103 protein-coding genes and 2 tRNA genes (1 of these 105 running past the window's edge) are annotated in these 113,159 nt (G+C 74.1%); 48 read left to right on the top strand and 57 right to left on the bottom strand.

The genetic code is table 11. From position 1 onward, the window contains the following. Window positions 1–881: the 5' portion of an MFS transporter gene (locus ABZ234_RS15030; RefSeq protein ID WP_355012404.1), read on the bottom strand. The gene continues 295 nt to the left of window position 1, outside the view; 881 of the gene's 1,176 nt are visible here — the first part of the coding sequence; it begins with the start codon at window positions 879–881; its stop codon lies off the left edge, out of view. A 362-nt stretch (window positions 882–1,243) separates the two neighbouring features. Between ABZ234_RS15030 and ABZ234_RS15025 the strand changes: the two genes are divergently transcribed. Next, window positions 1,244–2,077 carry an NAD(P)H-binding protein gene (locus ABZ234_RS15025; protein WP_355012403.1) on the top strand — a complete coding sequence of 278 codons (834 nt, stop codon included), beginning with the start codon at window positions 1,244–1,246 and terminating at the stop codon, window positions 2,075–2,077. 27 nt (window positions 2,078–2,104) lie between these two features. Here the strand turns inward: ABZ234_RS15025 and ABZ234_RS15020 are convergent, their stop codons facing one another. Further along, window positions 2,105–3,124 (bottom strand): LacI family DNA-binding transcriptional regulator, encoded by a 1,020-nt coding sequence (locus tag ABZ234_RS15020; protein WP_355012402.1) that lies wholly within the window; start codon window positions 3,122–3,124, stop codon window positions 2,105–2,107. A gap of 114 nt (window positions 3,125–3,238) precedes the next feature. Here ABZ234_RS15020 and ABZ234_RS15015 point away from each other — a divergent pair, with 114 nt between their 5' ends. The 6 genes from ABZ234_RS15015 (at window position 3,239) to ABZ234_RS14990 (ending at window position 13,789) form a co-directional block, all read left to right on the top strand. Further along, a complete protein-coding gene (locus tag ABZ234_RS15015; protein ID WP_267945631.1) occupies window positions 3,239–4,354 on the top strand; it encodes a Gfo/Idh/MocA family oxidoreductase in 1,116 nt (371 codons plus the stop codon). A gap of 16 nt (window positions 4,355–4,370) precedes the next feature. Beyond that, window positions 4,371–5,276, top strand: coding sequence for a PmoA family protein (locus ABZ234_RS15010; RefSeq protein WP_355012401.1), 906 nt, complete (start codon window positions 4,371–4,373; stop codon window positions 5,274–5,276). Beyond that, the gene (locus ABZ234_RS15005) at window positions 5,273–6,025 is read left to right on the top strand and encodes a cupin domain-containing protein (protein WP_355012400.1); all 753 of its coding nucleotides are present in this window, start codon (window positions 5,273–5,275) and stop codon (window positions 6,023–6,025) included. Before ABZ234_RS15010 ends, ABZ234_RS15005 begins: the two co-directional genes overlap by 4 nt. A 179-nt stretch (window positions 6,026–6,204) precedes the next feature. Further along, complete coding sequence (locus ABZ234_RS15000; protein ID WP_355012399.1) at window positions 6,205–8,454, top strand: heavy metal translocating P-type ATPase; 2,250 nt, start codon at window positions 6,205–6,207, stop codon at window positions 8,452–8,454. 385 nt (window positions 8,455–8,839) lie between these two features. Beyond that, window positions 8,840–9,826, top strand: coding sequence for a sporulation protein (locus ABZ234_RS14995; RefSeq protein WP_355012398.1), 987 nt, complete (start codon window positions 8,840–8,842; stop codon window positions 9,824–9,826). A 255-nt stretch (window positions 9,827–10,081) separates the two neighbouring features. After that, window positions 10,082–13,789 (top strand): AAA family ATPase, encoded by a 3,708-nt coding sequence (locus tag ABZ234_RS14990; protein ID WP_355012397.1) that lies wholly within the window; start codon window positions 10,082–10,084, stop codon window positions 13,787–13,789. A 211-nt stretch (window positions 13,790–14,000) separates the two neighbouring features. Here the strand turns inward: ABZ234_RS14990 and ABZ234_RS14985 are convergent, their stop codons facing one another. From ABZ234_RS14985 to ABZ234_RS14935, 11 genes are all read right to left on the bottom strand, one after another. After that, window positions 14,001–14,876, bottom strand: coding sequence for a F510_1955 family glycosylhydrolase (locus ABZ234_RS14985; protein WP_355012396.1), 876 nt, complete (start codon window positions 14,874–14,876; stop codon window positions 14,001–14,003). Between the two features lie 69 nt (window positions 14,877–14,945). Beyond that, a complete protein-coding gene (locus ABZ234_RS14980) occupies window positions 14,946–15,566 on the bottom strand; it encodes a DUF305 domain-containing protein (protein ID WP_355012395.1) in 621 nt (206 codons plus the stop codon). Window positions 15,567–15,690: 124 nt separating this feature from the next. Beyond that, window positions 15,691–16,185 carry a DUF6153 family protein gene (locus ABZ234_RS14975; RefSeq protein ID WP_355012394.1) on the bottom strand — a complete coding sequence of 165 codons (495 nt, stop codon included), beginning with the start codon at window positions 16,183–16,185 and terminating at the stop codon, window positions 15,691–15,693. A 324-nt stretch (window positions 16,186–16,509) separates the two neighbouring features. After that, complete coding sequence (locus tag ABZ234_RS14970; protein ID WP_355012393.1) at window positions 16,510–16,926, bottom strand: hypothetical protein; 417 nt, start codon at window positions 16,924–16,926, stop codon at window positions 16,510–16,512. A 98-nt stretch (window positions 16,927–17,024) separates the two neighbouring features. Next, on the bottom strand, window positions 17,025–18,518 hold the full coding sequence (locus ABZ234_RS14965; protein WP_355012392.1) for a SulP family inorganic anion transporter: 1,494 nt from the start codon (window positions 18,516–18,518) through the stop codon (window positions 17,025–17,027). A gap of 518 nt (window positions 18,519–19,036) precedes the next feature. Continuing rightward, window positions 19,037–19,441: a MerR family transcriptional regulator gene (locus ABZ234_RS14960; RefSeq protein WP_352985917.1), complete on the bottom strand. Its 405-nt coding sequence runs from the start codon at window positions 19,439–19,441 to the stop codon at window positions 19,037–19,039. A 237-nt stretch (window positions 19,442–19,678) separates the two neighbouring features. Beyond that, window positions 19,679–21,067 carry a tripartite tricarboxylate transporter permease gene (locus tag ABZ234_RS14955; protein WP_344178708.1) on the bottom strand — a complete coding sequence of 463 codons (1,389 nt, stop codon included), beginning with the start codon at window positions 21,065–21,067 and terminating at the stop codon, window positions 19,679–19,681. Further along, a complete protein-coding gene (locus tag ABZ234_RS14950; protein ID WP_344178710.1) occupies window positions 21,064–21,480 on the bottom strand; it encodes a hypothetical protein in 417 nt (138 codons plus the stop codon). The genes ABZ234_RS14955 and ABZ234_RS14950 overlap by 4 nt, the downstream gene beginning before the upstream one ends. Before the next feature lie 119 nt (window positions 21,481–21,599). Continuing rightward, window positions 21,600–22,868, bottom strand: a complete 1,269-nt coding sequence (locus ABZ234_RS14945) for a hydroxymethylglutaryl-CoA reductase, degradative (protein ID WP_267945647.1) — start codon at window positions 22,866–22,868, stop codon at window positions 21,600–21,602. A gap of 96 nt (window positions 22,869–22,964) precedes the next feature. Next, entirely contained in the window at window positions 22,965–24,899 is a 1,935-nt protein-coding gene (locus ABZ234_RS14940) for a GAF domain-containing protein (RefSeq protein ID WP_355012391.1), read from the bottom strand. 171 nt (window positions 24,900–25,070) lie between these two features. Continuing rightward, window positions 25,071–26,552, bottom strand: a complete 1,482-nt coding sequence (locus ABZ234_RS14935; RefSeq protein ID WP_355012390.1) for an MDR family MFS transporter — start codon at window positions 26,550–26,552, stop codon at window positions 25,071–25,073. Window positions 26,553–26,671: 119 nt separating this feature from the next. Between ABZ234_RS14935 and ABZ234_RS14930 the strand changes: the two genes are divergently transcribed. Further along, window positions 26,672–27,277 (top strand): helix-turn-helix domain-containing protein, encoded by a 606-nt coding sequence (locus ABZ234_RS14930; RefSeq protein WP_355012389.1) that lies wholly within the window; start codon window positions 26,672–26,674, stop codon window positions 27,275–27,277. A 63-nt stretch (window positions 27,278–27,340) separates the two neighbouring features. On the opposite strand, the gene ABZ234_RS14925 is transcribed toward ABZ234_RS14930, so the two are convergent. Together ABZ234_RS14925 and ABZ234_RS14920 are read right to left on the bottom strand one after the other, a co-directional pair. Beyond that, complete coding sequence (locus tag ABZ234_RS14925; protein ID WP_267945649.1) at window positions 27,341–27,523, bottom strand: DUF397 domain-containing protein; 183 nt, start codon at window positions 27,521–27,523, stop codon at window positions 27,341–27,343. After that, window positions 27,520–28,299 (bottom strand): helix-turn-helix transcriptional regulator, encoded by a 780-nt coding sequence (locus ABZ234_RS14920; protein ID WP_344178718.1) that lies wholly within the window; start codon window positions 28,297–28,299, stop codon window positions 27,520–27,522. The genes ABZ234_RS14925 and ABZ234_RS14920 overlap by 4 nt, the downstream gene beginning before the upstream one ends. A gap of 98 nt (window positions 28,300–28,397) precedes the next feature. On the opposite strand from ABZ234_RS14920, the gene ABZ234_RS14915 reads away from it, so the two are divergent. After that, entirely contained in the window at window positions 28,398–28,739 is a 342-nt protein-coding gene (locus ABZ234_RS14915; RefSeq protein WP_355012388.1) for a hypothetical protein, read from the top strand. A 251-nt stretch (window positions 28,740–28,990) separates the two neighbouring features. Then, complete coding sequence (locus tag ABZ234_RS14910; protein ID WP_355012387.1) at window positions 28,991–29,308, top strand: twin-arginine translocase TatA/TatE family subunit; 318 nt, start codon at window positions 28,991–28,993, stop codon at window positions 29,306–29,308. 167 nt (window positions 29,309–29,475) lie between these two features. Here ABZ234_RS14910 and ABZ234_RS14905 read toward each other — a convergent pair whose 3' ends face one another. The 8 genes from ABZ234_RS14905 to ABZ234_RS14870 all read right to left on the bottom strand — a co-directional run bounded on the left by ABZ234_RS14905 (window position 29,476) and on the right by ABZ234_RS14870 (window position 37,209). Next, complete coding sequence (locus tag ABZ234_RS14905; protein WP_355012386.1) at window positions 29,476–30,789, bottom strand: NtaA/DmoA family FMN-dependent monooxygenase; 1,314 nt, start codon at window positions 30,787–30,789, stop codon at window positions 29,476–29,478. A 237-nt stretch (window positions 30,790–31,026) separates the two neighbouring features. After that, window positions 31,027–32,052, bottom strand: coding sequence for an LLM class flavin-dependent oxidoreductase (locus tag ABZ234_RS14900; RefSeq protein WP_355012385.1), 1,026 nt, complete (start codon window positions 32,050–32,052; stop codon window positions 31,027–31,029). Between the two features lie 3 nt (window positions 32,053–32,055). Then, window positions 32,056–33,039, bottom strand: a complete 984-nt coding sequence (locus ABZ234_RS14895; protein WP_355012384.1) for an ABC transporter substrate-binding protein — start codon at window positions 33,037–33,039, stop codon at window positions 32,056–32,058. Between the two features lie 106 nt (window positions 33,040–33,145). Beyond that, window positions 33,146–33,898 carry an amino acid ABC transporter ATP-binding protein gene (locus tag ABZ234_RS14890; RefSeq protein WP_355012413.1) on the bottom strand — a complete coding sequence of 251 codons (753 nt, stop codon included), beginning with the start codon at window positions 33,896–33,898 and terminating at the stop codon, window positions 33,146–33,148. A gap of 8 nt (window positions 33,899–33,906) precedes the next feature. After that, a complete protein-coding gene (locus tag ABZ234_RS14885) occupies window positions 33,907–34,896 on the bottom strand; it encodes an amino acid ABC transporter permease (protein WP_355012383.1) in 990 nt (329 codons plus the stop codon). Beyond that, a complete protein-coding gene (locus tag ABZ234_RS14880) occupies window positions 34,893–35,591 on the bottom strand; it encodes a GNAT family N-acetyltransferase (RefSeq protein ID WP_355012382.1) in 699 nt (232 codons plus the stop codon). The genes ABZ234_RS14885 and ABZ234_RS14880 overlap by 4 nt, the downstream gene beginning before the upstream one ends. A gap of 153 nt (window positions 35,592–35,744) precedes the next feature. Next, the gene (locus tag ABZ234_RS14875; RefSeq protein WP_267945657.1) at window positions 35,745–36,383 is read right to left on the bottom strand and encodes an HD domain-containing protein; all 639 of its coding nucleotides are present in this window, start codon (window positions 36,381–36,383) and stop codon (window positions 35,745–35,747) included. Between the two features lie 121 nt (window positions 36,384–36,504). Next, the gene (locus ABZ234_RS14870; RefSeq protein ID WP_355012381.1) at window positions 36,505–37,209 is read right to left on the bottom strand and encodes a TetR/AcrR family transcriptional regulator; all 705 of its coding nucleotides are present in this window, start codon (window positions 37,207–37,209) and stop codon (window positions 36,505–36,507) included. Between the two features lie 139 nt (window positions 37,210–37,348). On the opposite strand from ABZ234_RS14870, the gene ABZ234_RS14865 reads away from it, so the two are divergent. From ABZ234_RS14865 to ABZ234_RS14855, 3 genes are all read left to right on the top strand, one after another. Beyond that, the gene (locus ABZ234_RS14865; RefSeq protein ID WP_355012380.1) at window positions 37,349–38,089 is read left to right on the top strand and encodes an SDR family oxidoreductase; all 741 of its coding nucleotides are present in this window, start codon (window positions 37,349–37,351) and stop codon (window positions 38,087–38,089) included. Between the two features lie 389 nt (window positions 38,090–38,478). Then, window positions 38,479–39,093, top strand: coding sequence for a hypothetical protein (locus ABZ234_RS14860; protein WP_355012379.1), 615 nt, complete (start codon window positions 38,479–38,481; stop codon window positions 39,091–39,093). Next, on the top strand, window positions 39,090–40,256 hold the full coding sequence (locus tag ABZ234_RS14855; protein ID WP_355012378.1) for a PrsW family intramembrane metalloprotease: 1,167 nt from the start codon (window positions 39,090–39,092) through the stop codon (window positions 40,254–40,256). Before ABZ234_RS14860 ends, ABZ234_RS14855 begins: the two co-directional genes overlap by 4 nt. A gap of 47 nt (window positions 40,257–40,303) precedes the next feature. Here ABZ234_RS14855 and ABZ234_RS14850 read toward each other — a convergent pair whose 3' ends face one another. From ABZ234_RS14850 to ABZ234_RS14815, 8 genes are all read right to left on the bottom strand, one after another. Further along, complete coding sequence (locus ABZ234_RS14850; protein ID WP_355012377.1) at window positions 40,304–41,356, bottom strand: hypothetical protein; 1,053 nt, start codon at window positions 41,354–41,356, stop codon at window positions 40,304–40,306. Window positions 41,357–41,616: 260 nt separating this feature from the next. Then, entirely contained in the window at window positions 41,617–42,408 is a 792-nt protein-coding gene (locus ABZ234_RS14845; RefSeq protein WP_355012376.1) for a pyrimidine reductase family protein, read from the bottom strand. Between the two features lie 82 nt (window positions 42,409–42,490). Further along, a complete protein-coding gene (locus ABZ234_RS14840) occupies window positions 42,491–43,186 on the bottom strand; it encodes a hypothetical protein (protein ID WP_355012375.1) in 696 nt (231 codons plus the stop codon). Between the two features lie 10 nt (window positions 43,187–43,196). Continuing rightward, entirely contained in the window at window positions 43,197–44,057 is an 861-nt protein-coding gene (gene folP / locus ABZ234_RS14835; protein ID WP_267945665.1) for a dihydropteroate synthase, read from the bottom strand. After that, window positions 44,051–45,073 (bottom strand): glucosyl-3-phosphoglycerate synthase, encoded by a 1,023-nt coding sequence (locus ABZ234_RS14830; RefSeq protein WP_344178743.1) that lies wholly within the window; start codon window positions 45,071–45,073, stop codon window positions 44,051–44,053. The genes folP and ABZ234_RS14830 overlap by 7 nt, the downstream gene beginning before the upstream one ends. Before the next feature lie 234 nt (window positions 45,074–45,307). Beyond that, window positions 45,308–46,234 carry a carbohydrate kinase family protein gene (locus ABZ234_RS14825; protein ID WP_355012374.1) on the bottom strand — a complete coding sequence of 309 codons (927 nt, stop codon included), beginning with the start codon at window positions 46,232–46,234 and terminating at the stop codon, window positions 45,308–45,310. A 103-nt stretch (window positions 46,235–46,337) separates the two neighbouring features. After that, on the bottom strand, window positions 46,338–48,101 hold the full coding sequence (locus ABZ234_RS14820; protein ID WP_355012373.1) for a hypothetical protein: 1,764 nt from the start codon (window positions 48,099–48,101) through the stop codon (window positions 46,338–46,340). A 319-nt stretch (window positions 48,102–48,420) separates the two neighbouring features. Further along, window positions 48,421–48,987, bottom strand: a complete 567-nt coding sequence (locus ABZ234_RS14815) for a helix-turn-helix domain-containing protein (RefSeq protein WP_344178749.1) — start codon at window positions 48,985–48,987, stop codon at window positions 48,421–48,423. Between the two features lie 122 nt (window positions 48,988–49,109). Between ABZ234_RS14815 and ABZ234_RS14810 the strand changes: the two genes are divergently transcribed. After that, window positions 49,110–50,351: an FAD-dependent monooxygenase gene (locus tag ABZ234_RS14810; RefSeq protein WP_355012372.1), complete on the top strand. Its 1,242-nt coding sequence runs from the start codon at window positions 49,110–49,112 to the stop codon at window positions 50,349–50,351. Between the two features lie 154 nt (window positions 50,352–50,505). Here ABZ234_RS14810 and ABZ234_RS14805 read toward each other — a convergent pair whose 3' ends face one another. Beyond that, window positions 50,506–52,035: an AMP-binding protein gene (locus ABZ234_RS14805; protein ID WP_355012371.1), complete on the bottom strand. Its 1,530-nt coding sequence runs from the start codon at window positions 52,033–52,035 to the stop codon at window positions 50,506–50,508. 39 nt (window positions 52,036–52,074) lie between these two features. Next, window positions 52,075–53,394 carry an AMP-binding protein gene (locus tag ABZ234_RS14800; protein ID WP_355012412.1) on the bottom strand — a complete coding sequence of 440 codons (1,320 nt, stop codon included), beginning with the start codon at window positions 53,392–53,394 and terminating at the stop codon, window positions 52,075–52,077. A 365-nt stretch (window positions 53,395–53,759) separates the two neighbouring features. On the opposite strand from ABZ234_RS14800, the gene ABZ234_RS14795 reads away from it, so the two are divergent. From ABZ234_RS14795 to ABZ234_RS14770, 6 genes are all read left to right on the top strand, one after another. Further along, window positions 53,760–55,046, top strand: a complete 1,287-nt coding sequence (locus ABZ234_RS14795; RefSeq protein ID WP_355012370.1) for a pyridoxal-phosphate dependent enzyme — start codon at window positions 53,760–53,762, stop codon at window positions 55,044–55,046. Continuing rightward, window positions 55,034–56,176: an FAD-dependent oxidoreductase gene (locus ABZ234_RS14790; RefSeq protein ID WP_355012369.1), complete on the top strand. Its 1,143-nt coding sequence runs from the start codon at window positions 55,034–55,036 to the stop codon at window positions 56,174–56,176. The genes ABZ234_RS14795 and ABZ234_RS14790 overlap by 13 nt, the downstream gene beginning before the upstream one ends. 11 nt (window positions 56,177–56,187) lie before the next feature. Then, the gene (locus tag ABZ234_RS14785; RefSeq protein WP_355012368.1) at window positions 56,188–57,486 is read left to right on the top strand and encodes an aspartate aminotransferase family protein; all 1,299 of its coding nucleotides are present in this window, start codon (window positions 56,188–56,190) and stop codon (window positions 57,484–57,486) included. Next, window positions 57,483–58,307 (top strand): methyltransferase domain-containing protein, encoded by an 825-nt coding sequence (locus ABZ234_RS14780; RefSeq protein WP_355012367.1) that lies wholly within the window; start codon window positions 57,483–57,485, stop codon window positions 58,305–58,307. The genes ABZ234_RS14785 and ABZ234_RS14780 overlap by 4 nt, the downstream gene beginning before the upstream one ends. A gap of 119 nt (window positions 58,308–58,426) precedes the next feature. After that, complete coding sequence (locus ABZ234_RS14775) at window positions 58,427–59,248, top strand: TetR family transcriptional regulator (protein WP_344178764.1); 822 nt, start codon at window positions 58,427–58,429, stop codon at window positions 59,246–59,248. Window positions 59,249–59,383: 135 nt separating this feature from the next. Beyond that, a complete protein-coding gene (locus ABZ234_RS14770; RefSeq protein WP_355012366.1) occupies window positions 59,384–60,676 on the top strand; it encodes an FAD-dependent oxidoreductase in 1,293 nt (430 codons plus the stop codon). Here the strand turns inward: ABZ234_RS14770 and ABZ234_RS14765 are convergent. Then, window positions 60,673–61,638 (bottom strand): EamA family transporter, encoded by a 966-nt coding sequence (locus tag ABZ234_RS14765; protein ID WP_355012365.1) that lies wholly within the window; start codon window positions 61,636–61,638, stop codon window positions 60,673–60,675. The genes ABZ234_RS14770 and ABZ234_RS14765 overlap by 4 nt on opposite strands. A gap of 110 nt (window positions 61,639–61,748) precedes the next feature. Here ABZ234_RS14765 and ABZ234_RS14760 point away from each other — a divergent pair, with 110 nt between their 5' ends. Next, the gene (locus ABZ234_RS14760; RefSeq protein ID WP_267945676.1) at window positions 61,749–62,648 is read left to right on the top strand and encodes a LysR family transcriptional regulator; all 900 of its coding nucleotides are present in this window, start codon (window positions 61,749–61,751) and stop codon (window positions 62,646–62,648) included. 132 nt (window positions 62,649–62,780) lie between these two features. On the opposite strand, the gene ABZ234_RS14755 is transcribed toward ABZ234_RS14760, so the two are convergent. Both ABZ234_RS14755 and ABZ234_RS14750 read right to left on the bottom strand, forming a co-directional pair. Then, window positions 62,781–63,998, bottom strand: coding sequence for a saccharopine dehydrogenase NADP-binding domain-containing protein (locus ABZ234_RS14755; protein ID WP_355012364.1), 1,218 nt, complete (start codon window positions 63,996–63,998; stop codon window positions 62,781–62,783). Further along, complete coding sequence (locus ABZ234_RS14750; RefSeq protein WP_355012363.1) at window positions 63,995–65,002, bottom strand: glutathione S-transferase C-terminal domain-containing protein; 1,008 nt, start codon at window positions 65,000–65,002, stop codon at window positions 63,995–63,997. Before ABZ234_RS14750 ends, ABZ234_RS14755 begins: the two co-directional genes overlap by 4 nt. Window positions 65,003–65,264: 262 nt before the next feature. On the opposite strand from ABZ234_RS14750, the gene ABZ234_RS14745 reads away from it, so the two are divergent. Both ABZ234_RS14745 and ABZ234_RS14740 read left to right on the top strand, forming a co-directional pair. Next, complete coding sequence (locus ABZ234_RS14745) at window positions 65,265–65,594, top strand: metalloregulator ArsR/SmtB family transcription factor (protein WP_355012362.1); 330 nt, start codon at window positions 65,265–65,267, stop codon at window positions 65,592–65,594. Then, complete coding sequence (locus tag ABZ234_RS14740; RefSeq protein WP_355012361.1) at window positions 65,591–66,070, top strand: SRPBCC family protein; 480 nt, start codon at window positions 65,591–65,593, stop codon at window positions 66,068–66,070. Before ABZ234_RS14745 ends, ABZ234_RS14740 begins: the two co-directional genes overlap by 4 nt. Before the next feature lie 51 nt (window positions 66,071–66,121). On the opposite strand, the gene ABZ234_RS14735 is transcribed toward ABZ234_RS14740, so the two are convergent. Then, a complete protein-coding gene (locus ABZ234_RS14735) occupies window positions 66,122–67,048 on the bottom strand; it encodes a zinc-binding dehydrogenase (protein ID WP_355012360.1) in 927 nt (308 codons plus the stop codon). A 111-nt stretch (window positions 67,049–67,159) separates the two neighbouring features. Here ABZ234_RS14735 and ABZ234_RS14730 point away from each other — a divergent pair, with 111 nt between their 5' ends. Further along, window positions 67,160–67,831, top strand: coding sequence for a TetR family transcriptional regulator (locus ABZ234_RS14730; RefSeq protein WP_355012359.1), 672 nt, complete (start codon window positions 67,160–67,162; stop codon window positions 67,829–67,831). A 16-nt stretch (window positions 67,832–67,847) separates the two neighbouring features. Here the strand turns inward: ABZ234_RS14730 and ABZ234_RS14725 are convergent, their stop codons facing one another. Then, window positions 67,848–68,216 (bottom strand): VOC family protein, encoded by a 369-nt coding sequence (locus tag ABZ234_RS14725; RefSeq protein ID WP_355012358.1) that lies wholly within the window; start codon window positions 68,214–68,216, stop codon window positions 67,848–67,850. 185 nt (window positions 68,217–68,401) lie between these two features. Between ABZ234_RS14725 and ABZ234_RS14720 the strand changes: the two genes are divergently transcribed. The 6 genes from ABZ234_RS14720 (at window position 68,402) to ABZ234_RS14695 (ending at window position 75,438) form a co-directional block, all read left to right on the top strand. Beyond that, the gene (locus ABZ234_RS14720; RefSeq protein ID WP_267945684.1) at window positions 68,402–68,833 is read left to right on the top strand and encodes a PPOX class F420-dependent oxidoreductase; all 432 of its coding nucleotides are present in this window, start codon (window positions 68,402–68,404) and stop codon (window positions 68,831–68,833) included. A 423-nt stretch (window positions 68,834–69,256) separates the two neighbouring features. Beyond that, entirely contained in the window at window positions 69,257–70,513 is a 1,257-nt protein-coding gene (locus ABZ234_RS14715) for a sugar ABC transporter substrate-binding protein (protein ID WP_352985966.1), read from the top strand. Continuing rightward, a complete protein-coding gene (locus tag ABZ234_RS14710) occupies window positions 70,510–71,412 on the top strand; it encodes a sugar ABC transporter permease (protein WP_267945686.1) in 903 nt (300 codons plus the stop codon). Before ABZ234_RS14715 ends, ABZ234_RS14710 begins: the two co-directional genes overlap by 4 nt. Further along, window positions 71,409–72,326 (top strand): carbohydrate ABC transporter permease, encoded by a 918-nt coding sequence (locus ABZ234_RS14705; RefSeq protein ID WP_344178777.1) that lies wholly within the window; start codon window positions 71,409–71,411, stop codon window positions 72,324–72,326. Before ABZ234_RS14710 ends, ABZ234_RS14705 begins: the two co-directional genes overlap by 4 nt. A gap of 55 nt (window positions 72,327–72,381) precedes the next feature. After that, complete coding sequence (gene yicI, locus ABZ234_RS14700) at window positions 72,382–74,712, top strand: alpha-xylosidase (RefSeq protein WP_355012357.1); 2,331 nt, start codon at window positions 72,382–72,384, stop codon at window positions 74,710–74,712. Between the two features lie 171 nt (window positions 74,713–74,883). Beyond that, window positions 74,884–75,438 carry a TetR family transcriptional regulator gene (locus ABZ234_RS14695; protein WP_355012356.1) on the top strand — a complete coding sequence of 185 codons (555 nt, stop codon included), beginning with the start codon at window positions 74,884–74,886 and terminating at the stop codon, window positions 75,436–75,438. A gap of 52 nt (window positions 75,439–75,490) precedes the next feature. On the opposite strand, the gene ABZ234_RS14690 is transcribed toward ABZ234_RS14695, so the two are convergent. Together ABZ234_RS14690 and ABZ234_RS14685 are read right to left on the bottom strand one after the other, a co-directional pair. Next, window positions 75,491–76,498 carry an SDR family NAD(P)-dependent oxidoreductase gene (locus tag ABZ234_RS14690; RefSeq protein WP_355012355.1) on the bottom strand — a complete coding sequence of 336 codons (1,008 nt, stop codon included), beginning with the start codon at window positions 76,496–76,498 and terminating at the stop codon, window positions 75,491–75,493. A gap of 338 nt (window positions 76,499–76,836) precedes the next feature. Further along, window positions 76,837–78,330 (bottom strand): MFS transporter, encoded by a 1,494-nt coding sequence (locus ABZ234_RS14685; protein WP_355012354.1) that lies wholly within the window; start codon window positions 78,328–78,330, stop codon window positions 76,837–76,839. Window positions 78,331–78,634: 304 nt separating this feature from the next. Between ABZ234_RS14685 and ABZ234_RS14680 the strand changes: the two genes are divergently transcribed. Then, entirely contained in the window at window positions 78,635–79,324 is a 690-nt protein-coding gene (locus ABZ234_RS14680) for a TetR family transcriptional regulator (protein WP_355012353.1), read from the top strand. A gap of 39 nt (window positions 79,325–79,363) precedes the next feature. Here the strand turns inward: ABZ234_RS14680 and ABZ234_RS14675 are convergent, their stop codons facing one another. Both ABZ234_RS14675 and ABZ234_RS14670 read right to left on the bottom strand, forming a co-directional pair. Continuing rightward, complete coding sequence (locus ABZ234_RS14675; protein WP_355012352.1) at window positions 79,364–79,510, bottom strand: hypothetical protein; 147 nt, start codon at window positions 79,508–79,510, stop codon at window positions 79,364–79,366. A 195-nt stretch (window positions 79,511–79,705) separates the two neighbouring features. Continuing rightward, window positions 79,706–79,779, bottom strand: a tRNA-Pro gene (locus ABZ234_RS14670). Window positions 79,780–80,137: 358 nt separating this feature from the next. Here ABZ234_RS14670 and ABZ234_RS14665 point away from each other — a divergent pair. Continuing rightward, window positions 80,138–80,605: a hemerythrin domain-containing protein gene (locus ABZ234_RS14665; RefSeq protein ID WP_355012351.1), complete on the top strand. Its 468-nt coding sequence runs from the start codon at window positions 80,138–80,140 to the stop codon at window positions 80,603–80,605. Between the two features lie 45 nt (window positions 80,606–80,650). On the opposite strand, the gene ABZ234_RS14660 is transcribed toward ABZ234_RS14665, so the two are convergent. From ABZ234_RS14660 to ABZ234_RS14650, 3 genes are all read right to left on the bottom strand, one after another. Beyond that, window positions 80,651–81,637 (bottom strand): aldo/keto reductase, encoded by a 987-nt coding sequence (locus ABZ234_RS14660; RefSeq protein WP_355012350.1) that lies wholly within the window; start codon window positions 81,635–81,637, stop codon window positions 80,651–80,653. A gap of 98 nt (window positions 81,638–81,735) precedes the next feature. Continuing rightward, window positions 81,736–82,902, bottom strand: a complete 1,167-nt coding sequence (locus ABZ234_RS14655; RefSeq protein WP_355012349.1) for an NAD(P)-binding domain-containing protein — start codon at window positions 82,900–82,902, stop codon at window positions 81,736–81,738. A gap of 190 nt (window positions 82,903–83,092) precedes the next feature. Then, a complete protein-coding gene (locus tag ABZ234_RS14650; protein ID WP_352985989.1) occupies window positions 83,093–83,446 on the bottom strand; it encodes a cupin domain-containing protein in 354 nt (117 codons plus the stop codon). Window positions 83,447–83,614: 168 nt separating this feature from the next. Here ABZ234_RS14650 and ABZ234_RS14645 point away from each other — a divergent pair, with 168 nt between their 5' ends. After that, window positions 83,615–84,604 carry a DUF5937 family protein gene (locus tag ABZ234_RS14645; protein WP_355012348.1) on the top strand — a complete coding sequence of 330 codons (990 nt, stop codon included), beginning with the start codon at window positions 83,615–83,617 and terminating at the stop codon, window positions 84,602–84,604. Window positions 84,605–84,738: 134 nt separating this feature from the next. Further along, complete coding sequence (locus ABZ234_RS14640) at window positions 84,739–85,230, top strand: very short patch repair endonuclease (protein ID WP_355012347.1); 492 nt, start codon at window positions 84,739–84,741, stop codon at window positions 85,228–85,230. Here the strand turns inward: ABZ234_RS14640 and dcm are convergent. Beyond that, window positions 85,186–86,310 (bottom strand): DNA (cytosine-5-)-methyltransferase, encoded by a 1,125-nt coding sequence (dcm, locus tag ABZ234_RS14635; RefSeq protein ID WP_355012346.1) that lies wholly within the window; start codon window positions 86,308–86,310, stop codon window positions 85,186–85,188. The genes ABZ234_RS14640 and dcm overlap by 45 nt on opposite strands. A 1,045-nt stretch (window positions 86,311–87,355) precedes the next feature. Between dcm and ABZ234_RS14630 the strand changes: the two genes are divergently transcribed. From ABZ234_RS14630 to rox, 5 genes are all read left to right on the top strand, one after another. Then, on the top strand, window positions 87,356–88,240 hold the full coding sequence (locus ABZ234_RS14630) for a hypothetical protein (RefSeq protein WP_355012345.1): 885 nt from the start codon (window positions 87,356–87,358) through the stop codon (window positions 88,238–88,240). A gap of 36 nt (window positions 88,241–88,276) precedes the next feature. Beyond that, window positions 88,277–88,969: a hypothetical protein gene (locus ABZ234_RS14625; RefSeq protein ID WP_355012344.1), complete on the top strand. Its 693-nt coding sequence runs from the start codon at window positions 88,277–88,279 to the stop codon at window positions 88,967–88,969. 82 nt (window positions 88,970–89,051) lie between these two features. Next, window positions 89,052–90,488: a hypothetical protein gene (locus ABZ234_RS14620; RefSeq protein ID WP_355012343.1), complete on the top strand. Its 1,437-nt coding sequence runs from the start codon at window positions 89,052–89,054 to the stop codon at window positions 90,486–90,488. A gap of 14 nt (window positions 90,489–90,502) precedes the next feature. After that, entirely contained in the window at window positions 90,503–92,329 is a 1,827-nt protein-coding gene (locus ABZ234_RS14615) for a DEAD/DEAH box helicase (protein WP_355012342.1), read from the top strand. A 638-nt stretch (window positions 92,330–92,967) separates the two neighbouring features. Further along, window positions 92,968–94,407, top strand: coding sequence for a rifampin monooxygenase (rox, locus tag ABZ234_RS14610; RefSeq protein ID WP_355012341.1), 1,440 nt, complete (start codon window positions 92,968–92,970; stop codon window positions 94,405–94,407). Between the two features lie 129 nt (window positions 94,408–94,536). Here the strand turns inward: rox and ABZ234_RS14605 are convergent, their stop codons facing one another. From ABZ234_RS14605 to ABZ234_RS14595, 3 genes are all read right to left on the bottom strand, one after another. Beyond that, on the bottom strand, window positions 94,537–94,776 hold the full coding sequence (locus ABZ234_RS14605) for a (4Fe-4S)-binding protein (protein WP_267945712.1): 240 nt from the start codon (window positions 94,774–94,776) through the stop codon (window positions 94,537–94,539). Between the two features lie 22 nt (window positions 94,777–94,798). Continuing rightward, entirely contained in the window at window positions 94,799–95,107 is a 309-nt protein-coding gene (locus ABZ234_RS14600) for a GNAT family N-acetyltransferase (protein WP_344178813.1), read from the bottom strand. Window positions 95,108–95,286: 179 nt separating this feature from the next. Continuing rightward, window positions 95,287–95,943: a hydrolase gene (locus tag ABZ234_RS14595; protein ID WP_355012340.1), complete on the bottom strand. Its 657-nt coding sequence runs from the start codon at window positions 95,941–95,943 to the stop codon at window positions 95,287–95,289. A 554-nt stretch (window positions 95,944–96,497) separates the two neighbouring features. On the opposite strand from ABZ234_RS14595, the gene ABZ234_RS14590 reads away from it, so the two are divergent. The 5 genes from ABZ234_RS14590 to ABZ234_RS14570 all read left to right on the top strand — a co-directional run bounded on the left by ABZ234_RS14590 (window position 96,498) and on the right by ABZ234_RS14570 (window position 100,718). Further along, on the top strand, window positions 96,498–97,445 hold the full coding sequence (locus tag ABZ234_RS14590) for a DUF5996 family protein (protein ID WP_355012339.1): 948 nt from the start codon (window positions 96,498–96,500) through the stop codon (window positions 97,443–97,445). A 331-nt stretch (window positions 97,446–97,776) separates the two neighbouring features. Further along, complete coding sequence (locus tag ABZ234_RS14585; RefSeq protein WP_355012338.1) at window positions 97,777–98,244, top strand: MarR family winged helix-turn-helix transcriptional regulator; 468 nt, start codon at window positions 97,777–97,779, stop codon at window positions 98,242–98,244. Between the two features lie 344 nt (window positions 98,245–98,588). Continuing rightward, complete coding sequence (locus ABZ234_RS14580; protein ID WP_355012411.1) at window positions 98,589–99,692, top strand: LLM class flavin-dependent oxidoreductase; 1,104 nt, start codon at window positions 98,589–98,591, stop codon at window positions 99,690–99,692. 172 nt (window positions 99,693–99,864) lie between these two features. Further along, window positions 99,865–100,263: an N-acetyltransferase gene (locus tag ABZ234_RS14575; RefSeq protein WP_355012337.1), complete on the top strand. Its 399-nt coding sequence runs from the start codon at window positions 99,865–99,867 to the stop codon at window positions 100,261–100,263. Then, window positions 100,260–100,718: a carboxymuconolactone decarboxylase family protein gene (locus ABZ234_RS14570; protein ID WP_355012336.1), complete on the top strand. Its 459-nt coding sequence runs from the start codon at window positions 100,260–100,262 to the stop codon at window positions 100,716–100,718. Before ABZ234_RS14575 ends, ABZ234_RS14570 begins: the two co-directional genes overlap by 4 nt. A 237-nt stretch (window positions 100,719–100,955) precedes the next feature. Here the strand turns inward: ABZ234_RS14570 and ABZ234_RS14565 are convergent. Then, window positions 100,956–101,029 (bottom strand) — tRNA-Pro (locus ABZ234_RS14565). A 167-nt stretch (window positions 101,030–101,196) separates the two neighbouring features. Between ABZ234_RS14565 and ABZ234_RS14560 the strand changes: the two genes are divergently transcribed. Together ABZ234_RS14560 and ABZ234_RS14555 are read left to right on the top strand one after the other, a co-directional pair. After that, window positions 101,197–102,120: a helix-turn-helix domain-containing protein gene (locus ABZ234_RS14560; protein WP_355012335.1), complete on the top strand. Its 924-nt coding sequence runs from the start codon at window positions 101,197–101,199 to the stop codon at window positions 102,118–102,120. Window positions 102,121–102,209: 89 nt separating this feature from the next. Next, complete coding sequence (locus ABZ234_RS14555) at window positions 102,210–102,749, top strand: dihydrofolate reductase family protein (RefSeq protein WP_355012334.1); 540 nt, start codon at window positions 102,210–102,212, stop codon at window positions 102,747–102,749. A 91-nt stretch (window positions 102,750–102,840) separates the two neighbouring features. On the opposite strand, the gene ABZ234_RS14550 is transcribed toward ABZ234_RS14555, so the two are convergent. Next, a complete protein-coding gene (locus ABZ234_RS14550) occupies window positions 102,841–103,380 on the bottom strand; it encodes a helix-turn-helix transcriptional regulator (protein ID WP_355012333.1) in 540 nt (179 codons plus the stop codon). A gap of 122 nt (window positions 103,381–103,502) precedes the next feature. On the opposite strand from ABZ234_RS14550, the gene ABZ234_RS14545 reads away from it, so the two are divergent. After that, window positions 103,503–104,639 carry a serine hydrolase domain-containing protein gene (locus tag ABZ234_RS14545; RefSeq protein ID WP_355012332.1) on the top strand — a complete coding sequence of 379 codons (1,137 nt, stop codon included), beginning with the start codon at window positions 103,503–103,505 and terminating at the stop codon, window positions 104,637–104,639. Window positions 104,640–104,764: 125 nt separating this feature from the next. Here the strand turns inward: ABZ234_RS14545 and ABZ234_RS14540 are convergent, their stop codons facing one another. After that, window positions 104,765–105,262, bottom strand: coding sequence for a DUF523 domain-containing protein (locus ABZ234_RS14540; RefSeq protein WP_355012331.1), 498 nt, complete (start codon window positions 105,260–105,262; stop codon window positions 104,765–104,767). A 137-nt stretch (window positions 105,263–105,399) separates the two neighbouring features. Between ABZ234_RS14540 and ABZ234_RS14535 the strand changes: the two genes are divergently transcribed. Then, window positions 105,400–106,854, top strand: a complete 1,455-nt coding sequence (locus tag ABZ234_RS14535) for an MFS transporter (RefSeq protein WP_355012330.1) — start codon at window positions 105,400–105,402, stop codon at window positions 106,852–106,854. A gap of 134 nt (window positions 106,855–106,988) precedes the next feature. On the opposite strand, the gene der is transcribed toward ABZ234_RS14535, so the two are convergent. The 5 genes from der to ABZ234_RS14510 all read right to left on the bottom strand — a co-directional run. Next, window positions 106,989–108,425, bottom strand: coding sequence for a ribosome biogenesis GTPase Der (der, locus tag ABZ234_RS14530; RefSeq protein WP_267945725.1), 1,437 nt, complete (start codon window positions 108,423–108,425; stop codon window positions 106,989–106,991). 240 nt (window positions 108,426–108,665) lie between these two features. Next, the gene (gene cmk, locus ABZ234_RS14525) at window positions 108,666–109,361 is read right to left on the bottom strand and encodes a (d)CMP kinase (RefSeq protein WP_344180170.1); all 696 of its coding nucleotides are present in this window, start codon (window positions 109,359–109,361) and stop codon (window positions 108,666–108,668) included. A gap of 208 nt (window positions 109,362–109,569) precedes the next feature. After that, window positions 109,570–110,790, bottom strand: coding sequence for a prephenate dehydrogenase (locus ABZ234_RS14520; protein WP_355012329.1), 1,221 nt, complete (start codon window positions 110,788–110,790; stop codon window positions 109,570–109,572). 68 nt (window positions 110,791–110,858) lie between these two features. Further along, entirely contained in the window at window positions 110,859–111,221 is a 363-nt protein-coding gene (aroH, locus tag ABZ234_RS14515) for a chorismate mutase (RefSeq protein WP_267950445.1), read from the bottom strand. A gap of 120 nt (window positions 111,222–111,341) precedes the next feature. After that, window positions 111,342–113,159 (bottom strand): pseudouridine synthase (locus ABZ234_RS14510; protein WP_355012328.1); only part of this gene is annotated, 1,818 nt, incomplete at its 5' end.

The following is a 113,159-nucleotide window of genomic DNA, read 5'->3' as shown; positions in this document are numbered from 1 at the left end:
GCGGCCACGGCGGTGCTGGCCACGATCAGCTGCTTGCGCGACCAGCGCGCGAGCAGGCGGGAGAGCATCAGCCGCGAGAGCAGGGAGCTCCCCGCCCTCAGGCTCAGCAGGACCCCCACGAGCACGGGCGGGATGCCCCGGCTCTCGGCGATCAGCGGGAGGTACGCGGTGAGGATGTCCACCGCCGAGAGCAGGGCCAGGCTGGCCAGGAGCGCGGACGGCATACCGGGCCTGCGCAGGAGGGACAGGGTCGGGACGGGCCCGGGGGCGACGCCCCCGGAGGGGGCCGGGGAGCGCAGGCGCAGCAGGAAGAGGATCGGCAGGAAGCCCAGGACGGCGGTGGCGCAGGCGATCACGAGCGCCGTCGACGTGGCGGAGAGCAGGGCCGGACCGGAGGCGTCGGCGAGGACCGCGCCGGAGATCAGCGGGCCGACGAGCTGGCCCAGCGACGCGGCGGCCGTGAACCAGCCGAAGTCGCGGTCCAGGTTCTCCGGCGGGGAGAACCGCGCGATGAGCCCCTGGCCCGCGACCATGCACAGCAGGTGGCCCACGCCGACCACCGTGCTGGCGACCGCGAGGGAGACCAGACCCGTCGTGACCGCCAGGAACACGCAGCCGACGGCCAGGATGAGCGCCCCCAGCCCGACGATCCAGGCGGTGCGCCGGGAGCGGTCCGTCGCCCGGCCCAGGGGGACCGCGATGAGCAGGGGGAGCAGGGCGTACGCGGCCGTGACCAGGCCGACCGCCACCGCGTCCCCGCCGATGGCGATGGTCCGGTAGGAGATGAGCGGCCGGGCGAGGTTGAGGGCGGTGTGGGTCAGCACCACGCTTGCCAGGAGCGGCCACAGCCATGCCTGTCCCGGTGACCGCCCGACCCCCATGAAGCCCCCCTCAGACAACCGCTTTCATTCCATGCACACCAAGAGTCCCAATAATCCCAAGAGACACAGAAATCCCAGGTGCGAGCGGATCATCCCATGACACCCCTCGCGTACCGGCGGGCGGCCCCGGGCCCGGGCCGCTCCACCCGCGCCCGCGGGGCTCCGGCGGGCTCTGGCGGGCTCCGGCGGGCTCTGGCGGGCTCCGGCGGGCTCTGGCGGGCTCCGGCGGGCTCCGGCGGGCTCCGGCGGGCTCCGGCGGGCTCCGGCGGGCTCCGGCGGGCTCCGGCGGCACCCTTGACCTCAACTAAAGTCGAGGTTCTAGCATCTCCCGGGACACCCCGGCGGAAGAGAAGAGCGCACACATGATCCTCGTGACCGGAGCCACCGGGAACATCGGACGGGTCCTCCTGAGGGAGCTGGCCGAACGCGGCGCGGGCCGGCTGCGCGGCCTCACACGTGACGCCGCGAACGCGGGCCTCCCCGGGGACGTGGAGGCGGTCGAGGGGGACCTCGCCGACGCGGACTTCCTCGGGCCGGCCCTGGAGGGCGTGCGGTCCCTGTTCCTCCCGGCCGGCCTGGGGGACGACGCCGAGGTCGTCGGGGCCGCCCGGCGGGCAGGCGTGGAGCACGTGGTCCTCGTGTCCTCCATCACCGTCCGAACCCATCCGCACCTGCCCGCCGCGGGCCGGAACCTCGCAGCGGAGGAGTCGCTGCGGGCGTCGGGGATGGACTGGACGATCCTGCGTCCGACGCAGTTCGCGTCCAACGCCCTCTGGTGGGCGGAGGCGATCCGCGAACACGGGGAGGTCCGCGTCCCGTACGCGGACACGGGGCTGCCCGCCGTCCACCCCGGGGACATCGCGGCGGTCGCCCTCCATGCGCTCACCGAGCCGGGGCACCGGGGCAGGACGTACCCGCTGACCGGCCCCGGGCTCGTCACGGCCCGGCAGCAGCTGGCGGCCCTCTCCGACGTCCTGGGCCGGGAGCTGACACTCGTCGAGACCGGTCGCGGGGAGGCCCACCGCGAGATGGCCCCGCTCATGGGGGACGAGACCGCGTCCGCGGTGCTCGACCTGATGGGGGGCGACACCAACGACGAGCTGCTCAGGATCCACGACACGGTGGAGCTGGTCACCGGCTCCCCGGCGGCCCCGTTCGGACGGTGGGCCTCGGAGAACGCCGCCGCCTTCCGCTGAGCGGTCGCGGGGCGCGCCGCCGCGGCCCTACCGGGGCCGCGGCGGCGCCGGACCGGTGGACTCGCGCCAGACGATCCTGTTGAGCGGCCCGTCCGACAGTTCGGGCTCGGTCCCCCGGACCGAGGCGACCAGGCGCTCCATGGCGTCACGGCCCAGCCGCTCCCGGTCGACGTCGACCGTCGTGAGCGCCGGGGAGAGGTAGGCGCCCACCGGGTTGTTGTCCCACCCCGTCACGCTGAGGTCGTCCGGCACGCCCCAGCCGCGTTCGAGGGCTCCGCGGACCACCCCCGCGGCGACCACGTCGTTGGCCGCGATCACCGCGGTGACCCCGCTGTCCTCGGCGAGGGAGCGCACGGCGTCGCGGCCGGATTCGGCCGACCAGTCGCCGTCGACCACGCCGTGGGACTCCAGGCCGAGGCGCTCGACCGTCCGGAGGAAGGTCTCCTTGCGCCCCCGGGCCGAGGCGAACCGCAACGAGCCCGACACGTGCAGGAACCGCCGGTGCCCCACCGCGGCCAGGCCCGCGACAAGGTCGGCGACGACCGACCCGTCCGCGAGTTCGCCGATACCGCGCATCTGGTCGTCGTACCCGGCGCAGACGACCACGGGGACTTCCCCGGCCGGCATCCGGTCGCCCTCGTGGACGACCGGGGCCAGGGACAGGATGCCCTCCACCTGCCCGGAGTCGGCGAGTTCGAGCACCCGTTCGGCGCGCGCGCCGGAACCGCCGTCCACGCTCTGCACCTCGACGGCGAACCCCGCCGCGCGTGCGGCGGCGATGGCCCCGACGAGCATGCGGTCGGGGCTGAAGGAGCCCAGGCCGGGCAGCAGGACCGCGAGGCGCCCGGTCCGCCGGGTGCGCATCGACCGCGCGATGAGGTTGGGCCGGTAGCCGAGCTCCCTGACCGCGGCGCCCACGCGCTCCCGCGTCGACTCCTTGAGCCCGCCCTCGGAGCGCAGGTACCGGGAGACGGTCTGGTGGGAGACCCCCGCGAGGCGGGCGACCTCCATGATGGTGGGCCGACGCGGCGTCCCGGACGTGGACATCTGGCCTTCTTTCGCGGGCGGAGAGGGTCTTGACGCGCGGCGCCAACGCTCATACCTTAGGCCGGGCCACAAAAAGTGAACGTTCACTATTTCTCCGACCCCCCAGGAGCACCCGTGACCGGTTCCAGACCCCCGATCCGTGTGGCCGTCGTCGGCAGCGGCGCGATAGCCACCGGCAGGCACCTCCCCGCCCTCGCCGCCATGGGCGACCGGGTGGACGTGACCGCACTGGCCGACCTCGACGGAGCACGTGTGGAGGCGGCGGCGGACGAGCACGGCGTCCCCGGCAGGTACACGGACGTCGACGCCATGCTCGCGGCGGAGTCCCCCGACCTCGTGATCGTCTGCACACCGCCCTCCGCGCACAAGGGCGCGGCCGTCGCCGCCCTGGACGCCGGGGCCTGGGTGTGGTGCGAGAAGCCGCCCGCCCTCTCCCTCGCGGAGTACGACGAGGTCGTCGCCCACGAGGGGGGCGGGACCGGCCCCTTCGCCAGCTACGTGTTCCAGCACCGCTTCGGATCCGGCGCCGAGCGCCTGCGCCGCCACATCGCCGAGGGCACCCTCGGCCGCCCCCTCGTCGGGGTGTGCCACACGCTCTGGTACCGGGACCCGGCCTACTTCGAGGTCCCCTGGCGCGGCCGGTGGGAGACCGAGGGCGGGGGCCCGAGCATGGGCCACGGCATCCACCAGATGGACCTCGCGCTCTCGCTGCTCGGCGACTGGTCCGAGGTGACGGCCTCGATGTCCACCCTCGCGCGGTCCACCCGGACGGAGGACGTGTCGTCGGCGATCGTGCGGCTGGAGTCCGGCGCCACGCTCTCCGTGGTCAACAGCCTGCTCTCGCCCCGGGAGACCAGCTACCTGCGCTTCGACTTCGAGGACGCCACGGTCGAGCTGGAGCACCTCTACGGCTACGACAACACCCACTGGCGCTGGACCCCCGCGCCGCACGCCGCGCGGGCCGGGTCGGGCGCGTCCTGGCAGCCGCAGGAGGATGTGCCGAGTTCCCACCGGATCCAGCTCGCGGCGCTCCTCGACGCGATGGAGCGCGGCGAACGGCCCCGCGCCGGCGGCCACGACGGGCGACGGGCCCTCGAACTCGTCGCGGGCATGTACCGGTCGGCCTTCCTCGGCGGGACGGTGCGGCGCCAGGACCTGACCCCGGACGACAGCTTCTACCACTCCATGCACGGGGGCGACGCGGCCAGGGCCGCGGCAGCCCTCACCTGACCCGAGGCGAGGACCAGTGTCCGACACGATCACCCTGTCCAGAGACCCCGACGCGCTCACCGTCACGGCGGCGGGAACCGAGATCGCCCGCTACGTCCTGCGGCCCGACGCCCCGGCGGTCGAGGCCCCCAAACCCTTCCTCCACCCGCTCCGCACCCTCGGCGGCGCCCCCCTGACGGCCGTGCGGCCGTGGGACCACCGCTGGCACAAGGGCCTGCAGATGACCTGGTCCCACGTCTCCGGGCAGAACTTCTGGGGCGGGCCGACCTTCGTGCGCGGCAGCGGCTACCAGCGGCTCGACAACGTCGGGACGATCCGCCACGAGCGCTTCGAGGCCGTGGTCGAGGGCGACGGCGAGGCCGCGTTCACCGAGAGCCTCGCCTGGACGACCTCGACCGGAGAGCGGTGGATCGGGGAGAGGCGCACGCACCGCTTCCACGCCGCGGACCCCGCCCGGGGGATCTGGGCCCTGGACTTCGCGACCTCGCTGACCAACGTGCGCGGCAGCGCCCTCGAACTGGGCAGCCCCACCACGCACGGCCGCGACGCCGCGGGCTACACCGGGCTGTTCTGGCGCGGTCCGCGGTCGTGGACGGGGTGCGACGTGGTGAGCGCGACGGGGGTCACCGGGGGCGACGTCATGGGCACCCGGTCCGACTGGATCGCCCTGACCGGACAGCACGACGAGATCGACGGCGGGGCGACCGTCCTCTGCTTCGCGGGGACGTCGAGCGGCGCGGCGCCCATCCGGTGGTTCGTGCGCTCCGAGCCGTTCCCCGTGTTCAGCCCCTCGCCGTCCTTCGACGAGACGGTCGTCCTCGAACCGGGCGGCGTCCTGGACCTGCGCCACCGGCTGGTGTTCGTCGACCGGATGTGCGCCTCCGACGAGGTCGGGGCCCTCGCGGCGGAGTTCGCGCCGTGAGCGCCGTCCCGGGGTTCCCCGGAGGGGCGGCCGTCAGCAGCCTCCGGGTCTACGACTGGGAGGCCGCGGACGGGCTCCACGGCGGCACGCCCCACGTGCACACCGCCTCGTCCGAGGCGTACGTCGTGGTCGCCGGCCGCGGGGAGGTCCACACCGTCACCCCGGAGGGGAGCGCCGCCGACGCCCTGGCCCCCGGGACGGTCCTGTGGTTCGGTCCGGGCACGGTGCACCGCCTGGTCAACCACGGCGGGCTGGAGATCACCACGGTCATGCAGAACGCGGGCCTCCCGGAGGCGGGCGACGCCGTCTTCACCTTCCCGCGCGCGGTGCTGGCCGACCGCGCGGCCTACGAGGCCGCCGCCCGCCTCTCCCAGGACGCCCCGGAGGAGGAGCGGGCGGCGCTGGCCCGGGCCCGGCGCGACCTCGCCGTGGAGGGGTACCTGGAACTCGTCGCCGCGGCCGGGGAGGACGGCGGGGAGGCCCTCCGGGAGTTCCACCGGCTCGCGGCGGAGATCGTCCGCCCCCGGGTGGAGGCGTGGCGGGAGATCTGGCGCGAGGGGGTGGAGCGTGAGGCGGAGCTGACCCGGCGGCAGCTGGCCTCGCTGGAGCGGGGCGACCCCGGCGCCATGGCGGAGGCGGCCGTGGTGCGCACCGAACCGCTTCCCGGGCCGCGGCACTTCGGCATGTGCGGCCGGCTCCGCAAGCGGCGGCCGAGACCCTCCGGCGGTGCGGACGGCCCGGCGCGCTGACCAGGCGCGCCGCCGGTGCGGCGGGGCCCCGGCCCGGATGGGCGTACGGGCGGAGGCCGTGGGGCCCGGGCCGGCCGCCCGGCCCGGGCCCCTCCGGAACGGCACGGGCCGGAACGACACGGTGGAACACGGGACCATTTTCCTTGTCACATACCCCCTAGGGGTATACCGTGGGCGCCATGGACGAGACACCGCGAGAACACGACCCGCACCACGACCGCACAGGCCCCTCGGAACACCCGGGGCACGCCGCCCCCGACGACCGCGCACCCCGCGCGGACCACTCCGACCACCCGGACGACTCCGCCCCCGCGGGGCACGGGCAGGGCGGGCACCCCGGGTCCGACCACTCCGACCACAGCAGACACGCAGGACCCTCAGACCACTCCGAACACGGAGGGCACTCCGGGCACGCGGGCCACGGCGACCACGTGGGCCAGTTCCGGCGGCTGTTCTGGATCATGCTGGTCCTGGCCGTTCCCACGGTCGGCCTGAGCACGATGTTCGCCTCCATCGCGGGCTACCCGGTTCCGGAGTTCCCCGGCGCCGGATGGGTCTCACCCGTGCTCGGCACCGTCATGTACCTCTGGGGCGGCCGCCCGTTCCTGACGGGCGCGGTCGACGAGATCAGGGCTCTCCGGCCGGGCATGATGCTGCTGATCGCCCTGGCCATCACCGTGGCCTTCTTCTCCTCCTGGGGGGCGAGCCTGGGCGTCCTCTCCCACGAGCTGGACTTCTGGTGGGAGCTGGCCCTGCTCGTCGTGATCATGCTCCTCGGCCACTGGATCGAGATGCGCTCGCTGGCACAGACCTCGTCCGCGCTGGAGTCCCTGGCCGCGCTGCTGCCCGACGAGGCGGAGAAGGTCGTCGGCGACGAGGTGGTCACCGTCGCCCCCGCCGACCTGGTCCTCGGTGACACGGTCGTCGTCCGCCCCGGCGGACGGGTCCCCGCGGACGGCCTGGTCACGGAGGGCACCGCGGACGTCGACGAGTCGATGATCACCGGCGAGTCCCGCCCCGTGAGCCGGGGCCCCGGGGACCACGTCGTCGCCGGGACCGTCGCCACGGACACGGCGCTGCGGGTGCGGATCACCGCCGTGGGCGAGGACACCGCGCTCGCCGGCATCCAGCGCCTGGTCTCCGACGCCCAGAGCTCCTCGTCGCGCGCGCAGCGCCTCGCGGACAGGGCCGCGGCCTGGCTGTTCTGGTTCGCGCTGGGAGCGGCGGTCCTCACCCTCATCGCCTGGTCGGTCCTGGGGTCGCCCGACGACGCCCTGGTCCGCACCATCACCGTGCTGGTCATCGCCTGCCCCCACGCCCTCGGTCTGGCCATCCCGCTGGTGGTCTCCATCGCCACGGAGCGGGCCGCCAGGGGCGGCGTCCTGGTCAAGGACCGCATGGCGCTGGAGAGCATGCGCACCGCCGACACCGTCCTCTTCGACAAGACCGGCACCCTGACCAAGGGCGAGCCCACCGTCACCGACATCGCCCCCGGCGCCGGGCTCGGCGAGGACGAGCTCCTGGCCCTGGCCGCCGCCGTGGAGGCCGACAGCGAACACCCCCTCGCCAGGGCCGTCGTGGCCGCCGCGCGCCGCAGGGGCGTCGACGTGCCCCGGGCCACCGACTTCCGCGCCTCCACCGCCGTGGGCGTCTCCGGCACCGTCCGGGGCCGAAGGGTCGACGTGGGCGGTCCCGGCATGCTGGAGGCGCACGGCGCCGAGGAGATGGCGGTCGCGCACACCTGGAAGGACCGGGGCGCGATCATCCTGCACGTGCTGTCCGACGGGGAGGTCGTCGGCGCGCTCGCCCTGGCCGACGAGGTCCGGGAGGAGTCCCGGCAGGCGGTGCAGGCCCTGCACTCGCTCGGCGTCAGGGTCGTCATGATCACCGGGGACGCCGAGGCGGTCGCGAACTCCGTCGCCGCCGAACTGGGCATCGACCAGGTCTTCGCCGGTGTCAGGCCCGAGGACAAGGGGGCCAAGGTCGCCGAGCTCCAGCACGGGGGGCGCAAGGTCGTCATGGTCGGGGACGGCGTCAACGACGCCCCGGCGCTCGCCCGGGCCGACGTCGGGCTGGCGATCGGCGCGGGGACCGACGTCGCGATCGCCTCGGCCGGGGTGATCCTGGCCAGCGACGACCCGCGTTCGGTCCTGTCGGTGATCGAGCTGTCGTGGGCGGGGTACCGGAAGATGCGGCAGAACCTGTGGTGGGCCGCCGGGTACAACCTGGTGTCGGTGCCGCTGGCCGCTGGTGTGCTCGCCCCCGTCGGATTCGTGCTGCCGATGGCCGTGGGCGCCGTGCTGATGTCGCTGTCGACGGTCGTGGTCGCCCTGAACGCGCAGCTGCTGCGCCGGCTCGACCTCCGTCCGGAGGCAAGCACGGAGGCCCTGCTCCGGTCGGCCGGCACGCGTGAGCGGATCGGGGCGTAGGCGTCGGCCCGGCACGCCCGGCCGACGGCCGACCGCTCCGGCGGGATCAGGTCCGCGCCCGGAACCCCCGGGGCCGCGGGGGCGCGTCCGCCCTCCTGCCGGCACGGCCGTCCGGGAGGGCTCCGGGCGCCGCGGTTTCCGGTCCGGCTCCTCCACCGTCTTCCCACCGCACGGGAACGGGGCGGCGCCCAGGTCGCGCGTGGTCCGCGCGCCCCGGCCGCCGCCCCGTTCCCATTTGGGACGTCCCCGAAGCGGCGGTCCCCGGAAGCGCCGCTCCCCCGGCGGAACCGGGCCGGGAGGTCCCGCGTTCGCAGGACGTGACGAGCCGTTCGGCGCCCGCGCCCGCGGGCGATCCCACGCACGCGGCCCTCCCGGAAGGAAATCCATGGTCTTCAAACGTCTGCTCGCGGCCTTCGGTATCGGCGGGCTCAGCATCGACACCGTCGTCGAGAACCCCCACACCCGTCCCGGCTCCGCCCTGGAGGGGCGCGTCGAGCTGAGCGGCGGGGACGGGGACGCCGAGATCGCGGAGATCGTCCTGGCCCTGGTCGTCAGCGCCCAGGACGGCGACGAGCACGAGGGCGTGGAGTTCGCCCGGGTCCCGGTGGCCTCGGGGGTCCGGTTGGCCGCCGGGGAGACCCTGTCCGTCCCCTTCGCCTTCGGCATCCCGTGGCAGACACCGCTCACCGAGGCCGGGGGCGGGCCCCTGCCGGGCGTCCTGGTGGGCCTGCGCACCGAGGTCGTGGTCGACGGCGCCTCCGACAAGGGCGACCTGGACCGGCTGCACGTCCATCCGCTGCCCGTGCAGGAGCGCGTGCTGGAGGGTCTGGCCCAGCTGGGGTTCGGGCTCGGGTCCACCGGTGTGGAGGGCGGCTACCTGGCGGGGACGGCGCAGGAGTACCCGTTCTTCCAGGAGTTCGAGTTCCACCCCTCCGAGCGGTACGCCCACGAGATCGGCGAGGTCGAGATCGCGCTCGTCCCCGACCCGGAGGGCGTGTCGGCGGTGGTGGAGTTCGACCGCCGCGGCGGGATGTTCTCCGAGGGCGGGGAGGTGCACAGCGGGTTCCGTGTCGGGCACCACGACGCCGACCGCCTGGACTGGGCGGGGACGCTGGACTCCTGGATCGAGGAGTCGCTCGGGCGCCACCGCGAGCTGTTCGGCGGACAGCACCACGGTTACGGGGAGCGGTACCACGAGGAGGAAGAGGAGCGCGGCGGCGGCATGCTCGGCGTCGTCGGCGGGGCCGCCGCGGGTGTCGTGGGCGGCCTGGCCGCGGGTTACGTGGTGTCCGAGGTCGTGGACGGGATCGGCGAGGACTCCGACGGGGAGGAGCAGGCCGAGGAGGAGGAAGAGGAGTCCGACGAGGAGTGACCCGGCCCCGGTGAGCACGCGCGGGCGGGGGTCCCTCCCCCGCCCGCGCGGGACCGCGGAGGGCCGGACCGTACCCTCGGGGGGTACAGCCGCAGCGGGCCGCGGGCGCTCCCGTCCGGGCGGTGCCGCACGGGCGGCCGCGGGCGGGGTCGCCGCCCCGGCACAGGCGGAAAATGTCTGTCGTCCCCGGTAACCAGGACCGTATCCTCACACGGCGTCAACGCCTGTCCCGCCCCCTCCCCCGAAGGAGTCCGTGTGTCGGCGATCCGTCTGCCCGAGCACCTGGAACTGCTGCTCACCGACGAACCCGTCCTCGACATCTACGAGTACGGGCCGTGGCGGGTGCCGAACCGGCTCGTCGACGAACTCGTGGAGCTGTTCGACCTGGTCATCGAGGACCCGCGCGGCCGGGAGTTCCCGCCCGGGCAGCCCTCCGGGACGGAGCAGCAGCGGCACAAGCGCCTCCGGGGCGACGTCGTCGACCACCTGGTCACCCTCCAGGGACCGCTGCGGGTCGTCGGCGGCAGCAGCTCGCGCATGCCCTCCATCCTCATCGGCCGCCACTCCACCGCGGACAACCTGACGTCGCAGTCCCACCAGTGGCTCCTGGACACCCTGACCATGCCGCCGTGCTACGGCCTGATCGAGGTGGCCAAGGAGCGGGAGCACCGCCGCACCGCCTTCGCCCTCATCGGCGACGTCCTGGACGCAGCCGAGGGCGTCGAGCCCTGGGAGGAGCGCCGCCGGGCCTGGCGAGACCTGCTCGACCGGCGTGCCGCGCACCCCGCCGACCTGGAGTTCGACATGTCGGCGAGCCCCCGCGACCTGCGGACCACCTGGGCGGCGGCGATCGACGCCGAGCACTTCCCGCGCATCCCCGAGTTCGCGCCGCCCGCGCGGTTCCTGGCCTGGGCCCACGAGAGGTTCGCCCCCGCGCACGCGCGGCTGGCCGCGGTCGCACACAACGTCCCGTCGCTGTCCGACACCCTGGTGGACCTGTGCCTGGGCCTGCGCCTGTACGGCCTGCCGCCGATGACCAGCTCCCTCCTCGACCCCGGCGAGTACCGGGAGCTGTCGGCGGACTTCGCCGGGCGCAGGAAGGCGTTCGACCTGTCCGCGTGGCAGGACCGGGTGCGCACCTGGCTGTGGCAGGGCGTCGTGGCCGGGGAGGCCGACACCTGCCGGACCTGGCTGGACATGGGCACGCGCTGCGCGCTGGCCCTGAGCTCCAGCGGCAACGAGGTGCGCAAGTCCAACCGGTTCAGCAGCCCCCTTCCGGTCAGCGGGTTCCAGACCGACCTGCGCCGCTACTGCCGGCCGCCGAGCACGCCCGTGACCGTTCCGGGGCTGCCCGGCACGGACGGGCCGGAGCAGGCCGCGCGGCCGCGCACCGCGGACCCGGCCCTCGGCCCCACCCCGCTGGAGCGGTTGGACGCGCTGGTCGGCCTGGAGGAGGTCAAGCGGGAGGTCCGGGCCGTGGCCGCCGAGGCCGAGACCGCGCGCCGCCGGGCACACGCCGGGCTGTCGGTCGCCGCCCCCGGCAGGCACATGGTGTTCGCCGGGTCCCCCGGCACGGGCAGGTCCACGGTGGCCGGGATCATCGGGTCGCTCTACGCGGACGCGGGACTGCTGCGCACGGGCCGGGTGACCGAGGTGGGACGGGCCGACCTGGTGGCCGACCACTCCGGCGGCGTGGCCGAGCGGGTCGCGCAGGTGGTGCGCGGCGCCCTGGGCGGCGTGCTGCTCGTGGACGAGGCGGCGGCGCTGGCCGGGACCGAGAGCGGGCGCAACCCGGGTGCCGACGCGCTGGCGGCGCTGGCGCGCAAGATGGACGAGCACGCCGACGAACTGGTGGTGGTGTTCGCCGACACCGAGCAGTCCCTCGGCCGCCTGCTGTCGGCCCACCCGCGGCTGGCCGCCCGGATCGGCCGACGGCTGTCGTTCGGCGAGCCGACCGGCGGGGAGCTCACCGCGATCTTCGCCGCCATGGTGGAGGACGGGGGCCTGGAGGCCGACCCGGAAACCGTGGCCAAGGCCGGGAGGCTGCTGGAACGCCTCGCGCGCGGCCGCGGTTCCGCCGGCGCCCGCACGGCCCGGATGCTGCTGGACCGCGCCCTGTCGCGGCAGGCGGTCCGGGTGGCGGCCTCGCCCGCCGGTTCTCCGGCGGGTCTGGGGGCGGGCTCCGACGCCTCGGACGGCGAGACCGACCGGCTGCGCCGCCTGCTGGCCGAGGACCTGCCCGAGACCCCGGAGTCGGTCGCCGCGGTCCCCGTCGGACGGGGGACGTCGAGGGTCCCGGAGGACCCGCTGGCCGAGCTGGACGCGCTCGTCGGCCTGGAGGCGGTCAAGCGGGAGGTGCGGCTGTACGCGGCCGAGGCCGAGGCCGACCGGCTGCGCGCCGCCTCCGGGGTCCCGGTGTCCGCGCCGGCACGGCACATGGTGTTCACCGGCAGCCCGGGCACGGCCAAGACGATGGTCGCCCGGATGCTCGGCGCGGTCTACGCGAAACTGGGCCTGCTGTCGTCCGGGCACCTGGTCGACGTCTCTCGCGGCGACCTGGTGGGCGAGTACATCGGGCAGACGGCGCCGAAGGTGGAGCGTGTGGTGCGCGGCGCGCTGGGCGGGGTGCTGTTCGTCGACGAGGCGTACGCGCTCACCTCCTCGACCTCGACCAACGACTACGGGGCCGAGGCGGTCGCGACGCTGCTGCGCCTGGTGGAGGACCACCGCGACGACCTCGTCGTGGTGGTGGCCGGGTACCCGGAGGAGATGGCGCGGTTCCTCTCCTCCAACCCCGGCCTGGCGTCGCGGTTCCCGCGTCACCTCTCCTTCCCCGACTACACCGACGACGAGCTCGCGGAGATCTTCGGGGTCATGGCGCGCGAGGCCGGGTTCGCGCTCGGCTCGGGCACGGCCGACCGGGTGCGCCGCCTGCTGCGGGCCACGGGGCGCGACCACGCGTTCGGCAACGCGCGGCTGGTGCGCAACCTCCTGGAGCGTGCGACGGCCCTGCAGGCCGAGCGCATCACCGACGGCCGGAAGCGGTCGGCCGACGAGTTGCGCGAGCTGCTGCCCTGCGACCTCCCCCTGAGCGCGGGCGCCCGGGTCGGCGCCCCCGCGCAGGAGGACCCCCTGGCCTCCGCCGAGCGGCTCGTGGGCCAGGAGGCGGCCCGGCGGGAGCTGCGCGCGCTGGACGCGCGGGCCGGGGTGGAGGAGGCCCGCCGCTCCGCGGGGATCACCGTGTCGGGCGCGATCGACCACATGGCGCTCCTCGGCCCCGCGGGTACCGGGCGGGCGACGTTCGCCGAGCTCGCCGGAGCGGTGTGCGGCCGCCGCGGGCTGCTGTCGTCGGGACATGTCGTGCGGGTGGGACGGGAGGAACTGCTGGGGGCGATGCCCGGGCAGAGCGCACAGCTGACCGCGTCGGCGGTGCGGTCGGCGCTGGGCGGGGTGCTGTTCCTGGCGGAGGCGCACACGGTGCTGGCCCGACCCGGCGCCGACGCGTCGGTGGACGAGGCGGTGCGGGAACTGGTGCACCTGACGGGTGTGCACCGGCACGACCTGATGGTGGTCGTGTCCGGCTCCGCGGAGGGGCTCCCGGGCCTGCTGGAAGCGCGCCCGGAGCTCGACGCGCTGTTCACGCGGAGGCTGCGCTTCGCCGACCTGTCCGAGGAGGACCTGGCGGAGGTGTTCTCCGGGCTCGCCCGGGAGGCGGGGTTCCGCCTGGCCCCGGGTACCGCCGGGGCCGTGCGCGGACTGCTGCTGCGGGGGCGGCCGGAGTCCCCGTCCAACGCCCGTCTGGCGGAGGACCTCTTCGAGCGGACGGCCCGCGCCCAGGCGGAGCGGGTGGCGGGGCTGGACCTGGGCGACGGGGACGTGCTGCGCACGCTCGCCCCGGAGGACGTGCCCGCCGGCCTGCCCGGGCACGGGACCGCGTGGACGGGCGCGGGCCTGTACCTGTAGGGCGCGGGCCGGGGCCCGGCCCGCGGCCGCTCCTCCCGCACAGGGCACGGGCCCCGGGGCCGGGCTGTCCCGAAGGGCCCCACCGGCCCCGGACGCCGGTCCCGGGGCCACGGAGCGCGGACCCCGGTCGAGGGGGACGGGGCGGCGGAGGGGCCGGGCCGCGGGGGACGGGGGCCGCGGTCGCCGCGCGTGCGACCGCGGCCCCCTGCCCTCACCAGGAACCGAAGACGGAACCGCCGTCGGTGGACCGGACCACCCGGTCACCGGCCACCGCGACGACCTGGTCGGCATCGGCGTGGAGCGCCTGCGCCCCGCCGTCGATCCGTCCGGCCGGCTCCCACGACGCGCCGGCGTCCTCACTGCGGTGGACGCCGCCGTCCGGCGCGACCCCGAGAACGGTGTCCGTCCCCGGGACCCAGTCGACCAGCGCCAGCAGCGGCGCCCCGTCGACGGCGGAGAATCCGGACCCGCCGTCGGTCGAGCGCACCAGCCCGCCCCGCGTGGTCGCCACGACGGTCCGGCCGTCGTCGGCCACCCCCAGGGAGAACGGTTCGACGCCCTCGTCGAGTGCCTCCCACGTGGTGCCGTCCTCCGTCGCGCGCAGGGCGCCGTCGAACCCGACCACCCTGTCGGGCGTCGCGGCCAGGGCGTGGAAGTCCGACCGCCCCGCCCTCGACAGCGCCTGCCAGGTCGACCCGCCGTCGCGGGACTCGATCAGGCCCACCGGGTCGGGCATGTCCACCCCCGGACGGGGGTGTCCGCTCGCCACGTAGCGCCCCGGTCCGGCGACCGCGAACCCCATCAGGTCGATGGCCGGACCGACCCTGCGCGCCTCGGCGGCCCCGTCCCCCGTGCCCGGGGCGGGCAGGACGTAGAGGCCCTCGTGGGTGGCGACCAGGATGTCGCCGCTCTCGGGATCGACGTCCACGGCGTGCACGTGCGACACCTCCCCGGGCAGCGCGACGCCTGCCGCGGCCGTCCCGGACGAACGGTCGGCCCCCTCCTGCCCCTCCGCCGCGCACCCGGCCGCCATGACCGCCAGGACCGCCGTCGCGGCCGACAGCCGCGTCCTCTGTCTCGTACTCACTCTTCCCACCGATTCCTCCGAAAGCCGATCGGGCGCCGGGCCGGTCGCCCGGCGCCCGCGTGGACGCGGTCAGTGACCGCCGTGCTCCCCGCTCCCGGAGGACTCGTCCCGGTCGCCGCCACCGGCGCCGCCGAGCATGGTCTCCATCAGCTCGATCTCGGACCGCTGCGCGTCGACGATCTCCTGCGCCAGCTCCCGGGCCTCGGGGTCGGCGCCCTCCTCCAGCTCGGTCTCGGCCATCGCGACGGCCCCCTCGTGGTGGAGGACCATCAGCTCCAGGAACAGGGTGTCGAAGGCCCCGCCCCCGGCCCGCTCCAGTTCGGCCATCTGCTCCTGCGACAGCATGCCGTCCATGCCCGCGTGGTCCCCGGCGCCGGTGTCCTCGCCCCACGACTCCAGCAGGCCGTTCATCCTGTCGATCTCCGGCCCCTGCGCCGCCTCGATCTCCTCCGCCAGCGCACGGACGTCCTCACCCGCCCGCGCCTCGGCCAGCTCCGACATCTCCACGGCCTGGCGGTGGTGCGGGATCATCATCCGGGCGAACTCCACGTCCGCCCCGTTGAACGCTGCCGCGCCCCGGTCGGCCGCCTCCGGCGACGGGCCGTCGCCGGTTCCGCCGCACGAGGCCAGGAGCAGGGCTGCGGCGACCGCGGCCGCCGCCGAGGCGAGGGTGCGCTTGTTCTCGGTCATGGTCGGTCCTTCTCTCTTCCGTGTGGTCCTGTCGCCGCGCGCCCGGACCGGGCCGGCGCGGCGTCGCTGCAGAGGTGTCGGCCGGACGGCGCACCGGGTTCCGCGGGCGCCGTCCGCGTGGCTCCTATATGCGGAGCACCTGCAACCGGGCGAGAGAGGGCGGGTCGGGGGGCCGGCGCAGGGGCCCGGCCGACCGCCGGACCGACGGCGGTGTGCGCGAGGGCGTTCCGGGCCACCGGGCGAACGCCACCGTGGCGACCCCCAGGAGGACGGCCGCCAGGCCGAGGACCGCCAGGCACATCAGCGTGGGGTCCGTGGGCGGGGGCTCGGTGACGCCGGGGCCGGGCGCCGCCCGCTCCGGGACGGCGGCCGCCGGGGACGCGTCGGCGTCGGCGGCACCGCCCTGCCACGCGGCCACGGCCGTCGGCGCGGGTCCGCCGCCGTGGTGGCCCTCGGACACGTGCCCGAGCGTGTGCATCGCGCCCACGCCCAGCACGAGCGCGGCCGTCAGCAGGAGCCGCAGCCGGGCGGGCTTCGGTCGCGGGCGCGCCGCCGACCGCCGCCGGGCCCCGGCAGGGGCCCTCGGCGTGTTCGGGCCGGCCGCGTCGGGCGCGGTCACGCCGGCCTCCCCCTGCGGCGTGCTCCGCGCGGTCCTCGGGGGCGGTGGTCGTCCATGTCGGCCTCGTCATGGGGTGGCGCGCTCCGTGGAGCGCTGCGGAACAGAAGGCGTCGTCGCGGCCTGCGCGGCGCGGGCCGCGGGCCGGGGGCGGCGGCGCCTCCGGAGCGGGCGCCGCGGACACCGCACCGGCGCCGGGGTCGGCGAAGGTCCGGGGGCGGTGCCCGAGGTGCGGCCGGGCGCGCCGGCCCGGCGCTCCTCAGGTCGCGAGGGGCCGCGGGCGGACGCGCGGGCGCGCGTGCTCGGAGGTGCTGCCGTTCGGCCGGTCTACACCCGGCGGACGCACAGGGACACGAGTGCTCTCGTGCCCGCGAGGGGCAGCCCCCGGCGGCGCCGCGGCGGACGGTGGCCGCCGACCGGGCGCGGCGCGGGGAGGAGCGGGCCGGCGAACGCGAAGACGCCGAGGCCCAGCAGGGCGGACGCGGAGAGGGACCCGCCGCGCTGGTCGGCCACGACGTCCGCGTCCTCGTCACAGGTGCCGTGCCCGTCGGCGTGCGGTGCGTCGGGGACTGGGGCCGCGTGTGCGGCCGTCCCGCCCGCAGTGGGCGGGGAGGCGGCGGAGGCCTCGGACGGAGCCGCGTGCGGATGGCACAGCAGGACGGCCACGAGGCCCAGGGCCGACAGCACGACGAGGACCGCCCTGGTCCAGAGCGGCCTCATCGTCGTCGCGGTTGCCGTGGCCACGTCCACGAGGTTACCCACACCGTCGGCCCGTCCGGCGGCGCCCCCGGAGATCCGTCCCGGGGCGCCGCCCCGGGACGGGTCCGTCTTCCGGGGCCCGGTCAGTGCCCGGCGGGGAGCCTGCCCGACAGCTCCTTGTGCAGGTGTGCGCTGGGCTCGTTGAGACCGTTGATCTCCACCTCCACGCCGTGTCTGCGGAAGCGTTCGGTCACCTGGTCCAGAGCGGCGACCGCCGAGGAGTCCCACACGTGGGCCCCGGTCATGTCCACCACGACCTTCTCCACCCCCTCCTCGGTGTAGTCGAACCGGTCGACCAGCGCCCCGGTGGAGGCGAAGAACACCTCGCCGTTGACCGAGTACACGCGTGTGCCGCCCTCGGGGTCCAGCACGCTGGTGACGCCCGCCTGCATGGCGGCCCCTCCGGCGAAGGTCACCATCGACACGACCACGCCCACGATCACGCCCAGGGCCAGGTTGTGCGTGGCCACGACCACGGCGACGGTGACGACCATGACCAGGGTCTCGGTCCAGGGCATCCTCCTGACCGTCCCGGGGGCGATGCTGTGCCAGTCGAAGGTCACGACGGACACGAACACCATCACCGCGACCAGGGCGGCGATGGGGATCATCCCCACGAGGTCGCCCAGCCCGACGCACAGCACGAGCAGGAACGCCCCCGCCAGGAACGTCGAGACGCGGGTGCGGGCTCCGGAGCTGACGTTGATCATGGTCTGGCCGATCATCGCGCAGCCGGCCATGCCGCCGAAGAAGCCGACCAGGACGTTGGCGATGCCCTGTCCGCGGGCCTCGCGCGCGTGGTTGGAGGTGGTCCCGGTCTGGTCGTCGACGACCTTGGCGGTCATCAGCGACTCCATCAGCCCCACCAGGGCGAGGGTCAGGGAGTAGGGCGCGATGAGGACGAGCGTGTCCAGGGTGAAGGGCACGTCCGGGATCAGCGGGACCGGGAGGGTGTCGGGCAGCTGCCCCATGTCGCCGACCGTCCGGCCGGGGATGCCCAGGCCGATCGCGGCCACGGTGAGCACGACGATGGCGACCAGCGGGGCCGGGACGGCCTTGGTGAGCAGCGGCAGCCCGAAGATGATGCCCAGTCCCACGGCGACCATCACGTAGACCGGTACGCCGACCCCGACCAGGTGCGGCATCTGGGCCAGGAAGATGAGGACGGCCAGGGCGTTGATGAACCCCGTCATCACGCTGGGCGGCACGAACCTCATCAGCTTGGCGACGCCGAGCAGGCCCAGGGCGACCTGGACGACCCCGGCCAGGATGGTGGCGGCGATGAGGTGGTCGACGCCGTGCTCCATCGACAGCGGCGCGGCCACCAGGGCCATGGCCCCCGTGGCGGCGGAGATCATCGCCGGCCGCCCGCCCAGGAAGGCGATGGACACGGCCATGACGAAGGAGGCGTACAGGCCCACGCGGGGGTCGACCCCCGCGATGATGGAGAAGGCGATGGCCTCGGGGATCAGCGCCAGCGCGACGACCAGTCCGGCCATCACGTCGGCACGCAGCTGGGCGCCGCCGGGGAGTTTCGACAACAGAGCCCTCGAGGGGTTCTTCACAGGCAGATTCATGGAACCCGTCCGATTCGGGCGGCCCGCGGCGCGGACCGCTGCGTGCAGGTCTGGGGTGCGGCATCGGCGCGCGGGGGCGGTGCGCCGGACGGCAGGGGCCCGGGTCGGCGCGCGGCGGCAGGCGGTCCGGATCCACCGGGATCGGGTCGAACGCGCGCGGGGGTTCCTCGCGGCGACCCTGCTCGCCTCAACTCTACTCTCACGTAAGGGTTGAATCCTGTGTCGGGACTGAGACGGCCCTCACACCGCCACCCGCTGTCCCTACCGCCCCACGCCCCACGCCCCACGCCCCACGCCCCACGCCCCACGCCCCACGCCCCACGCCCCACGCCCCACGCCCCACGCCCCACGCCCCACGCCCCACGCGACGGGAGTGTGTCACCGGCACGGCCTGGAGGCAGGAGGGGGACGGCGGCCGCGCCGGACGCCCGGTGCCGCAGGCGCCGCGGCCCCATGGGCGGCGCGGCCCGCCCGAACTCACGGGGCGACGGGCGGCCCGGCCCCGCGGTGGAGCGGCCTCACGCGCCGCCGTCGAGCCTGGCGCGCTGGTCGCGGAGGCGTCCGGCGAACTCCTCCGCCATGTCCAGGCGCTCGCGCAGGACCCGGCAGCGCTCCGCCGCAGCCTCGCCGAAGGCGTCAAGACGGGCCAGCAGGCCGGCGCGCTCGTCCGGCGTCACCCCGCCGGCCTCCAGGGCGTCGAAGGCGCCGAGCAGGTCGCGCATCTCCTCCAGGCTGAACTCCAGCGGCTTCATCCGCTTGACGAGGAGCAGGCGTTCGACGTCGGCGCCGGTGTAGAGGCGGAACCCGCCCTTGGAGCGCGCCGACGGCTCCACCAGCCCGACCTCCCCGTAGTAGCGGATCGTACGCAGCGACAGCCCCGTGCGCTCGGCGACCTCACCGATCTGCATGCGGTCCTCGCCCATACGGGCCCCTCCTCAGGTACGACGCTCCACGGCCTCGGGGAGGGGCCCGCCGCGCGGGACGCGCCTCCCCGGAGGGACAAGCCTGACACGGCGCGCGGACGGGAACGACCCGCCCCGCCCGCCCGGGCCGCCGTCCACGTGTCCGCGGCCCCGGTCCCGGCGCCGCCCCGGGCCGGCAGCCGGGCATGCGGGGGCCCCGGCCGCGTGATCGCGACCGGGGCCTGCGGACCGAACCCCTCAGCCGACCAGGGCCAGCAGGGCCGGGACGGTCAGGACCGCCACGTAGAAGCCCATGAACTGCACACCCGTGTGCATGTTGAGGAACTTGTTCAGGAGCCCTCCGACCAGGCCCACCGTGAGGGTGACGCCGACCGCGAGCAGCCCGCCCTCGTACAGGCAGATCACCATGATCAGACCGGCGAAGGCGCCGATGATCGCCTCGTGGGAGACCTTGCGCATCACGAACGAGGCGGCGCGGTGCGCGTAGGTCATCGCGAAGGGGTACGCCACGGCCGACGCCAGCGCCACGCCCAGCAGCCCGTACACCAGGAACTCGCCGCCCGACAGCAGGTCGTGCAGGTTGTTCGTGGCACCGGTCTCGGTGTCCACCGTGTACACGGGCGGCGCGTTGAACAGCGGCGCGGCCGGGCCGGCGGCCATCGGCGAGAGCGGCAGGCCCAGCGCGATCAGCGGGATCAGCGTCTCGGCGATGTAGGTGGACTCGGTCGTGCCGTTGCGCACCGACATCACCGAGGTCAGCCGGTGGTAGCCGTTCTTGATGCGCGCGCCGGCGATCTCGCCCATCAGCACGGTCATGGCCACCGGGGAGAACACGAACGTCGCGCTGGAGACACCGGCCGCCGCGCTCGTGTACCCCAGCTGCTTGCGGTCCAGGACCTTCAGCGGGTTGGGCAGCCGCCCCTTCCAGGTCCGGGTGTCCGGGGCCAGGTCGAAGGTGCGCGGCGCCTCCCGGCGCAGCGAGGCGCGCCCCGACGGCGACAGCGCCATGAGCAGGTCGGCGATCAGCGGGCCGGTCGCGATGCCCAGGAAGAAGCTGATCGACAGGGACGTCCCGGTGGTGTTCGTGACGAAGGCCTGGAGGCCCACGACCAGCAGCACGAACGGCACCAGCGCCAGCACGGAGGCCAGGCGGCCCTTGGAGGTGTAGGCGATGAGCACGGCCGCGGCCACGAAGATCCACGGCGCCGCCCTGCCGATGGTGTCGGCGAAGGGGCTGAGCAGCCAGGCGAACAGCACCGCCAGCGGCACCGAGATGAACGCGGCGACCACACCGCCCGAGATGGCCTTGCGCAGCGCGATGTGCGGCACCCCGAGTTCGCGCAGCATCTGCGCGTCCCTGAGCATCGGCACCGCCATGGTGTCACCGGGGATGCCCAGCAGCGTGGTGGGGATGGCGTGCGTGATGTGCTTGGCGACGATCCCCGCCATGAAGAAGGTGAACACCCCGGGCGCGGGGACGCCCAGCAGCACCACGAGGAGGGTCAGCGGGGCCACCGTCGCGGTCTCGTCGGTGCCCGAGACCAGTCCGATCAGCGCGAAGACCATCGCGCCGACCAGACCCATGCCCAGGGCCCAGGCGGCGTCGGTGAGCAGTTCGGGGCTCATTCGGCCACCGTCCCGCCGCGGCGCTCGTGCTGCGCGCGCAGGTCCTCGTACAGGCCCAGCGCGCGGATCTCGTCCTGGACGGGGCCGGGCAGCTCGCCGGGGTCGCCCAGGGGCCCGTACTCGGCCTCGATGGCGTCCATCGCCTCCGCCCGGCCCTCGCGGGAGGTCTGCTGCTCGGTGACCACGCGCTTGGGCGCGAAGAGGCGGGCGCCGACGAACCCGGCGATCAGGCAGCCGGCCAGGCCCACGAGCAGGGCGTAGGACCCGGACAGGGAGTCGTCGCCGGAGCCGCGGGAGAAGAAGAGGTCGGCGACCAGGTAGAGGGGGGTGGCGATGCCCACGCCGAGCGCGATCGCGCCGAGCGTGTGCCGGGAGTCGACGGTGTCGCCCCAGATCTCCAGGAGGTTGGACATGGTTGGTTCCGTTCACTGAGGGTGGCGGACGCGCGGAGGGCCCTGCGGCCCCGGGCGCCGCGCCGGGTGGGGGCGTGCGGGGGCGGCGGCTGCCGCGCCCCGGCACGGGGTCCGGTGCGTCACCGGCTCCGGATCTCGGCCAGGACGGCCTCGGCGCGGTCGTGCCGGAAGGCCTTCTCCGAGATCAGGACCGCCACGACCCGGTCCACCTCGCCGCCGGCGGCGCCGACGGCGATGGCGATGTTCTTCGCGTGCAGGGACATGTGGCCCCGCTGGATGCCCTCGCCCGCCAGGGCGCGCACGGCGGCGATGTTCTGGGCGAGGCCGACGGCGGTGACGAGTTCGCCCAGTTCCCGGGCCGTGGTCACCTCCGTGACGGCGATGGCCGCGCGCGCGGCCGGGTGGGAGCGGGTCGCCCCGCCGACCAGGCCGACCGGCATCGGCAGTTCCAGGGTGGCCACGATGTCGCCGTCCGCGTTCTTCTCGAAGGTGGACAGCGAGGAGTAGACGCCGTCGGCGTTCACGGCGTGGGAGTGGGCGCCCGCCTCGACCGCGCGGGTGTCGTTCCCGGTGGCCAGGACCACGGCGGACACGCCGTTCATGATGCCCTTGTTGTGGGTGGCGGCCCGGTACGGGTCGGCGGCGGCGAGCCGGTAGGCGTGGATCATGTCGTCCACGATCTCGGCCCCGCCGAGGGCTTCGGCGTCCAGGACGGCGCGGGCCCGGCTCAGCCGCAGGTCGGCCTTGTTGGTGAGGATGCGCAGCACGGCCCGGCCGCCCGCGATCTCCGCCAGGCGCGGGGCCACGGCCTCGGCCATGGTGTTGACGGCGTTGGCGCCCATGGCGTCGCGCACGTCCACGACCAGGTGCGCGACGACGTAGGTGGCGCCGGGCGCCTCGACGGTGCGCACGGTCAGGTCCAGGACCCCGCCACCCACCTCGGCGAGCTTGGGGTCCTGTGCGGCGGCGAGGGCGATCAGCTCGTCGCGGGCCTCCAGCACCCGCAGCCGGGCCCCGGCCGGGTCGACGACGTCCACGACCTGTACCTGGGCCTGCATGACGGGTCCGGTGCTGCTGGTGGTGAAGCCGCCCCGCACCCGGGCGATCCGGGCGGCGTTGCTCGCCGCCGCGACCACGGACGGCTCCTCGGTGGCCATCGGCACCAACACGTCCCGCCCGTTGACGGTCACGTTGGTGGCGATGCCGACGGGGATGCCCATGACGCCGACGACGTTCTCGATCATGTGCTCGGCGGCCTCCACGCCCAGCCCGCCCGGCTCCAGGGCGTCGAACACGGCGGGCTCCACGCCGCTCTCCCTCGCCACGGCCTCCCGGCGCTCCTGGACCGTGAGCGTGCGGAACCCGGTCAACCTGCTGTTCTGAGCCACTGCGTGCTTCCCCCGTGGAACGGGCACCGGTGTGCGGTGCGTCACTGCTGTCCGGTCCATGTAAGCAGCGAACGTCACACGGACGACATGTCCGGTTCAGACAACGGGGGCCGCGTTCACATGTCTGTTTCCTGCAGTGCGCAGCCGGTGGAGGCGCGCGGCGACGCCCACCCGGAACATCGGGTCGGGGGCCCTCCAGTCCGGTCCGAGCAGGGCGGTCACCCTCTCCAGGCGCTGCTTGACGGTGTTGGGGTGCACGTACAGGGCCCGTGCGGCACGGGAGACGCTGCCGCCGCCGTCGGCGTAGGCGGCGATGGTCGCGGCCAGCTCGGTGCGGTGCTCGCGGTCCCAGTCGACGACGGGGCCGATCATCCGGTCGACGAAGGCGAGCGCCCGGGCGCCGTCGGTGCCGAACATCGCCAGGTAGGGGGCGTACTCGTCGGCCTCGTGCGCCCCGTCGGACACGCCCAGCGCGGGCAGGAGGCCGGCGCACTCCCACGCCTCGGCGAGGGCCGCGCCGATTCCGGCCGGGCCGCTGACCCGGGAGGCGACCGCGAGCATGGGCCCCTCCTCCCGCGCGCCCCGGCTGCGGCGGACCTGGCGGGCCGCCTCGCCGGGGTCGCCTCCGGGGACCAGCACCGCCACGCCCTCCCCCTGGGCCGCGACCAGCCACCTGCGGCTGGCGGCGGACAGAGCGCGCAGCAGCGGATGGCGCGCCCGGTCGGGGACGGGCACCACCACCCCCGACCAGGGCTGGTCGAGGACGATGCCGCGTGCGGCGGCCCGCCGCTCCAGCGCGTCCATGTCGGCCGATCCCGAGACCAGGTCCAGCGCCAGTTCGCCCCGCACCCGCTCCTCCGCGTCGGTCAGGGCCTCGCGCTGCATGGTCAGCAGGGCCACGATCTGCCCCGAGCGCTCGATGGTGCGGCGCTCCACGTCGGTGAGCGGGGCCGGGCCGACGCCCACGAGCAGCAGGCCCAGCAGCTCCGAGCCCGCGATCGCGGCGGCGACGACGTCCAGTCCCTCGGCGCCGACCGGGGCGCAGTGGCCCGAGGCCCGGCTGCGCTCGGCGGCCCGCACCGCCGGGGCCGACAGCCGCCCCCGCGTCCACCAGCGGCCGCCCCCCTCGGCGGTCGCGGCCACCGGCCGCAGCTCCCGGTCGGCGATGGCGACGGGCCGCCCCAGCGACTCGGCGAGCGTGGCCGCGACCTCGCGGGGGCCGTGGCCGGACAGCACCAGGGCGGTGAGCCGCTCGTGGACTCGGGCGGAGGCGTTCATGGCCTCCAGGTGGCGCTCGGCGCGGGACTGGGCGTCCTCGGCGCGGTCGGCGGCGTCGGTCACCGCCGAGAACAGCCGGGCGGTGTGCAGGATGACCGCGGCGTGGTCGGCGAAGGCCGACAGCAGCGCGATCTCGTCGCTGGCGAAGGAGCGCGTGGACCTGTCCGCGGCGAAGAGGACCCCGAGCACCTCGCCGTTGGCGGCCATCGGCACCCCGAGCAGGGACCGCAGGCGCTCCTCCCCCACGGCGGCGTCGATCTCGGGGTCGCGGTCGAGGTCGTGCTCCGCGCCGTAGTCGGCCGTCCACTGGGGCGACCGGGTGCGCACCACCCGGCTGGCGATGCCCATCCCCGCGGGGACGCGCAGCCCCTGGAAGCGGGGGGAGACCGTGCCTCGGCTCGCACGGACGAACAGCTCGTCGGTGCTCTCGTCGTAGACGGAGAGGTAGGTGACGTCGGTGCTGACCAGGTCGTGGGCGCGGTCCACGAGTTTGCGCAGCAGGGCCTGCACGTCGCGGACCTCGACCAGGTCGCGTGTGCTGGCGATGAGGGCGGACAGCTCGCCGTCGCGACGCCGCAGCCTGCCGAACCCGGCGGCGGCCCGCTGCGCGCGGACGACCACCCCTTCCTCCACGGGCCCCAGGAGCGAGCGCACGTCCTCGGCGGAGAGCTGGTCGCCCGACTCCACCCGGGCCAGCAGGTCGACGACCGCGCGCTGGGCCCGGGGATCGAGTGGCGCGGGAGTGTCGTGCATCACGGAAGTATCGCATCTCCTCAGGTGGGAGGGCATACCGGCCGCCGCCGGGCCGCGCTCCGCGCTCCTCCGGGGCGCGTTCCCGCCCCCGTGCGCCCCGTGCCGGGGGACGCCCGCCCCGGGCGGAGGGCTGGGCCCGGCCCTCCGCCCGGGGCGTGGGCGCGACACGGGTCAGGCGTCGGCGCCCTCCCGGTCGCCGTCCCGGCCGATGCGCCGCACGAACGGGGCGCACACCACCGCGACGAGGCCGAGGCAGCCGCCGATGACGAACGCGTCCTGTGTGCCGACCGCCTGCGCCCCGGCTCCGCCGAGGGCCGCCGCGGCCGCCGCGCCGATCGACATGGCGGCGACGAGCAGGGCCGTGCCGGCCGCTCCGGCCAACTGCTGGAGGGTGTTCATGATCGCGCTGCCGTGCCCGTAGAGGCTGCGCGGCAGCGCTCCGAGGGACAGGGTCATCAGCGGTGTCATCAGCATGGCCATGCCGGTGCAGAACACCACGTGCATGGCGACCACGAGTCCGGCGGAGGTGTCGGCCCCCACCGTGCCCAGCCACCACTGGCCGCCGCACAGCAGGAGGGCGCCCGGAACGACCAGGGGGCGCGGTCCGACACTGTCGTAGATCCGGCCGATGAGCGGTGACAGGACGCCCTGGACCAGGCCGCCCGGCAGGAGGAGGAGCCCGGTCGTGAGCATGCTGAGGCCCAGCGCGGTCTGGAGGTAGATCGGCAGCACCACGACGGTGCCCAGCATCGTCGCCATGCAGACGACGACGATCACCAGGGAGACCCGGAAGTTGTGGACGGCGAACGGGCGCAGGTCCAGCAGGGCCGCTCCGCTCCGCTGCAGGCGCACCTGGCGCACCGTGAACAGCGCGAGGGCCGCGACGCCGACCACCAGTGCCGCCGGCGGCTGCCAGGCCCCCGCGACCGCGGCGCCCACGGAGGCCAGGCCGTACACCAGTCCACCGAAGCCGAAAACGGAGAGCACGACGGAGAGCAGGTCCAGCGGCGCCCTGCGGGTCTCGTCGGCCACGCGGATGAACACGAGTCCGAGCACCAGCGTGACCACGCCGATCACCAGCATCAGGCCGAACACCCAGCGCCAGCCCAGGGAGTCGGCGACGACGCCGGAGACCGTGGGCCCGATGGCCGGGGCCACGGAGATGACCACGGAGTTCAGGCCCATGACGGTGCCCCGGTGGGCGACCGGCACGGACGTGAGGGTGGTGGTCATGAGCAGGGGCAGGATGATCGCGGTCCCGCACGCCTGGACCACCCGGGCCAGCAGCATGGCGGTGAAGCCCGGGGCCACGGCCGCCAGGGCGGTTCCGACGAGGAAGAGCAGGACGGCGGCCGTGAACAGGGCGCGCGTGGTGAACCGCTGGAGCAGGTAGCCCGTGGTCGGGATGACCACGGCCATGGTCAGCATGAACCCGGTGGTCAGCCACTGCACGGTGGTGGCCTCGACACGGAACTCCTGCATGAGCTGGGGCAGCACCACGCTGAGGACGGTCTCGTTGAGGATCATCAGCAGCGCGGAGACCGCCAGGACGGCGATGACCGGCGCGACCCGCGCGGGCGGCCGAGGGCCTTCCCCCTCCGGTGAGGGGGTCTCGGCAGCCGGGGGTTCGTCCCGGTTTCGGACGTGCGTCATGGGCACCTTCTTCTCGTTGGCGAACTCCGAGATAGTGTCACAATGTGCCAAGTTGTCGTAAGCTGACATAACTCGGTGTGCGCATCGTCACCGCGGGCGCGTGTGCTAGGAAGGACCGCATGAACGACGACGTCCCCCGCGACCTGCGCGCCAGGAGGCGCCTCACCACGCGCCAGGAGATCCACGAGGCGGCGCTCGCGCTGTTCGAGGAGCAGGGGGTCCGGGAGACGACCGTCCAGCAGATCGCCGAGCGGGCGGGCGTCTCCTCCCGCACCTTCTTCCGGCACTTCGAGTCCAAGGAGCAGGCGGGCCTGCCCGGCCAGCACCGGCTGCTCGGTGTGATCGACGGCCTGGAGGCGTCCGACCCCGAGCCCGCGGCCGTGCTGCGCGCCATCGAGTCCGCCGCGGAGAGCGCGATGGACCGGGAGAACGACCCCGGACTGGAGGAGCACCGCCGCGTCGCCCGGCTCCTCGCGCGCGAACCCGACCTCCGGGCGCTCGCGGCCTCCCAGGAGAAGGACCTGGCCGCACGGCTGAGGGCACGCGTCGCCGAGCAGGTCGGGGAGCACGACCCGGTGGCCGTGCTGCTGGTCGCCGAGGTGGCGGTGGCGGTGTGGCGCACGAGCTGGGAGCGGTGGGGCGAGATCTCCGCGGGCGGCGGGACACAGGACCCGGTCGAGGTCTACCGGCACTGCCGCGGGGAGCTGCGCCGCGTCGTCGGCTGACCCTGTCCATCGGGCCTCCCCGCAACCGGCGCCGGGCGTCGCGGAACCGGGCCGCGGGCCGCCTCAGACCCGCCGCCGGGCCGCCTGCGAGCAGCCGAGGAACACCCGCCACTCGTCGGCGGGAAAGGACAGGAACCCCGCCTCCCGGTTGCGGGCGTCGCGCACGTCGGCCCCGCTCTCGTGCTCACGGGCCTCCACGCAGTGGGACCCGCTCTCGGAGTAGGTGGACTTGTGCCAGGCGTTCACAGCATCCCCCGCAGGAACTCGACCGTGTGGCTCACGGGAAGTGCCATGCTCAGCGCGTCGCGGACCTTCCTCTCCAGGACGGCCGTCTCGGAGGGCTCCTGGTGCACGAAGTTTCCCCCTCCGTGGTCCGAGGACGCAATGATCGTCCCGTCGCGCAACCTGTACACCTGGACCGGCGCAACCGATGCAAGGTACAGGGAGCCGTTCGGGAACACCTGTACGGATGTCCGGCCGCGCGCCACCATGTGCAGGAGCGACTCCGCCTGCTCCTTCCTGACCGTTTCCGGCATCCATTCCAGTGCGAACTGCGGAAAGACCGCGGTGATCAGAGGATTGTTCCTTCCGACCAGCGCCTCGTACCTACTCACCCGCAATTGCGACAAACGCTCTATTTCGTCGTCCGACTCGGTCGGACGCCCCGCACGGAACACCTCGCGCGCATAGGACAGGCACTGCACCAGCCCCGGGACGACCGACACCGTGACCGTGTCGATCGTCAACGCCTCGTTCTCCAGATCCCCCAGGGACCGCATGAACGACGGGATCTCCGCCCCGGCCACCTCCAGGCGCCACTCCCGCAGCAGCGCCCCGTTGCCACCGAGCAGGTCGCTCAGCTGCTTCACCCTGTCCTGGCGGGGGCGCGCCTTGCCGCTCTCCCACCGGGACAGGGTCGAGGCGGCGACACCGGAACCGAGCCTCTGCGCCAACTGGCGCTGCGTGTAGCCGTTCAATTCACGCGCCTTACGCAGAGATGTCCCGAAAATATTTGCACCCATGGTGGAAATTGAAGCACCGCGGTGCACATTCGACCACACGGACAGGGAGAAATTCCTATCGCTGGTGCGGCGAGGGGCTTCTCCACGATGCTGGGGACATGGACCGAACGAACCTGAACACGGACGTGTTCGCCAGGGCGGCAGAGGCCTTCATGGACCTGAGGGGGCTCGCCTTCACCGTCGAGTGGCGGCGCTTCCCCTGGACCCCCGGGACCGAGGTCGACCGGGCCCTGGTGGGGCCCGCCTACCTGGGCAACGTCTCCATCGGCCTCAAGAACGGCTTCAGCTGGGGCTACCAGGACCGCGACGGCACCTGGCGCTACGTCCACCGCGACCGCCTCCACCTGCTGGTGGACTCCGTCGTCGAGCACCGCGCCGGCCACGCCCCGCCCCTCCCCCGCCGCAGCGACCGCCGGGTGGGCGGGGAGCACCGGGGCTGACGGGGCGGAGCCCACGGGGGGAAGCGCCGCCGTGGGAGCGCGCCCGCGCCCACGACCGCGACCGGGCACGGGCCGCCCGGACCCCGGCGGCCGGGGAGCCGGACGGCGGGAGGCGCCCCGGCGGGACCGCAGGACGCCCCCGGCGCCGCGACCGGCGGAGACGGGTCTACCATCGATCCGTCACGCCCGGACCCGCGCCCTGCCGCGGCAGGGCGCAAAGGTACTACGGGAACCCACCTGAGGAGCCACACATGGGTATCGGAGCACGCGAGATCCTGGTACTGCTCGTCATCGCGCTCCTGCTGTTCGGCGCGAAGCGTCTGCCCGCCCTCGCCCGCTCGCTGGGGCGCAGCGCACGCATCCTGAAGACGGAGCTCAAGGCCACCGACACCGGCGGGCAGCCCGGCGCGGACGCGGACGCGGACTCCGGGTCCGGCGGCGCCCGGGACGCGGACTCCGGCCCGGCGCCCCGGCAGGCCGCGCCCCGGCAAGCCGTGGCGCACGCCGCGGCGCCGACCGGCCCTCCCCTGGAGGGCACGGTCGTCAGCCACCGCTCCGCCGAGAGGTAGGAGCGGTCCCCGCCGCCCCGGCACGGGGGCGGTGCTCCCGGGGCCGGGGCACAGGAGGCCCCCGGGCGGCGCGCGGGCGGCGCGCGGGCGAAGGGGGCGCGCACGGCCCGGAGGGGCCTCGGACGGTCTCCCCTCCAGGCGCGGGCGCCACCGCGGGGAGCGCGGGGTCAGCGGGGCGGGAGCCCCAGGTTCTCGCGGAGCGTCGCGCCGGTGTACTCGGCGCGCAGCGCGCGGCGCTCCTGGAGCAGGGGCACGACGCGGTCCACGAACTCGTCCAGCCCTCCCGGGGTGATGTGCGGGACCAGCACGAACCCGTCACTGGCGCGTTCGCGCACGTGCGTGATGATGTCCGCGGCCACCGACTCCGGGGTGCCCACGAACGTCTGACGCGCGGACACCTCCACGACCAGGTCGCGGATGTTCAGCCGCTTGGCCTCGGCCAGCTCCCTCCACTCGCGCACCGTGGCCGCGGGGTCGCGGACCATCCTGGTGCGGCCCCGGGTGATGCCGGTGTCCCCGACCACCGGGTCGGCGTCCGGCAGCGGACCCTCCGGGTCGTGGTCGGACAGGTCCCTGCCCCAGACCGATTCCAGGAACCGGATCGCGGTCTGCCCGCTCACCTGCTGGTAGCGGACGTGCAGCGCCTTCTCGTCGGCCTCGGCCGCGGTGTCGCCGACCGTGTACGTGACGCCGGGCATGATCAGCAGCGACTCCGGATCGCGCCCGTGGGCCCTCACCCTCCGCTTCACGTCGGCGTAGAACGCCTTGCCCTCCTCGAACCCGCCGTGCCGGGAGAAGACGACGTCGGCCGAGGCCGCCGCGAAGTCCCGCCCCTGCGGGGAGTCCCCCGCCTGGATGACGACCGGCTGTCCCTGCGGCGCCCGCGGCAGGGTGGGCCGCGCCTCGATGTCGAAGAACCGGTCGTGGTGGCGGGCCGTGCCGGCCCCCGTGCCGCCTGCGCCCTCCCCCGCCGCGTCCCAGAACGCGCGGACGGCGCGCACGAAGGAGGAGGCGCGCTCGTAGCGGTCGGCGTGGTCGAGGTAGCCGCCGCGCCGGAAGTTCTCGCCGGTGAACGCGTCGGAGGAGGTCACCGCGTTCCACGCGGCGCGTCCCCCGCTCAGGTGGTCCAGGGTGGCGAGCTGGCGGGCGAGCTCGTAGGGCTCGTTGTAGGTGGTGCTGAGGGTGCCCGCCAGCCCGAGGTGGTCGGTCACCGACGCCAGTGCGGCGAGGACCGTGAGCGTGTCCGGCCGCCCCACCACGTCGAGGTCGTGGATCAGTCCCTGGTGCTCTCGCAAACGCAGCCCCTCGGCCAGGAAGAGGTAGTCGAACCGTCCCCGTTCGGCGGTGCGCGCCAGGTGCTCGAACGAGGAGAAGTCGATCTGGCTCAGCGACGCCGGGTCGCTCCACACCGTCGTGTTGTTCACGCCCGGGAAGTGCGCGACCAGCCGCACCTGCCGGACCTCGGACTCACTGCCGCCCATCACGTTCTCCTTCGTCCGTCTGCGCCGTTCCCGCCCCAGCGGTCGTCCCCGCTCCCCGGCCGCACCGGAGGCGCCGGGCCCTCCCGCGGCCCGGGACCTGCGCCCCGGCCGGGGGCGCGGCCCCCTTCCCCGCGCAGGCCTCCGGCTCCCGCGGCGGCGGGATCGGGCTCACCCCGAGTTCCAGTCCCATCCCGTACCGGTGTGCGGCCGCCTCGCCGCCCCCGGGCCCCGCCCCGCTCACGCGGGCGCGTAGCGGTTGGCGGGACGGGGCAGGCCGAAGCGGGCCCTCAGGGTGTCCTCTGCGTACTCCCCCCGGAACGCGCCCGACGCCCGCAGCAGCGGCAGCACCCGCTCCGCGAACACGGGCAGGTCCGCGGCGGCCGAGGAGGGCCTGACCGTGAACCCGTCCACGACCCGCCCCCACTCCAGGAGGGTCTCGGCCAGCGCCCCCGGGGAGCCGGTGTGGGTCAGCCCCGACAGCGCCCGAGAGGGTCCGGGCCGGTCCGGGTCGAGGGAGACGTTCACGTCGGCCAGCACCGACACCCGTTCCGGGTCGCGCCCCGCCTCCGCCACCGCCTCGCGCACCCGGGCCCGGGACGCGCGGGCCCCGCCCAGGGTGGCGGGGGCCACGAGCACCACGTCGGCGGTGGTCGCGGCCGCGCGCAGCGACGGTTCGCCGTCGGCGCGCACCACGACCAGCGGGTGCCCCTGGGGCGGGCGCGGGGTGATCGAGGGGCCGCGCACGCTCCAGCCCGGGCCCTCGAAGTCCACGTAGTGCAGCCTCTCCCTGTCGACGAACCTCCCGGTGGCAGTGTCGCGGATCTCCGCGTCGTCCTGCCAGCTGTCCCACAGCCGCGAGGCGACGTCGGCGACCGCCTCCGCCTCCGCCCAGAGTGCGGCGTCCGGGGCGGTCCCCCGGCGCCCGACGGCCCGCGCGTCGGCCTCCGTGCGCGACACCTCCACCCGCCAGCCCGCCCGCCCCAGGCTCGCGTGGTCCAGGGAGGCCACCGCCTTGGCCACGTGGAACGGCTCGGTGTGGGTGGTGGTGACCGTCGGCACCAGGCCGATCCGGCCGGTCAGCGGGGCGACGGCGGCCAGGGTGAGGAGGGCGTCGGGCCGGTCGGCCCCGGTGAGGGAGTCGTCCAGCGCCACGAAGTCGAGGGCGGCCTCCTCGGCGAGGCGCGCCGCCCCGGCGTACGAGGCGAGGTCGAACGGGTCCTCCACGCCGTCGAGGGCGGCGCCGATGTGCAGTGGGTAGGGCATGGTTCAGCTCCTGGGAAGGCCGGGCGGGTTGGTCTCGGACTCGGTGACGGCCTCGCCGCCGACGGCCCAGCGCTCCAGCGCCTCCTGGTACTCGCCGCCCTCGATGACGTGGTCGAGGGCGGCTTCCAGCGCCGCGACGAGGCCGTTGTCCTTGAGGGTCATCGCGGCGATCTCGGCCCTGATCTCACCGCCGCCGGAGACGGTGCCGACGATCTCGGTCTCCTCGGCGACCTCGACGTGGTAGGCGGCGCTGGGTGTGGGGCCGAGGTAGAGGTCGATGCGCCCGGACCGGAGGGCGAGGTAGTAGTCGCTCGAGTTCTCGTAGTACTGGAGGTCGAGGGGCTCCAGTCCCGCCTCCCGGTTCTGCTCGTCCCAGCGCAGGAGGATCTCCTCCTGGTTGGTGCCGGAGCTGACCGCGACCGAGAGTCCTGCCACGTCCGCGGGCCCGGCGACCTCCCCGATGCCGCTGTCGACGCTGCTCTCGAAGGAGACGGTGTCCACCCGGTAGGTGGCGAAGTCGTAGAGGTCCTTGCGCTCCTCGGTGACGGTGACGTTGGAGAACGCGGCGTCGAACCGTCCGCTCTCCACGGAGAGGAAGAGGTTCTCCCAGCCGGTCGCCTCGGGGACGTACTCCAGGTCCAGGACGTCGGCGACGAGCTGGGCGACGTCGGTCTCCACCCCGATGACGGTCTCGTCGTCGTCGGCGTAGAACGCCAGGGGCGGCGCCCCGCCGCTGGAGTGGCCCACGTTCAGCTCACCGGACGCCCGGATCCCGTCGGGGACGAGCGCGGCGATCTCGGGAACGGCCTCCGCCCGGACCCGGTCCTGGTCGGGGGTGAGGTTGAAGGGGCTCCCCTCCCCCGCCCCGTCCGCCGCGGCGGCGCCCTCCCCGGGGTCGGCGCACGCGCTGAGGGCCAGGGAGAGGGCAGCGAGGGCGGCCAGCACGGCGGGGGCCCTCGTGGAGGGGGCGGGGGTCGGGGTCGGCATGGGGCTCCTCGGGGGGACGGGGGTCGGGGTCGGACGGGAACGGGCGGGGGAGGACGGCGGTGTGCGGTGCGGGCGGTGGGGGTGGGGCACGGGACCGCCCCACCGGTCAGAGGACCTTGTCGAGGAAGGCCCGGGTGCGCTCGTGGCGGGGCGCGTCCAGCACCTGCGCGGGCGGCCCGGACTCCACGACCCGTCCCCCGTCCATGAACACGACGGTGTCGGCGACCTCGCGGGCGAACCCGATCTCGTGGGTGACGACGACCATCGTGGTCCCGGCCGCCGCGAGGTCCCGGATGACGTCGAGGACCTCGCCCACCAGTTCGGGGTCGAGGGCGCTGGTGGGCTCGTCGAAGAGCAGGACCTTGGGGCGCAGGGCCAGGGCCCGGGCGATCGCGACCCGCTGCTGCTGGCCTCCGGAGAGCCGCCGCGGGTGGACGTCCGCCTTGTCGGCCAGCCCCACCCGGTCCAGCAGGGCACGGGCCTCGGCCTCCACCTCGGCGGCGGGGCGCCGGAGCGCGAACCGGGGGGCCTCCACGACGTTCTCCAGGGCGGTCAGGTGGGGGAACAGGTGGAAGTTCTGGAACACGAAGCCGATGGCGGCGCGCTGGCGCAGGATCTGCCGTTCCCCGAGCTCGTGCAGGACGCCGCGGCCGCGGCGGTAGCCGATGAGCTCGCCGTCGACGGCGACGTAGCCGCGGTCGGCGCGTTCGAGGTGGTTGACGCAGCGCAGCAGGGTGCTCTTGCCGGAGCCGGAGGGGCCGAGCACGGCGGTGACGTGCCCTGCCTCGACGGTCAGGTCGACGCCGCGCAGCACCTCCAGGGCGCCGAAGCTCTTGTGGACGCCGCGCACCTCCACCATGGGAGTGCTCACGGGGTTCCTCCTCTCGGCGCCGGTCCGCCGCGCGCCGTCCGGCGGGCGAGGGCTTCCCCCGCCGAGCGGAGCCGCTGGAGCGGTGTGGGCGGCAGGACGCGCACGGAGCCCTTGGCGTAGTGGCGCTCGACGTGGAACTGGGCGACGGACAGCAGCGTGGTCAGGACGATGTACCAGAGGGTCGCGACCATGAGCAGGGGCACCACGTCGCCCGTCCGGTTGTAGATCACCTGCACGCGGTAGAAGAGCTCGCCCAGCGCCATCACGTACACCACGGAGGTGCCCTTGAAGAGGCCGATGACCTCGTTGCCGGCGGTCGGCATGATCGTGCGCATGGCCTGGGGCAGGATGATCCGGCGGACCTGGCGCCCCCGCGGGAGGCCGAGCGCGGCGGCGGCCTCGCGCTGGCCCCGGTCGACGGAGAGCACGCCGGAGCGGACGATCTCCGCCGCGTAGGCGGCCTGGTGCAGGGCCAGTCCCAGGACCGCCGCCGTCATGGGGCTGATGAGCTCCATGGTGGGAAAGGTGACGAACGCCGGGCCGAACGGGATCCCGAAGGACAGCCGGTCGTACAGGATCGCCAGGTTGTACCAGAACAGCAGCTGGACGATGAGGGGGATCGACCGGAACGCCCACACGTAGACCCAGGCGACCCCGGCCAGCAGGGGGCTCCGGGAGAGCCGCATGAGGGCGAGGACGCCGCCGATCGCGAAGCCGATGACGGTGCCGTAGACCGTGAGCCGGACGGTCAGCCAGAGGGCGTCGAGGATCGACTCGGCGAACATGTACTCGGCGACGACGTCCCACTTCCACGCCGGGTTGGTGACGAGCATGTTGAGGAACATCGCGGCCAGGACGGCGACGACGGCTCCGGCCGCCCAGCGCAGGGGGTGGGGTGCGGGCCGGACGGGGAGTCCCGCCAGGTCCACCGGGTCGCTGCCGCCGCCGGCGGGCGGGGCGGCCTCCGCGGTCGTCGGGGCGCTCACCTCCCGTCCCCGCTCCGGAAGGGGCCCGTGCAGGGGTGGAGGGGGCCGCGGCCGGGTGCGGCGGGAGGGACGGGCCGCGGGGCGTCCTCGGCGGTGCGCGCCGTCCGCGGGGCCGGGGTCGGCCGGTCCGGGGCGGCGGGCCGGGCCTCCGGACCGCGCGCCGCGGTTCCCGTCCCCGGGTGCCACGGGCGCTGCGGGAACGGGGGCAGGTCCTTGCCGAAGGCGAGGGGTCCGACGCTCTCGCGATCGGCCGCGACGTCGAAGCCCGGCGTGTACCCCGCGGCGAGGTAGAGCCCGCGCGCCTCGGGCTGGCGCGGCCCGGTGGTGAGGTGCACGCGCCCGTACCCGGCCGCGGCGGCGGCCCTCTCCAGGGCGGCCAGGACCAGGCGCGCGTAGCCGCGCCGCCGGTGCGCCGAGGCGGTCCACATGCGCTTGACCTCGGCCGTGCGGTCGTCGTAGCGGCGGAAGGCGCCTCCGGCGACGGGCCGTCCGCCCAGGAGGAGCAGCAGGAACAGCCCGTGCGGCGGGGCGAAGTCGGAGACCGGGAACCGGGTCATCTCGTCGCCCGCCGCGCTGCCGTAGCGCGCGGTGTACTCGCGGCGGAGCCCGTCCACCAGCGGTGCGGCCAGGGGATCGTCGATGCGCGCGGCCCGGAGGACGGTGGTCTCCGGCGGCGCGGGCCGTTGTGGACCCATGGGCGGCCTCGCTCTCGCTGTCGTGCGGCCCGTGGGGGCGGGGCTCGGGCCGCCCTCGAATTCTCTTTCCGACAAAACCCATATGTCAAGTAGGAAAAGTAGGCATAGAGGGCCGGCGCCCGCGCCGGGGCGACCCCGGGAGGCCGCCCCGGCTCACTCCGCCCACGGGCTGCCCAGGACGGCCTCCACGAAGTCGTCCCGCACGAAACCCGGGACGTAGTGGGCGAGCACGTCGGCGTTGACGGTGCCGAAGACGGTGCGCGGCCGGTGGGCGTTGCCGTGTGTGAACTCCGCCAGGATGCGCCGCTTGAAGTCCGGGCGCGGGTGCGCCCCGGTGACGGCGCCGATGTCGTCCGCTGCCAGGTCGTTGAGGCCCAGCCCCAGGACGTCGGTCTCCACCCCGGCGGTCACCAGGGCGATCTCGGGTTCGAGGAACTCCGGCACGCCGGGCGTGGTGTGCAGGGCGATCCCCAGCCACACCTTGCGCGCGTCGCCCTCCGAGCACCCGTGGTCCAGCAGGAACGCCCGCGCGGCGTCGGCCCCGTCGACCTCGAAGCGCCGGTCCGCGCTGCCGTACCCGGCGGTCAGCCCCAGGTCGTGGAACATCGCGCCGACGTAGAGGAGTTCGGGGTCGGCCTCGATCCCGCGGCTGCGCCCCTGGAGCGCGCCGAAGAGGAAGACCCTGCGCGAGTGGTGGAACAGGAGGTCGTCCACGGCGCCGCGGACCAGCGCGGTCGCGTCGCGGACGAGTTCGGTGTCGGGTACGGCCACTCCGGCGACGGTCTCGGCCATGTCGGTCCTCTCGGGTCGGGGCGCTCCTGCCCATCGTTATCCCGTCGGGAACCCCGCGCCATGTCCGCGCGGACGTGTCGCCCGCCGATCGCCGGGGCGGCCCCGCGCTCCGGCCGGGGGACTACGCGCGGGGGGCGCCCGCGGCGATGCGGTCGAGCCATTCGCGCAGGAGGGCCGACTCCGCGCCGGTCAGCGCGTCCGAGCCGTCGGACAGCAGGGCGGCCAGCCGCAGAGCGGCGGCGCCCGCCCCCGGCTCCGCGGGGCCGGCGTCCCCGGGGACGGGGTCCTCGGTGAGCAGGCCGGCGAAGACGGCGTCGCGGACGCGGTGGGACAGGCCGGGGTCGGTGTAGACGTCGGGCTGGCTGACCATGCTCAGGGCGACGCCGACGTTGGCGGACATGATCGTCTGGGCGGCGCGGTGGGGCCCGACCCGAAGGCGACCGGCCGCCGCGCAGCGGACGAGGGTCCGCTCCAGCAGGGAGAACGCCTCCTTCGACGCACCCGGCACCTGCGCGAGGTGCGGGGAGAACATCAGCCGGTAGACGGCCGGGTGGGCGAGGGCGAAGCCGTTGTGCGCGTCCCATCCCCGGCGCAGGTCCGCGACGGGGTCCTCCGTGTGCCCGGCCGAGCGCTTGGCGCCCAGGTAGCGCTCGAAGCCGTAGTCCACGAGAGCGCTGAGCAGACCGTTCTTGTCACCGAAGAGCCGGTAGAGGACGGGGGCGCCCACGCCGACGGCCTCGCACACCGCCCGGGTGGCGATGTCCCGGTCGGGCGATTCGTCGAGCAGGCGTTCGGCCGCTTCGAGCATCTGCGTGCGCGTGTCCACGTGCCGAGGATAGCCACTCCGCGCGCCCGTGCGACCCCGGCGATATCAGGGTTACGTAAAGCACGTATCTCGGGTACGCTTCTGGTGTTATCGTCGATAACAGGAAAACGGAACACCGATACAGGCCAGGGGAAGCGCCATGGACAACCAGAACACCCACCGGGTCGCCCTCGTCACCGGGGCCTCCGGCGGCATCGGGCGCGCCGTCGCCGAACGCCTCGCCCGCGACGGGATGTCCGTCGTGGTGCACTACGCGGGAAACGCCGGACGCGCCGAGGAGACCGTCGCCTCCATCACCGGCCGGGGCGGCCGGGCCCTCGCGGCCCGTGCCGACGTCGCCGACGCCGACCAGGTCGAGGCGCTCTTCGACACCGCGGAGAGGGCCTTCGGCGGGGTGGACGTCGTGGCCCACACGGCCGGGGTGCTCAGGCTGGCCCGGGTCGCGGAGCAGGACCTGGACGACCTCGACGACCTCCTGCGCACCAACGTGCGCGGCACGTTCGCGGTCGCCCGCGAGGCGGCCCGCCGCGTCCGCCGGGGAGGAGCGGTCATCATCTTCTCGTCCTCGGTCGTCAAGCTCGCCTTCCCCGGCTACGCGGGGTACGCGGCGAGCAAGGCCGCCGTGGACGCCCTCACCCCGGTCCTCGCCGGCGAACTGCGGGGACGCGACGTCACGGTCAACGCCGTCGCCCCCGGGCCCACCGCCACCCCGCTGTTCCTGGAGGGCAAGGACCGGGAGACCGTCGACCGGCTCGCCGCCCAGCCCCCGCTGGAGCGCCTGGGCCTGCCCGAGGACATCGCCGAGTCGGTCGCCTTCCTGGCCGGACCGGGGCGCTGGATCAACGGCCAGACCGTCTACGCCAACGGCGGCATCGCCTGACCCCGGCGGCCCCCGGCCCGGGCGTGCGCGGACCCCGCGGTGAGCTTCCCCCACCCCTCCGCCGGAAGCTCCCCCGACCCGGGCGTGCGCGGACCCCGCGCCGCCCCGGGGCGGGCATCCCGGCTGCGCGCGAGGCTGAGCCGTCGGCGTACCGGAGGCGGACCGGTCGGGGCGGACCCGCCATGGCCGAAGCGGTCGGGAGAGCGGCGGGCGGGCCCGGCCCGGGGAGGCGGTCGCGGCCGGCCCCACGGGCCCGTTTCGCCCAGGAAGCTCCGGGATTGGTGAAATCGTCGTAAACGTGCGCCAAGTCGCCCGTGGGCCGCACCGCACCGCACCCCCGGGTGTTTCGCTGGCGGTGAGGGTTCACCGTGAGCGACGGAAGGGGCGCCATGACGGAGGCGACAGGGGACGGCCCGCGCGCGCAGGAGCGCGGATCCCTGAGCAACTGGGTCCCGCTGGGGCTGGCCGCCGCCGCGGTCGCCGCCCTCGTCGTGGGCTGGCCGCTGGTCAACGCGCTCCTGCCCGGCTCGGAGACCGTCCCCTCCGGCGAACCCGTGACCGTCGGCGCCGCGGGGGAATACCGGGCGTCCCTGACCTTCCCCCAGGACGGCTGGCTCCTGGACACCGGCGCCAGCCAGGCCGGTCAGGTCTACCGTTTCGACCGCGGCCCCGTGCAGCTGACGCTCAACTCCGTCACCCCCACGACCTCGCCGCCGCCCACCGCCGAGGAGCTGTGGGACGGCATGCGCCGGGTCGCCCGCGCGGGCGAGGCGTCGGCGCGGCTGAGCGAACCGGAGGCGATCTCGACCGAGGACGGGGCCGAGGGGCTGACAGGCACCCTCAAGAGCGACTCCCAGCAGGGCGCGGCGGTCGTCTACCCCTCCCCCGACGGCCGCTTCGCCGTGGAGATGACGCTCACCGGACAGGACGCGACGACGGCCGACCTCGCCGCGGTCGCCGACGTCGTCCGGTCCGTCTCGTTCACCAGGGAGGGAGCAGCATGAACCACGCACCCGACGACCGGCCCGCCCCGGCCGCCACCGACCGGGGGACGGTGCCGTCCCCGCGCCGTTCGCCCCACACCCCTCCGGGCCCCCGGCGCGTCCCCGCGCCGCGGCCCGGCGACGGGCGGTCCGCGCGCGGCCGGCGTCTGCCGGCCCTGGCCTCGCTCGTCCTGATCACCGTGCTGTGCCTGGCCGGACTGCTCTACCTGGCGCTGCAGTTGGCGCTCCCCGTGCGGGCCTTCCTCCCCGAGGCGCTGCTGGCCGCGGCCCTGGGCATCGTGACCCTGGCCTTCGGGTTCTGGGTGCTGCGCCGCATCCGCCCCGTGCGGGAGCCCGACGCGGACGCGTCCGTGGTCGCGGTGGCCTGGGGCCTGTTCGCGGCGACCGGCGCCGGGGTCGTCGCCAACGGCGGCCTGGGGGCGGTCTGGGCCAAGGGCCTGGGACTGGACCTGGCGGGGGTCTGGGGCGCCGCGCTGACCGCGCCGCTCAACGAGGAGGTGCTGAAACTGGCGGGGATCGTGCTCGTCGCGGTCGCCTTCCCGACCTCCGTGCGCGGGCCCGTGGACGGTTTCGCGATCGGCTCCCTGGTGGGCCTGGGGTTCGAGGTGACGGAGAACTTCATCTACTCGATGAACGCGGTGCTCATGGCGGGCGGGACCGGCGGCCTCGCCCCCGTGGTGCAGACCGCCGTCATCCGCGTGGGACTGACCGGCCCGGGATCCCACTGGGCGATGTCGGCCGTCGCGGGCACCGCCGTCGGCCTGCTCGCCGCGGTGGGCTGGCGGCCGAGGACCCGCCGGGCGGTGTGCGCCGCCCTCCTGGTGGCGCTCGCGATGGCGCTGCACTGGCTCCTGGACGCGCCCCTGTTCGGCGGTGTCCTCGGTGTCCTGGCCAAGGTCGCCGTCATCTTCGCGACGACGACGGCCGTGTACCTCACCGTGCGGCGCGCCTACCGGCGCCGGGTGCGCGGCGCGCTGGGCTCGGAGGCGGAAGAGCTCGGGATGCGCAGGTCGGCGGCCGTGGCCCTGGCCACGCGGCACGGGCGGCGGCGCGAACTCCAGCGGGTCGCGCAGCCGGAGCAGCCGGCCGTCCGGGACAGGCAGGACCGGATGGTGCAGGCCGCCGAGGACCGGGCCGCGCTGTACGCCGGACACGCCGTCTGACCCGCCCGCCCCGCGTCCGTGCGGACGCGGGGCGGCGGGGGCCCAGGTCAGGCCGTGCCGGGCCCGCCCGACCGGGCACGGTGCGCGGCGACCGCGTACACGGCCGCACCGAGCAGGACGACGGCGGCTGCGAGCCCTCCGCCCAGCCCCAGGGTGAGCGCGTCGGGCTGGAACAGCGCCTGCCCGCGCAGCGCCTGGTGGGTGAGGAGCGCGAACGACCCGGCGTAGCCCGCACCGGCCACGACCACCAGCGCCGTGCGCACACCCTCCCCCCTCAGCACCGGAACCCTCCGCGACGCCGCGGCCAGGCCCAGGGCCACCAGCGGCACGACCTGCAACCCGTGCAGCCCGACGAAGTGCGGCACACGCAGGTCGCCGCTCCCGGCGTTCCACCCGGTCACGGGCACGCCCTCGCCGCCGTCCGGGGCCCCGACACTGTGCGCGCCCCTCGTCAGCAGTTCGACGCCGGACTCCTCGGCGCGGAGCTGGTCGGGCGTGGGCCGGGTCATCAGCGGCCCGATCACCATCCCCGCCACGCACAGCAGCACGCCCAGGCGGATCGCCCAGGACAGGGGCCGGTCGACCCGCTTCTGGACCAGAAGCAGGAGGCCGATCGCCAGGGTGCCGAGCAGCAGCACGATCGAGCCGTTGCCCATCACCTGCTGGACCGCCACGTCGAACTCGGTGGCGACGTTGAAGTGGCTGCGCGTCCCCCTCCCGGCCTGGAGGAAGATCGCGACCGTCTCCACCAGGCAGGCGGCCGCCACAGCCGTGCCCAGGACCCACAGGGTGCGGCGCCAGCGCGGGAACAGGCTGAACATCCAGGCGAGGGCGAGGCAGTACAGGCCGAAGGAGACCACGAACTTGAACGGCTTGAGCCAGACGGGCTCACCCAGGATCGTGCGGCCGTCGACGACCATGCCCACGCACGTGGCGAGGGCGAGCAGTCCGCACAGTGCCGCGAAGTACACGAGCGGACGGTGCCACCGGCGGGGCGGCTCCGGGCGGGACGGGACCTCCGGGGGGCCGGGGGCGCCCAGGGCCGGGCCGGAAGCGGGGGCGGGGGCGGGGGCGGAGGCGGGGGAGAACGTGCTGTTCATCAGGGTCTTTCCGGAAGGAGGGGTCGACCGGACGAGTCTTCCGAAGCCCCTTCGGCCTCTCAATCCTGCTCACACGACTCCGATCAGGGGCCCGACCCTCGCCCCGCGGTGGTGGACGCACCACCGCGCGGGCGGCGCCCTTCCGGCGGGGCCCGTCCTCCGCGGCCCCGCACCCCTGTCCCCGCGCGGGCGGTGTCGGCGCGCGCACGCGAGCCGTCCGGCCGGCCGGGGACGCCGAGTGCGGGCGGCGGGGGCCCAGGTCAGGCCCCGGGGCGGGTCCAGCGCTGGAGCAGCGTGCCCTCGGACTCGATCAGCACCCGGGGCGCGAACGGGCGGTCGGCGACGGCGCCCACGGCGATGCGCTGCTCGGCGCCGCCCGCCAGGGCAGGGACCACGGTCAGGCACAGCTCGTCCAGCAGGCCGGCGGCGGCCACGTCGGCGAGCAGGCGCGGACCGCCCTCGCACAGGATCCGGGGCAGCCCGCGCGCGGCCAGCGCCCCGACTGCGGCGGGCAGGTCGACGGAGTCGCCGCCCGACACCAGGACCCGGTCCGCGCCCAGGGACCTCCGGGCCAGCCCGATCGCCTCGGCGCCCGCGGCCCCGCAGGTCACCATCAGCACGCCGCCCCGGTCCCCGCCGGATCCGCCCCCGGGGTCCGCCGCGAGCAGCGGCGGCACCGCGGCCGTCCGGCTGACCACGGCCAGCTCGGGGCAGGCCGCACGGCCCTCGGCGACGGCGCGCGCCGCCCGGTCCCCGGTGCGGGGGCGCGTGCGCCGGTACCCCTCGACGCGGGCGGTTCCGGCCCCCACCAGCACGACGTCGGCCAGGTCGCGGAGCAGCGTGTACACCAGCCGGTCGGCGGGGGTGTTGATGGTCCCCGTCCGCCCGTCGCCGCCGGCCGCCGCACCGTCCAGGGTCGCGACCATGTTCGCCCGCACCCAGGGACGGCCCGCCCCGCCCGGGTAGGCGTAGAGCCCCTCCAGCGCCGCCGCGTCCAGGCGTTCGCCCGGGGCGGCGGCCTCGGGCAGGGCGTCGTTCAACAGCAGGCGCACGACAGTGCCTCCGGGGTCTCGGGTCCCGGGCGGGTCGTCGCCGCGCTCGGGGAGGGGCCGTGGACGGCGGGCGCCGCGCGGCTCATCCCGCCCCGCGCAGCCACGTCGCCACGAAGTACATGACGCCGAACGGGTCGTCGGCGTAGAGGAGCTCGGGCCGCACGGGGGCCCCGCCGCCGGCGTGTGCGTGCCCCATGACCTGGAACGCCGCCCGGCCCGCCACCATCAGCTCCTCCGCCAGCCCCGGGTCCAGCCGGAGGAGGCCGGTCCGGTCCCCCGCCGCCAGCGACCGGCGGATCCCCTCGTCGAAACCGAAGGCGCGCCCGTCCAGGTGCCCGGGGGCCCTGAGCCCGCGCCGGGCCCCTCCGTCGCCCATGACGAGCAGACCCACCCGGCCGCTCCGCCCGGCGATCCGCGCCCCCGCGGCCTCCGTCTCGGCAGCGGACGCGTCCCAGGCCACCGTCAGCATCTCCACCGGTCCGGAGTACCCGGCCCCGTCGAGCAGCCGGCGTGCCACGCCCAGGCTCAGCGGCAGCGCCCGCTCCCGGGGCGCCCGCTCCCCCGTCCCGCCGAACCCCCGGACCGGCACCGCGCCCCCGGCGTGCTCGCCCGGGGCGTCGTGCCCGCCGACCACCACGACCACGTCCGGTGCGAGCGCGGTCAGCGCCCCCAGGGCCTCCGTGCACGCCTTGCGCAGCTCGGCGGCCACGTCCTGGCCCCCGGTGAGCTCGCGCAGCAGCAGGGGCGGATGCGGGCAGACCACGGTTCCCACGATCAAGGACGGCTCCTCACGCCAGCCCCCGCACGGTGCGCGCAGGGGGTCGGACCCCGCGGATGGCGGCGACCATGTCGAGCACCTGCCGGGTCTCCACCACCTCGTGGACCCGGTAGACCTGCGCGCCCAGCCAGGCGCACACCGCGGTCGCCGCGAGCGTCCCGGTCAGGCGCTCGCCCACCGGCAGGTCGAGGGTCTCGCCGACGAAGTCCTTGTTGGACAGCGACACCAGCACCGGCCACCCGGTCGAGGTCATCTCGCCCAGGCGCCGGGTCAGTTCCAGGGAGTGCCAGGTGTTCTTGCCGAAGTCGTGCGCCGGGTCGATGAGGGCCGACGCCGGGTCCACCCCCAGGGACACCGCGCGCTCGGCCAGGGCGACGGTGCGGTCGACGGCGTCGCGCACCACGTCCTCGTAGTGCACCCGGTGCGGCCGGGTGCGCGGGGTGACGCCCCCGGTGTGGGTGCACACCAGGCCGACGCCGAACTCGGCCGCGACCTCCGCCAGCCCCGGGTCGTACCCGCCCCAGGCGTCGTTGAGCAGGTCGGCCCCCGCCTCGCACACCGCCCGGCCCACGGACGCCCGCCAGGTGTCCACACTGATGACCAGGTCGGGGAACTCGGCCCGGACCCCGGCCACGAAGTCCACGATCCGGCGCTTCTCCTCGTCCGCGCCGATCTCCTCCCCCGGGGCCGCCTTGATCCCGCCGATGTCCACGATGTCGGCGCCCTCGTCGACGACCCTGCGCACGCGCTCGAACGCGGGACCGTCGTCCCAGGTGGCGCCCTTGTCGTAGAAGGAGTCGGGTGTGCGGTTGACGATCGCCATGACCAGCGCCGTGTCCGCGCCGTACTCCCGGCCCCGCAGTCTCAGCACCGGCCGATCACCCCTTCCAGCCCGTCCGGGAGCACCGCGCGCCCGGTTCCGCCGCCCGCCCGCGGCTCCTGCGCCCCCACATCGGCCGCCGGCGGGCGCTCCACGACGCTGACCTCGGTCGCGAGAGGCGCCCCCCGCCCCTCCCCGGAGCCGAACTGCCGGAGCTCGACCCGGTCGGAGCCCCGGTCGAGGCCGGAGCGGCGGTCGGCGACCGCGAGGAGCTCGGTGGCCATGGCCCCCAGGTCGCGCAGCGACTGGTGCCGGTGGGCCCGGCGCCCCAGGTCCACCTGGGCGACGGCGTCCACGCCGCGCCGCAGGTGGGTGTCGACCAGGACGGCGAGTTCGACGCCGTAGCCGGTCGGCACGGACAGCTGGGAGAACAGGTCCCGGCGCACGGCCCACTCCCCCGACAGCGGCTGCACGACGCCCGAGAGCGCGGGCCAGCGCAGGGCGATGGTGGGGCGGGCGACGAGTTCGGTGACCCGGCCGCCCTCGTAGGAGACCTCGCCCCCGGCGGCCCCGCCGTCCCCGGACAGGTCCAGGACGCGGTCGTAGAAGCCCTTGACCAGGGACACGTCCGGCTGGGTGAGCAAGGGGCCGAGCAGCCCGGACACGAAGTGGGTGTCCCACTCGACGAGGTCGGCGTCCAGGAAGGCGACGATGTCGCCGGAGGTCACGAACTGGGACTTCCACATCGCCTCGCCCTTGCCCCGGTGGTGGCCGAGGTCGGGCCGGACGTCGCCGACGCGGTGGACGGTCGCTCCGGCCTCGCGGGCCACGGCGGCCGTGTCGTCGGCGGAGTCGGAGTCCATGACGACGATCTCGTCCAGGAGGGGCGCGTCCTCGACCAGCTCCCGGCGGACCCGGGCGACGATCCCCCCGACGGTCGCGGCCTCGTCGCGCGCCGGCAGCACCAGGCTGACCGTGCCGCGCCCCCGGTGTTTGAGTTCGACCAGCCGCTCGACCGACCAGTCCGAGGACCGGTACGTGCGACGTCCGAACCACGCGTTCTCCACAGAAGCCTCCCCAGCGGCCAACCCTAGGGCACGTTCCGTGCGGGGCACCGGCCAGGACGTGAATTCGGGTGTGAAATCCCCGCGCTCTGTGACGGGTGCCTCACGGGGGGCCGGTGCGGTGGGCGCGACCCGTCGGCGGAGGCCGTGCTCCCCCCGGGCCGGACGCCCTCGCGCCCGGTCCGCCGGGCGGGGCGTCCCCGTGCGGAGCGGTCGGCCGGGCCCGCTCCGCACGGTTCAGGGGCGCGCGGCGGCGACCAGCCGCTCCATGGCGTCGCGGTCGACGAAGTCGCTGTGGGTCCCCGCGCTCCCGCACGTGAAGGCCCCGGCCACGGAGCCGGCCAGCACGCACTCCTCCACCGGGGCGCCGCCGAGATAGGCGTACAGGAACCCCGACACGAAGGCGTCCCCCGCCCCGTTGGTGTCCACGACGGGGCGCTCGGGCCGCACCGCCGGGAAGTGCCGGGGCACCTCCTCCCCGCGCACGAGCACGTGGCAGCCCTCGGCCCCGTCGGTGGCCACGGCCAGGCGGGCGCGGCCACGGTCCAGGATGCCGCGCAGCACCTCGCCGACCCGGTCGCGAACCGTCGCCGCGCTCATGAACACCAGGTCCGAGCGCAGGGCGTAGTGCAGGTGGTGGGGGTTCTCCCCGTCCCAGTCGTGCAGGTCGGTGGAGCTGGTGGCCTCCAGCCCCTCCAGGTCCTCGTACACGTCCCGGTTGTGGTTGACGATGGACAGGTGCACGTGGGCGGCGCGCTCCAGGTGGGGCAGGTAGAACTCGCGGGGCAGGCGCAGGTCGGCGGGGTGGCGGCCGTCGTAGAAGGAGAAGCGCCGCCCCCCGGGGTCCACCAGGTTGATCCCGCGGGGAGTGCCGTGCGGGGAGACGACGTGCTCGAAGTCCAGGCCGAGTCCGGCGTAGCGCTCCAGGACCATGCGGCCCTGGACGTCGTCCCCGAGGAAGTCCACGAACTTCACCGCCAGGCCCAGCGCGTGGCAGCCGAGCGCCACACCGTTCCCGGTGTGGCCCACGTAGTCGTGCGCCGGCGGGACGGACACGGAGTCGCCCGGGGGCACCTCCAGGGCGTCGACGCGGACGACGGTGTCCACCCCGGCGCCGCCCACCACCAGGACGTCGTGGACGGGTGCGGTGGGCGCGATCGCCATGCTGCCTCCAGGCTGTTCCGTGTCGGGGGTCCGGGTCCGCCGGGGCCCGGGGCGGGTCTCCGGGGAGGGGTTCCCGGTATGCCGGGAACACTCTTCCACAGCCTCAGGGGACGAGGCCCTCCACCCGGTCGGCGCCTTCCGCGTGGACGGCCACCGCCCCGGGGACGGCAACCAGGTCGAGGCCCTTGTAGTCGTACTCGCGGCCGCGGGAGTCGCGCACGCCCACGGGGACGCCCTCCGCCCCCTCCTCGGTGACGCTGTCCCCGAAGGGCACCACCATGAGGTCGGGGACCGTCCCGCTGGAGAGGCCCGTCCATGCCATGCGCGGGAACAGGACCGCGTCGGCCAGGGGGAGGACCACTCCTTCGGCCCCCGAGCCGAGGACGTAGTCCGTCACCTCTGCGGTGCCGGCGCCGAGCACCCGGACCCTGAGCACCTCCTCCTCGGTCCAGTCGTCCACACGGACCACGGCCCCGCCGGTGTCGGCGAGCAGCACGTCGTCCTCGAAGACGGACACGTGCTCCGACTCCCGTGCCTCCTCGGGCAGTGCGGCGACCTCCTCCCCCGAGTCCAGGTCGAGGAACGCGGGAGGATGGTGCCTGGCTCCGCCCCAGCGGGTCAGCAGGACCACGGGGTCTCCCCCGCCCGCCGGAGGCACGCTCAGGAAGGGGACCTCCTCCCCCTCCCCCGTCTCCCACTCGTGCCGCCAGACCTCGGAGCCGTCCCCGGCGTCCAGGCCGACGACCGCGTACGCGCCCGCGCCCTCCCCCTCCGGCACGAGGCACGCGTGGACGAAGACGACACGGTCCCCCGCCATCCGCGCCTCGTCCCCGAGGCAGTTCCGGCCGGGAACGCCGGCCGGGGTGTGGGACCACAGCTCCTCTCGTCCGTCGACCGACCGGCCGGACAGGGCGGGGCCGTCCCAGCGCAGGCGCAGGCCGGCGTTCCAGCCCGCGTACTCCTCCCGCTCCTCCTCGGAGAGCGCGAACCGGCCGGCGACCTCCCCGGTCCCCGGGTCCAGCAGCACGGTGACCGGGTCCGCGGGCCCGGCGGCGTCCCCCTCCGGGGCCTCCGTGTACGTGACGTACGCCGCGCCGTCGACGACGCCGCCCGCCACACCGTCCGCGTAGGGAAGCCGGTAGCTCCACAGCTCCCCGCCCGTCGCCCCGTCCAGGGCGACCACCCCGTCGTCCAGGACGACCAGCGCTCCGCGGCTGCCGCGGACCACGTCCTGGATCCGCGCGGCCGGGGGCGGGTTCCAGGTCCACCCCACCCGTGTGACCGTCGGCGGCTCCGGAGCGGGGTCCCCCGGCCCGGCCACGGTGTGCAGCACGGACGGGAGCACGGCGACGGGGACGAGGGCCCCGGCGACCGCCGCGGCCAGGACCCCGGCGGGGAGGCCCAACAGCAGGCGGCCCCACCTCCGGGGCGAGGGCCACGTGGGGGCGGCCGCCAGCAGGAGGCCGCCCAGGGAGGTGAGGCAGAGGGCGAGCCACAGGACCGTCGCGCGCTGGGAGGGGGCGAAGGACTCCGGTGCGCCCGCGGTGGCGAGGAAGGAGTCGCGGGGGAAGGCCGTGAAGGCCAGGAACGCCAGGCCCGCCGAGACCGCCGCCAGCACGGCGACGGCCCACCCCCGCACGGGCAGGTCGCCCTCGTCGAGCACACGCACCGCCATGCGGGCCGCCCATGCCAGGAGCACCGCGGCCAGCAGCGGCACCAGGAGCCAGACACCGGCGGCCTCCTCGCGGGACGCGGACCGGAGCCCGCCGAAGAAGCCCCACACCGCCAGGACGGCCGCGCCCGCCAGCAGCCCGAGCCCGGCCCACGCGACGACGCTCCTGACCCGCCGACCGGGGGTCTCCGGCACGGGCGGCGCCTCCGGTTCCCCCGGTCCGACGAACCGGGCGCCCTCCCCGAGCCGCCGGGGTTGCGTGGACGCCCCCGGGATCACTCCCCTCCGGGGCTCCGCGGGCCCCTGTGCGGTCCCGGGGCCCTCCGGCCGCTCGTCGCCGTTCACTCGTGCTCCTCGCCCGGTTCCCTCGCGCGCTCGCGTCCGCGCCGTCCGCCATGCCGGACGACAACCTAACGGAACGCCCCGCGCGAGGGGGTTCCGGCCCCGGGCGCCCACGGACCGGGGGCGCGGGCCTCCAGGGGTTCGGGACCGGCGGTCGCACGGGCGCGCGCCCTCACCCCGCGGCGGCGCGGTCCCCCTCGTCCAGCCCCAGCGCGGCGTAGGCGGCGTCAAGGGCAGCGGACCTCAGTTCGGCGACCGGTCGGTCCCCGAACATGACGACGCAGTCCCCGAGCCCGCCCAGGGCGACGGTGGCGCGGGCCAGCTCGGCGAGGCCCGCCTCGGCCCCGACCAGCAGCACGGTGATCCGGCGGCGCCAGTCGATGACACGGGCGCCGAGGCCGAGTTCGGTGAGCACGGCCGCGTCGCGGAACACGACGCCGTTGACCTCCCGGTGCCGCATGCTCACGTCGAAGTAGCGGGCGAGGAGGGCCCGCGGGTCCACGGAGTCCGCCGCCTCGTCGTGCGCGACGGCCGCCTCGTAGTCGTCGACCATGGGCTCCACCAGGCCGCGCAGCAGGTCCTCGCGCGAGGCGAAGTGGTAGTACAGCGCGGGTTTGGTGATGCCGACCCTCTCGGCGATCTCCCGCATGCTGGTCTGCTGGACGCCCCGGGAGCGGAACAGTTCCATGGCCGCGGCCCTGATCCGGTCCTTCGTCTCGTTCGATCGTGCTCGGGGCACCGGTTCCACCTCACCTCTCCGCCACACTGTGCTGACCATTCTGACCTATCGGTAGGTCAACCTTGCGTCCGGCCGCAGGGATCGTTTACCTTCCGGTAAGTCTACAAATATGGGAGGCAGTGATGAGAACACCCCCCGCCGTGCTCGTCTCCGGGGCGGGCGTGGCCGGACCGGTCCTCGCCCACCAGCTGGTGCGGCTCGGTTTCGCTCCCGTGGTGGTCGAGCGCGCCCCCGCCCCGCAGGCGGGTCCGGGGGGCTTCGGCGTCGACCTGTTCGGGCCGGGCGTGGAGGTCATGGAGCGCCTGGGCGTCCTCGACCGGGTCAGGGAGGCCGCGACGGGGAACACCCGGATGCGGCTGGTCCGGCCGGTCGGGCGCCCGCTCGACCTGGACCTCGGAGCACTGGCGCAGGAGGCGTCCACGGACAGGCACGTCGAGGTGATGCGCGGCGACCTCGCCTCGATCCTGTACGCGGCCACGCGCGACGACGTGGAGTACGTCTTCGGCGACTCGGTCGAGGGTGTGGCGCAGACCCCGCACGGGCTGGAGGTCTCCTTCGAGAGGGGCGCGCCCCGCGTGTTCGACCTGATGGCGGGGGCGGACGGCCTGCACTCCGCCACCCGCCGCCTGGTGTTCGGTCCGGAGGAGCGGTACCGGCGGTTCCTCGGCGGCCACGTCGCCGTGTTCGGCCTCCCCGAGCCGCGCGGGTTCGACGGCCGGGTGGTCCTGTACCGGTCCGCCGGCAGGACGGCGGCGGTCTTCCCGGTCCGCGGCACCGGCCGGGCCAGGGGTGCGCTGCTGTTCCGGGGAGAACAGGAGTTCGCGGGCGACCACCGCGACACGGAGGCGCAGCGGAGGTTCCTGCGCGCAGCCTTCGCGGGCGAGGGGTGGGAGGTCCCCCGGCTCCTGGACGCCGCCGACTCGGCGGAGGACCTCTACTTCGACTCGATCAGCCAGATCCGGATGGACTCCTGGACGCGTGGACGGGTCGCCCTCGTCGGCGACGCCGGGTACGCCCCCGGCCCCGCGGTGGGCGGCGGCACGACCGTGGCGGCCGTGGGCGCCTACACGCTGGCGCACCGGCTCGGGCGGGCCTCGGGCGACCACCTGGCGGCGTTCCCCGGCTACGAGGAGGACATCGGCGGCTACGTCCGCCGCAGCCGGGAGGTGGGCCCCCGCTCCCTGCGGACCCTCGTCCCGGGTTCCCGGTGGGAGGCGGCCCTGGGGTTCGGCGCCATGTGGCTGCTCCCCCGGCTTCCGCGTACCCTCCTGCGCGCCGCGGTGAACGCGGACTCGCGGGCGGCGCGGGTCCTGTCGTCTGTCGACTTGCCGGAGCCCGCTCCACGGCCGAGGCCCTCCCGGTGAGCCCCGCCCGGCAGGGCACGCGTGCTCCCCCGGGCCCTCCGCCCCTCCGGAACCACGCGCCGACACCGGTGTGCGCCCCTTCCGCACCGGGCGGCGGCAGGACGGCACCGCGGCGGCCCGGCGCGAGGGGATGCGCGCCGGGCCGCGCCGCGGGTCATCCCGCCGGGGCGGGCGGGGAGGCGTGCCAGCTCCGCAGCGTCTCCCGGCACACCTTGTAGGCGGGGGTCTGCGGGATGCGCGGCACGGACATGACCGACGAGGGCACGTGGTTCGGTCCGAGCCGCCCCCGGACCAGCTCCCTCAGCTCGGACTCCGCGGGCTCGGCGCCCGGCGCGACGACCACCGCGGCGTGCAGGGTCGCTCCGCCCTCGCCGCGGACGTCGAAGGCGGCCGCGTCGAGCACGTGCGGATGCTCCTGGAGGAGGGCGTCCACCTCCGCGGGGAAGACGGTCTCGCCGCGGACCACGACGGCGCCGCTCGCCCGCCCCAGCAGGGTGAGCAGGCCCCGCTCCCCGAGGCGTCCGACGTCCCCGGTGTCCAGCCACCCGTCACGGAGCACACGCGCGGTCTCCTCCGGCCGCCCCAGGTACTCGTCCATCAGGAGGGGCGTGCGCACCCACACCCGGCCCCGCTCGTTCGCGCCGAGCGCCCGCCCGGCGGGGTCGCGGACCTCGACCCGCGCCCCGGCCACCGGGCGGCCGCAGCTGCGCACGGCCTCCCCGCTCCCGTCGGCGTAGTCCTCCGGGGCCAGCCAGGCGATGTGCCCCGCCTCGGTCTGCCCGTAGGAGCAGTGCACGACCGGCCCCAGCCGGGCCGTCGCACGCCTGAGCAGCGCGGGGCTGACCGGCCCTCCGCCGGTGACGACGCAGCGCAGGGAGGACAGGTCCGCGTCGGCCGTGTCCGGGTGGTCCAGCAGGGGGCGCAGGTAGGTGGCCGGTATCGCCGTGTGGGTGATCCCGTGTTCCCGCACCGCGCCGCGGAGGGAGTCCGGTTCGCAGTCCGCGAGGGAGGCGATCCGGCCCCCGGTGATCACGGTGGCGTCGCCGAGCGCCCGGATCGGGCCGACGAGCCGATCCGTGAGGAGCGTGCGCACCGGGCCGTCCGCACCGGTGAGGAGGCGCGCGAGCCACGAGGCGTTGGAGCCCGGGGAGGAGCGGAACCGCCGCACCACCGCCTTGGGCCGCCCCGTGGAACCGCTCGTCAGGGAGATCGAGCGCGGATCGCCCGTGCGCGCCAGCGACCCGAAGGGCAGGGCCGAGCGTCCCCGACAGGCCTCGAACAGGTCCTCCCCCGCCTCCGAGGGGGCCAGGGTCCAGAGCCGGACGCCGGGGAGGCCGGCGACGGCCCTGAGCGCATCGGCGCCGACGGCGCCGGGGTCGGCGACCACGGCGGTCGCCCCGCACTCCTCCACGAGCCGCGCCCGCTCCCCGGGTGGCAGGGCCACGGGAACGTCCAGCTGCGCCGCGCCCACGAGTTCGACCGCGTGGGAGACCACGTACAGCCGCGTGCTCACCGGCCCCAGGAGGACGGCGGTGCGCCCCGGTCCCAGACCGCCGTCGAGGAGTGCGCGGGCGACCCTGTACACGAGGTCCAGTGCCTCTCCCGCGGTCACCTCCCCCTGCCCGTCCAGGAAGGCGGCGCGGTCACGGTCGGCGGCAAGGGCTTCCAGCACTGTCATGGTCATGGGGGGTTCCCTCTCCTCTGGTACGGCGGGGCACCGGCCTCAGGCACGGGCCGTGTGCGGCTCCGGTTCGGAGCCCCGGGCCACGGCCTCCGGCGCGGGCCCCTGGTACATCGCCCCTGTCCCCGCCGACGCGCCCGCCGGGGACAGGTACCGGGGCTTGGCGGTGAACGACCGCCGGGTCAGCTCCTCCAGCGGCACGAGCGTCCCGGCGGGCACCACCTCGACCTCGGGCCCGACGCCCAGGACCCTTTCGACCTCGCCGGCCAGCGCCGCGGAGACCTCCCCGGCGGCCCCGTCCCCGGCCTCGACGCGCACGCGGAGGACCCCCTCGTCCTCGACGGCCCGCCAGAAGAGCACCCCCAGTTCGGAGGGCAGGGAGAACACGGCCTCCTCCACGTCCGAGGCGAACACCCGCTCCCGGCGCCCCCGCAGGGAGACGCCGTGGTCCCAGCGCCCGGCCACCCGCACCCGGGGCAGGGCCCAGCCGCAGGGGCAGCCGCCGTAGGAGAGCTCCACGAGGTCGCCGGTGTCGTAGCGCACCAGCGGCATCGCCTCGCGGAACAGGGTCGTCAGGACCAGCCGCCCCCGCCCCTCGAAGGAGGCGGTTCCGGTCGCGGGGTCGAGGACCTCCGGCAGGTAGCGGTCGGCCCACAGGTGGAGGTCCCCCTCGGGGCACTCACCGCCCAGGTTGGCGCCGCACTCGGAGTTGCCGTAGCTGAGGTGGACCGCGCAGCCCCACAGCTCCTCGATCCGGCGGCGCCGGGCCGGGCTGAGCGGCTCCCCCGCGCTCAGCAGGGCGCGCAGGCCGGGGGCGTGGGCGCGGGGGGACTCCCCGGCCAGGCGGGCGCAGGCGGCCCACAGCAGCGGCTCGGTGGGCAGGGCCGCGGCCACGGTGACGCGCAGGTCGCGCAGCAGCCGCAGGACGCGGGGCAGCGGCATGGCCGTGGAGCGCGCGTCGGCCGGTACCACCAGGGCCCCGGCCGCCCTGGCCGCGGCGTGCACCTGGTGCGCGATGGTGACCATCGCGTACGGGACGCGGACCAGCACGGTGTCCGTGTCGGCCAGACCCACCGTGTTCCGGCCGAAGCGGTCGAGCATCTCCGCCCAGTCGGCCTCGGTGTGGAAGGAGGCGGTGGGCGCCCCCTCGGACGTCCCGCTCGACTCGTGGTACGAGACGAGTGCGCGGCGCGGGACCGCGACCATCCCGAAGGGGTAGCTCGCGCGCAGGTCGTCCTTGGTGGTGAGCGGCAGGCCCTCCAGGCCGGCCAACCCCCCGGGGAGGCCGTCGCCGAGGCGCCCGCGGTAGAAGTCGCTCCGGCCGGCCCGGCGGAGCGCCTCGGGAATCCGCTCCTCCCACATTCCTTTCAAACCGTCGAAATCGGACCATTCTCCGACACCCGGAAAAACACCGTTGATCATGTGCGTTCTTTCCCTTATCGGGGGAGCTCGACCAGGGCAAGCCGTCGTCCGTCAGAAAATCTCCGGAGGAATGATTCCCGTCGGTGATTACAGGGAAACAATTATTTTGTACCCCTTCGGCCTCCTCCACCAGGGTATATAACCGACTAATTCGACACACTCCACACCGAATCCCCTCGCTGCCGGGAACGACGGACCCCTTTCCTCACACCGTTCACCCGAGTTCCCCACGGCGTTTTCGGACAGTCTTCAGGCACCACCATCGGAAGGTTCCCATGGGGTTCAACCTGCACTACGAAGCACTCATGAGAGATTCCTCGTCCATCCGCCGGGGAAGCGGCTTCTCACTGGCGTGCGTGGTCTGCGGCCGGTGGAAGGACGACGGCCCGGCGAACCGGTGCGGCGAATGCGGCGGAGCCGTCGACGCCATTCATGACCTCGGTTCCGTATCCCTCGAAAAGGGACACAACCCCCTCCAGACCTACTTCGACCTGCTCCCCCTGCGCTCCCGGGACAGCGCCGCCTGGCTCGGCGAGGGGGACACGCCGTGCTTCCCCGCCGAGGAGTTCGGCCGACGCGTCGGGCTCTCCCGGCTCGTCCTCAAGGACGAGAGCGCCAACCCGACGCTCAGCACCAAGGACCGCATCGCCTCCGTGGGACTGTCCCGCCTCGCCGAACTCGGCGTGAAGCGGTTCGTGATGGCCTCCACCGGCAACAGCTCCACCTCCTACGCGCGCGGGGTCCAGCTCCTCGACGGGGTCGAGATGGCGCTCTTCTGCGGTCGGCGCTTCCGCCACCGGCTCAACTACCCGGACCACGACGCGGTCTCGACGTACCTGGTCGAGGGGGACTTCGTCTCGGCGGGCGCGGCCGCACGCCGCTTCGCCGACCGCACCGGGGCCTTCTTCGAGGGCGGGTTCTTCAACCTCGCCCGCAGGGAGGGGCTGAAACTGGCCTACCTGGAGGCGTTCGACCAGATGGACGCGCCGCCCGAGTACGTGTTCCAGGCGGTCAGCAGCGGCATGGGCCTCCTCGGCGCCTACAAGGGCGCCCTGGAGTACCGCTTCCTGGGCCGGCTGTCCGCGCTCCCCCGGTTCGTGGCCGTGCAGCAGGAGAGCTGCGCCCCCATGGCGCACGCCTACCACGAGGGCGCGTCCGCCATCTCCGAGCGGCACGTCGTCAGGGAGCCGCACGGCATCGCCGAGGCCATCCTGCGGGGCGACCCCACCCGGACCTACCCCTACATCCGGTACGTCTGCGACACCACCGGGGGCAGGATCCTCGCGGTGGACGAGTCCGAGATCCGCGAGGCCCGCGACCTGCTGGAGGAGACCGAGGGGGTGAGCGTCTGCTACGCCAGCGCGACCGCCCTGGCCGGAACGGTGCGCATGCGGCGCGAGGGGACGCTCCCCCCGGACGCCCCGGTCCTGGTGAACCTCACCGGCGGCGTCCGCACCGGGTGGCCGACGCCCTCGCGCCACCGCGTCGTGGACGCGGCCTGGCCCGAGGGACCCGTGGGCTGGGACGGGGAGCCGCCGGCCGCCGAGGACGCGCGGACGACACCGGAGGAGGACGACGCATGCGCAAGGTGACCGTCGTCGGCGGGGGGATCATCGGCGCCTCCGTCGCGTGGAACCTCACCCTCGCCGGGGCGCGCGTGACCGTCCTGGAGCGGGAGCCGGTCCCGGCCTCGGTCACGAGCGCGGCCTCCTTCGCCCGTGCCACGGCGTTCGGCAAGGCACCCCGGGCCTACTTCGAGCTGAACCGCGCCGGGCTGGACGAGCTCCACCGGCTGCGGGCCGAGGGCGTCCCCGGATTCCACCCGTGCCCGAGCCTGGTCTGGGGCGACGACCCGCCGCGCCTGGAGGACGCCGCCGCCACCGCGGCGGGGTGGGGGTACACGGCCCACTGCGCGGACCCGGCCCGCACCGGGCTCCCGGCCGGGGTCGGCCCCGCGGCACTGCCGGCACTGGTCGCCCGCCTGCCCGAGGAGGGGTGGGTCGACCTGCCCCCCATGGCGGCCTGGCTGCTCGGCGAGGCCCGGGGCCGCGGGGCGGACGTCCGGTTCGGGGCGGAGGCCGCCGCGGTGCGCACCGACGCGGACGGAACCGTGCGCGCCGTCGGCCTCGCCGACGGCGGCACGGTGGAGACCGACGTGGTGGTCAACGCCGCCGGGGCGCAGGGACAGGAGGTCGCCGGACTCGTCGGCGGACCGCTCACCCTCGGGCCCACCCTGGGCCTTCTGGCCGACCTCCCCCTGGCCGGTGCGACGGACGCCATGCTGCTGGGCCCGGACGTCAGCGTCCGCCCGTCGGGCCCGGACTCCGTCCTGGTGCGGTCGGACACCGTCGACGCCCGCATCGGCACGGCCCGCCCCTGCGCCCGGCGGCTCGACGAACTCCTCGCCGAGCTGGTCGGCCGCGCCGCCGCGGTCCTGCCCGGCCTCCGCGGCGCCCGCCCGGAACGGGTGCGCCTCGGGACGCGCGCCTACCCGGCCGACGGGCACGCCAGCGTCGGGTTCCTGGACGCCGTGCCCGGCTACTACGAGGCCGTCAGCCACAGCGGGGCGACGCTCGGCCCGCTCCTGGGCAGGCTCGCCGCCGAGGAGATCGTGTACGACCGCCGCGACCCCCTGCTCGCCCCCTTCCCACCCGACCGGTTCGGCACGGAGGCCCCGGCCGGCGCCGGAGCCCGCCACGCGACCGCGAACGCGACACAGTAGGAGAGACACCGATGACGGACACCAGCACGAACGCGACGGCCCCGGCCTCCAACAAGGCGGCCTACGACGGCATCCACACGGTCGTCGCGGGCGGGGTCAGCAGCAACATGCGGGCCAGGGGCGTCGTGACGCCCCTCGTCGTGGAGTCGGCGTCCGGCTGCCGCATCCGCGACGTGGAGGGCAACGAGCTGATCGACGCCAACATGGGCTACGGACCGCACGTCTTCGGCTACGCCGACCGGGAGGTCACCGACCAGATCGCCGACCAGTTCGGGCGGGGGCACCTCACGGGGCTGCCGCACCGCCTGGACCGCGAGGCGGCGGGCCTGGTGGCCGAACTGGTCCCCGGCGTCGAGCAGCTGCGGTTCGCCAACTCCGGCACCGAGGCGCTGATGTCGGCGGTGCGCCTGGCGCGCGCGACCTCGGGCCGCCCCCTGCTCCTCACCTTCGAGGGGCACTACCACGGCTGGAGCGAGACCCTGCTGCGCGCCCCGGGGGCCGAGGGCCACCGCCCCCGGCCCGGCGCGGCGGGGATGATCCCCGAGGCGATGAACCACACGATCCAGGTCCCCTGGAACGACGCGGCCGCCGTGGAGCGGGTGTTCGCCGAGTACGGCGGTGAGCTGGGCGCGGTCCTCTGCGAGCCGGTCCTGGCCAACGCCGGGGTGGTGCCCCCGGCCCCCGGCTTCCTGGAACTGCTGAGGCTGCGCACCCGGGAGAAGGGCGCGGTGCTGGTCTTCGACGAGGTGATCACCGGGTTCCGGGTGGCACGCGGAGGCGCCCAGGAGCGGTACGGCGTCGTCCCCGACCTGACCGTGCTGTCCAAGGTGATGGGCGGGGGCTTCCCCGTGGCGGCATTCGGCGGGTCCCGCGAGGCCATGGAACCGCTCACCACCTACGAGGCGTTCCACGCGGGCGTCTACGCGGGCAACCACGCCGCGCTGCGCGCCGTCGCCGCCACGCTGACCAAGATCCGCTCCGCTCCGAACCTCTACGACGACCTGGAGGCCCTGGGCGCGTACGCCGAGGACCGCGTCCGCGAGGCGGCCACCGCCGCCGGGAGGCCGGTGCTGTTCGAGCGGGTCGGCTCCGTGCTGTCGATGGCCCTCCTGGACGAGGCGTCGGCGGTGGACCGCGCCGCACACCGCGCCCTGCAGTCCGCCTGCCAGCGGCGCGGGGTGTACTTCCACCCCAACCCCGACGAGCCCTGGTTCCTGAGCACGGCCCACACCGAGGAGGACATCGACACGATCGCCGCGGTCCTGAAGGAGTCCCTGGCGCAGGCCCCGACCACGAGGAGCGTCCGGTGAACGGGCCTCCCCGGGTGAACGTCTCGGTGTACGACAGGTGCGCCCCCGGGTACGACCCGCACGTCGCCTACTTCCGGACGTTCGGACGGCGTCTGGTGGACCTGGCGGCGCCCGCTCCCGGCGAGCGCGTGCTCGACGTCGCCGCCGGCCGGGGCGCGTGCCTGTTCCCGGCCGCGGAGCGCGTCGGCCCCGGGGGCAGGGTCGACGGCGTCGACCTCTCCCCCGCGATGGTGGCGCACCTCGCGGCGGACATCGAGGCGGGCGGCACGGCCAACGCGTGGGCCGCGCAGATGGACGCCCAGGCCCTCACGGTCCCGGAGTCCTCCTACGACGTGGTGCTGTGCGCCTTCGCCCTGTTCGTCATGCCCGACCCCGGGGCCGCGGTGGACGGCTTCCGCCGCGCGCTCAGGCCGGGAGGGCGCTGCGCGGTCTCGGTCCCGTCCATGACCCTGGTGCCGGGCGACGTCGAGGAGGTCCGGGAGGTCTTCCGGTCCTACGCCGAACGCTCCGGGAGCCCCGTCTTCCGCCGGAGGATCTACGGCGTGGACCCCGGAGCCCTGTTGGAGGCGGCGGGGTTCACCGACGTCCGGGCCCGCGAGGAGACCGCGCGGTTCGTCTTCCGCGACACCGCCGCGTGGTGGGAGTGGACCTGGTCCACCGGCATCCGGTCCTTCTACGAACACCTCCCCGCCGACCTGCTGGAGGAACTGCGCCGGGAGCTCTTCGAGCTGCTCGCACCGCTGGAGACCCCCGACGGGCTCCCGCCGGGGACGGAGCGCCCGCGCTTCGCGACGGCGAGGAGGCCGGAGACGGACGGTTGACCCCCGGCGCCGCGTGAGGAGCGCGAGGCGCAGGAGGCACGGGGCACGGGGCGGGAGCGCGACGGGTTCGCGCTCCCGCCCCCTTGTCTGGAACTCGGTTACGGGTTACCTTGAAAAGGATGTCAGAACCAACACGCAGCACCGTTCCGGACGACCTCGTGGGCGCGGCGGTCCGCGCCGCCGAGAACCTGGGGAAGGATGTGGCCGACGTGCCCCTGGTCGCGATCGCGGAGGAGGCGGGCGTCTCCCGCAGCACCCTGCTGCGCCGCGTCGGAGGCTCCCGCGGGGCCCTGGACGAGGCGGTGCGCGCCGCCGGCGTCGACCCCGGCGGAAGGCGTCCGGTCAGGGCGCGCGCCGTCGAGGCCGCGGCGGGGCTGATCAGCGGACAGGGCCTGGCCTCCGCCACGCTGGAGGCGGTCGCCGCGTCCGCGGAGTGCTCGGTGCACAGCCTCTACGCGGCCTTCGGCGGCCGGGACGGGCTCCTCCGGGCGGTGTTCGAGCGGTACAGCCCCATCCTCGACCTGGAGGAGGCGGTCGCCCGGCCCGGGGAGGACCTCCGGACGCGGGTCCACGGGATCTACCGCCTGGTGGCGGCCGGGCTCGGCCGGGAACCGCGTGTGCTGCCCGCCCTCCTGGCCGACGTGTTCGCCCGGCCCGAGGGCCCCGCCGCGGACCTCGTCTCCCGGCTCGTCTTCCCGCGGATGCTCGCGGGACTGGGCGCGTGGCTCGCGGGGGAGGTCGCCGCGGGCCGCATCCGCGACCTGCCCGTCCCCCTGCTCATGCAGCAGATGATCGGCCCGATCGCCGTCCACTCGATACTGCGCCCCGCCCTCCGGGGCGTGCCGGGCGCGGATCTCCCCGACCCGGAGGAGACCTGCGCGGTGTTCGCCGACGCGTTCCTCAGGGCCGCCGCGATCCCGCCGGAGCCGCGCACCGACTGATCCCGAGGAGTCGTCCATGCACAGCCCGCCCACCGCAGTCACCGCCGACACGTCCGCCGCCCCGCCCGAGCCGGCCCGCGGCGCGCCGGCGGGCCCACACCGCCCGACCGCCCCGACGACCTCCCGGGAGTCCCGATGAACGACAGAACGACCTGCGCGATCATCGGCGGCGGCCCCGCCGGGATGGTCCTGGGGCTGCTCCTGGCACGCGCCGGCGTCGAGGTGACGGTGCTGGAGAAGCACGCCGACTTCCTGAGGGACTTCCGCGGGGACACCGTCCACCCCTCCACCATGGACCTGCTGGACGAACTGGGGCTGGGCGAGCGGTTCGCCCGGCTCCCGCAGAGCAGGCTGAGCGGGGCCGCGTTCCCCGTCGGCGGCGGACGCACGGTGACCGTCGCGGACTTCCGCCTCCTACGGGTGCGCCACCCCTACATCGCGATGGTCCCGCAGTGGGACCTGCTGAACCTGCTGGCCGAGGCCGGCCGGGACGAACCGGGGTTCACGCTCCGCATGAGCACCGAGGCCACCGGTCTGGTGCGCGAGGCCGGCCGGGTCGTCGGCGTACGCCACCGGCCCCGCGCCGAAGGGCCGGGGGACACCGGGGAGGACGGGGCCCCGGGCCGGGACGGGGTCCTGCGCGCCGACCTGACGGTGGCCTGCGACGGCCGCTGGTCGCTCGCACGCCGCGAGGCGCGCCTGCCGACCCGGCAGTTCCCCGTGGGGATCGACGCCTGGTGGTTCCGGCTGCCCGGGGATCCGGCGGACGGCAGGGCCCTGACGCCGCGGGCGGGCCGGGGCCGGTTCGCCCTGGTCATCCCGCGCGAGGGCTACCTCCAACTCGCCTACATCGCGCGCAAGGGCACCGACGCCGCGCTGCGCGGGAGGGGTATCTCGGCCTTCCGGGACGACATCGCCGAACTGATGCCGGAGCTGGCCGACCGCGTCGGGGCACTGGGGTCCATGGACGAGGTCAAACACCTGGACGTGCGGCTCGACCGGCTGCGGCGCTGGCACGCCGACGGGCTGCTGTGCATCGGCGACGCGGCGCACGCGATGTCCCCGGTCGGGGGCGTGGGCATCAACCTCGCCGTGCAGGACGCCGTGGCCGCGGCCGCCCTGCTGGCCCGGCCGCTCCTGCACCGGTCGGTCACCGGCCGCGACCTGGCGGCGGTCCGCAGGCGCCGCCTCCTGCCGACCGTCGGCGTCCAGCTCCTGCAGCGGATGATGCACCGCGGGATGGTCGAGCCGATCATCCGCGGCAGGCGGCCGGGCCCGCCCGCTCCGCTGCTGGCCCTCCTGACACGCGTGCCCCGGCTCGCGTACGTGCCCGCCCGCCTCATCGGGGTGGGCCTGCGCCCCGAGCACGCACCGGACTTCGCCCGGCGCCCGCCGGAACGGCCCGAACCGGGCGCGGCTCCCGGCTAGGCCCCCGGGACGGGGACCGGGCGGGGCCCGTCCGGGTCGCCCTCCGCCCCGGGAACGGGAGCGGGGGGCGCCGCCGCACCGGGGACCGGCGGGGCGCCGCGCCCGGCGCCCCGGCGGCCGAGCGAGGCGAGCGCGACCCCGCCGACCAGGAGCACGGCCGCCACCAGGCTCAGCGGGGTGACCCTCTCACCGAGCAGCAGCGCGGCCGAGGACATGCCGAACACCGGGACCAGCAGCGAGAAGGGGGCCACGGTGGAGGCGTCGTAGTGGCGGAGCAGGAACCCCCACACCCCGAACGCGAAGAGCGTGGAGATCCAGGCGACGTAGACGATCACGCCCACCCCTGCGGGGTCCAGTCCCCTCAGCGCGGCCAGACCCGCCTCGGGCCCCTCCACCAGCAGCGACAGGGCGAACATCGGCAGCGGCGGCACCAGGCTGACCCAGACCATCCAGCTCAGGGCGTCGGGGGGCGCGGCCTTGCGGGTCAGCACGTTGGACAGCCCCCAGAACGCGGCGGCGGCCACGACGAGCACGAAGCCCGCCACCGGCCCCGTGGCGCCCTGGTCGTAGGCGGCGACGCCGATCCCTCCCAGGGCGACGGCCATCCCCGCGCAGCGGACGGGACCGGGCCTCTCCCCGAGGAGGACCGCGGCGATGACCGCCGTGAACACCGCCTGGACCTGGAGGACCAGGGACGCCAGTCCGGCCGGCATGCCCAGGTCCATGCCGAGGAAGACCAGTCCGAACTTGGCCACGCCCAGCACCAGGCCCACGAGGACGACCCAGCCCAGGGCCACGCGGGGGCGGCGCACGAAGAAGACGGCGGGAAGGGCCGCCGCCAGGAAGCGCAGGGCGGAGAACAGGAGCGGCGGGAAGTGGTCGAGGCCGACCTCGATGACGACGAAGTTGACTCCCCACACCAGGGCGACGAGGACGGCGAGGAACGTGTGAAGGGGACGCATGGAACCGATGATGGGGGGACCCCTGGTTTAAGCACCAGCGAAATGTCCTACATACTTCTCTTCAGCGGTGCTGAACGATCAACGGTGCCCGACCGACGGAGGACGCTCCCGTGCTCGACCTCTCCAGGCTCCGCTCCCTGCATGCGGTGCACGTCCACGGTTCCGTCAGCTCCGCCGCCAAGGCGCTCGGCTACACCCCGTCGGCGGTCTCCCAGCAGATCGCCAAGCTCGAACGTGAGACCGGGACCACACTCCTGGAGCGCCGGGGGCGGGGGGTCGTGCTCACCGACGCCGCCGGGACGCTCGTGGGCACGGCCGCCCGGGTGCTCTCCCTCGTGGAGGAGGCCGAGGTGGCGCTGGAGGAGCAGCGCGGGAGGCCCACCGGGCGGCTGACCGTGGCCGCCTTCTCGACGGCCGCGCGGGGCCTGCTCCCCGGGGTGCTGGCCGAACTGGCGGCGACCCACCCCGCTCTCGACCTGCGCCTGTTCGAGGAGGACCCCCACGCCACCCCGCACATGGTCGCCCAGGGCACGGTGGACCTGGCCGTGGTCCACGACTGGGACATCGCGCCGATGACCGTTCCCGACGGGGTGTCCCGGGAGGTCGTCGGCGAGGACAGGTGCGATGTCCTGCTGCCCCGCGACCACCCGCTCTCCGACAGGGCGGTCCTGCACCGCGAGGACGTGGCGGACGCCCGCTGGATCTGCCAGCCGCCGGGGACCGTCTGCCACGACTGGCTGACGCGCACACTGCGCTCCGTGGGGACCGAGCCCGACTTCGCCCATTTCGTGGCCGAGTACCAGACCCAGATCGCCCTGGTCGGGGCCGGCCTGGGCGTGGCCCTGGTCCCCCGCCTGGGACGCGGCGACCTCCCCGGCACGGTCGTGGTCAAGCCGCTGGACCCCTGCCCGGTGCGCGGCGTGTCCGTGCTCTGGCGCGCGGGGACCTCGCGCCGCCCCGCCGTCGCCGAGGCCGTCCGGATCCTGCGCGAGCACGCCCGCGCCCTCTGAGGGCCCGCTCGCGCCTCCCCTCCGGGGCGCGGCTCCCGCGGCCGGGGCACACGACCCCCCGCCGCCCCGCGGGCACGGTTCCCGCACGGCGGCCCCGCCGCGGCCGCGCGTGCGCTCCGGGTCCGCACGTCCCTACGACCAGTGGGCCCGGACCCGGAACCCCAGGTCCGGGAGCCGCGCTGTCAGCGCGTCCCCCATGGCGGTGGCCGTGGTGACCTGCCCCGCCACGGGCGGGAGGTCGTCGAAGGCCAGGCACAGCGCGGACTCCGCGAGCATCCTCGCGGTCTCCCCGTAGCCCGGGTCTCCCCCCGACACCTCCGTGACCACGCGCTCACCGCCGCCCTCGCCCAGGAACACCACCGTGAACCACGACCGCTCGCGCCGTTCCGGCGACGGTCCCTCACCCGCCCCCATCCGCTTCAGCAGCCACTCCCGCGCCGGCGGTACCTGCGCGAGCGCCGCCAGGCCCAGGGCGCCCCCGGCGATCCCGACCGCGCTCGGCAGCCTCCCGACAGCCGCGTAGTGGCCGTAGGAGAAGTCGGGCCCGTAGCGTTCGAGCGCCCGGGCGGAGCGCAGGACGACCTGCGGGTCGACGGTGGGCAGCGGCAGGGCCCAGACGCCGAGCCTGCCCTCCCGGCGCGGTACGGGGGGCAGACCCCGCACCCTGCGGCCGCCGTCCCCTTCCGACCGCTCCCGCTCCCGGCGCCGCCGGGCGGCCGCGGCTCCCGCCCCCAGGCGCGAGAACGCCGTCACCGCCGAGTGGAACGTGCCCCCGGACACGGCGGCCGAGGCGCTGACGAACCCCTCCACCCGGAGGGGGACCCCCTCGGGGAGAAGGCCGACGGTGAAGTACGCGCCCAGGTCGTGGGGCACGGAGTCGAAACCGCAGCTGTGCACGATCCGGGCCCCGCTGTCGACCGCCTCGGCGTGCCGGCGCAGGTAGGTGCGGTCGACGAACTCGGGTTCGCCGCACAGGTCGACGTAGTCCGTCCCCGCCCGCGCGCACGCCGCGACGAGCCCGTCGCCGTGGCGGATGTAGGGCCCGACCGTCGTCGCGACCACCCGGGACGCCTCGGCGACCGCCCTCAGCGACACCGGGTCTCCCGAGTCCGCGACGAGCAGGTCCGGGCCCGCCAGCGCGGGGTCGGCCCGCGCCAGCCGCTCCCTCACGGCGGCGAGCCGGCCCTCGTCGCGCCCCGCGAGCGCCCACCGGGTCCCGGCCGGCGCGTGCCGGGCCAGGTACTCGGCGGTGAGCCCGCCGGTGAACCCGGTGGCCCCGAACAGGACCAGGTCGTACCTGCGCGGGCGGGGGCCGCCGGGGCCCGCGGCTCCTCCGCCGGCGGCGGTCATACGCGCTCGCCCTCGGGCACCGGGCCCGGCGCGGTCCCCGCGCCGAAGGGGCTCCCGCCGAGTTCCTCGCGGTGGTGGGCGGTGAGCCAGCCCCGCGGATCGGGACCCGCGGCGATGATCCTGGTCGGGTTGATGCCCGTGTGCACGTAGTAGTAGTGGATGCGGATGTGGTCGTGGTCGGTGGTGTCCCCGAAGCCCGGCGTCTGGAACAGGTCGCGGGCGTAGGCCCACAGCGCCGGGTACTCGGCCAGCTTCCTGACGTTGCACTTGAAGTGGCCGTGGTACACGGAGTCGAACCGGACCAGGGTCGTGAACAGCCTGACGTCGGCCATCGTGACGGTGTCGCCGACGAGGTAGCGCCGGGAGGCGAGGCGCTCCTCCAGGGCGTCGAGGCGGGCGAAGACCCCGGCGACCGCGGCGTCGTAGTGCGCCTGGTCCGGTGCGAAGCCCGCGCGGTAGACGCCGTTGTTGAGGTCCCGGTAGACGTCCGCGCCCAGGGCCTCGATCTCGTCGCGCAGCGGCGCGGGGTACAGGTCCGGCGCCCCGTCCCTGACGAGGCCGCCCCACTCGGTGGCCATGTCCAGGGAGAGCCGGTCGTAGTCGTTGGAGACCAGGTGCCCGTTGTCCACGTCGACCAGGCCGGGGACGCTGACACCGCCGTCGTAGTGCGGGTCGCGTGCGAGGTAGGCCTCGCGCAGGGCGTGGATGCCGAGGACGGGGTCCCTGTCCCCGGGGCTGCCGGTCTCCTCGGTGAACACCCAGTGCGGGTCCCCGTCGATGTCCTCCTGCCGGGGGTCGGTGACGGCGAGGGAGACCGCTCCCTCCAGGCCCATGAGCCGCCGCGTGACGACGACCCGGTGCGCCCAGGGACAGGCCCGGCTGACCACCAGCCGGAAGCGTCCGGGCTCGGCGGCCCGGCCGAACCGGCCGTCCGCGGTGACCCTGTCGTCGAACGCCGCCGGCTCCCGCCTGATCTCCTCGGTCGGAATCCTGTTGGCCCTCATCCCGGCTCCTCTCGGACGCGCTGTCACGGTCGGAGCCGCATCGTATCCGCCCGCGGCCCGCCGTTCCCGGCACGGCGGGCGCCGGGGACCGGCACGCCCCCGGCCGCGCCCGCCCGGCGCTCCCCGCGCGCGGAGCCGGTCGGCACGCGGGCCGGGAACTGCTGCTCCGCGCCCGCGGCGGCTCCGTTCCCCTCCCCTGACCGGAAGCCGGCAACACATTCATGCCTTGACGGGCATATAACTGAGGAGGCATACTGACTGCATGCCCGACCTCTTCTCCGTTCTCGCCGAACCCAGCCGCCGCCGCATCCTGGACGCGCTGCGCGAGAGCGAGGGAATGCTGGTCAAGGACCTGGTCGCCGCCCTGGGCATGTCGCAGCCCAACGTCTCCAAGCACCTGCGCGTCCTGCGCACCGCGGGGCTCGTCTCCGAGAGCGCCGAGCGCCAGGGGCGGCGCTACCGCCTGCGGGCGGAGGGACTGCGCGGCGTGGACGCCTGGCTGGACCCGTACCGCGCCTTCTGGACCGACAGGCTCCAGGACCTGGGCGACCACCTCGACTCCACCCGTACGCACGAAGGGCCACCGCGATGACCACGCACGTCCGCGTCGACACGAGCACGCCGGGCTCTCCCGTCCTGCACTTCACGCGCCGCTACCCGCACCCCAGGGCGGCCGTCTGGGCCGCCCTGACGACCGGCGAGGCCCTGAGCCGCTGGTTCCCGTGCCGGGTGGAGATCGACGCGCGCGAGGGCGGGGCCCTCACGCTGACCTTCCCCGGGGAGGAGCCGGAGACCGCGCCCGTCACGGAGTTCGACCCGCCGCGCACCCTGGCGTTCCACTGGGCCGGGGAGGACCTGCGCTGGACCCTGGAGGAGGACGGGGACGGATGCGTGCTGCGGCTGTCCAACACCGTCGTCGACCCGGAGTGGACGGCGAACACGGCCGCGGGGTGGGACACGTGCCTGGAGGGTCTCGCCGCGGCCCTCGGCGGGCGGCCCGCCCCGCAGGGGACCGGACCGGACGAGGAGCTCGTCGCGCACTACAGGCAGCTGTTCGCCGCCGGGTGAGCCGGGAAGGGCCGCGCCGCCCGCCCCGGCCGATCCGGGACGGGCGGGCCCTCAGAGCAGGTCCAGGACCGCCTTGCCGTGCAGCTGCCTGCCCAGCAGGAGCTCGACCGCCTCCGCGGCCCGGCCCCAGCCGCCGCGCCAGGACGTCTGCGGGTCGAGTTCGCCCGCGGCCACCCGGGCCGCGAGCCACGTCAGGTCGGCGGCGAGCCCGGGGGCGGCGGGGAGGAAGAAGGTGACGAGCGAGCGGTCGTGGCGCCCGCCGTCGCCGATCAGCGCACCGTAGGGGAACTCCTCCCCCTCCGCGGCCGAGTGGCCCACGGCGACGAGGGTTCCGTGCGGCGCCAGGAGGCCGTAGGCGTCCACGAGCTGTCGGCCGCCGACCAGCTCCACCACCCCGTCCACCGGCTCGGCGACCCGGTCGGGGGAGGCGACGACCTCGTGCGCGCCCAGGGCGCGCAGGCCGTCGCCGTGGCGTTCGGGCGCTCCCGTGGACGCGATCACGTGGGCCCCGCCCCGCCTGGCCAGCTGGACGGCGTAGCGGCCGACGCCGCCCGAGGCCCCGGTGACCAGCACCCGCTTGGCCAGGATCGGACCGATGCGGTGCAGGGCGCGCAGCGCGCTGGCGCCCGCGACGGGAACGGTGCTGATCGCCCCGGGGTCGGCCCCCGCCGGGACGGTTCCGACCATCGCGGTGTCCACGGCGCGCAGTTCGGCCCACGCCCCGTCGGCGCCGAGGGTCACCACGGGGGTGCCGGCGGGAGGCCCCGAGCCGTCGGCGGCCGCCCGCTCCACCGCCCCGGCGGCGTCCCAGCCGAGCACGGCCCCCTCCGGCGCCTTCCGGATACCGGAGACCTCGCCGTGGTTGAGGGAGGTCGCCGTCACGCGGACCAGCGCCTGGTGCGGCTCCGGACGGGGGTCAGGGACCCGGCCGAGCCGCAGCCCTCCGTGAACCGAGTGGTCGACGAGCAGTGCGCGCATGGGAGGTCCGCCTTCCGAGCGATGAACAGGGCAACGGCCACAATAGTGCCGGTCATAGGCATAAGCCGTCAACCAGCATTTACCTGTGAAGCGCATGCTAGGCTGACCGCCATGTCGACCGCTACGTCCCCTTCGTCCCCCTCTTCACCGCGGCCGTCCCTGTCCCTGCGCGAACGCAAGAAGCTCCTCACCCGGCAGCGGCTGGTCACCACGGCCCTGGAGCTGTTCACCGAACACGGCTTCGACGGCGCGACGCTCCACGACCTGTGCGAGGCCGTCGAGGTCTCCGAGCGCACGTTCTTCCGGAACTTCACCAGCAAGGAGGACGTGGCCCTGGCCCCCGGCCGGGACCTGTGGACGGCCTGTCTCGGCGAGCTGGAGACCCGCTCCCCCGGGGACTCGACGCTCCTGGGGTTCCTCCAGGAGGGGCTCCTGGCCGCCCTCGACCGGACGGGCGACGAAGGATGGACGCGGCAGCTCCTGCTCAGCCAGAGGCTGGCCGAGCGGACGCCGTCGATGGACGCGCAGGCCCGCCACTTCTGCGACCGCACGACCCGCTCGGCCATGGCGATCCTGTACCGGCGGCTCGAGCTCCCCGCCCCGGACGACCTGGGGGCGCGGCTGGCGCTCGACATGCTCGTCGCGTCCTTCAACCAGGCGCTGGGCGACTGGGGGGCCCAGGCCGGAACGCCCGGCGCCGACGACCTCGCGCGCCGCCTGCGCGCGGCGTTCGCCGTCCTGCCCGGCCTCCCCGGGATCGCCTACGGCCCGCGGCCCGCATAGCCGCGGACGGGCCCGCCTACGCCTCCCGCGCTCCTTCGAGCTGCTGGACCAGGCAGAACTCGTTGCCCTCGGGGTCGGCCAGGACCGCGATGAGGTCCCCCGCCTCCTCGAAGGTCGGACGCACCCTCCGGGCGCCCAGCCGGACCACCCTCTTCGCCTCGGCCTCCAGGTCGGGCACGACCATGTCCAGGTGCATGCGGTTCTTGCCCCGGGAGGGTTCGGGCACCTTCTGGAGCAGCAGGTCCGGCCACCGCCCACCGGGGTCCAGGAGGGCGAGGTAGGAGGGGTGCCGCCGGGTCTCCTCCCGCACGAAGCCGAGGGCCCCGCACCAGAACCGGGCCGTCTCCTCGAGGTCGTTGGCGTCGAGCACGCAGACCAGGCGCATACCTGCCTCCAGGGGTGGTGGCGGTGGCCGGACGGTGCCCGGCCGTTCGGTGCCGCACACCCTACGCCGGAGCCGGCTCCGCGTCACGCAGGCCCCGCGCGGCGGCCCCGGCCGCCCTCCCCCCGTCCGCCCCGCGACCGCACGTCCTACGGCGACGGCCGCCCGTGCCCGGTTAGGCTCCCGGCATGACAGCCACAACGTTCGATCCCCGCACCCTGCTCGCGGAGAGCCGGCTCGGCGTCCTCGCGACCATCAAGGCGGACGGCCGCCCCCAGCTCTCGCCCGTCATGCCCTTCTACGACCGGGAGGCGGGCGTCATCCACGTCTCGGTCACGGAGGGGCGCGCCAAGACGGCCAACCTCCGCCGGGATCCCCGCGCCACGCTGGAGGTGACCAGCGGGGACGGCCGCGCGTGGGCCACCGCCGAAGGCGTGGCCTCCCTGACCGGCCCGGGCACGGACCCCGAGGGCCCCGAGGTCGAGGCACTGGTCGGCTACTACCGCCTCGCCGCCGGCGAGCACCCGGACTGGGACGAGTACCGGGCGGTGATGGTCTCCGAGCGCAGGGTGCTGATGACCATGACGGTCGACCACGTGTACGGCGCCAGCCTGCGCTGAGGCCGCCGGGTACGACCGCTCCGCGACGTTCGGGAGCCGCAGGAGGAGGGGCCTGCCGGGCGGCAGGCCCCTCCGTCCGGGCCGACCGCCCGCCCCGGCCCCGCGCCGCGACCCCCTCGCCCCGGAGGAGATACGGGGCGAGGGGGTCTTGTCACACCAGGGCGGGGTTCCTACGATGGGGCTGCTGTCGAAGCGCTTCGACACACCCCCGCACCCCGCTGTCGAATCGATTCGACACCGGCTGACGAGTTCCTACGACGGCGACCCCCCGGGTGGCGGGGTCCTCCGCAGACCGAGCCTCCCCGCCCTCCGACGACCCCGCCCGACCCGGCCCGGTGATCCGATCACCGGGCCGACGGCGACACCCCCCGCGGCCCGCGCCACGGCGCGACCGCACCGCCCCCCCCGCCGAAGAGGGCCCCGATGCACCCACACCACCCCCCGCCACCGCCTCCGCACCGCCGCGTCCGCGCGGCCGCCTGCTCGGCGGCGATGGCCCTGACCCTCGTCGGCTGCGCGGCCGAGCGCGACCCGAACGTGTACACGATCATGAACTCGGGGACCGACGAGCCCTACCACTCCTGGGACCAGGAGGTCATGGACGCCTGCGGCGACCGGGCGGGCGTGGAGGTACACCAGCTCAGCGTGCCCGCCGACCAGCTCGTCCCCAAGGCCCTGAGGATGGCCTCCTCCGACTCCCTCCCCGACGTCATCTCCCTCGACGGCTCGGACCTGCCCCAGTTCGCGGAGGCCGGCGGCCTGGTCCCCCTGGAACGGCTCGGCCTGCCCACGGACGGGCTGACCGAGAGCGCGCTCGCCTTCGGCAGCTACGAGGGCGTGTACTACGGCGCGGCCCGGTCGGTGAACTCGATCGGCCTCTTCTACGACGCCGACCTCCTGGCGCGGGAGGGGATCGAACCGCCGGCGACCTGGGAGGAGCTGCGGACGGCCGCCGCGGCCCTGACCGAGGGCGACCGCTACGGCCTCGCCATCAGCGCCCTCGCCACCGAGGACGGCGTCTACCAGTTCCTGCCGTGGCTGTGGTCCAACGGCGGCGACGAGCGGGAACTCGACTCCCCCGCGTCGGTGGAGGCGCTGGAGTACGTCGTCTCGCTGGTCGAGGAGGGGTCGGTGTCTCCGTCGGTCGTCAACTGGACCCAGGCCGACGCCAACGACCAGTTCATCGCGGGCAACGCCGCCATGATGGTGAACGGCCCCTGGCAGATGCCGGTCCTGCGCGAGCACCCCGAGCGCGCGTGGGCGGTGGCGGAGATCCCCGTCCCCGCGGAGGGGGACACCTCCGTCGCCCCCATCGGCGGCGAGGCGTACACCGTGCCGGTCAACGCCGCCGACCCCGGCCGCGAGCAGGTCGCCGCCGAACTCGTGGCCTGCCTGACCACGCCGGAGGCGCAGCTGGACTGGTCCACCAAGGGCAGCAACGTGCCCCTGGACCCCTGGGCGGCGGAGCGGTACCGCGACGAGGTCCCGGAGCTCTCCCCCTTCGTCGACCAGGTGTCCACCGCGCGCAGCAGGACCGAGCACGTCGGCACCGAGTGGAACACCTACTCCCAGGCCATCGGCACCGCGCTGCAAGCGGCCCTCACCGGCCGGGCGAGTCCGCAGGACGCCATGGAGAGGGCCCAGGAGCAGGTCGAGTCGCAGACGGGCGGACGGTCATGAGGACACGGACCCCCGCGCCGCGGCGGCGCGCCCTCACACCGTGGCTGTTCGTGGCCCCCGCACTGGCGTACATGCTGCTGTTCTTCGGGTACCCGCTGGTCCGCAACGTGGTGATGAGCTTCCAGGACTACACGTTCTCCACCTACTTCACGGGCGAGGCGCCCTTCAACGGCCTCGAGAACTGGCGGACCGTCTTCTCCGACGAGCTGTTCGGCGCCTCGCTGTGGCGGACCCTCCTGTTCACGGTCGGCTCCCTGGCCGGGCAGTTCGGCATCGGCATGGCGCTCGCCCTCTTCTTCAGCCGCCGGTTCCCGCTCTCGGGGGTCATGCGCTCCCTGCTCCTCCTGCCGTGGCTGATCCCCATGGTGGTGGCGGGCACCGTGTGGCGCCGCGTCCTGGACCAGGAGACCGGCGTGCTGAACGAGGCGCTCCAGGCGCTCCACCTCACCTCCTCGGCCGTCCCCTGGCTGAGCAGTCCCGACCAGGCGCTCCTGTCGGTCGTCCTCGTCAACATCTGGATCGGGGTCCCCTTCAACATGGTGATCCTCTACGGCGGCCTCCAGGAGATCCCCGCCGAACTGCGCGAGGCCGCCGTCCTGGACGGCGCGGGCCCGTTCCGGTCCTTCTTCTCCGTGACGCTGCCCCTGCTGCGGCCCGTCGTGACCGTGGTGCTGGTGCTGGGCTTCATGTCCACCGTGAAGATCCTGGACCTGGTCCTGGCCCTCACCAACGGGGGGCCGGCGCACTCCACCGAGACGCTGGGCACCCTCACCTACCAGCTGTCGTTCCTCCGGCTCGACTTCGGCCAGGGCGCCGTCGTCGGCAACGTCCTGATCGTCCTCAGCATGGTCTTCGCTGCGGTCTATCTGCGCGCCAACCGCGGAGGTGTCAACCGATGAGCGCACTGCGCAGCGGTACCGGGGACGCGGCCCGCCCCCCGGGCGCCACGACCCGGCGGCAGCGGACGCCGGGGGGCTCCCCCCGGCGCCGGCCGCGGACCACCCGCAAGGCGCGCGGCGACGCCGTGAGCCTCGTGGTCGGGGTCCTCGTCCTGGCGGTCCTGCTCTTCCCCCTGTACTGGATGGTCAACACCGCGCTCCAGCCGGGCGCCTCGGCGGCCGGCCTCCCGTGGTTCCCGCGCTCGCTCGACCTCGGCAACTTCCAGCGGGCGTGGGAGTCGCAGGCGGGCAACCTGCTCACCTCCGTCCTGGTGGCGCTCGGCTCGGTGGCGGTCTGCCTCACCGTGGCCGCCCCGGCGGCCTACGCCCTGGCCCGCTTCCGGCTGCGCGGCGCTGACACGATCGTGTTCGCGACCCTCATCACCCAGATGGTCCCGGGCATCGTCGTCGCCAACGCGCTCTACAACGCCTACGTCGGCCTGGGGCTGGTCAACTCCTACCTGGGGCTGATCCTGGCGGACGCGTCCCTGGGCCTGCCCTTCTCCATCGTCCTGCTGCGCGCCTTCATGGTGTCCATCCCCGAGGAGGTGATCGAGGCCGGGATGATCGACGGCGGCGGACGGCTGCGCGTCCTCGTCTCGATCGTGCTGCCCATGAGCCGCAACGCGCTGATCACCGCCGGGCTGTTCACCTTCCTGTTCGCGTGGTCGGACTTCCTCTTCGCGCTGACCCTGAACACGACCGACGCCGTGAAGCCCGTGACGCTCGGCATCTACGAGTACATCGGCGCGCACGTCGGCGACTGGGGCGCCGTGATGGCCGCGGCCGTCCTCTCCTCCGTCCCCGCCGCGGTGCTGCTCGTCGTCGCGCAGAGGTACGTGGCGGCCGGGATCTCCAGCGGAGCGCTCAAGTGACCCGTCGTCGGAACCGACGGCGAACCGACACCAAGACGAGAGGGGCAGTCCGCCCATGAAGTTCACCGACGGCTTCTGGCAGATGAGGGAGGGCGTGCGCGCCCACTACGCGCGCGAGGTCCGCGACGTCCGCGTGGACGGGGACCGCTTCACCCTCTACGCGCCGGTGCGCCCCATCGGCCACCGCGGGGACACGCTCAACACGGCGCTGGTGACGGTCGACTGCTGGTCGCCGGCCCCCGGCGTGATCGGCGTCCGGACCACCCACCTGGCGGGCTCGGTGCGGCCCACGCCCGAGTTCGACGTCCGGGGCGCACCCGGCGCCGCCTCGGTCCGGCGCGACGGCTCCACCGTCGAGCTGACCAGCGGGGGGCTCTCGCTGACGGTGGGCACCGACGGCCCGTGGCGGATGGAGTTCAGCGCCGACGGCGCCACGCTGACCGGCGTCGACGCGAAGGGGACCGGCTTCGTCGAGGACGCGGACGGCTCCCACCACATGCTCGGACAGCTCTCCCTGGGGATCCGCGAGCTCGTGTACGGCATGGGCGAGCGGTTCACCCCGTTCGTGCGCAACGGCCAGACCGTGGACATCTGGCAGGCCGACGGCGGAACGAACAGCGAGCAGGCCTACAAGAACGTCCCCTTCTACATGACCAACCGCAACTACGGCGTGTTCGTCGCGCACTCCGGACCGGTGTCGTTCGAGGTCGGCTCGGAGTCGGTGGGCCGCGTGCAGTTCAGCGTCGAGGACCACGCCCTGACGTACTACGTCGTCCACGGGGCGGACCCCAAGGAGGTGCTGGACCGGTACACCGCGCTCACCGGCCGCCCCGCCCTGCCCCCGCAGTGGTCCTTCGGGCTGTGGCTGTCCACGTCGTTCACCACCTCCTACGACGAGGACACGGTGAACCGGTTCGTCGACGGCATGGCGGACCGGGGCGTGCCCCTGAGCGTGTTCCACTTCGACTGCTTCTGGATGCGCGAGTTCCACTGGTGCGACTTCGTCTGGGACCCGGATGTCTTCCCGGACCCCGTGGGGATGCTCTCCCGGCTCAAGGCCAAGGGGCTGCGGACCTCGGTCTGGATCAACCCCTACATCGCCCAGCGGTCGGCGCTGTTCGAGGAGGGCTCCCGACTGGGGCACCTGGTCCGGCGGCCGGACGGGACGGTGTGGCAGTGGGACATGTGGCAGGCCGGGATGGCGCTGGTCGACTTCACGTCCCCGGCCGCCCGGGAGTGGTACGCCGGCAAGCTCAAGCCCCTGCTGGACATGGGTGTGGACTGCTTCAAGACCGACTTCGGTGAACGGGTGCCGACCGACGTCGTGTGGTCGGACGGCTCCGACCCGCACGGCATGCACAACTACTACACGCAGCTGTACAACGCGACGGTGTTCGACCTGCTGCTGCGCGAACGGGGCGAGGGCGAGGCGGTCCTCTTCGCGCGCTCCGCGACGGCGGGCGGCCAGAGCTTCCCCGTGCACTGGGGCGGGGACTGCGCCTCGACGTTCGAGGCCGTCGCGGAGAGCCTGCGCGGAGGACTGTCGCTGGGGCTGTCGGGCTTCGGCTTCTGGAGCCACGACATCGGCGGCTTCGAGGGCACCCCGGACCCGGGGCTGTTCAAGCGCTGGCTCGCGTTCGGCCTGCTCTCCTCGCACAGCAGGCTGCACGGCAGCCGCTCCTACCGGGTCCCGTGGGAGTTCGACGAGGAGTCGACCGACGTGGCCCGCGCGTTCACCCGGCTGAAGTGCGAGCTCATGCCCTACCTGTTCGGGGCCGCCGTCCAGGCCCACCGGCGGGGCACGCCCGTGATGCGCGCGATGGTGCTGGAGTTCCCCGAGGACCCGACCTGCCACCACCTGGACACGCAGTACATGCTGGGCGGCGACCTGCTCGTCGCCCCCGTGCTGAGCCCCGACGGCTCCGTCGAGTACTACGTGCCCGAGGGGGTGTGGACCCACCTGCTCACGGGGGAGACCGTGCGGGGCCCGGGGTGGCGCCGCGAGGTCCACGGCTTCGACTCCCTGCCGCTGCTGGTGCGGCCGGGCGCGGTCCTGCCCGTCGGCGCGGTGGGCGACCGCCCCGACTACGACTACACGGACGGCCTGACCCTGCGCGTGTACGGGGCCGGGGCCCCGGCCGCGCCGACCGTCGTGACCGTGCCGGCCGCCGACGGCTCCGACGCCGCCGTCTTCCGGGTCTCGCGCTCGGAGGACCGGGTCACCGTGGAGGCCGACCCGGCCCCGGCCCGGGGGTGGAGGGTCCTCCTGGTGGGCGCGCCCGGAGCCGTCCCCGCCGCCCCCTCCACCGAGGCCGCCGACGGGGACGGCGGCACCCTGGCGTCGGCCCCCGCGGGCGCCACGAGCCTGAGCCTGCGCCTGCCCTGACCGGGGACGGCCCGGGGAGGACCGGCTCCGGTCCTCCCCGGGCCGCGTCGTGCGGTCCCTCCGTGCGGGGCCTCCTGCGGCGGGGGTCCCGACCGGCCCCCGCGGGCCGTGGCGTGACGGGGCGGCGCGCAGCGGGACGGGCGTCCGCCGGCCACGCCCTAGAATCGCACGGTGCCCCGACGCGACCCCGAGATCCCCACACGCGACGCCATCGCCGCCGCCGCGGCCCACCTGTTCGTCGAACAGGGCTACTCCCGGACCTCGGTCCGCGAGATCGCCGCGGCGGCAGAGGTGGACCCCGCCCTGGTCATCCGCCACTTCGGCACCAAGGAGCGGCTGTTCCTGGAGACCGTCCGGATCGGCTCCGACCGGGCGCCCTTCCTGGGCGGGCCGATCGAGACGCTCGGGACGCGGTTCGTCGACTACGTCCTCACGGTGGACGACCACACGCGCGGCATCTACCTCGCGCTGATCCGGGCCAGCGACGCCAGCACCGTGGGGTCGCGCCTGCACGAGGCCCACGAGACGGCGTTCGTGCGTCCGCTGGCCGAACGCCTCTCCGGCCCCGACGCCCTGCTCCGTGCCCGCCTGGCCGCCGCACTCGTCGGCGGCCTGCTCTACAGCCTCTGGGTCGTCGGCGACAAGGAGCTGGCCGACACCGACCACGGGGAGGTCGTGGCGCGTTACGGCGCCCTCCTCCAGGAGCTCATCACCCCCGGGGACTGAACGCGTCCCGGCGCCCGGCCCCCTCCTCGCGGGGACCGGGCGCCGGCGTCCGTCACTGGACGGACCAGCCCCCGTCGGAGGCGAGCACGACGCCGTTGACGTTGTCGCTGTCGTCGCTGAGCAGCCAGGTGATCGACGCGGCGAGCTTGTCCGCGTCGGCCACCTGCGGGATGAGCCGCATGAACTCACCGATGCGGGCCTTGCCGAACTCCGAGCCGAAGGTCGCCTCGATCCCCGTGGCCACGGGCCCCGGGGCCACCGCGTTGACCCTGACCCCGTGCGGTCCGTACATGAACGCCGAGCTGCGCGTGATGCCGACGACGGCGTGCTTGGAGGCCGTGTAGGCGATCCCCGCCGCGTTGCCGCGCAGCGCCGCCTCGGAGGCGACGTTGACGATCGCGCCCCGCCCCGCGGCGAGCATGGCCGGGACCACCGCGCGCGAGAGCTTGAAGGTGCCGTCGACGTTGACCGCGAAGACGCGTTCCCAGGTCCGGTCGCTCACCTCGTGCAGGGGCGACATGTCGTCCATGATGCCGGCGACGTTGGCCAGGCCGTCGACGCGCCCGCCCGCCGCCTCGACGATCCGCGCCACGTCCTCGTCACCGGTGATGTCGGCGGCGACGGGCACGACCGTGTCCTCGGGCGAGGCGTCGACCAGGGACCGGAGGCGGTCCTGCGCGATGTCCACGGCGATCACCCGGCCGCCCTCGCGCACGATCCGCGCGGCGGTGGCGCGGCCGATCCCCGAGCCCGCTCCGGTGACCACGACCGTGCGTCCGGCGAACCGCGCACCGGTCGCGAACGCCTGCGGCTCCTCCTCGACGACGGGGGCGACCCCGCCGTTGGCGCGGAGCACGAGCTCGTCGACGAGCTCCTGCGGGAACCGGTCGCCGGCGATCTCGACGAGTTTGGCCAGCGAGAGCTTGCCGACGGGGCGCAGCGCGTCCGCGTCCTGTCCGGACCCCTCCAGCAGTTCGCGCAGGACCGGCCCTCCGGCGGGGTGCGCGAGCCACTCCTCCACCGTGTTCCCGGCGGTGATGGGCGTACCGTTCGCGGTCATGTCTCCTCCTCGCCGGCGGGGTGCCGATCCCGCCGCTCGTGTGGGCCGTGCCTTCCACGACCCTGCTGTCAACTTAGTTGACACCCATGCCACCCTAAGCGACGGGAGGAGCACGCGACCCGGGTGGGGGCTGCGACCCTGCTCTCACCAGGGCGGGAGGAGGGCCCGCCCCGCCGAGGGCCCCCGCCACGGGGCCCGACGACGACCGCGCGTGTCCCGCACGGAGGGCCGTGAGGGACACGCGCGGATAGGGGCGGGTGCGTGAACGGGCGGGAGCGGACGGCCGGGGGCCCCGCGCCCTGGACCGCCCGGGACGGACGGCCCCGGGCGCGCACCGGTCAGGCGCCCCGGGTGGCCGCGGCGCCGACGGGCTCCGCGGTTCCGGACGCGGGCGGGTCCTCCGCCGAGGGCTTCCGGCGCCCGGGCAGGAACGCGGCGATGGCGAAGGCGGTGAGGGCGGCGAGCCCGCCGATGGCCAGGACCAGGGTGAAGGCGCCCTGCGACGGGAGGTCCTGGCCGCCCACCGGCAGGGTCATGCTGGTCAGGACCATGCCGGTGACGGCGCTGGCCACGGAGGTGCCGATGGAGCGCATGAGGGTGTTGAGGCTGTTGGCCGCGGCCGTCTCGGACCGCGGCACAGCCGCCATGACCAGCGCGGGCATGGCGCCGTAGGCCAGGCCCACACCGGCGCCGATGACGGTGGAGGCGATCATGAGCTGCCAGATGCCGGACATGAGCAGCAGGCTCAGGCCGTAGCCGACCGCGACCAGGAGCGCGCCGCACATCAGGGTCGTCTTCGGGCCCATGGCGCGGGACAGGCGCGCGGAGAGCGGCGCCATCACCATCATGACCAGCCCGTTCGGGGCCATCACCAGCCCCGCGACCAGGATCGTCTGCCCGAACCCGTACCCGGTGGCCTCAGGCAGCTGGAGCAGCTGCGGAACGACCAGGGACATGGCGAACATGGAGAACCCGAACACCAGGGAGGCGGTGTTGGTGAGCAGGACCTGACGGCGCACGCTGGTGCGCAGGTCGACCAGGGGGTGCGGGGCGCGCAGCTCCCACCAGCCCCACACCAGGAGCACCACGGCCGCGGCGGCGAGCATCGCCCCGGGAACGCCGCTGCCCCAGCCCCAGTCCGAGCCCTTGGACACGGCCAGCAGGAGCAGGAGCAGTGCCACGGACAGGCCGACCGACCCGGGCAGGTCGAACCTGCCCCCCGCACGGACCCCCGAGTCCGGGACGAGCGTGCGCACCAGGACGGCGGCGGCGCCGGCCAGCGCCGCGGCGACCCAGAACAGCGTGTGCCAGTCCGCGGTCTGGGCGAGGAACGCCGCGGCGGGCAGACCGAGCGCACCGCCCACCCCCAGGGACGCGCTCATCACCGCGGTCGCCCCGCCCAGGCGTTCGGGGGGCAGCTCGTCGCGCATGATGCTGATGCCCAGCGGGATGACCCCGGCCGCCAGCCCCTGGAGGGCGCGGCCCACGACCATCGGCACCAGGCTGTCGGCGAGGGCGCAGAACACCGAGCCGACCACGAGGACCGCCAGGCTGAGGACCAGCATGGGGCGCTTGCCGTACATGTCGCCCAGGCGGCCCACCGTGGGGGTGGCGACCGCGGCGGCGAGCAGTGTGGCGGTGATCGCCCACGTCGTGTCCCCGGGGGTCGCCCCGAGGAAGCCCGGCAGCACGGGAACGAGGGGGATGACCAGGGTCTGCATGAGCGAGACGACGATGCCGCTGAAGGCGAGGACGCAGATGATCACGTTCGGCCGGGCGGGAGGGCGCGCGGACGTCCGCGCTTCGGATGGGCTGGTGCGGGCATCGGTCATCGAGCAGGAACCCCCGTATTCGGACACGCGAAAGCGCCGACTTTTAAGTCAGGCGCATGACTTAGACTAACAGGACGTACCGGGCCGACTCCACGCCCGGCGGGAGTGAGGGAGGCCATATCAGCGAGGAAAACGCCGACGGCTCCGGCGCCCGCTCCCGCCGGGGACGGGCACGACCCGCACACACGTACGCGTCCGAGGGGCGCGGCCCCGACGGCCGCGCGCAGCCACGGACCGGGCGACGGGCACCGCTGCCGGCGACACGGGGCAACCATCCCGCGCGGAGATCGGTACGGTGGTCGGCATGAGCGGCAGGGTGGCGAGGTCGGAGCGGGTGGCGGCGACGCGGGAGACGATCCTGTCGGCGGCGGAACGGCTGTTCGCGGAACACGGCATGGCGGGGGTGTCCAACCGCCAGATCGGCCAGGAGGCCGGACAGGGCAACAACACCGCCGTCACCTACCACTTCGGCTCCAAGGAGGGGCTCGTGCGCGCGATCGTGCGCCGCCGCACCGGGCCCGTCGAGGACGTGCGGCGCCGCATGGTGGCACGGGTCGACGGCTCCTCCGAGGTCAGGGACTGGGTGGCGTGCATGGTCGAGCCCCTGGCCCAGCACCTGGACGACCTGGGCACACCCTCCTGGTACGGGCGCTTCAGCGCCCAGGCGCTGGCCGACCCCGCCTTCCGGGGGATCGTCTCCCGGGAGGCCATGGAATCTCCTTCGCTGGTGCGCACCGGGGAGGAGCTGCGCAGGTGCCTGCCCGACCTGCCCGCGCCCGTGCGCCGCGAACGCCAGGACATGGCCCGCCACCTCATCGTGCACACCTTCGCCGAGCACGAGCGGGCCCTCGCCGTGGGCGAGCCCACCCCCAGGGGCTCGTGGCACGAGGCCGCCACCGGCCTGACCGACGCGCTTACCGGCCTGTGGCTGGCCCCCGTCACCGCCCCCTCCGCCCGCCCGGAGCCGAGCGCCGCGGGCGACCGAGCCCGCTGACCCTCGCGGCGGCCGCAGGGGCCATGCCGCCCCGCGGGTTCAGGGGGCGATCCTCCGGCGGAAGCACACGCGGTCCTCATCGGGCCCGTCGTGGCCGGTGTGCACGGGCAGGCCGCCGACCTCCCGGCCCCCGGCTTCCAAGGTGAATCCCATGGCGCGGTGGAAGGCGACGGAGCCGACGTTCACCGGAGAGGTACCCCGCGCACCCGCGTACGGCCCGTCCCGGCGGGCCGCACGGGCATGACGGCCCGCACGCCTCCCTGCCGGGCCCTGCCCGAGGAAGCGCCGGGCGACGGCCCGCACGCCCGCGCACACCCACCCCGGAAACGCGAAAAAGGGCCCGCCCTCAGGCGAACCCTTCTCCGAACTGCTGCTTCCCTGTCGGGACGGCGGGATTTGAACCCACGACCCCTTGACCCCCAGTCAAGTGCGCTACCAAACTGCGCTACGTCCCGGCCGCTGGGCGGGCGCCGTCTCCGGTCCCGCCAACAGGTAAAACTGTAGCGCATCCGGCAGTGCTCTCGAACCGCCCACACCTTTCGGACGGCCCGCGTCCGCGGGCGGTCGCGACCCGGTGGACCGGCCGCGCGCCCCGCCGGGAGCGGGGCGCGGAGGCTTCCCGTGTCCCTGCCTGCTCCCGGCGGCGGCGAAGCCTCCGCGATGGCTCGCCGCAGAAATCCGGGGGCGTCGGCTCCGCGCGGTACCGTGGGGCGTTTCGCGCTCCCGAGCCTTCCGCAGGACGCCTGCGCGCCGCGCCCACGGCACCACCGCCGCGGGGCGTTCCTCCTTTCACACGACACCTGGAGCCACGCATTGACCGAGCAGAGAGTGCACGCCTGGGGGCGCGAGCTCCGAGACGTCCACCAGCGGCTGCGCGACGCCCTGGAGGTGGCCCGCGAGGCCATCACCGACGGCGCGGGGGCCGGGTCCGTCTCCCGCGACCTCCGGCTCTTCTGCATCGGGTTCTGCACCGCCCTGAACGGCCACCACACGAGCGAGGACGCCGCCCTCTTCCCCCTCCTCCTGGAGCACCGCCCCGACCTCGCGCCCGTCGTCGCGAAGCTCAAGCAGGACCACAGCATGATCGAGTACCTCATCGCCGGCCTGCAGAAGGCCGTGGACTCCGGACACGGCGCCGAGGATCAGCTGCGCCACCTCGACGGGATCGAGGCGGTCATGGAGACCCACTTCCGGTACGAGGAGAAACAGATCACCGGCGTCCTCGACGAACTCACCGACGAGGGGCTGGACAGGCGGACCCTGCTGGGCCCCCTCGCCTGAGCCCCCGCAAAGGTCCCTCGGGACGAGCCCCGTCCCACCGCAGGATCAGCCGAGGTCCTCCTCCCCGAGCAGCCCCTCCCCCACCAGGTCAGACCACAGCGCGTCCGGCACCGGTCGGGCGAACAGGTCGGCGTTGCGCCGGGCCTGCTCCGCCGACCGCGCGCCCACGAGGACGGTGGCCACCGCCGGATGCCGGGCCGCGAACGCCATCGCCGCTCCCGGCAGGGACACCCCGTGGCGGCGGGCGACCCCTGCGACCGCGGCGGCCCGGGAGCGCACCTCCGGCGACGCCGCCGCGTAGTCGTAGGTCGCGCCCTCGACGGGTTCGTCCGTGGCGAGCACTCCGCTGTTGAACACACCGGCCGCGATCACCGACACCCCGGCGCGCCGGCAGGCCGGGAGCATCGTGGCCGCCGCCGACCGGTCCAGGAGCGTGTACCTCCCGGCGAGCAGCACCGCGTCCACGTCGGTCTCCACCGCGAAGCGCTCCAGCATCCCGGCCTGGTTCATGCCCGCGCCGATCGCGCCGACCACCCCCTGGTCGCGCAGCTCGTGCAGCGCGGGGTAGGCCTCGCCCACGGCCTGTTCCCAGTGGTCGTCGGGGTCGTGGAGCAGGACCAGGTCGACCCGGTCCAGTCCGAGCCGCTCCAGACTCCCCTCCAGTGATCGCAGCACTCCGTCCGCGCTGAAGTCCCACCGGCGGGTGTGCGTGGCGGGGACGTCGAAACCGTGGTCGTCGCGTTCTCCGCTCCGGTGCGGGGCCGGCTCCAGCAGCCTGCCGACCTTGGTCGACACTGTGTACCGGTCCCGGGGCAGGCCGGCCAGCGCGCGTCCCAGCCTCCGCTCGGAGAGGCCCAGCCCGTAGTGCGGGGCGGTGTCGAAGTACCGCACACCCGCGTCCCACGCCGCCCGCACGGCGTCGTGGGCGTCCTCCTCCGCCACCGCCCGGTCCATGCCGTTGCCGATCCCCACGGCGCCGAACCCGAGCGCGCCGACCTCCACCCGCGAGCGTCCCAGCCTGGTCGTCCCCATGCGCTCCCCTTCTCCGTGTGCCCACGGACAGCTCTCGAACGCTGCGGCCCTCGCCATCCCTCGCCGGAGCCGGCGTGCGTGCTGCGCCGGGAACCTGTCTAACCCACGGGAGCCGGATCCGCCACGGGGGCACGGAGCTCGGCGACGACCTGCCGTGCGACGGCGCGGCCGGCGCGGTTGGCCCCGATTGTGCTCGCCTGGGGACCGAAACCCGCGAGGAACAGGCGGGGGTTGCGCACCGAGCGGCCCTGTTCGACGCGGACGCCGCCGCCGGGCTCGCGCAGGCGCAGCGGTGCCAGGTGGGTGAGCTCGGCCCGGAACCCGGTGGCCCAGATGATGGCGTCCACGGGGGCGAACGTCCCGTCGGCCCAGCGGACCCCGTCCGGTTCGACCGAGGAGAACATCGGCCGGGCCACGAGGAGCCCCCGCTCGGCCGCGGCCAGGTTCTCCGGGGTGGCGGGGAGGCCGGTTCCGCTGACGATGCTCGGGAGCGGCCGCCCGGCCCTGGCAGCCTCGTCGGCCATCCGCACGGCCGTGACGCCCGCGTCCGGGTCGCCGGTGAACTCGACGGGTCGGCGGGTGGCCCACACCGTGGCCGCCGCCACGCCCTCAAGCTCGCGCAGGAACCCGACCGCGGAGGTGCCCCCGCCCACGACGAGGACGCGCTTCCCCCGGAAGTCCTCGGCGGAGCGGTAGCCGGGTGTGGTGATCTGCGTGCCCCGGAACTCCGCGGCGCCCGCGAAGTAGGGCCGGAAGGGGCGTGCCCACGTCCCGCTGGCGTTCACGAGGACCCGGGCGCCGATGTCGCCCCGGTCGGTCGTGAGGAGGAACCCTCCGCGGCCGTCCTCGTGGACCCCGGTGACCTCGACGGGTCTGCGCACGTCCAGCGCGAACGCCTGCTCGTAGCGCTCGTAGTAGTCGGCCACGACCTCCCTGGCGGCCCTCGTCCGGTCCGCGGTGGCGAAGCTCAGACCGAGCTCCCCCATGCCGGGCAGGTCGTCGACCTTGTGCGCCGTGTCCAGCCGCAGCGACTCCCACCGGAACTGCCAGGCCCCGCCCGCACCAGGCCCGCGGTCGAGGACCACCAGGTCCGAGCCCGGGGTGAGCCCGAGGCGCCTCAGGTGCCAGGCCACCGACAGGCCGGCCTGTCCCGCGCCCACGACGACCACGTCGGCCGAGCCCGGCAGCGCCGTCCCGGGTCCGCCCGTGCGGCCGTGCTTCGCTCCGGGGGCGCCCGGCCCGCCACGACCCTTCCCGTCCGCCATGTCCGTCCCTTCCGTCGTCCGCTGTCAGGGGGCAACAACGGCGGCGGGGGGTTCATGCCGGATCCCCGGCGCCCGCTCCGGGACGGACACCCGGCGGTACGTGGAACGGCTCGGCTCCGATCCAACGGATCGGGAACGGGTGCGGCGGCGCGAGTGGTCCTGCGCCGCCGCACCCGTGCGGGAGGGGGCTTCAGTCCTTCCACTCCTGGATCATCGTGTCCGAGGCGTGCACGCACATGAGGCGCAGCCGCCCGGTGCCGGTGTTGGTGAACCCGTGCCACACGTGGGGCTGGACGACGGCGGTGTCGCCCGTCCTGGCGACGATCCGCTCCTCCCCCACCGTGATGGTCGCCTCCCCCTCCAGGACCGTCCACGTCTCGGTGTACGGGTGGCGGTGCAGGCCGGGCCCCTGGCCGGGGTCGTTGTCCACGAGGAAGAAGGAGATTCCGGAGCCGTGGAGGTAGCCCTCGAACCGCAGGGTCCGGGAGTCGCCGACCAGCAGTTCCTCAGCGGGCACGACGGCCGGCGCGGTCACATCGCTCATGGTCCTCACCCTTCGAACTCGAACTCGACGACGGGCCGCACCCCGACGGGGCCGACGGTGGCGGGGTCGTAGTGGTACAGCAGCGCGAACTGCACGTTTCCTCCCGGGGGGCTTGTCCTGATGCCTCCACTCTGGCGCGTCGGCCCCGTGCGCCTCTACTCTTTCGACATGGGTCGAAACCTGGTCCGGTTCCAGATCGGCGCCACGGACATCTCCTCCATCCGTTTCGGCATCTCCCCCGGCCACGAGCTGTGCCACGCCGTCCGTGTACTCCAGAATCCGCCGGACCACCCCCTCCAGTGGGGCTGGCTCCGCTCGGTGCGCTCGGCCATGCCCCGGGAGGCCTTCGGGGTGCTGCGGACGGTGATCGGCCCGGAGGGCTACTTCCCCGACTTCCTCACCTCGACTCCGACGTGGGACATGGCCCCGGCCGACGAGGTCGAACGCCTGCGCCGGGTACCGGCCGAGTCCGTCCGGGCGGACCTCACCAAGGTGCTCGCCCGCTCGGAGGGGCTGCGCCACCGGATCATCGCCGACATGTTCGCCTACCCGGAACGGACCCGGGCCCAGGTGGCGGACGCCTGGGAGGAGGTCTGGGAGGCCGCGCTGGCCCCGCACTGGCCCCAGATCCGACGGCTCATCAGCGCCGACATCGACCTGCGCGTGCGCCGCGTGGGCGTGGACGGTGTGGCCGCGATGGTCGGCTCGCTCCACGGCTCCGTCGCGTGGCACCGCGACGCCATCGAGATCGAGATGCGCAAGCACAGCGAGGAGGTCGACTGCGAGGGCAGCGGGGTGGTGCTCGTGCCCTCCGTCATGAGCACGCCCCGCTGCTCCGTGCTCACCGAGCCGCCCGCGCAGCCGACGCTGTTCTACCCCGTGCTCGGGCTCTCCGCGTCCTGGACGCAGGAGCGCTCGGCGGTCGAGGAGTCCCTGGTGGAACTGCTCGGTTCGGGCCGAGCCCGTGCCCTGCTGTCCCTGGACGGCCCCCGGTCGACGTCGGAGGTCGCCGACGCGTGTGCGACGGCCGTGTCCACGGCGTCGCACCACCTGACGATCCTGAGAAAGGCCCAGCTGGTCCACAGCCGGCGTGACGGGACGCGGATGCTGCACGCCCGCACTCCGCTGGGCGAGGCCCTCCTCGGGGCGGGAGCCTGACCCGCCCTGCTCCGCCGGAGCGGGTAGCCTTCCCACCGTGCAACTCTCCGACATCTCCGTACAGGGCGCCCCCGGTACGCCCTCCACGAGCGGTTTCGCTGAGCCGGGGCCGGTACAGCCGCGGGCAGGCACGAGTGGTTGAGCCGCCAGTTCAGCACGGGGCCGGGGGCTGGAAGCCTCCGAAGGGGTCGTGGGCGTCTTCAGCCGCCAACCGGCGCAGTATGCGCGGCAACCGCAGCCGCGACACCAAGCCCGAACTCGCACTCCGCAGCCTCGTCCATGCCGTCGGCCTGCGCTACCGCGTGGCGGCCAAGCCGCTGCCCAAGATGCGGCGGACCGCAGACCTGCTGTTCCGCCCCACCCGTGTGGCGGTGTTCGTGGACGGCTGCTTCTGGCACGGCTGCCCGGACCACTTCGTTGCGCCCAAGACCAACCCCGGGTACTGGGAGGACAAGATCAGCGGCAACGTCAGCCGCGACCGCGACACCGACTCCCAGCTCGCGGAGGCAGGATGGCTGGTGCTGCGCTTCTGGGAGCACCAGGATCCCGCCGAGTGCGCCGAGGTCGTCGTCGCGGCCGTCTCAGCCCGTAAGGGTGAGCTGCAGCGGTCCCGTCTGCTCGATTAGCCCCGGAGGCTGGCACTCGGGCAGCGCGGCATCGGCGTCCGCGGCCTTCAGTGCGTCGAGGATGGACTTGCCCACCGCCTCGGCCACCGGCGACGGGAACGCGTTGCCCACCTGCCGGTAGGCGGCGGTCTTGCGCCCGATGAACTCCCACTCCTCGGGGAAGCCCTGGATGATCGCGGCCTGGGCGACCGTGAGCTTGGGCCCGCGCTCGCCGAACAGGTCCCGGTCCTCGTCCTTGGTCTTGCCGAGGTCGTCAGCGACGCCGTGCCCGTCCACACCCAGTTCGGCCCAGGCCCGCTTAGCGCGTGTGGGACCCAGGTCCGCTCCGCCGTGCTTCTTCGAGCCGCCCACGAGGGTGGGGGCGACAGTACCCCGCTCCTCGGCCTTCTTCTTCCACCTGCGGTAGTAGTCCATCGCGTCGGGGCGCTCCGAGGCGGCGTAGCGCGCCCTCATGCTCGCGTCCAGCGCTTCGGCGACCTTGACGGGGGCCGCTCTGCCTCGGGACGGCTGGAAATGGGCAGCCTCGTCCGCGTGCATGGCGACCAGGATCGCGCGGGGGCGGAGCTGGGGTACTCCGTAGTCCCGGGCCTCCAGCACCTCCCATCCGAGGATCCGGTAGTCCATCTCCTCCAGGCGTGCGCGGATGCGGTCCCGGTAGGAGGCGAACTTGTGGAAGGGCTCGAGCAGACCACGCACGTTCTCGATCATCACCGCGCGGGGACGCAGCTCACTCACCATCTCGAGCATGACGGGGAACAGGTCCCGCTCGTCGTCCTCGCCCAGCTGCTTGCCGGCCAGGGAGAAGGGAGGACAGGGGACGCCTCCGGCCAAAAGGCTCAGGGAGTCAGGGGGCACTACCTGCTTGAGGGCGTCCATGTCGAAGTCCGTCAGGTCCCAGTCAAGGACCTCACAGCCCTCCCACCCCTGCTTGCGGGTGTTGTGCCGCAGCGTCTGCACGGCGTGGGGGTCGACCTCGATGAGCGCCCGGTGGCGGAAGCCGGCATTGTGCAGCCCCACCGCCTGCCCGCCCGCGCCCGCGCAGATCTCCAGGGACGTGTACTCGCCCTCCCAACCCGACATCCTCTGCCTTTCTGTCCTCGCCCCGCCGGCCGCTGCGGTCCGGCCGCACTGCACTCATCGAACACCCGGCGGAAAGACCGCTTCCGACCACGATGGTGTCATGGGGTGCGGGCGAAACCGCCAGCGCATCGGCAGGAGTTCCCCCACAGGATCCGAGGTGCTTCTGAGGGGCGATTCTACGCATGTGCCGGAGCGCAGGAGCAGAACTGGGAGAGCCCCCGCCGCAGCGCCTCGAAAGGGCGCTGCGCAGCGGAGGCCTCCCCCCTGCGCCGGCACCCCTCCGCTAACCGGGGGTTGGTCGAACCGCGGGCAGGGAAGAGGCCGCAGACGTGCCGGGAGAGCCCTGGTCCCCCGGCAGGAGAGTGCCGGGAAGCACAACTCCGGTGTGGCCTTCGGCACACCGGCACCCTGACTCCCGCCGGCACAGGAGAGGAGAGACGCGCTCCCGCTTGCCTGCCGCCAACAGCAGAGGCGCCAGCAGTGTGCGTCCGGCACCCTCCCGTTAGGCCTTCCCACACGTCGGCGTCGTCGCCCTCAGGCAGATTCGCACTACCCAGGCACGCCAGAAAACTACATTAAAAGGGATATATAGGGACAATATGCCCAAAGGTGGGATCATAGGATTTCCCTTCTCCGTGTCCCGCCGCCGACAACACCGGGGCGGCAGACTTGCCTGCCGGTCCGAGAGGCAGTCAAGAAACTGCAAGTAACTGCAAGAGCAAAACCCGGCACATCTCCTTCCAAATCCGAAAAAACTAGGTAAAGTCGGTCCTCGTCACCTGCAGAGCGTGCGGCGGTGGAACGCGATCCGTTCCCCTCCGACCCGCACGCCTTGTTCCTCCTGTGCGCTCACCGACGGCCCGCCTCCGCGAGACAGGAGTCGCGCATACCCCTACCTTTCAGGCGGACGAGAAAGCGAGACCCCCGACAGAACGCGGCGCACAAGAGCCCCCTCCCCCGAACGCCTACAGGCACCGGACCAGCCTTCCCGAAGGACTTCCGGGCTCTCTGCAGCGCCCTACAGAAACCAGATACGAGGTAAGCCATGCCCTCTTCCTCCCCGAACCCAGGGGACAACGACGCCTCCCTTTTCGCAGACTTCCTGGCGGAGCTCCTCGCAGAACACGGGCTCCAGCAAAGCCAGGTGGCAAAGGCTGCGGAGAAGGTCGCCGAGCGCAACACGGGTGAGCGGGGCCGCCTGCACCGCGTCTCCTGGTCGACCCTGAGCAGGACCCTCAACAAGAAGTTCATCCGCCCGCCGACACGGGCCAAGTTCAACACCCTCGCCCTGGCCTGCCTTTATGCGGCAAGGGAAACAGCAGGCGAGGCCGACCCCCTGCCGGACCTCCGCGAGGCGGACCGGCTCTGGAGCCAGTGGCAGGAGTTCCGACGGCAGTCGCTGCCCGTAGAGCTCCGGGGTTACCGGCAGGGTCACCAGCGGCCCGCTGCCGCTGCCGCTGCCGCTGCCCGGCCCGCCCCGGCCAAGCCCCTCCGGAAGGACGCCGAACAGCTCAGGTACGAGGCGGCCTACGGGAGGGCGGGCACCGCCCTGCTCGCCGCTGCTCGCTCCCCGGAGGCAGCCCCGGAGGCGGCCCTGGTCCTCGCCCTGCTGCGCCTCCTCGACAGTCACCCCGGGGAGGGGGAGACCTGGCTCCTGACGGCGCAATCCCTGGGGAGCGCGGAGGCGGGCAGCCTCCTGGGGGTCCAGGCACCGCAGGAGCGGAAGCTCAGCGCGGCCCGGCAGGCCGTCAAGACAGCCGCTTCCGCCAGCAGCCTCCTCCAGGAGGGGGAGATCCGGCCCCTGCTCCTCGAACGGGCGGCGCGGTCAGGCCTGCACGAGGCGGCACACCAGCTGGCCGCCTACTACGCCGGTGCCGGAGAAGCCGGCCACGCGGCCCGCTGGAGCACAGCCGCGGTCCGAGCGAACTAGAGACAGCACGACACAGACACTGGAAGGAGAGCGCTCATGCGCCCTGTCTGGAACGACCCGGAGCTGCGGTCCGGCACGAGGATCAAGGTCGCCCTGTGGCTCCTGGACGAGGTCGGGGAGGGGAACTTCTTCACCAAGGCCGATCTGCGGGACGCTTTTCCCGGGGTCGAGCAGGTCGACCGCCGTATGCGCGACCTCAGGGCCAACGGATGGGTCATCAACACCAACCGCGAGGACCCAGGCCTGCCGCTGAATACGCTGTGCTTCGTCCGTGCCGGCGACGCCGTGTGGGACCCCCGTGCCCGTCGGAGCGCGCCCCAGGAGATCAGCAGCAAGGAGCGGGCCGCCGTCATGGCAGCCGACGACTTCCTCTGCACCGTGTGCGGTATCGCCGGCGGCGAGGAGTACCCCGACTCCCGCCGGGGGGAGACGGCTCAGCTGTCCGTGAGCGCCAAGAAGGAGACCCTGGAGGACGGGTCGGTGGAGCAGCGGTACGTCACCCAGTGCAAGCGGTGCAAGGCCGGCGGCGCCCAGGATGCGGCCCCGCAGCTGCACGACGTCCTGACAGCCCTCGACATGGTCAGCGCGGAAGAGCGCGAGGAGCTCGCGCAGTGGGTCCGGCGCGGCAGGAGGACCCCCCGCAGGGTGGAGCAGCTCTGGACGGAGATCCGCCGCCTCCCGGCCGATTCGCGCGAGTCCGTGGCCGACCGGCTGCGGAACCAGCCGTAGGTAGACCCCGGGGCCTCAGAGGTCCTGCCGGCCGGGGCCAGCGTGCCCCGGCCGGACCGACACGAGAAGAAAAGGCGTAGACATGAACCCCGCAGAGATCGCGGAGACCCCGGGCAGCAGCGCTGTCCGCACCATGGTGGAAGCACGGCTGGAAGAGGCACGCCGAGCCGGCGGAGCCCCTGAGACCGTACGGGTGGAGTGGCGAGGACAGCCGACCAACTTCAAGGTCGTCACCGTGCCGCTCGACGACCTCCTCTACAACCCGGAGACCCACCGGATCCGCGCGCAGCGCTCCCACGACCCGGTGTTCGACGCCAAGCTCGCGGAGGACCCCTGGTCGAAGGAAAGCCAGGAATACCTGCACAAGCTCCTCCAGTGCAAGCCGGACAACCCCGATGCCACGGACCCCGACTTCGAGAAGCTCAAGGACGATCTGAAGGACTACGGACAGAAGGACGCGGGGATCATCACCCCCAGCGGGATCCTGGTCAACGGCAATACCCGGTGCGCAGCCCTCAGGGATCTGAACAAGCGCGACTTCCGCGCGGCCGTCCTACCTGCCACAGCGACCTGGGCCGACATCGCGGCGGTCGAGCTGGAACTGCAGCTCCGCAAGGACCGCCGCCGCGACTACTCCTACATCAACCGGTTGATCGCGGTCCATGAGCAGACCTCTGCCGGACGCACCCCCGCAGAACTGGCAAAGGCATTCCGGACCACGCCGAAGGCGATCGAACGGGACCTCTGGGTCTACGAGTTCATCTCCGAGGCGATCGAGCGGAGCCGGGAGGAACTCGGCGGAGGGGGCACGACCAGCCTGCGCCTGATGGACTTCGAGGGCCACCAGGAGACCCTGTCGGAACTGCACCGCAGCTACCACAAGGCGGCCGATACGGGCAAGGCCGAAGCGCTGCGGGAGAACCGGCTGCTCGCCATCGTCCTGGGCACCGCCAAGACCAAGGTCCGCTACGTCGGCCACGACTTCCACAACGCCTACCTCGTCCCCAAGCTGGGCGAGGAGTTCGCCCAGCCGGGCAAGCCCGCGGACGAGGCCTTCTCCCTGCCCGGGCTCGACCTCGGCGAGGACCTGCCCCTGGCCGGGGAGGAACCGGAGACTCTTCGCGCACGCGCCTTCACCGACCGGGTCCTCAAGGCCAGGGCCAGGCAGGCCGCCGCTTCCCAGCTCACCGCTGAGGAAGCCGCTGAAGCCCGCACCGTGCTCGACCAGGTGAAGGACGCGGTCGAGCAGGGGGTGCACGAAGCCGAGTGGGTGGACCGCCGCGCCAAGCGCAAGAGCGCTGCGGCCAAGACCCTCCAGGAAGCCGCCAAGCTCGTCAGCGAGTCGACGCAGCAGGCCTCCCAGGCGCGCAGCCAGGACCTCATGGAACACCGTGCCCTGGACGAGTCGCTCCTGGAACTCGCCACTGCCCTGAAGAAGCTCTCCCGCGTCGCCTCCCGCGGTGTGGAGGAGCCCGGCCCCGGACTGTCCTGGCTGCAGGACGCGGTCGCGGACCTGTGAAGGAAGACTCTCCTGTGCCCACTCTCACCATCAGGCTCTCCCCGTCCGGCACCACCGTGGTCCTGGAAGCGGATGCCTCCCACACGGCCGACCTCAGCCGGCTGGCCCACCGTTTCCGCGGTTCCGCCTACCAGTCTCCCCAGGTCGTCCATGTCCCCCTCGACAACTTCCTCTCCAGCGTCCAGTCGCTGACGATCTGGCCGTCAAAGGATGTCCGCTGGGAGACCGCGGTCGTCAACCTCGTACGGGACTCCGCACGTGAGGCGAAGGAAGCCAAGGCAAGGCTCAGCGGCGACGGCCCCTCCCCCTCCGAGGTCTGCGCCGACGACGTCGACGGCCTGCTCGACCCCGGCTGGCTGGCCCCCTTGACCGCTTTCCAGCGAAGGGACATCGGCAGGCTCCTCTCTATGGGGCACGGCGCCAACTTCAGCGTGCCCGGCGCTGGGAAGACACGTGTCGCCCTGGCCGACTTCCACGCCTCGCGGAACCGGGGCGAGGTCCTCCGCATGCTCGTCGTGGCACCGAAGTCGGCTCACGGCAGCTGGACGGAGGAGGTGGAGCTGTGCTTTGAGAAGCCCCCTGCCGTCCACATCGCCGACGGCGGGATGCTGGACCCGCTGGCCGAGATCGTGGTCATCAACTACGAGCGCCTCGCCGGCAGCCAGGACGCTCTGGCGAAGTGGCTCAGCGCGGAACCGTCCATGCTGGTCCTGGACGAGGCGCACCGGATGAAACGCGGCGCGCAGGGCGTCTACGGGGCGGTGTGCCTGGCCCTGGGGCCGCTCGCGCGGCGACGACTCGCCCTCAGCGGCACGCCGGCGCCCAACGGCGCCAAGGACCTGCAGAGCCTCTTCTCCTTCGTCTGGCCCGGCCAGGGGGGGCGGACGGTCGAACGCGCCATCGCCGACCGCAGCCTGCGCGACGCCAGCGCGATCCTCAAGCCGTTCTTCTGCCGGACGACCAAGCAGGAGCTCGGCCTTCCCCCCCTCGACCCCCGTGTCGTCCGCGTCGGCCTCGACGACTGGCACCGGGAGCTCTACTCGGCGATCGCCGGAGAGGAGGGCCTCCGGGCTGCGGGCAGCGGTCAGGGCAGCGAAGGCCTGGAGAAGTACGGCCGTGTCTCCATGTACCTGATCATGGCTGCGGCCTCACCCGCCCTGCTGTCGGAAGGCGGGAGCAAGTACGAGCCCCTGCCCTACGACCTCCCCCGCCTGGAGGTGCCGCAGAACCCGACCCTCAGGCAGATGATGGACAACCTCCCCCGCTACGAGGACTCCCCGAAGTACAAGGAGGCCTGCAAGATCGTGCGCGCGAACGCCGCACGGGGACGGAAGACGATCGTGTGGTCGACGTTCGTCCGCAGCCTGACCACGCTCGAGAAGATGCTGGCCGACTGTGCTCCCGCCGTCGTCCACGGCGGCACCGCTGACCGCGAAGAGCAGATCGACAGGTTCCGCAAGGACCCCGGATGCCTCGTCCTGCTGTCCAACCCCGCGACCCTCGGTGAGGGCATCAGCCTCCACCAGGTCTGCCACGAGGCCGTGTACGTGGACCGGGACTTCACCGCCGGCCGGTTCCTGCAGAGCCTGGACCGGATCCACCGCCTCGGCCTGGCACCCGGCACGGAGACGAACGTGCGGATCCTGATCGCGGAGAAGACGATCGACGAAGTCATCGAGGAGCGCCTGGCCGCCAAGCTGCGCTTCATGGGGGCGGTCCTCGACGACCCCGGGGTCGAGCAGCTCGCGGACCTGGCCGACGAACCCGCCGCCCCGGCCGGGCTGGAGCGCTCGGACTTGGAAACCCTGATGCGGCACCTGCACGGGGATCCCCGGCAGTGACACTGCCCTGGCTGCGCCGGATTCACACCGCCCCGGGGTGGAGACCCAGCTGGCTGCCTGCGCAGAGCTCCGCTGCGTGACGTGACCGGGCCCGGGAGGGTGCCAGGGCGCCCTCCCTGGCCCGTGTCACGTCGCGGATACAGAGGTGCGACGCCGCTGGAACGCGCAGGGGTTGACCGGTCTCGGTGCGGGGGGGCGGTCCTGCTCGTGGTCGCCCTGCTGACGGCCCGCGGCCCCGGGCGCACACGTCTGCCTCCAGGGCGGTACCGGCCACGGCGGAAGAGGACCCCGAAGGAGGCAGGGGGGCTCGGAGGGAGCCCACGTGATCGGAGAAGAGCTCCGCGTCACCGGCTCGGGAGAGGGTCGCCCGTCCGTGTCGAACCGGCGGGGGAAGGAAAAATCCGTCCTTCCACTCTCAACGTATAGCGCACCCGGGGGCTTGCGGCAAGACCCGGGTCGTGCCCCAGAATCATCCCTCGTGGCCGGAACACACGGTTCCGGGAACCACGACACGCGTGTGCCGTCGCAGGTCGGGCGGGGCGCGCGCGGACGCCGTACCGGCGGGGAAGGCGGTCGGTCGCGGGCACCCCCAGGAGGTGCGGGCGGCCGGGACGCCACGACGAGGGACAGGGGCATTCATGATCGACGTGATCGTGGTCGGCGGCGGGCCGACCGGCCTGATGCTGGCCGGCGAGCTGCGGCTGCACGGCGTTGACACGCTCGTGCTGGAGAAGCTGACCGAGCCGACGGGGCACTCCCGCGGGCAGGGCCTGCACGCGCGCAGCGTCGAGGTGATGGACCAGCGCGGTCTGCTGGACCGGTTCCTCGCGGTCAGCGAGAAGTTCCGGGTCGGCGGTCTCTTCGGGGGCGTCACCAAGCCGTGGCCGGAGCTGTTGGACACGGCCCACCCGTACGGTCTCGCCACCCCGCAGCCGGTCACCGAGCGGCTGCTGGAGGAGCGCGCCCTCGAACTGGGCACGCGGATCCGGCGCGGCTGCGAGGTGGTCGGCCTGGACCAGGACGAGGACGGGGTGGACGTCGAGCTGGCGGACGGCACCCGCCTGCGCTCGCGCTACCTCGTGGGGTGCGACGGCGGGCGCAGCGCGGTGCGCAAGCTGGTCGGGATCGGCTTCCCCGGCGAGCCCGCCAAGGTCGAGACGCTGCTGGGCGCCATGGAGGTGACCGCGGATCCGGAGGTGATCGCCGCCGCCGTCGCGAAGGTCCACAGGACCCAGCTGCGGTTCGGCCTCGCCCCCGCCGCCGAGGAGGGCGAGGGGGTGCACCGCGTCATCGTGCCCGCCGACGGGGTGGCCGAGGACCGCGCGGCCGAACCGACCCTCGACGAGTTCAGGCAGCGGCTGCGGGCCTTCGCGGGCACCGACTTCGGCGTGCACTCGCCGCGCTGGCTGTCCCGCTTCGGCGACGCCACCCGGCAGGCCGAGCGCTACCGGGCGGGCCGGGTGCTGCTGGCCGGGGACGCGGCGCACATCCACCCGCCCACCGGCGGGCAGGGACTCAACCTGGGTGTGCAGGACGCGTTCAACCTCGGCTGGAAACTGGCCGCCTCGGTCGGGGGCCGGGCGCCGGAGGGACTGCTGGACAGCTACCACGAGGAGAGGCACCCGGTCGGCGCCCGCGTGCTGGACAACACCCGCGCACAGATCACGATGCTGGGCGCTGACCCGGGTGCGGCGGCGCTGCGGGGGCTGTTCTCGCGGCTGATGGACTTCGAGGAGGTCAACCGGTACGTGACCGGCATGATCACCGCGGTCGACGTCCGCTACGACTTCGGCGAGGGGCACGAGCTGCTCGGCAGCCGGATGCGCGACGTGGAGCTGAGCCGGGGCGGCCGCCTCTACGGGCTGATGCACGGGGGCCGGGGGCTGCTGCTGGACCGGACCGGGCGGCTCTCCGTCGGGGGCTGGGCCGACCGCGTCGATTACGTCGCGGATACCGGCGGGGAACCGGACGTACCCGCCGTGCTGCTGAGGCCGGACGGGCACGTGGCGTGGGTCGGCGAGGACCAGCAGGAGCTGGCCGGCCCGCTGTCGAGGTGGTTCGGCGCCGCCGCGGACTGAGCCGGCGGCCGCCGCCCGGCAACGGCCGCAGGGGCCCGTCCGAGGACGGGCCCCTGCGGCGTGTCCACGCCCGGTTCACCGGGTGGGGTCGGCCGTCCGGTGGCACCGCGCGTGGTCTGTGCGGGTCGTTCAGGGCCCCGTTCCGCCGTCGGCGAGTCGGTACCGCAGCGCACCCGAAGGGCAGCGCCGCACCACTTCGACCAGCCGTTCGGCGGTGGCGCCGTCCGGCCGGATCCACGGGCGCCGAGCCGTGTCGAACACCTCGGGCAGGCCCCGGACGCATTCGGCCGCGTGCCGGCAGCGCCCGGCCTCGAAGGTGACCGTGACCGACTGTCCCTCGTACGTCTTCTTCCCGGATCCGCCGTTCATACCGGCCTCCGTGTCCGACCGTTCAGTCACTGACCCTGCTCCGGGACTGGTACAGCAGGTCCTGGTACTCGGGATGACGGGCGATCCAGCCCGCGAAGAAGGGGCAGGTCGCGAGCACCCGCAGGTTCGCGGACCGCGCCTCGTCGAGGGCGGTGCGGGCCAGTGCGGACCCGACCCCCCTTCCCTCGTACTCCGGCGCGACCTCGGTGTGCACGAACGCGACGAGTTCCGGTGTGCGGATGTATCCCGCGATGCCCGCGACACCGGGTTCTCCGTCGACGCGGGCCTCATAGCGCTTGGCCTCGGGCGCATCGCTCACTTCGACTGCCATACGGCCTCCTCCTCGATCGGTCGGCCGGGCGTCACGCCGACCCAGTAAAGATGATGCATCAACATATCCATGCGGCACACCGGCCGTAGAGCCGTCTCCGGCGGGACCAGGGCCGCCGCCCCCGCGGCTCCGAACACCCGCCCTGCCCGATGCGGACCGGGGTCCGTTCCGCGGTCGTGTCAGACGCCGCTTCCGGAGCGGTTGGCCAGCAGCTGCGTCTCCCAGGCGAAGGCGACGCCGGTGGCGCCGGCGTGCTGCGTCTGGACCTCGATCATGCCCTGCACGGTCCCCTCGCGGGCCCAGTCGCGCTGCCACTCCCCCGCCACGGCCAGCCAGGTGATCGGCACCACGCCGGCCTGGACCATGCGCCGTACGGCCATGTCGTGGGCCTCCGCCGAGATACCGCCCGACGCGTCGGTGACGACGAAGACCTCGAAGCCCTCGCCCGCCGCCTGGATCGCCGGCATGGCGACACAGATCTCCGTCCAGAGACCGGCGATGATCAGCTTCTTCCTGCCGGTCGCCTTGACGGCGTCGACGACCCGCTCGTCCTGCCAGGTGTTGATGAACGTACGGTCGATCGGCTTCTGCTCCGGGAACACGTCCTGCAGTGCCTGGAGGAGGAAGCCGCCGCGCTCCTCCAGCACCGTGGTCAGGATGGTCGGAACGTCGAACACCTTGGCGGCCTTGGCGAGGCCGACGACGTTGTTGACGACCATCGACGGCTCGTGGCTGTTCAGGTTGGTGAACTGGAAAGGCTGGTGGTCGATCAGGACGACGACGCTCTCCTCGGGCGTCAGCAGTGCCTGAAGTCCGTTCTTGACTTCGGTGCTCACAGGGGGTTCCTCTCGAGGTTCTCGTGTACCGGGGGCTCGGCCGGGACGCCGTCGGTCTCCGCGCGGGTGATACGGGCACGCGCGTCCGCACCGGAGCCCCGACGACCGGGCCGGCCGACGACACGCGTCCTCGGTCGACACGGCTCCGCGGACCGGCCCGACCTCCGCATGGGGACAGCCCTTCGCGTCGGTGACCGCACATCCCCGCCAACTAGATGATGCGTCACCTAAATTAGCAGCATTGGATGACGTGTCAACCAAATGGGACCAGGGCGCCGTCATCGCTCCCCCGGGACTCAGATCCCCATCCGGAAAGTTGATCAATCACCTACCGTTCCGATGATGCATCAACTACCATCGGGGGGCTCGCGACCCCAGGGGACGCGAGGCACCGCTCATGCGGACGCCGTCGGCCGTCGTGGGGGTGTGGCGGGGACCGACAGAACCACGGCCCGCTCCGCTCCGGGAGAGACGAGTGGCCGGGGCGCCCGTCCGCAGAACACGATCACGACCGCCTCCGCCCTCCGGCGGCACGGCGAAGGAAGCGAGAACCGATGACCAGCCCGTCGAGGACGAACTGGCCGAGCCTGCGGGTCTCGGACTGGACCCCCACACGCGACACCCTGCACATGTGGACCCAGATCGTGGGCAAGATCCGCATGGCCCATGCTCCGCTGATCAACCACTGGTGGCAGGTGACCCTCTACGTCAGCCCGCGCGGGTTGACGACTTCGGCCATCCCGTACCGCACGGGAGCCTTCGAGATCGAGTTCGACTTCGTCGGCCACCGGCTCGAGGTCCGCAGCAGCGACGGCGGCGCGCAGAGCCTCCCACTGCGGCCGATGCCGGTCGCCGAATTCTACGCCCGGGTCCTGGACATGCTCGACCGGCTCGGGATCGAGGCGCCGATCCGACCGCACCCCAACGAGGTCGAGCCGGCGATCCCCTTCGCCGAGGACCACGAGCACGCCTCCTACGACGGCGAGGCGGCCACCCTGTTCTGGCGTCAGCTGCTGCAGGCGAACCGGGTGATGGGCGAGTTCCGGTCACACTTCGTCGGCAAGGTCAGCCCGGTGCACTTCTTCTGGGGGGCGATGGACCTCGCCTGCACCCGCTTCTCGGGGCGGTCGGCCCCGCCCCACCCGGGCGGAGCGCCCAACTGCGGGGACTGGGTCATGGTCGAGGGGTACTCCCGAGAGCTGTCCAGCTGCGGGTTCTGGCCCGGCGGCGGCGAGGAAGGCGCCTTCTACTCCTACGCCTACCCCGGACCCGAGGGGTTCGCCGATCAGCCGGTCGGCCCCGAAGGCGCGTACTTCAGCACCGAGTTCCAGCAGTTCCTGCTGCCGTACGAGGTCGCCCGCGCCGCGCCCGACCCCGACCGCGCGGTCGCCGAGTTCCTCCGCACCACCTACGAGGCCGCAGCGGACCTCGGGCACTGGGACCGCCCCGCGCTGGAGGACGACCCCCTCCGGTGGCAGGGATCCCCCGCGTCCCGGGGCTGACGACGGTTTTCGGCCGGACCACCACCTCCGCAGACAGGCCTCGCCCACGTTCCCGGAGGTCCGGTGCGCGGGCGGACCGGAGAACGGCCACACGCATCGCTGCGCGGTGCCGCCCCCGGAGGAGGGGCGGCACCTGCCGTCCACCAGGAGACGGCGAACATGGTGCGCCGCCGACCGGCGGCAGGATCACCGCGGATCCCCGACCCCGGAGCCGGAGCGGTCCCCGAACCACAGCGGCCGGGGTACGACGCGCACCGCCCCACCGAGGGCCGCACCTCCGTCGTTCCAGCTCAAGTGGATGAGACGTCAACTTCTTCGTTACACTGCGCCCATGAACGAGACGCCACGCTGGCTGGAGGCGGAGGAGAAGGCCGCTTGGGACAGCTTCATCCGCATGCAGGAGACGCTCATCGGGCGGCTGTCCCGCCTCCTCCAGGCCGATTCCGGGATGTCCGCCTCCGACTACATCGTGCTCGTCAGCCTCACCGGGACGAGTGAGGGGAAGATGCGCCTCCTGGAGCTGGCCAACCGCGTGAACTGGGAGAAGAGCCGAATGTCCCACCAGGTCAGGCGCATGGCCGAGCGCGGGCTGGTGGCCAGGGAGGAATGCCCCGACGACGCCCGCGGAGCATTCGTCGTCGCCACGCCGGCCGGCTACAAGGCGATCGAAGACGCTGCGCCCCTGCACGTCGAGCACGTGCGGCGCCTGTTCGTCGACGCCCTGACCCCGAACCAGCTCAGCACGTTCGCCCGGCTCTCCCAGCGCGTCTCGGACCACATGGAGAAACAGCCGGACTGAGCTGGCGGTACGGAGCCCCCGAGAGCCCGGCCCCGCGCCCGCGGAGAGCCGTTCCTCACTCCCGAAGCGCCCGGCGGCGGTCCACGGCGGGGAGCGTCTGCCCCTACCCGGCCGCGCCGCCCCGCACCGCCTCCGCGGTCGTCGATGCCGCCAGGGCCGTACCGGGCTCGCACCGAGCCGGGATCGTCCGGCAGCGAACGCGTATTTTGTTGATCGATCAACTTAATTTCGAGTAGCATAGTTGATCCATCAACCAAATGACGACGATGTCGCGACGGAGCGGCCACACCCGGCACCGCGTTCGCCACGGCAGTCGACACAGCGACCACACGGAGATGGATGCGATGCAGTTCGGGATCTTCACCGTCGGTGACGTGACACAGGACCCCGCCACCGGCCGGACACCGACCGAGCACGAGCGGATCAAGGCGATGGTCACCATCGCGCAGAAGGCCGAGGATGTCGGGATGGACGTGTTCGCGACCGGCGAGCACCACAATCCGCCGTTCGTGCCCTCGTCCCCGACCACCATGCTCGGCTGGATCGCGGCGCGCACCGAGCGGATCGTCCTGTCCACGGCCACCACCCTGATCACCACCAACGACCCGGTGAAGATCGCGGAGGACTACGCCATGCTCCAGCACCTGGCCGACGGACGCGTGGACCTGATGCTGGGCCGCGGCAACACCGGCCCCGTCTACCCGTGGTTCGGCAAGGACATCCGCCAGGGCATCGACCTCGCCATCGAGAACTACGCCCTCCTGCACAAGCTCTGGCGCGAGGACGTCGTCGACTGGGAAGGCCGCTTCCGCACCCCGCTGCAGTCCTTCACCTCCACGCCCCGCCCGCTCGACGGCGTTCCCCCCTTCGTCTGGCACGGCTCCATCCGCTCGCCGGAGATAGCCGAACAGGCGGCCTACTACGGAGACGGCTTCTTCGCCAACAACATCTTCTGGCCCAGGAAGCACTTCCAGAAGCTGATCGGCCTGTACCGCAGGCGCTACGCCCACTACGGCCACGGCACCCCCGAACAGGCCGTCGTCGGCGTCGGCGGCCACGTCTTCATGCGGCCCAGCTCCCAGGACGCCGTACGGGAGTTCCGTCCCTACTTCGACCGCTCCCCCCAGATGGGCGGCGGACCGTCACTGGAGCAGTACATGGACGAGACCCCGCTGACCGTCGGCAGCCCTCAGCAGGTCATCGACAAGACCCTCACCTTCCGCGAGAGCTTCGGCGACTACCAGCGCCAGCTGTTCAACGTCGACGGTGTCGGGGTCCCCCTGAAGACCGTGCTGGAGCAGCTCGACATCCTCGGAGAGGAGGTCGTGCCGGTCCTGAGGGAGGAGTTTGCCAAGAACCGGCCGGAACACGTGCCCGGGGCGCCCACGCACGCCTCACTGCTCGCCGCTCGCGACGCCGAGGAGGCCTCCGCGACGGCGGCGGGCTGAGGCGCGACGACGGACTCGCGCGGCAGGTTCCCGCTCCGGGCGGCAGGAGCCCGCCGCCCCACGCCCGGCCCGCGGACGGGCCGCCCGACCGGTGCCCGCCCCGCCCGGACCGGGGCGCCGCCGTGTCCGCCACCGACCGATCCGAACACCATCCCCACCAGAGAGGTCCGCCATGAGCGAGCCACAGACCGACAGGACCGGCGCCGTCGTACACGTCGCGCTGGACGAGACACGCGCCGTCAGCGCCTACACCGTGCGTCTGGACGACGGCACCCTCGCCGGACGCGCGGACTTCGTCGACCCGCCCGGGGTGCCCGGCGAGCGCGTCTTCTTCCACACCGAGGTCGCACCGGAGTTCGGCGGCCGGGGCCTGGCCGGGCTGCTGCTCGGTGAGGCACTGGCCGACAGCATCCGCAGGAACCTCACCGTCGTCCCCGTGTGCCCGCTCTTCGCCAAGCACCTGCGCAAGCACGGCGACGAGTACACGGCCCGGGGCGGACGGGTCCGCCGACCGAGGCCGGCCGACCTCGCCCTGGTCGGGGAGACGGTCAAGGACAGGGGTGACGCATGAGCGCGGAGCGCCCCTACATCGACAAGGAGCACCCCGAGGTCTACGGGGCGATGGTCAAGGCGGCCGCGGCCTCCCGGTCCGCGGCACGAGAGGCCGGTCTGGGCGACGACACCCTCGAACTGATCAACGTCCGGGTGTCCCAGATCAACGGATGTCCGACCTGCCTGGGCATCCACTCCGCCAAGGCACGCAAGGCAGGAGTGGCGCAGGGCACTCTGGACGTGCTGCCGGCCTGGCGCGAGGTCGCGGCGTTCACCGATGAGCAGAGGGCCGCGCTGGAGCTGGCGGAGTCCTTGACGGTGATCGATCCGACGATCGACCGACAGGCCGTCAACACTCGTGCGGCGGCCCATCTGACCACCGCCCAGATCTCCGCGGTGGAGTGGACGGCCACCCTCATCAACGCGTTCAACCGCATCTCGATCGCCAGCGGGCACCCGGTGCTCGGACAGTAGGAGGAGGCGGTTCCCACCGCCGTGGCGGCCCTGGCCCGGTCAGGACGCCACGGCGGTGGGAGACGACCGTCTTCCACCGTCCACCGGGAAAAACTCGTGAGCCACGAGCGTCCGCCGCACCCCACGGCGCGGGCCGACGATCCGCACCACCCCGGTCCACCCCCGCCCCGACCCCACCGGGAACGCAGCGAGGGGCCCACCTGACGGTGGACCCCTCGCTGAACTGCTATTCCTCTGTCGGGACGGCGGGATTTGAACCCACGACCCCTTGACCCCCAGTCAAGTGCGCTACCAAACTGCGCTACGTCCCGGCCGCTGGGCGGGCGCCGTCTCCGGCCCCGCCGACGGAGAAGACTCTACCGCATCCGCCGGGACGTCCGCACCACGATTCGCCCCGCGCGGCCGGACCCGCCGCCGCGCGCGAGGGAGGGCAAGTTCGGTCAGGCGAACCCGGCGACGCCCGGAACATACTGGTCACATGACCGAGTCCACCTCCGGACGGGACCGTCTCCGGGAACTGCTCGACGCCGTCCTGGACGAGGAGAACCCCCGCCTCACCGACATGGCGGAGCACGCGTTCGCCTCCCCGTTCCACTTCACACGCCGCATGACCCGCGACACCGGGGAGGCCCCGGTCGCCCTCCGCCGCAGGGTCCTCCTGGAGCGCGCGGCCTGGCAGATCGGCCGGGGGAGCACCGTGACCGATGCCGCGTTCGCCGCGGGCTACCAGTCCGTCGAGGGCTTCATCCGCGCCTTCGGGCGCGCGTACGGGCACCCTCCCGGGGCCACCACACCGGGGAGCGCCACGTGGCTGCCCTCACCGAACGGCATCCACTTCCACCCGCCGATCCACCTGTGGATCGAGGAGAACCCGAAGAAGGACACCGGCATGGACGTCCTCGCCCTCCAGATCCACCACGACGTCGACGACACCGCCCACCTGCTCCGCCTCGCCGCGTCGCTCCCCGAGGAGGTCTACCGGGAGGTGCGAGCCCCCGGGAGCACCGTCCTGGCGTGGGACGGCCCCGAGGAGTCGATCGCGGCCGTCCTCGAACACCTGGTGCGGGCGAAGGAGGTGTGGCTCGCCTCGATCGAGGCCGCCGACCAGCCCGAACAGGGGGCGGACGACCCCGCGGCGCTCCTCGAACGGCACGAGGACGCGGCGGCGCGGTGGATCGCGGCCGTCAACGACATCGGCCGCCGCGGCGCCTGGGGCGACCGCCTGGTGGACGCCCTGTGCGACCCGCCGGAGAGCTTCGTCATCGGCAGCGTCGTCGCCCACGTCCTCACCTTCTCCGCGCACCGCAGGCAGCTCGTCCGGCAGATGCTGCGCTCCGCGGGCGTGGAGGTGGACCACGGCGACCCCATCGAGTGGCTCCAGGGCCGCCACCACGACCGGTAGGCCCGGAACGCAGGCGACCGCGCACCGCCGGGGCGCAGGGACCGGCACGACGGCCGCCGCCCCGGACGGCGGCTCCACGGAGGAAGAACATGACCAGGACGATCTACAACACCGCAACCAGCCTCGACGGGTTCATCGCCACCGACGACCACTCCCTGGAGTGGCTGTTCGCCGCGGACCCGGGGAAGGCGAACAACGAGCACGCCGACTTCATGAAGAACGTGGGGGCGCTGGTCTCGGGCGCCCACACCTACGAGTGGATCCTGCGCCACGAGGGGGACGAGGCCTGGCCCTACGCCCTCCCCTCCTGGGTGCTCACCCACCGCGACCTGCCCCGCGTCGAGGGCGACCTGCGCTTCGCGAGCGCCGACAGCGACCAGGAGCTGCGGGACCTGCACGCGGAGATGGTCGGGGCCGCCGGCGGACGCGACGTGTGGGTGGTCGGCGGGGGCGGGATCGCCGGGCGGTTCGCGGAACTCGGGCTGCTCGACGAGGTGGTCGTGTCCATCGCACCCGTCACCCTGGGGTCGGGGGCTCCGCTCCTGGCCGGCCGGGTCGACCTCAGGGTCGTGGAGGTCCACCGCGCCGGGGACTTCGCCTGCGCCCGGTACGAGGTCGTCCGACCCTAGCCCGGCCTCCCGGGGCGTCCTCGCGGCCCTGTCCGCGCGGACGCCCCGCCGGCCGGTCGCACACGCGCCTCCGGCCGGGACCGCGTCGGCCTCAGCGGTCCGACCGCTCCTGCCGGTCGGCGCGGGCGCGGAACCAGTCGAGCATGAACCGCTGCGAGGCGATGCCGTAGTCGAGTGCCGCGCGCTGGTGGGCGACGATGTCGCGGTGCTCCTCCGCGACGTCCGTCGCGTCGAGGCTCCTGTCGAGGTCGGAGAGGGCGGCGAGGTCGGTCTCGATGCGCGCCGTGATGCGGCGCAGGACCGGCGCGCGTTCGTCCGGCTCCAGCAGTCCGAGGAAGAAGAGCCTGGACAGCGCCGCGGTCTCCAGGTCGGATCCGGTCGGATCCCCCGTCATCCAGGCGCGGAACTCCTCGCGGCCCGCGCCGGTCACGCGGTACACCTTGCGGCCCCGGCCCCCGGGCTCGACGCTGGCGACCTCGATGGCCCCCCGGGCGAGCAGGGAGTCGAGCGCACGCCTGATGCTGCCGGAACTGGCGCTGTAGAAGAGCGCGACGCCGGCCTCGAACCCCTTGATGAGGTCGTAGAAGCTCTGCGGGGCGATCAGGAGCAGTCCGAGGATCACGTGGGCCATGGGACGAGTGTAGACCCGTTGACTCTCATAGACATGTCTAATAGTCATATAGAGACCGTCGGTCCCCGGACCCGGACGCCGAAGGCACGGCGACGGGCCGCCCCCGCACACAAGGAGCCCGCGTGACACCACCGCCCGCCACCACCCGCGCCCAGGACAACCGGGTGCCCCCCGGCGTCGACGACCGCCTGACGCGCCTGCTGGAGAACCTCGTCGCGCGGCCCGGCATCCACCACGCCAACCTCGCCCTCGCGAGCGGCGACGGGGGGCTGCGCTGGTCCGCCGCCTCAGGGCCCGCCGACGACCGGCCGCCGCGCCCCGACACCCCCTTCTTCGTCGCGAGCGTCACCAAGCGCTTCATCGTCACCCTGGTGCTCCAGGCGCACGAGCGCGGCGAACTCGACCTGGCCGCGCCGATCGGCCGGTACCTGCCCCCGGAGGTGCTCACCGGGCTCCACGTCCTCCGGGGCACGGACCACACGTCCGCGATCACGGTCCGCCACCTGGCGAGCCACACGTCGGGGCTGCCCGACCACTTCGAGAGGCGCCGAGGCGGCCCGAGCCTGTACGAGCACCTCGGCCGGGGCCGGGACCTGGCCTGGACGTTCGAGGACACGGTACGGACCACACGCGAACTGCAGCGCCCCCACTTCGCGCCGCAGGACCTCGACGCGCCCCGGCAGAAGGCCCGCTACTCCGACACCGGGTTCCAGCTGCTCATCCGCATCGTGGAGACGGTGACCGGCCGGCCGTTCGCCGCCCTGCTGACCGAACGCGTCCTCGCCCCGCTCGGCCTGGCCCACACCTGGCTACCGGGGCACCGCCCGCCGGACCCGGCGACCGCCGAGCCCTCGCCCCTCCACACGGGACGGCGCCCCGTCCGGCTGGACTCGCTGATCGCCTCCTCCAACGACCTGTTCAGCACCACCGCGGACCTCCTCGCCTTCCAGAGGGCGCTGCTCGGCGGCGAACTCCTCGGGGAGGCCCGCTCGCTGGCCGCGCTCACCGAGCGGCGCAACCGGCTGCGCAACATCCCCGTCCTCCGGTACGGCCTGGGCACCATGTTCTTCACCGTGGGACGGCTCGCGTCCCCGGTGGGCCGCCCCGTCACCCTCGTGGGCCACTCGGGGGCCACCGGGACGTGGCTCTTCCACTGTCCCGAACTGGACCTGCACCTGGCCGGCACCGTCGACCAGACCAGGGGGCAGGCCGTCCCCTTCCGGATCATGGCGCGGTGCCTGGGAGCCTGGCGCACATGAGGGCCGCCCCGCCGGACCGCGCCCCCGGCGCGCTCCGCCCGAGCGGCGCCGCCGGTTCGGCGCGGACCCCTCCACCGGACGGGGGTCCCGGGTCAGGGCCGGCTCCGGACCGCAGGCCCCGGCCCTCAGGCGCGTTCGGCGGCGTCCAGGTACCCGGCCGCCTCGGCGACCTCGTCCTCGTTGAAGACCGTGACGCCGTGGTCCCTCAGCAGCTGGGCCGTCACCCCAGCGCCCGCCAGCTTGCGTCCGCCGAAGGTCCCGTCGTACACCTCGCGGGGTCCGCAGGACGGGCTGGACTCCTTGAGGACCGCCACCTCCACCCCGTGCTCCCGGGCGGTGGCGAGGGCCGCGCGGGCGCCCCGCACGAAGTGCTCGGTCACGTCCGCGCCCTCGGGGGTGAGGATGCGCGCCCGTCCGGCGAGCACGTCGGCCGCCGTCGCGCCGGGCTCGATCTCCGCGGGCGGGCGGGGCACGGGCAGCCCGCCGGCGATCTCGGGGCAGTGCACCACGAGCCGCCCCTCCTCCCGCCAGCGCGCGACCCGGTCGTCCCCGATCGCCTTGGAACGCCCGTCGTAGCGCACCCTGCGCCCCATCAGACAGGCGCTGACCAGTACCTTGCGCATGGGCTCCCTCTCTCCGCTCTCCCCCGCGCTGCCACGCTACCCCGGCGGCGACACGGCCGAACCGCACGGGTTAATCACAAAAAGTGATTAACCTGGTGCTTTGGGTGACACTTGGGTGGACTCACCGAGGGGGAGACGTGAGCGAGTCACAGCCTCAGGGCCGAAAGGCCCTGGAGACGGACCACAGGACGACCCGGAAGGCCGTCACCGCCGCCGCGATCGGCAACGCGACCGAATGGTACGACTTCGGCGTCTACAGCTACCTGGCTGTCACCATCGGGCTGGTGTTCTACCCCTCGCAGTCCCAGGGCGTGCAGCTCATCGCCACCTTCACCACGTTCGCCGCCGCCTTCCTGGTCCGCCCCCTGGGCGGCCTGTTCTTCGGCCCCCTGGGCGACCGCATCGGCCGCAAGCAGGTCCTCGCCTTCACCATGCTGCTCATGGCCGTGAGCACCTTCTCCATCGGGCTCATCCCGTCGGCCGCCACGATCGGCATCGCCGCGCCGGTCCTGCTGCTGGTCGCCCGCATGCTCCAGGGCTTCTCCACCGGTGGCGAGTACGGCGGCGCCACCACCTTCATCGCCGAGTACGCGCCCGACCGGCGCCGCGGGTTCCTGTCCTCCTGGCTGGAGTTCGGCACGGTCAGCGGCTACGTCGGCGGCGCCGGAATCGTCACCCTGATGACCCTGGTGCTGGGGCCGGAGGGCATGCTCGCCTGGGGCTGGCGCATCCCGTTCCTGCTCGCCCTCCCTCTGGGCGGCATCGGCCTCTACCTGCGGCTCAAGCTGGAGGAGACCCCGGTCTTCAACCAGAACACCGAAGGTTTCGCCAAGAACGCCGAGGGCGGGCACCGCAAGGGCCAGCTCCGGGAGACGGTCGTCGGCCAGTGGCGGACCATCCTCCTGTGCATCGGACTCGTGATGGTCTTCAACGTCAACAACTACATGGTGACCGCGTACATGCCCACCTACCTGGAGGCCGAGCTCGGCTACAGCGCCACGCTCGCACTGGTCATGACCCTGGCCGCCATGGTGCTGATGCTGGTCGGGGTCACCCAGTTCGGGCGCCTCAGCGACCGGGTGGGGCGCAGGCCCGTCCTCGCCTCCGGGAGCCTCCTCTCGATCGTGCTGGCCCTGCCCGCGTTCTGGCTGCTGCAACAGGCCGGCGTGTGGGCCGTCGCCCTGGGCATCGTCCTCCTGGCGGTGACCCTGGTGCACTTCTCCGGAGCGGCCCCCTCCACCCTGCCCGCGTTCTTCCCCACCAAGGTGCGCTACGGCGCCCTGGCGATCAGCTTCAACGTGTCGGTGGCGCTGTTCGGCGGCACCACGCCGCTGATCGCGGAGACGCTCGTGCAGTCCACCGGGAACCTCTACTCCCCGGCCTGGCTGCTGATGATCGCGGGCGTGGTGGGACTCGTGGTGGTGTGGCACATGGACGAGAGCGCGAACCGGCCGCTCCCGGGCGCGCCCGCCATGGAGTCCGCGCCCCGCACCGCGCGGGACGGCACCCGCCTGCCCTACCCGAGGCCGAGCGGGGAGTCGGGGAAGTTCGTCCCGCCGAGCAACGTGCGCCGGCTGCCCTCCGACTCCTGACCGTGCCCGGCCCGGCAGCGAGCCCGGGGACACCCCGGCACACGACGAAGGGGAGCCTCTCCGTCGGAGAGGCTCCCCCTGTGCGTGCGGACGCCCCGGCTGACGCGGGCCCGGGACGGGCCGCGCGACACCGCTCAGCGGCGCCGGTGCTTGCGGTCCGGACGCACGCTGCCCTTGGAGGCACGGCCCGGCGTCGCGCCCTTCTTCTCACGGATGCGCATGCTGATGTGCACCGGGGAGCCGTCGAACCCGAAGTCCTCCCGCAGGCGCCGCTCGATGAAGCGGCGGTAGTTGTCCTCCAGGAACCCCGTGGTGAAGAGGACGAAGTGCGGCGGGCGCGAACCCGCCTGCGTCGCGAACAGGATCTTGGGCTGCTTGCCGCCGCGCACCGGCGGCGGGGTCGCGGCCACGAGGTCCTTGAGCCAGTTGTTCAGCTGACCGGTCGAGATGCGCTGGTTCCACCCCGCCAGGCTGGTCTCGATCGCCGGGACGAGCCGCTCCATGTGGCGGCCGGTCTTCGCCGAGACGTTGACGCGCGGCGCCCAGGAGACGCGCGCCAGCTGGCGGTCGATCTCCTTCTCCAGGTAGTTCCGGCGATCCTCGTCGAGGATGTCCCACTTGTTGAACGCCAGGACCAGGCCGCGCCCGGCCTCCACGACCTGCTCCACGACCCGGATGTCCTGCTCGGCCAGCGGCTCGCTGACGTCCATCAGGACCACGGCGATCTCGGCGCGCTCCAGGGCGGTGCCCGTGCGCATGGTCGCGTAGTAGTCGGCGCCCTGCAGCGCCCGGAACCGGCGGCGGATGCCGGCGGTGTCGATGAACTTCCAGGTCTTGCCGCCGAGGTCGATCAGCTCGTCGACCGCGTCGCGGGTCGTGCCCGCCACGGAGTCCACGACCACCCGGTCCTCACCGGCGAGGCGGTTGAGCAGGCTCGACTTGCCCACGTTGGGGCGTCCGAGCAGGGCGATGCGGGGAGGGCCGTCCTCGCCCTCGTCCTCGGTGTCGCCGACGAGCTGCTCGGGGAAGGCCTCCACGACGGCGTCCAGCAGGTCGCCGGTGCCGCGCCCGTGCAGGGCGCTGATCGGGTAGGGCTGGTCGACGCCCAGCTGCCACAGGGCGAGCGCGTCGGCCTCCTGCATGTTGCCGTCGACCTTGTTGGCGGCCAGGATCACGGGGCGCTTCGTGGCGCGCAGGACCCGGGTGACGGCCGCGTCGGCGTCGGTGACGCCCACGGTGGCGTCCACCACGAACAGGATGACGTCGGCGGTCTGCGCGGCGTACTCGGCCTGGCGCGCCACCATGGCGGCCAGTCCGCTGACGCTGGTCTCCCAGCCGCCGGTGTCGACGAGCGTGAACTTGGTGTTCTGCCACTCGGCGTCGTAGGCCACCCGGTCACGGGTCACGCCCGGCACGTCCTCGACCACGGCCTCGCGGCGGCCGATGATGCGGTTGACCAGGCTGGACTTGCCCACGTTGGGGCGTCCCACCACGGCCACCACGGGGAGGGTCGCGGGTTCGGCGCCGTCCAGCCCCTCATGGCCGACGTCGGAGATGTCGAAGTCACTCATGTACTGCTCCCGGTTCTAGGTCCCCGCGCGCCCAGGATGCGTGCCGCGAGGATGCGAATGGTCGACCTGTCCCGGAGATTCCGGGGCAGGCGTGTCCGCGCGGACGCCGACGGCGTCCGCGTACTGCCACGGGGGAGGAACCCCCGCGGATGTCCGTGTGTTCCCCCGAAGGGGTGTTCGTGACCGGTCCCACCGTGCCGCGGGTCCGCCCCGCGGCCCCGGAGCGGCCCGTCCGCCCCGCTAGCGGGCGCCGGCCTCGTCGGCCAGCTTGACGACGAGGGCGACCACCTCGTCCAGGGTCAGCCCGGTGGTGTCGAGCTCGGTGGCGTCGGCGGTCTGCGTCAGGGGCGAGTGGGTCCGGCTGGAGTCCAGCTTGTCGCGCCGGGCCAGGTCGGCCTGGGTGGCGGCGACGTCGCTGGTCCGGACCTCCTTGCTGCGCCGCTGGGCGCGGGCCTCCGGGCTCGCGGTCAGGAACAGCTTGACCGGGGCGTCGGGAGCGACCACGGTCGTGATGTCACGGCCCTCGACCACGATACCCGCACCGGCGGCACGGGCTGCCGCGATGACCTCGCGCTGCGTGCGCACCAGCAGCTCACGGGCCTCGGGCACGGCGGAGACCGCACTGACGCTGCCCGTGACCTCCTTGCTCCGGATCTCGGCGGCCACGTCGCGGCCGTCGACGGAGACCGAGGGCGCATTGGGGTCGGTGCCCATGGTGATGACGGGGCGCTCGACGGCGGCGGCCACCGCCGCGGCGTCCTCGACGTCCACGCCGTTGTCGAGCATCCACCAGGTCAGCGCGCGGTACATCGCGCCGGTGTCGAGGTACCGCAGGTCCCGCGCCTTGGCCACGCCCCTGGACGTGCTCGACTTGCCCGACCCGGAGGGACCGTCGATCGCGATGACGATGCCCTCGGTGCTGTCCTGCGCGCTCACTGCCGTTGACTCCTGGTGACGTTCACTTGTGCCGACGCCCAAGCGTACCCGTGGCAGCGGCCTGCTCTTGACTGGAATCGGCGGGTTCGTACGGCCCCGGCCGACCGGCGCCGCCCGGGACCGGGGGCGCCCTCGCGGGCGGGCCGGGCCGGAACCAGGCCCGGCGGCCCCGCACCCCGGCAAGGACGCTCCTGTCCCGGGAGTGGTCTCAGACGCCCGGGTGGACCGACCACCCGTCGGCCGCGAGCGATCGCGCGAACGCGTCCACCGCCTCGGGCAGCACGTACAGCTGCGCCACGCCCAGCGGCAGGCCCGGGGTGTGCTCGATGCGCACGTCCTCGATGTTGACCCCCGCGTCCGCCGCGGCGGCGAACAGACGTCCCAGCGTGCCCGGCTCGTCGGGGATGACCACGGGCATCACCGTGTACTCGGGCAGCCGCACCGTGCCGTGCTTGCCGGGGATGCGGCCGTGTCCCGACCTGCCCCGATCCAGGAGGTCGCGCACCGGGGCGAGGGCCTCCGCCGGGGCCGGCCGGCTCGCCCCCGACGCGCCGGAGGCCGACCCGGCGCGGGAGGCCGTGTCCCCGGCAGCGCCGTCCGCCTCCCCCGCCACCCCGCGCAGGGCGTCGGCGGTCGCGACGAGGTCGGCGGCCACCGCGTACAGCACCTCGGAGACCGGGGCCGCGTTGTGCGTGAGGATCTCCGTCCACATGGCGGGGTCGCCGCCCGCCACCCGGGTGACGTCCCGCACGCCCTGTCCCGCCAGGGAGAGGGCTGCGGTGTCGCCCGCCACCAGGCGCGCGGCCACCGCCGACGAGGCCACGTGCGGGGCGTGCGAGACCAGCGCCACGGCGCGGTCGTGCGCCCCGGCGTCCAGCACCAGCGGATCGGCCCCGCACAGGCGGGCGAGCTCCGCCACCGCCGCGACGGTCTCCGGACCGGCCTTGCCCGTGGGGCACAGCGCCCACGAACGGCCCAGGAACAGGTCGGCGCGGGCGGCACCGGGCCCCTGCTTCTCCCGGCCGCCCATCGGGTGCCCGGGAACGAACGTGGCCATGTCGCAGCCCAGCCGCTCGGCCTCGGCGAGCACGCTCGCCTTCACGCTCGCCACGTCCGTGTACACGTGGGCGAGCCCGCGGTCCTGGGCGCGGCGCAGCACCTGCGGGACGACGGCGGGCGGGGCGGCGACGACCGCCACGTCGGCGGGGGCCGCCGACGGGTCGGCGGTCTCGTCCAGGGGCCTGCCGGCGCCCAGGTCGCACGCCAGGCGCAGCGACGCGGGGTCCGGGTCCGTCAGGACGACGTCGACGTCGCGGGCGCGCAGCGCCAGGGCTATCGACGTGCCGATCAGCCCCGCCCCGATCACCGTGACCCGGCGCACCACGTCCCGGCGCCCCCCGTCCCCGACCGTGCCGCTGGTGTCGCCCACTGCTCCCCCGCCTCCGATGTGTGCTGGTCCCCCAAGCCTACGACCTGCCGGGGGAGCCGTTCCGCACCCTACTGCGCGATGTCCAACCGCAGCGCCTGGGCGCCGCGGAGGTACACGTGCTGCAACTCGGCGCGCGGGCGGTCCGTCTCCACGTGCGCCATCAGGCGCACCACGCGGGGCAGGGCGTGCGGGACGGCGATCTCGGCCGCGCACATGAGCGGGACGTCGGTGAAGCCGATCTTGCGCGCCGCGAGCGCCGGGAACTCGCTCGTCAGGTCGGGGGTCGCGGTGAACAGGACGCTGATCACGTCGTCGGTCCGCAGGGCGTTGCGCCGCATCACCTCGGAGACCAGTTCGACCGTGGCCTCCAGCACCTGATCGCGTTCGTCCGCGTCCACCTGCACCGCACCCCGGATGGCCCGTACCGCCACGTTCGATCCCGCCTTGTCGTCGTACTCGTCGTTCGCGTGCCGCCCCCGGAAGCGGGAGCGGCGGCCGCCGCCCGGGAGACCCGGGCCGACGACCGCCGTCAACTGTATCTACAGCCGCCCCTACAGACCGGCCGCGGAGTAGAGCTCACTGACCTCGCGAGAGGTCAGGGCCCGCATCGTGCCCAGCTTGAGGGTGTTGAGATCGATCGGACCGACCTGGGTGCGCGCGAGGTCGGCGACCGGGTGGCCGACGGCCTCCATGAGGCGCCGCACGATGTGCTTGCGGCCCTCGTGCAGCCGGATCTCGACGAGCGCCTTGGGGGGCTCGTTCTCGACCACGCGGAAGGAGTCGACCTGGACCGGGCCGTCCTCCAGCTCGATGCCCTTCTGCACCTCGCGCACGACGCGGTGCGGGACCGGGCCCGGCACCATCGCGATGTAGGTCTTGACGACCTTGTAGCGCGGGTGGGTGAGCCGGTTGGCGAGCTCGCCGTCGTTGGTCAGCAGGATGAGACCCTCGGTCTCGGTGTCCAGCCGGCCGACGTGGAAGATCCGCTCCTCGGTCTGACCGGTGTAGTCGGCCAGGGTGGGGCGGCCCTCCGGGTCCCACATGGTGCTGACGACGCCGCGCGGCTTGTTGAGCGCGAAGTACAGCTTGTCCGGGGCGGTCACGACGCGCATGCCGTCCACGCGGATCTCGGAGGCCTCGGGGTTGACCCGGGCTCCGAACCTGCGCACGACCTGCCCGTCCACGCTGACGCGTCCGGCGGCGATCATCTCCTCGCTCGCGCGCCTGCTGGCGACGCCGGCCGCGGCGAGCGCCTTCTGGAGCCGGATGCCGCCCTCGACGTCGGTGTAGGTGTCGCGGCCCTCCTCGGCACGGTCCTCGTCCTTGGGGTCGAAGTCGGCCCGCAGGGCGTTGAGGCGCTCGCGCGCCGCCTTCGACAGCTGGCTCTCGCTCTTGGGGCCGCCCGGCGTGCCCTCGCGCCCGCCCTGGGCGCGGCGCTCGTCGCGGGCCCGGCTCGCACGGTCCCCGTGGGAACGGCTCTCGCCGCGCCCCCGCTCGTCGCGACCACCGCGGTAACCGCCCCGGTCGCCCTGGTAACCGCCGGAGCGGCTGTCGTCACGGCCGCCGCGGAACTCACGGCGCTCACCCGAACCCTGACCTGCGGGACGGCTGTCCCGGTCCCCCCGGAAGCCGCCACGGCTGTCGCGGTCGCCACCGAACGAGCGGCGCCCGCCCGCACCCTGGCCGCCGCGGTCGTCGCGACCGCCACCGGGGCCGCGGCCGCCGCGCTCGAAGCGCCCGCCGCCGCGCTGGTCGTCACGGCCGCGGTAGCCACCGCGGTCGCCGCCGGATCGGTTGTCGCGGTCGCCGCCGAAGGAGCGGCGGTCCCCCGAACCCTGGCCGGCGCGGTCCTCGCGCCCGCCCCGGTAACCGCCCCGGTCGCCCTGGTGTCCGCCGGGCCGGCTGTCGTCACGGCCGCCGCGGAACTCACGGCGCTCGCCCGAACCCCGGTTGTCGCGGTCCCCGCCGAAGGAGCGGCGCTCGCCCGAACCCTGGCCGGCGCGGTCCTCGCGCCCGCCGCGGAAACCGCCCCGGTCGCCGCCCCGGCTGCGGTCGTCACGACCGCCGCGGAACTCACGGCGCTCACTCGAACCCTGACCGGCGGGACGGCTGTCCCGGTCCCCCCGGAAGCCGCCACGGCTGTCGCGGTCGCCACCGAAGGAACGGCCCTCAGCGCGGTCGTCACGGCCCCGGTAGCCACCGCGGTCGCCACCGGAACGGCTGTCCTCGCGCCCGCCGCGGTAGCCGCCGCGGTCGCCCTGGTAGCCGCCGCGGCCGCGGTCGTCGCGGCCGCCGCCGAAGGAGCGGCGCTCGCCCGAACCCTGGCCGGCGCGGTCCTCGCGCCCGCCGCGGAAACCGCCCCGGTCGCC

The organism is Nocardiopsis sp. NPDC006198 (assembly GCF_040613895.1).
GTDB classification, from domain to species: domain Bacteria; phylum Actinomycetota; class Actinomycetes; order Streptosporangiales; family Streptosporangiaceae; genus Nocardiopsis; species Nocardiopsis tropica.
This window is presented reverse-complemented; position numbering and strand designations above follow the sequence as displayed.

Excerpts from the sequence above, each read along its gene's own strand:
- ABZ234_RS14865 (WP_355012380.1), top strand. The coding sequence starts at position 37,349 with ATGGACAACCAGAACACCCACCGGGTCGCCCTCGTCACCGGGGCCTCC.
- ABZ234_RS14725 (WP_355012358.1), bottom strand. The coding sequence starts at position 68,216 with ATGCGCCTGGTCTGCGTGCTCGACGCCAACGACCTCGAGGAGACGGCC.
- ABZ234_RS14785 (WP_355012368.1), top strand. The coding sequence starts at position 56,188 with ATGACGGACACCAGCACGAACGCGACGGCCCCGGCCTCCAACAAGGCG.
- yicI (WP_355012357.1), top strand. The coding sequence starts at position 72,382 with ATGAAGTTCACCGACGGCTTCTGGCAGATGAGGGAGGGCGTGCGCGCC.
- ABZ234_RS14850 (WP_355012377.1), bottom strand. The coding sequence starts at position 41,356 with ATGAACAGCACGTTCTCCCCCGCCTCCGCCCCCGCCCCCGCCCCCGCT.
- ABZ234_RS14875 (WP_267945657.1), bottom strand. The coding sequence starts at position 36,383 with ATGGCCGAGACCGTCGCCGGAGTGGCCGTACCCGACACCGAACTCGTC.
- ABZ234_RS14930 (WP_355012389.1), top strand. The coding sequence starts at position 26,672 with ATGAACGACGACGTCCCCCGCGACCTGCGCGCCAGGAGGCGCCTCACC.
- ABZ234_RS14580 (WP_355012411.1), top strand. The coding sequence starts at position 98,589 with ATGCAGTTCGGGATCTTCACCGTCGGTGACGTGACACAGGACCCCGCC.
- ABZ234_RS14540 (WP_355012331.1), bottom strand. The coding sequence starts at position 105,262 with ATGCGCAAGGTACTGGTCAGCGCCTGTCTGATGGGGCGCAGGGTGCGC.
- ABZ234_RS14810 (WP_355012372.1), top strand. The coding sequence starts at position 49,110 with ATGAGAACACCCCCCGCCGTGCTCGTCTCCGGGGCGGGCGTGGCCGGA.
- ABZ234_RS14660 (WP_355012350.1), bottom strand. The coding sequence starts at position 81,637 with ATGGGGACGACCAGGCTGGGACGCTCGCGGGTGGAGGTCGGCGCGCTC.
- der (WP_267945725.1), bottom strand. The coding sequence starts at position 108,425 with ATGAGTGACTTCGACATCTCCGACGTCGGCCATGAGGGGCTGGACGGC.
- ABZ234_RS14560 (WP_355012335.1), top strand. The coding sequence starts at position 101,197 with ATGACCGAGTCCACCTCCGGACGGGACCGTCTCCGGGAACTGCTCGAC.
- ABZ234_RS14860 (WP_355012379.1), top strand. The coding sequence starts at position 38,479 with ATGACGGAGGCGACAGGGGACGGCCCGCGCGCGCAGGAGCGCGGATCC.
- ABZ234_RS14620 (WP_355012343.1), top strand. The coding sequence starts at position 89,052 with ATGAACCCCGCAGAGATCGCGGAGACCCCGGGCAGCAGCGCTGTCCGC.
- ABZ234_RS14765 (WP_355012365.1), bottom strand. The coding sequence starts at position 61,638 with ATGCGTCCCCTTCACACGTTCCTCGCCGTCCTCGTCGCCCTGGTGTGG.
- ABZ234_RS14655 (WP_355012349.1), bottom strand. The coding sequence starts at position 82,902 with ATGGCGGACGGGAAGGGTCGTGGCGGGCCGGGCGCCCCCGGAGCGAAG.
- ABZ234_RS14790 (WP_355012369.1), top strand. The coding sequence starts at position 55,034 with ATGCGCAAGGTGACCGTCGTCGGCGGGGGGATCATCGGCGCCTCCGTC.
- ABZ234_RS14905 (WP_355012386.1), bottom strand. The coding sequence starts at position 30,789 with ATGGGCGGCAGTGAGTCCGAGGTCCGGCAGGTGCGGCTGGTCGCGCAC.
- ABZ234_RS14575 (WP_355012337.1), top strand. The coding sequence starts at position 99,865 with ATGAGCGAGCCACAGACCGACAGGACCGGCGCCGTCGTACACGTCGCG.
- ABZ234_RS14950 (WP_344178710.1), bottom strand. The coding sequence starts at position 21,480 with ATGTCCAACCTCCTGGAGATCTGGGGCGACACCGTCGACTCCCGGCAC.
- ABZ234_RS14770 (WP_355012366.1), top strand. The coding sequence starts at position 59,384 with ATGAACGACAGAACGACCTGCGCGATCATCGGCGGCGGCCCCGCCGGG.
- rox (WP_355012341.1), top strand. The coding sequence starts at position 92,968 with ATGATCGACGTGATCGTGGTCGGCGGCGGGCCGACCGGCCTGATGCTG.
- ABZ234_RS14995 (WP_355012398.1), top strand. The coding sequence starts at position 8,840 with ATGGTCTTCAAACGTCTGCTCGCGGCCTTCGGTATCGGCGGGCTCAGC.
- ABZ234_RS14880 (WP_355012382.1), bottom strand. The coding sequence starts at position 35,591 with ATGGGTCCACAACGGCCCGCGCCGCCGGAGACCACCGTCCTCCGGGCC.
- ABZ234_RS14720 (WP_267945684.1), top strand. The coding sequence starts at position 68,402 with ATGACAGCCACAACGTTCGATCCCCGCACCCTGCTCGCGGAGAGCCGG.
- ABZ234_RS14805 (WP_355012371.1), bottom strand. The coding sequence starts at position 52,035 with ATGACCATGACAGTGCTGGAAGCCCTTGCCGCCGACCGTGACCGCGCC.
- ABZ234_RS14555 (WP_355012334.1), top strand. The coding sequence starts at position 102,210 with ATGACCAGGACGATCTACAACACCGCAACCAGCCTCGACGGGTTCATC.
- ABZ234_RS14955 (WP_344178708.1), bottom strand. The coding sequence starts at position 21,067 with ATGAGCCCCGAACTGCTCACCGACGCCGCCTGGGCCCTGGGCATGGGT.
- ABZ234_RS14895 (WP_355012384.1), bottom strand. The coding sequence starts at position 33,039 with ATGCCGACCCCGACCCCCGCCCCCTCCACGAGGGCCCCCGCCGTGCTG.
- ABZ234_RS14550 (WP_355012333.1), bottom strand. The coding sequence starts at position 103,380 with ATGGCCCACGTGATCCTCGGACTGCTCCTGATCGCCCCGCAGAGCTTC.
- ABZ234_RS14965 (WP_355012392.1), bottom strand. The coding sequence starts at position 18,518 with ATGAATCTGCCTGTGAAGAACCCCTCGAGGGCTCTGTTGTCGAAACTC.
- ABZ234_RS14570 (WP_355012336.1), top strand. The coding sequence starts at position 100,260 with ATGAGCGCGGAGCGCCCCTACATCGACAAGGAGCACCCCGAGGTCTAC.
- ABZ234_RS14750 (WP_355012363.1), bottom strand. The coding sequence starts at position 65,002 with ATGAGGGCCAACAGGATTCCGACCGAGGAGATCAGGCGGGAGCCGGCG.
- ABZ234_RS14590 (WP_355012339.1), top strand. The coding sequence starts at position 96,498 with ATGACCAGCCCGTCGAGGACGAACTGGCCGAGCCTGCGGGTCTCGGAC.
- ABZ234_RS14755 (WP_355012364.1), bottom strand. The coding sequence starts at position 63,998 with ATGACCGCCGCCGGCGGAGGAGCCGCGGGCCCCGGCGGCCCCCGCCCG.
- ABZ234_RS14960 (WP_352985917.1), bottom strand. The coding sequence starts at position 19,441 with ATGGGCGAGGACCGCATGCAGATCGGTGAGGTCGCCGAGCGCACGGGG.
- ABZ234_RS14890 (WP_355012413.1), bottom strand. The coding sequence starts at position 33,898 with ATGGTGGAGGTGCGCGGCGTCCACAAGAGCTTCGGCGCCCTGGAGGTG.
- ABZ234_RS15020 (WP_355012402.1), bottom strand. The coding sequence starts at position 3,124 with ATGTCCACGTCCGGGACGCCGCGTCGGCCCACCATCATGGAGGTCGCC.
- ABZ234_RS14825 (WP_355012374.1), bottom strand. The coding sequence starts at position 46,234 with ATGGCGATCGCGCCCACCGCACCCGTCCACGACGTCCTGGTGGTGGGC.
- ABZ234_RS15000 (WP_355012399.1), top strand. The coding sequence starts at position 6,205 with ATGGACGAGACACCGCGAGAACACGACCCGCACCACGACCGCACAGGC.
- ABZ234_RS14650 (WP_352985989.1), bottom strand. The coding sequence starts at position 83,446 with ATGAGCGATGTGACCGCGCCGGCCGTCGTGCCCGCTGAGGAACTGCTG.
- ABZ234_RS14980 (WP_355012395.1), bottom strand. The coding sequence starts at position 15,566 with ATGACCGAGAACAAGCGCACCCTCGCCTCGGCGGCGGCCGCGGTCGCC.
- ABZ234_RS14690 (WP_355012355.1), bottom strand. The coding sequence starts at position 76,498 with ATGACCGCGAACGGTACGCCCATCACCGCCGGGAACACGGTGGAGGAG.
- ABZ234_RS14730 (WP_355012359.1), top strand. The coding sequence starts at position 67,160 with ATGTCGACCGCTACGTCCCCTTCGTCCCCCTCTTCACCGCGGCCGTCC.
- ABZ234_RS14935 (WP_355012390.1), bottom strand. The coding sequence starts at position 26,552 with ATGACGCACGTCCGAAACCGGGACGAACCCCCGGCTGCCGAGACCCCC.
- ABZ234_RS14795 (WP_355012370.1), top strand. The coding sequence starts at position 53,760 with ATGAGAGATTCCTCGTCCATCCGCCGGGGAAGCGGCTTCTCACTGGCG.
- ABZ234_RS14745 (WP_355012362.1), top strand. The coding sequence starts at position 65,265 with ATGCCCGACCTCTTCTCCGTTCTCGCCGAACCCAGCCGCCGCCGCATC.
- ABZ234_RS14625 (WP_355012344.1), top strand. The coding sequence starts at position 88,277 with ATGCGCCCTGTCTGGAACGACCCGGAGCTGCGGTCCGGCACGAGGATC.
- ABZ234_RS14910 (WP_355012387.1), top strand. The coding sequence starts at position 28,991 with ATGGGTATCGGAGCACGCGAGATCCTGGTACTGCTCGTCATCGCGCTC.
- ABZ234_RS14710 (WP_267945686.1), top strand. The coding sequence starts at position 70,510 with ATGAGGACACGGACCCCCGCGCCGCGGCGGCGCGCCCTCACACCGTGG.
- ABZ234_RS14585 (WP_355012338.1), top strand. The coding sequence starts at position 97,777 with ATGAACGAGACGCCACGCTGGCTGGAGGCGGAGGAGAAGGCCGCTTGG.
- ABZ234_RS14920 (WP_344178718.1), bottom strand. The coding sequence starts at position 28,299 with ATGGGTGCAAATATTTTCGGGACATCTCTGCGTAAGGCGCGTGAATTG.
- ABZ234_RS14705 (WP_344178777.1), top strand. The coding sequence starts at position 71,409 with ATGAGCGCACTGCGCAGCGGTACCGGGGACGCGGCCCGCCCCCCGGGC.
- ABZ234_RS14735 (WP_355012360.1), bottom strand. The coding sequence starts at position 67,048 with ATGCGCGCACTGCTCGTCGACCACTCGGTTCACGGAGGGCTGCGGCTC.
- dcm (WP_355012346.1), bottom strand. The coding sequence starts at position 86,310 with ATGTCGGGTTGGGAGGGCGAGTACACGTCCCTGGAGATCTGCGCGGGC.
- ABZ234_RS14630 (WP_355012345.1), top strand. The coding sequence starts at position 87,356 with ATGCCCTCTTCCTCCCCGAACCCAGGGGACAACGACGCCTCCCTTTTC.
- ABZ234_RS14915 (WP_355012388.1), top strand. The coding sequence starts at position 28,398 with ATGGACCGAACGAACCTGAACACGGACGTGTTCGCCAGGGCGGCAGAG.
- ABZ234_RS14740 (WP_355012361.1), top strand. The coding sequence starts at position 65,591 with ATGACCACGCACGTCCGCGTCGACACGAGCACGCCGGGCTCTCCCGTC.
- ABZ234_RS14715 (WP_352985966.1), top strand. The coding sequence starts at position 69,257 with ATGCACCCACACCACCCCCCGCCACCGCCTCCGCACCGCCGCGTCCGC.
- ABZ234_RS14940 (WP_355012391.1), bottom strand. The coding sequence starts at position 24,899 with ATGCACGACACTCCCGCGCCACTCGATCCCCGGGCCCAGCGCGCGGTC.
- ABZ234_RS15025 (WP_355012403.1), top strand. The coding sequence starts at position 1,244 with ATGATCCTCGTGACCGGAGCCACCGGGAACATCGGACGGGTCCTCCTG.
- ABZ234_RS14900 (WP_355012385.1), bottom strand. The coding sequence starts at position 32,052 with ATGCCCTACCCACTGCACATCGGCGCCGCCCTCGACGGCGTGGAGGAC.
- ABZ234_RS14645 (WP_355012348.1), top strand. The coding sequence starts at position 83,615 with ATGGGTCGAAACCTGGTCCGGTTCCAGATCGGCGCCACGGACATCTCC.
- ABZ234_RS14775 (WP_344178764.1), top strand. The coding sequence starts at position 58,427 with ATGTCAGAACCAACACGCAGCACCGTTCCGGACGACCTCGTGGGCGCG.
- ABZ234_RS14600 (WP_344178813.1), bottom strand. The coding sequence starts at position 95,107 with ATGGCAGTCGAAGTGAGCGATGCGCCCGAGGCCAAGCGCTATGAGGCC.
- ABZ234_RS14855 (WP_355012378.1), top strand. The coding sequence starts at position 39,090 with ATGAACCACGCACCCGACGACCGGCCCGCCCCGGCCGCCACCGACCGG.
- ABZ234_RS14685 (WP_355012354.1), bottom strand. The coding sequence starts at position 78,330 with ATGACCGATGCCCGCACCAGCCCATCCGAAGCGCGGACGTCCGCGCGC.
- ABZ234_RS14800 (WP_355012412.1), bottom strand. The coding sequence starts at position 53,394 with ATGTGGGAGGAGCGGATTCCCGAGGCGCTCCGCCGGGCCGGCCGGAGC.
- ABZ234_RS14605 (WP_267945712.1), bottom strand. The coding sequence starts at position 94,776 with ATGAACGGCGGATCCGGGAAGAAGACGTACGAGGGACAGTCGGTCACG.
- ABZ234_RS14680 (WP_355012353.1), top strand. The coding sequence starts at position 78,635 with ATGAGCGGCAGGGTGGCGAGGTCGGAGCGGGTGGCGGCGACGCGGGAG.